The organism is Streptomyces sp. NPDC048338 (genome assembly GCF_043201055.1).
Lineage (GTDB): Bacteria > Actinomycetota > Actinomycetes > Streptomycetales > Streptomycetaceae > Streptomyces.
Map to the genome: position 1 here is coordinate 1 of NZ_JBICYQ010000019.1, position 111,427 is coordinate 111,427.

Consider the following 111,427-nt stretch of genomic DNA (forward strand, 5'->3'; position numbering starts at 1 on the left):
CGACGCGACGAGGAACGAGGAGCGCCCTTGAGGGCACGGACCCGGCTGCCACACTCGGAGAGAGGGCGGCCAACCACCAGAAGCCAACGGGGACCCGCCCGGCCCCAAGCGCCAAGACCCGCACTCGCAAGACCGCCCAGCCCCAAGACCCCCCTCACCCCCAGCTCGCCGTGACCTTCTTCGTGTCGATGTGCATGCCCAGCGGCACCCGCCAGGAGTCGACGCACACCGTGTACGTCTGCGTCCGTGTCGTGCCCGCCGCGATCGGGGCCGGGAGGGGCTGGGTGGAGGTGAGGGTCGCCCAGTCGACGCCGAGCGCGCCGATGACGTGCGTGGCGAACGTGACCGTGCCCGAGGTCGCCGGGGATCCGCCGGTGTTGTGGAAGGCGACCGTGACCCGCTCGCACCACCGCGCGTCCCCGTCCGCCAGCGTGGGCGCGGAGAGCGTCAGGGCGGCCGGCGCCGGCGGAGGTGCCGGGGATGTCGTGCCGGGGGCCGGAGGGGTGGTCGTGGCGGGCGTGGTGGTGCCCGGTCGCCCCGGGGCGGGCCCTGAGGTTCCGGCGCCCGGGCTCGTACCCGTACTCCCGCCTCCGGGGGACGTGGACCCGTCGGGCCTGGATCCGGGGCCCGCGTCCGCCGCCGGGGTCGTGCCCGGAGGGGACGTGCCGGGGCGCGGGGGCGGCGTGCCGGAGGCCGTCCTCGGGTCCGACGGGCCGTCCAGCGGGATCAGCGTGACCGTGCCGGACGGTGCCACCGGGCCGTTCGGCGAGGAGCCCGCGCCCACGGCCGCGTACCCCTCGCCGTCTCCTCCGCCGCACGCGGTCAGCGCTCCGCCGAGGCAGAGCGCGACCACCGTCAGGAGTGACTTCTGTCGCCGCATGGCGCCAGTTTGGCTGACGATCCGTCAGCAAGGAACCCGTGTGCGGAGGTTCAGTCCGCGATCAGGCCCTGTCGGAGCTGTGCCAGTGTCCGCGTCAGCAGGCGGGAGACGTGCATCTGGGAGATGCCGACCTCCTCGCCGATCTGGGACTGGGTCATGTTGGCGAAGAACCGCAGCATGATGATCTGCCGTTCCCTGGGCGGGAGTTTGGCGAGCAGCGGCTTCAGTGACTCGCGGTACTCGACGCCCTCCAGTGCCGTGTCCTCGTACCCGAGACGGTCCGCGAGCGATCCCTCGCCGCCGTCGTCCTCGGGCGAGGGCGAGTCCAGCGAGGAGGCGGTGTAGGCGTTGCCGACGGCGAGGCCGTCGACGACGTCCTCCTCCGACACCCCGAGTACGGCGGCGAGTTCGGGGACGGTCGGCGACCGGTCCAGCTTCTGCGCGAGCTCGTCGCTGGCCTTGGTGAGCGCGAGTCGCAGCTCCTGGAGGCGGCGCGGCACCCGCACCGACCACGAGGTGTCGCGGAAGAAGCGCTTGATCTCGCCGACGACCGTGGGCATCGCGAACGTCGGGAACTCCACGCCGCGTTCGCAGTCGAAGCGGTCGATCGCCTTGATCAGGCCGATGGTGCCGACCTGGACGATGTCCTCCATGGGCTCGTTGCGGGAGCGGAAGCGGGCCGCCGCGTACCGCACGAGAGGCAGGTTGAGCTGGATCAGGGTGTCGCGTACGTAGGTCCGCTCGGGGCTGTCCGCGGCGGCGCCTTCGGTGTCCAGGGCGCGGAGCCGGAGGAACAGGGAGCGGGAGAGGGTGCGGGTGTCGATGGCTTCCGGCGAGACGACAAGCGGCGCGGCGGGCTCGGTGTCCGGTGCGGGCGCGGGGGCCGGCACCTGCTGCTGCGCCGGCACGTGGGCCTGTACCGGCGTGTGCGCGAGCACGGGCGTGAGCGTGAGCACCTTCGAGCTGCCCTGTTCTGCGGACATGCCACCCCCTTGAGGTCGCGGACGGTCGCGGCGGCCACGACCATCGGAGGAACGCAGCCTCCACCTGAATACCGGAGGCGGGGCTGCGGCAAACGCGGTTCCAGCAGAATGTCACATGTCGGCAACACGCTGTAGTGACTTGTCGACAAGGTAAGGGGGGAAATCCGCAGGAAACAAGGGGTGTACGGCATTTGGGGCGCCGCAGAACTGCTCCGAACCGGTCTACCCGTTCCAGCTACGCTTCGATCCTGTTTGCGGATCTCAGACGTGCGAAGCTCCGGGCGAGGAGCCTTGACACGTGCATCTGCGAGACTCCGAGTTCCTGACTGATCTGTGACTGGGTCAGGTTGCTGTAGTAGCGGAGCATCAGGATCCGTTGCTCGCGCTCGGGCAGCTGGACGAGCAGGTGCCGTACGAGGTCGCGGTGTTCGACGCCGGCGAGGGCCGGGTCCTCGTAGCCGAGCCGGTCGAGCAGTCCGGGCAGGCCGTCGCCCTCCTGGGCCGCCTCCAGGGAGGTTGCGTGGTACGACCGGCCGGCCTCGATGCAGGCCAGGACCTCGTCCTCGCCGATGCGCAGCCGCTCGGCGATCTCGGCGGTGGTGGGGGAACGGCCGTGAGCGGTCGTCAGGTCCTCCGTGGCGCCGTTGACCTGGACCCAGAGCTCGTGGAGCCGGCGCGGTACGTGCACGGTCCGTACGTTGTCGCGGAAGTAGCGCTTGATCTCGCCGACGACCGTGGGCATCGCGAAGGTCGGGAACTGGACGCCGCGGTCCGGGTCGAAGCGGTCGATGGCGTTGATGAGGCCGATGGTGCCGACCTGGACGACGTCCTCCATGGGCTCGTTGCGGGAGCGGAAGCGGGCCGCCGCGTACCGCACGAGCGGCAGGTTGGCCTCGATCAGGGCCCCGCGCACCCGGTCGTGCTCCGGGGTGCCCGGTTCGAGGTTCTTGAGCTGTCCGAAGAGCACCTGGGTCAGTGCGCGGGTGTCCGCGCCGCGGCTGCTCTGCGGTCGGGGGCGCGGGGTGTCCGGGCCGCCGGCCTCGTTCTGGGGCGGGACCTGAGGCGCTGCACTGGCCGGCACGTTCACGCCCACCCCTCTGGCTGGTCTAGCTGGTCAACTACGGTCAACTCATCCGTCAAAAGCGGTCATAGCATCACAAGACATGTCCACTGTGTGCAAGCACCGCATAAGCACGTGTTGGGGGCATAAGGGCATGGAAAGGGGAGGTCAGAAACCCGCAGGCCCCCCGCCGAGAACGGCGAGGGGCCCGGAAGAAGAGGCTCGGACGGGTCAGAACTCGTAGTCCGCGATCACCCACGTGGCGAACTCGCGCCACTGGGCGACGCCCGCCTGGTGCGCGGGGTGATCCAGGTAGCGCTGCAGCGCATCGGTGTCCTCGACCGCCGAGTTGATGGCGAAGTCGTACGCGATCGGCCGGTCCGTGATGTTCCAGTCGCACTCCCAGAACGTCAGCTCCGGGATGGTCCCGCCCAGTGCCCGGAAGGCCTCGACCCCGGCGACCACGCGCGGCTCGTCGCGCTGTACGCCCTCGTTGAGCTTGAAGAGGACCAGATGGCGGATCACGGGGGACTCCTAGTTGATGAGCTCGGTCATGAACTCGCCGACACCCTGCGCGGCGCTGGATATGCCCTCGAACCCTACCTGGACGAGATCGGCCGCCCGGCTGGGGGAATTGATGATCGTGTACAGCACAAAGACCACGACCGCATAGAGCGCGATCTTCTTCGCCTGCGCCATGTGTCGCGCCCTCCCCTGTCCGTCTCCCCTGAGCGCGCGTGAGTCTAGCCGAGGCTCCTCACCGGGTCTTTATGGACCAAGGGCCCGGCCACCGAGGTCCTTTGCCGCGCCCGGGGCGGGGTCCGGCGCAGCAGGATGGACGGTGAGCCCGGCGGATCTGGCAGGAGTCCGCGGGGCGAGGAACCGGCCCTCACTGCGGGGTCCGCGCCGCGAGCTTCCCCCTGAACGCGGCGAGGACTTGCAGGACCGGTTCTCATCGGGGGAGCGGCTTGTCCCCCCGATGCCGCTCCCCCGTCCGACGGGAAGGGCCCCGGCCGCGCCACACGTGCGCGGCCGGGGCCCTTTCGGCTGCCCGTACGTCCCCTGTCCCGTCGTCGGTCCCCGGGTGTCCTGAGGGCCCCGTGCACGCCGAAGGGCCCGGTGCGATGTACCGGGCCCTTCGATCGAAGCGGTAGCGGAGGGATGCACCCTCGGCGACTTGCGCCACACTCGCTTTCGAGGTCTGTTCGTGCTGGTCAGGTGGTCATTCAGCGGCGTTCAGCCTCGTTCGTTCCCGCCATCCCGCTCCCCGGGTGAACCGATCCGGATTGCTCCGAACGAGGATGAACGAGACGGAGACTGAGACGAGACCTCGCCCACTCACCTGCGTGTCTGACCTTTCGGAACGTCAGGTGCGGAGGCCCCCGGGTGTTCTGTCCCGGGAGGCTGTGGACGGGTGGGGTGTGACTCGGATGCGCCAGAAACCCGCCAGAACTTGATCTTGGCCTGCTGGGTGCCCGACCTCGTCACCCGCGATCAGCTCTGCGCCTCCTCGCGGCGTCCAGTAGCGGCCGCATCGGGTACGACGAGCAGCTTGCCGGTGGTGCGCCGAGCCTCCAGATCGCTGTGGGCCTGGGCGGCCTCGGACAATGCGTAGCGGCCCGTCACGGTGACCTCAAGCGCCTTGGAGCGCACCCACTCGAACACATCGGCGGCCCGTCGGAGCAGTTCGGACCGATCGGCGATGAAGTCCCCGAGGCTGGGCCGGATCAGGGTCAGCGAACCGCCGTGGGCGAGCCGAATCGGATCAAACGGCGGCACGGCACCACTTGCCGCGCCGAAGAGCACGAGATGGCCGCGGGTTCGCAGGCTGGCGAGGCTCGCATCGAAGGTGTGCGCGCCGACGCCGTCGAAGACAACCGGCAGTCCCTGACCGCCGTTGAGCCGCCTCACCTCGGCTGCGAGATCGTCGACTGCGGAGGAAAGGATCACCTCAGCGGCCCCGGCACGCTTCGCCAGCTCGGCCTTCGCCGTGGTCGACGTCGTGCCGATCACCCTGCCGCCGAGATGGGTGATGAGCTGGGTCAGAAGCAGCCCCATGCCACCGGCAGCCGCATGCACGAGCACCGTGTCGCCCCCCTGAACCGGGTAGGCGTCCTTGACGAGATAGTGCGCGGTCATGCCTTGGAGGAGTACGGCGGCGGCCGTCTCGAAGCCGATGTCGTCGGGCAGCGGCACCAGCCGGGAGGAGTCCACGACGGCCCGCTCGGCATACGTGCCGGGAATCTCCACCCAACCGACCCGGTCCCCGACTGCGACGTCAGCGACGCCGGGTCCGACTTCGACGACCGTGCCGGCGCCCTCAGCGCCCGGGGTGAAGGGCAGCGGGAGGCTGTACCGGCCTTCGCGGTGGTAGACGTCGAGGAAGTTGACCCCGGATGCGGCGACCTCCACGACCGCCTCGCCCGGACCCGGCCGCGGCTGGTCCACCTCGGCCTCCTGCAGCACCTCGGGACCGCCCACTTCGTACACCTGAATCGCTCGCATGGCCCTCCAATAACGGCTCATCCCCCACCAACCCCGTTGATGGCGATCCGATTCCCGGCAAGCAGACCCGCCCCCGCCGAGAGCTGAGACGCCTGCTGTGCACCCGGGTCTGGGACAGGAGGCCGAGGCCGTCAAGGGTCGACGAATGGACCACCCGCCGCTCTCACACGCCGCGCCCAGGGCTGCGATCACGGCGCCAGGGTCGCCGTCGTACAGCAGATGCGGTTCGTCAGCCTGAGGAGGGACGAAGCGGGTGCGGTACCGCTGTAGGTCACTCTCGGCGACTGCGGCCGCCGGAGTGCCCGCGAAGGCCAACTGCGACGGAAACGGAGACGCAACGCCATGAAGGGCCGGTCCCTTTCGGGACCGACCCTTCATCTACCAGCGGTAGCGGAGGGATTTGAACCCTCGGTGACTTGCGCCACACTCGCTTTCGAGGCGAGCTCCTTCGGCCGCTCGGACACGCTACCGAGAGAGAGCTTAGCCCAAAGGTGCCCCTGCGATGAAATCCGTATCGCCGCGCAGGTCGCGGTGGGGTTCAGCGGTCCCGGAAGAAGGCCGTGAGCTGGGCCGAGCAGGCCTCTTCGAGCACGCCCTGGATCACCTCGGGGCGGTGGTTGAGGCGGCGGTCCCGCACGAGGTCCCAGAGGGAACCGGCCGCGCCCGCCTTCTCGTCCGGCGCGCCGAAGACCACCCGTTCGACCCGGGACTGCACGAGTGCCCCGGCGCACATCACGCAGGGCTCCAGGGTCACGACGAGCGTGCAGCCGGTCAGCCGCCACTCCCCGGTCTCCGCGGCGGCCCGGCGCAGCGCCAGGACCTCGGCGTGGGCGGTCGGATCGCCGGTCGCCTCGCGTTCGTTGTGCCCGGTGGCGAGGACGGTGCCGTCCGGGGCCAGCACGACGGCGCCGACCGGTACGTCACCGGCCAGCGCGGCCAGGTCCGCCTCGGCGAGCGCCCGCCGCATGGTGTCCCGCCACGGGTCGCGTACGGGGTCGGGCACGGTGGCCGGCGACATGGCGGCGCCCGCGCCGGCCGTTCCGTCCGGATTCCGCGCCGCACGGTGACCGGCACCCGAACCCGGTGCGGGGTCGGGTGCCGTCTGTCCTGCCTCTGTCACTAGCGAACGGTCTCCAGCACCTCCGCGGCGCCCAGCGCGTCCGCGATCTCGGCCAGCACGTCGGAGTCGAGCGCCAGCAGGTCCGCCTCGGACAGGCCGAGGTCGGCCAGGATCAGCCGGTCGCCGACCGGGGCGGCCGGCACGGCGTCGGCGGCCGCGCCCGTCTCCTCCTCGTCGTCGTCCTCGTGGTGCGCGGGCTCCCCGTCCTCGGTGCCGTCGAGGTCCAGCGCGTCCAGTTCGTCGGCGTCGTCGTCCCCGTCGTCGCCGAGCAGTTCCCGGGTGAGGATCTCCCCGTACGAGGAGCGGGCGGCGGCCGCCCCGTCCGACACGTAGATGCGAGGGTCCTCCTCGCCCTCGATCCGGAGGATGCCGAACCAGGCGTCCTCCTGTTCGATGAAGACGATCACCGTGTCGTCGTCGGCCCCGGCCTCGCGGGCCAGGTCGGTCAGATCCGACAGGGTCTCCACGTCGTCGAGCTCTGTGTCGCTCGCTTCCCACCCGTCTTCGGTGCGCGCGAGCAGTGCGGCGAAGTACACCGTGACTCTCCCACTGATCAGAGGTGTGACGATCCGGCGGTGCGCTCCTGGTGCCCCGCCCAATCGGCATCGTGGCAGAAACAGCGGCCAGAGGAGAGGTCTTCGGCTGTTGCGTCGTGCATCAGTCTGATCGGGACGCGGGCCGGGCGGCGGGCCGGCCGCCCCGTCCGACCGGCGCACGGCCGGGGCGTGAAGGGGGCGCAAACGGTGGGCGGACCGCACGGGCGCGGGCGCCGGGCGGATCGGCCCCGTGCCGCCGTCACCAGCGGAAGGTTCTCATCCGCATGGCCTGGCGCATCCGGGCCGCCCGCGCGCGGCGCGGCTGGACGCGATCGCGCAGGGCCTTCGCCTCGTGGAGCTCGCGGAGGAACTGGGCGCGCCGCCGCCGGCGCTCCGCGTCCGTCTCCGGCCGCTCGCCGCCGCCGTCCGCGGCGGTCTCAGCGGGCTCCTTCGCCCTGGGCATCGGCACCACCACCCCACACCATGGGTCCCTGTAGCCCCCACCTTCCCTCCAGCACGTGGGTTGATGCCAGTGCGGGCTAGTGTGGGGGCATGCGTCTCCACGTCGTCGATCACCCGCTGGTCGCCCACAAGCTCACGACTCTGCGCGACAAGCGCACCGACTCCCCGACCTTCCGCCGGCTCGCCGACGAACTGGTCACCCTGCTCGCCTACGAGGCCACCAGGGACGTGCGGACCGAGCAGGTCGACATCGAGACCCCCGTCACGCCCACGACCGGCGTGAAGCTGTCGTACCCGCGTCCGCTGGTGGTCCCGATCCTGCGTGCCGGCCTGGGCATGCTCGACGGCATGGTGCGGCTGCTCCCGACCGCCGAGGTCGGCTTCCTGGGCATGATCCGCAACGAGGAGACGCTGGAGGCGTCGACCTACGCGACGCGGATGCCGGAGGACCTCTCGGGCCGCCAGGTGTACGTCCTGGACCCGATGCTGGCGACCGGCGGCACGCTCGTCGCGGCCATCCAGGAGCTGATCAAGCGCGGTGCGGACGACGTCACCGCGGTCGTGCTGCTCGCCGCCCCGGAGGGCGTCGAGGTCATGGAGCGCGAGCTGGCGGGCACCCCGGTGACCGTCGTGACCGCCTCGGTCGACGAGCGTCTCAACGAGCACGGCTACATCGTCCCGGGCCTGGGCGACGCGGGCGACCGCATGTACGGCACCGTCGACTAGGTCCTGCCAGGCCCTGTCCGGCGGACGGCCGGACACGAGGACAGTCGGAACAGGCCGCCCGGTCGTCGACCGGGCGGCCTGTTCCGTGCGCGGGAGCGCGTACGGCGCTCCCGCGGCGGGTGGTCGTCAGCAGGACGGCGCGGGCGCGGGCTTCGGGTTGCTCAGGGCGACCAGGGCCGCGTCCGCCGTCGTCTTCGGGTCCAGCGTCTTGAAGGCGGTGCCCAGGATCAGGTCGACGTCCGCCGTGGCCCGGGTGTCGGTCTTGGTCGTGGCGCCCTTCAACTGGGTGCCCAGGACCGAGAACGCGCCCTTGGTGGCCCCGGGGGCGGCCAGCAGGATGCCGGCGCCGGGGACCTTCTTGTCGTAGGCGACGGGGGCGTTGCCGACCTTGCCGATGACGAAGCCGCGTTTCTTGAGCTCGTCGGCCGTCGACTTCGCGAGGCCGCCGCGCGGCGTCGCGTTGTAGACGTTCACCGTGATCTGCGCGGGCTTGGGCAGGGCGGCGGGCGCGGGGGCCGTGGAGGCCCTGACGACGGGCTTGCAGTCGGGGCCCTTGCCCGCCGTGGTCTTCTTGCCGTCGCCGCCGGAGAAGACGTCGACGAGCTGCAGCGTCCCCCAGCCGGCCGCGCCGAGCGCGACCACGGCGGCCGCCGCTGCGAGGACGATCCTGCGCCGACGCCGGGGGCGGCGCATGCGCGGGTACTTGTCACCCGTGATGCGGTACTTTCCGCCCATGCCGGGGGGAGTGAGCATGCTCATGAACGCAGGGTAATGCCGCCGGTCGACGTTGGATACTTGACGATCATGTGATCGCGTCCGGATGGACCGGGAGAGCCCCCGAAAGGGTCAGAACGGCAGGTCGGCGCGCGGTGCCGCGGCCGTCGTCGCGGGCCCGGGGAGACCGCCCGGGAGGGGCTAGTCCATCTCCAGCACGCGGGCGTGCAGGACCTGCCGCTGCTGGAGGGCCGCGCGGACGGCGCGGTGCAGTCCGTCCTCGAGGTAGAGGTCGCCGCGCCACTTCACGACGTGCGCGAAGAGGTCGCCGTAGAAGGTCGAGTCCTCGGCGAGCAGCGTCTCCAGGTCCAGCTGGCCCTTGGTGGTCACCAGCTGATCGAGGCGGACCGGGCGCGGCGCGACGTCCGCCCACTGCCGGGTGCTTTCCCGGCCGTGGTCGGGATACGGCCGGCCGTTTCCGATGCGCTTGAAGATCACACGGAGAGCCTACCGGGCAAGCGGCTCCCGGCGCAGCCAGGCAGGCGCAGTGGGATGCTGGGGCAAATCGTCCCAAAACCGAAATCGGGGTCCCGTCATGAGCGTGAGCGACCAGCCGCCGGCCACCGTGGGCGGCCCCCTGGAGGGGCCCGCCGCCGAGATCGCCGCCGGGTACGCGTTCACCGGTGCGGCACTCGATCTGGGGGCGCTGCTGTGGGACGGGACGTGTCACCCGCAGGCGCAGATCCGCATCCCGCTGGGGATGCTCAACCGCCACGGTCTGGTCGCCGGGGCCACCGGCACCGGGAAGACGAAGACGCTGCAGCTCGTCGCCGAGCAGTTGTCGGCGCACGGCGTTCCGGTCTTCCTCGCCGACATCAAGGGGGACGTCTCGGGTGTGTCGGCGCCGGGTGCCGACGGCGGGAAGGTCCGCGAACGGGCGGGGCAGGTGGGGCAGGAATGGGCCGCCAGGGGCTTCCCGTGCGAGTTCTACGGGCTCGGCGGCGAAGGCCCCGGCATCCCGGTGCGGGCCACGGTCACCAGTTTCGGGCCCGTCCTGCTGTCGAAGGTGCTCCAGCTCAACCAGACGCAGGAGCAGTCGCTCGGCCTGATCTTCCACTACGCCGACGCCAAGGGCCTGGAGCTCGTCGATCTGAAGGACCTGCGGGCGGTGGTGGCCTTCCTGGTGTCGGACACCGGGAAGGCGGAGCTCAAGGGGATCGGCGGGCTGTCGACGGCCACCGCCGGGGTGATCCTGCGGGCGATCACGGCCTTCGAGCAGCAGGGCGCGGGCGGCTTCTTCGGCGAGCCGGAGTTCGACACGTCGGAATTCCTGCGGACGGCCGCGGACGGGCGCGGGACGGTGTCGATCCTGGAACTGGCGGCCGTCCGGGACAAGCCGCAGCTCTTCTCGACCTTCCTGATGTGGATGCTGGCGGACCTCTTCGAGGAGCTGCCGGAGGTCGGCGACCTGGAGAAGCCGAAGCTGGTCTTCTTCTTCGACGAGGCGCACCTGCTCTTCAGCGGGGCGTCGAAGTCGTTCCTGGAGTCGATCACGCAGACGGTGCGGCTGATCCGGTCCAAGGGCGTCGGGGTGTTCTTCGTGACCCAGACGCCCAAGGACGTGCCGGCGGACGTGCTGGGGCAGCTGGGCAACCGGGTGCAGCACGCGCTGCGCGCGTTCACGCCGGACGACGCGAAGGCGCTGAAGGCGACGGTGCGGACGTTCCCGAACTCGGCGTACGACCTGGAGGAGGTCCTGACGGGTCTGGGGACGGGTGAAGCGGTGATCACCGTGCTGAGCGAGACGGGCGCGCCGACGCCGGTCGCGGCGACCCGGCTGCGGGCCCCGGAGTCCCTGATGGGTCCCGTCGACGCTGCCGCGTTGGACGCGGCGGTGAAGGGTTCGTCGTTGTACGGGCGGTACGCGCAGGCGGTGGACCGGGAGTCGGCGTACGAGCGGCTGACGGCCGAGCAGGCGGCGGCGGAGGCCGCGGCGCTGAAGGCGGCCGAGGAGGCGCAGACGGCCAAGGAGGCGGCCAGGGCGGCGAAGTCGGCTCCGCCGAAGCGGGACGAGTCGCTCGCGGAGCAGGTGGCGGGCAGCGGACTGTTCTCGTCGCTGGCGCGGTCGATCGGCACCCAGCTGGGCCGGGAGATCAGCCGGTCGATCTTCGGCACGGCACGCCGGCGGCGGTAGGCCGGCGGCGTGCCGGGCCCCGGTGGAACCGCGGCCCGGCAAGGGTGCGGGCCCCGGGGTCGTCCCCCGGGGCCCGCGGTGCGTCGGGTGGCCCGCCGCCTTACTCGGTGACCTCGTGGTGGTCGTCGTGCAGGCCGCCGCCGCTGCCCGCGTCGCCGTCGGTCGGGGTGGAGACGACCGGCTTGCGCAGGGAGCTGATGTCGTGGGCGTAGGTGCCCACGGCGTTGGCGATGACGTCGATGTTGACGTCGAAGGCCGTCATGTTGATGTTCGACAGGTTGTCGCCGGCGGCGTGGTAGTTCACGTCGTAGGCGATGCCCGCCGTGCCGCCGAACTTCGCGGCCTGGGCCGGGGTCTTGATGCCCTCGGCGCCGGTGAAGGTGCCGCCCGACGGGATGCCGACCTCGATGAACGGGCCGTAGTCCGAGCGGCCCGTGAAGTCGGTCCCCTCGTGCGGACGGCCCTGCTTGTCCATGAAGTCGGTGATGTCGCGCTCGAGTTGGGCGGAGCCCGCCGGGCCCGCGCCGGCGCCGGTCGCGTCCGAGTCGTCGCCGTCGTAGACGAAGAGGCCGTAGTTCGGCGAGGCGATCATGTCGAAGTTGAGGTAGAGCTTGACTTCCTTCTTGTCGAGCTCGCTCATGTTCGCCACGTAGTGCTCGGAGCCGAGCAGACCGTTCTCCTCGGCCGACCACCAGGCGAAGCGGACCTTGTTGCGGACCTTCGCCTTCGACTCGGCGAGCTCCAGCGCGGTCTGGAGCAGACCGGCCGAGCCCGAGCCGTTGTCGTTGATGCCGGGGCCGGCCGTCACGGAGTCGAGGTGCGAGCCGAGCATCACGGTGTTGGCCGCGTTGCCGCCCTTGGTCTCGGCGATGACGTTGTTGGTGGAACGCTTCTCCTGGAGCTGACGGATCTCGAAGGAGACGTTCACCGGGCCCTTGGCCAGGTCGGCGGCGAGCTTCTCGCCCTCGGCCTGGGTGAGACCACCGGTCGGGAGCTTCCCGGCCGCGGGGTCGCCGAGCGTGCCGGAGAGCACGCCGTCGGTGTTGTTGTAGATGATCGCGCCCGCGGCGCCCGCCGCGGCGGCGTTCTCCTGCTTGGCGGCGAAGGTGCAGCCGCCGCGCTTGATCAGCGCGATCTTGCCGGTGAAGGCGCCCGCGGCGAAGTCGCCCGGCTCACAGCCGGTCGTGCCGTCCGCGTCCACCGGCACGGCCGCGAGGTCGGCCTTGATGCCGCCGACCGGAGTCGACTTGGTGTACGTCATCGCCTTGATCTCGACGGCGCGCGGCGTGGGCGAGACGACCGAGAGCTTCTCGGCCTGCGTCTCGGTGTAGATGAAGTCGAACTTCTGGTACTCGACGTTGTAGCCGGCCTTCTTGAGCAGCTGGTACACGTACGCGGCGGAGGCGTCGTGGCCGAGCGATCCGGCCGCGCGGTGGCCGCCGGCCGAGTCGGCTATCGCCTGGAACTTCTGGAGGTGCTTGTAGGCGTCCTTCGCGGACGTCTCGCGGACCAGCTTCTTGGCCAGCTGCGCGGCGTCCTTGGCCGGGGCGGCGGCGGGGTCCGCCTTGGCCGTGGCGGGGGAAGCGGCGGCCAGCATGAGCGGGGTCGCGAGTGCGGCTGCGGCCAGAATGGCCGCGGCTCTGCGATGGGATGCGTTCACAGAGGTCCTTCCCGGGTGGAACGAGGTTGAAGGGAAGTTAGCGATCTCCGGGGTTCCTGTGAACAGATCCGCCACAATTCATGTCACATTTAGCAGGATTGACATGCGGAAGGATCAATTCCCGGAAGATTTGGCGGTTTTTGCGGCACGCTTGGCCTCCTGCTTGAACGCGCGGACCTTCGCGAGGGACTCGGGCCCGGTGATGTCGGCGGCCGACCGGTACGCGCCGGACTCGCCGTAGGCGCCGGCCGCCTCGCGCCAGCCGCGCGGCCGCACGCCGTACTGCTTGCCGAGCAGGGCCAGGAAGATCTGCGCCTTCTGCCTGCCGAAGCCGGGCAGGGCGAGCAGCCGGCCGAGCAGCTCCGCCCCGTCGGCGGCGTCCGCCCAGACGGCCTCGGCCCGGCCGTCGTACTCCTCCACCAGGAACGCGCACAGCTGCTGGATCCGCTTCGCCATCGAGCCGGGGTAGCGGTGCACCGCGGGTTTGTCGGACAGCAGCGCGGCGAAGGCGTCCGGATCGTACGCGGCGATCCGGTGCGCGTCGAGATCGTCCTCTCCGAGCCGCTGCGCGATCGTGTACGGCCCGGAGAACGCCCACTCCATGGGAACCTGCTGGTCGAGCAGCATGCCGACCAGTGCGGCCAGCGGACTGCGTCCCAGGAGCTCGTCGGCCTCGGCCTGCTGCGCGAGATGGATCTCGGTCATCTCTCGATGATCCCGCGCCCGGCCGCCCCGCGCGCGTGCTGCGGGGCCGCCGTCACCCGTCCGCGAAGCGCTCCAGGGCCGCCAGGACGCGGGCCCGGGTGTCTCCGCCGCCCAGATGGCCCGCGTCCTCCACCATCGACAGCTCGGCGTCCGGCCAGGCCCGGGCGAGCTCCCAGGCCGTGTCCGGCGGGCCCGCCATGTCCGTCCGGCCGTGGATCAGGACGCCCGGGATCCCGGCGAGCCGGTGCGCGTCCCGGAGCAGGGCGCCCTCCTCCAGCCAGGCACCGTGCGCGAAGTAGTGCGAACAGATCCGGACGAAGCCGAGGCGCGTGTCGTCGATCCGGTCGGTGTACGGGGTGCCCCGGCCCTCCGCCGACACGACCGCGTCCTCCCAGGCGCACCAGTCGGCCGCCGCCTTCGCCCGTACGGACGCGTCCGGGTCGGTCATCAGGCGGGCGTAGGCGGCCACCAGCTCCGCGGCACCGGCCCGGCCCGACCCGCCCGTGAGGTCCGGGCCCGCGCCCGCGCGGAAGCGCTCGTGCGCCTCGGGGAAGAAGCGGGCGGCGCCCTCGTACAGCCACGCGATCTCGGAGCGGCGCGTGGTCGTCACGCTCGCGAGGACGATCTGGGAGACCCGGGAGGGATGCGCCTGCGCGTACGCGAGGATCAGCGTCGCGCCCCAGGAGCCGCCGTACAGCAGCCACCGGTCCACGCCGAGGTGCTCGCGCAGCCGCTCCATGTCCGCGACCAGGTGCCCGGTGGTGTTCACGGACAGGTCGGCGGCCGGGTCGCTCGCGTGCGGCAGCGACCGGCCGCAGCCGCGCTGGTCGAACTGCACGATCCGGTACTTCTCCGGGTCGAACAGGCGGCGGGCGGACGGCGACGAGCCGGAACCGGGGCCACCGTGGACGACGAGGGCGGGCTTCCCCGCCGGGCTGCCGGCGGCCTGCCAGTGGACGAGGTTGCCGTCGCCCACGTCGAGGTGGCCCTGCTCGTACGGTTCGAGATCCGGGAACATTCCGTCGACCCTAAGGGCTGTCCCGAGGGGCTGTCCCGTCCTCCCCGGCGGGTGCCCGACGTCGGCTACCGGGCGGTCAGCCGCACCGCGGGGTCCTCGCACCACTCCAGGACCGCGGGCCAGGGGCCGTACCCCGCGGGCATGTCCAGGTGGCCGCCGGGCACGACGAGGTCCCGGTCGAGCGCGAGCGGGTCGCCGTAGTGCACCGTCGCGCCCTCGGGGCAGTACGGGTCGCCGGCGCCGTACACGAGCCGGGTCGGGGCCTTCAGCCGTACGGCGTCGAGGTCCAGCCCCTCCGCGAAGCCGGCGATCTCGGGGATGGACGCGGTGACCGCGGGCGACGGCGGCGCGACCAGCAGGACCCGGTCGACGTCGAGCGCGTCGGGGGTGCGGGCGGCGGCGTGCAGCCAGAGCAGCACGGAGAGGCTGTGGGCGAGGACGACGAACTCGCCCCCGCCGGCCGGGCGGTGGAGCCGCTCGGCCAGCGCGGTCAGCCAGTCGTCGAGGACCGGCGCGTCCGGCTCGGGGAGCTGGGGGTAGCGGACCTCGTGGCCGCGCTCGGCGAGCCGGCCGGCGAGCCAGTGCTGCCAATGGCCCTCGGGCCGGTGGTTCTGGAAGCCGTGCAGGATGAGGAAGGTCGTCATGGGGAGATCGTCCGACCGTGCGGGCGTCAGGTCCAGTCGATGTCTCTGCATGGATCCGGTAAGCGGAACCTTCACGATCGATCTGCGCAGGCTGGGCGCGCGGCGCGAGTGGCGGAGCGCCCGGCTCCGTGCGGCCGTGCCCGCCCCGGGTTCCGGTGGGGCGGGCGCGGCGCGGGGGGCTCAGCTCACGTACTCCCGCAGGTGGCGCGCCGTCAGGGTGTCGCCCCGCTCGACCAGCTCCGTCGGCGTGCCCTCGAAGACGATCCGCCCGCCGTCGTGGCCCGCGCCCGGGCCCAGGTCGATCAGCCAGTCGGCGTGGGCCATGACCGCCTGGTGGTGCTCGATCACGACGACCGTGTTGCCGTCGTCCACGAGGCGGTCGAGCAGGGCGAGCAGCTGGTCGACGTCGGCGAGGTGCAGGCCCGTCGTGGGTTCGTCGAGGACGTAGGTCGCGCCCTTCTCCGCCATGTGGATGGCGAGCTTCAGACGCTGGCGCTCGCCGCCCGAGAGGGTGTTGAGCGGCTGCCCGAGCCGGAGGTAGCCGAGCCCGACGTCCTTGAGGCGGCCCAGGATCGTGCGGGCCTGTCCCTTCGCCGTGAAGAAGTCGTACGCCTCCTCGACCGACATCGACAGGACCTCGTGGATGTTCCTGCCGTCCAGGGTGTAGGCGAGGACCTCGGCGGTGAAGCGCCTGCCCTCGCACTTCTCGCACACCGACGCGACACCGGCCATCATCGCCAGGTCGGTGTAGACGAGCCCCAGGCCGTTGCAGTGCGGGCAGGCTCCCTCGGAGTTGGCGCTGAAGAGCGCGGCCTTGACCCCGTTGGCTTTGGCGAAGGCGGTGCGGATCGGGTTCAGCAGTCCCGTGTACGTCGCCGGGTTGGAGCGCCGCGAGCCGCGGATCGGCGACTGGTCGGCGACGACGACGCCCTCCCGGCCCGGCAGGCTCCCGTGGATCAGCGAGGACTTGCCGGAGCCGGCCACGCCGGTGACGACGGTCAGGACGCCGGTCGGGATCTCGACGCTGACGTTGTGGAGGTTGTGCGTGTCCGCGTCCTTGACGGAGAGCGAGCCGGTGGGGGTGCGGACCTCGGGGCGGAGCTTCGCCCGGTGTGCCAGGTGGTCGCCGGTGAGGGTCCCGGAGGCCCGCAGGCCCGGCACGTCGCCGCTGTAGCAGATCTCGCCGCCGGCGGAGCCGGCCCGTGGGCCGAGGTCCACCACGTGGTCGGCGATCTCCACGACCTCCGGCTTGTGCTCGACGACGAGGACGGTGTTGCCCTTGTCGCGGAGTCGCAGCAGCAGGTCGTTCATCCGCTGGATGTCGTGCGGGTGCAGACCGGTGGTCGGCTCGTCGAAGACGTACGTGACGTCGGTGAGCGAGGAGCCGAGGTGGCGGACCATCTTGACCCGCTGGGCCTCCCCGCCCGACAGCGTCCCGGAGGGGCGGTCCAGGCTCAGGTAGCCCAGCCCGATCTCGACGAGCGAGTCGAGCAGTTCGCGCAGGCCGGCGAGGAGCGGGGCCACGGACGGGTCCTCGACCCGGCGCAGGAACGCCGCCAGGTCGCTGATCTGCATCGCCGAGCACTCCGCGATGTTCACCCCGTCGATCCGGCAGGAGAGCGCGGCCCGGGTGAGGCGGGTGCCCTCGCACTCGGGGCAGCTGCGGAAGACGACGGCCCGGTCGACGAAGGCGCGGATGTGCGCCTGCATGGCGTCCCGGTCCTTGGCGAGGATCGTCCGCTGGACCTTCACCACCAGGCCCTCGTAGGTGAGGTTGGTGGTGCCGACCTTCACCTTGCACGACGGCCGGTGGAGGAAGTCCTCCCACTCCTGCTCGGTGAAGTCCGCCAGCTTCTTGGCCGGGTCGTAGAAGCCGGACTGGGCCATGACCTGCCACATCCAGGAGTCGACGGCGTACCCCGGCACGGTGATCGCGCCCTCGTCGAGGGACTTCGTCCGGTCGACGAGCTCGTCGACGTCGATCTCGGAGACCTCGCCGACGCCCTCGCAACGCGGGCACATGCCCTCGGGGAGGTTGAAGCTGAAGGCGCCGGAGGTGCCGATGTGCGGGGTGCCGAGGCGGCTGAAGACGATCCGCAGCATCGTGTACGCGTCGGTCGCGGTGCCCACCGTGGAGCGGGAGTTGGCGCCCATCCGCTCCTGGTCGACGACGATCGCGGCGCTGAGGTTGTGGAGCCCGTCCACGTCCGGCCGGCCCTGCGCCGTCATGAAGGACTGCAGGAAGGCGCTGTACGTCTCGTTGATCAGGCGCTGCGACTCGGCGGCGATGGTGCCGAAGACGAGCGAGGACTTCCCCGATCCCGAGACGCCGGTGAAGACGGTGAGGCGGCGCTTGGGGAGGTCGACGGAGACGTTCTTGAGGTTGTTCTCCCGGGCTCCGCGGACCTGGATGACGTGGTGGCTGTCCGCTGCGGGGGTGTTCATTCGTGCGCCCTCCGATGGTGGTCCCGATTCTCCGTACACGGTACTCTATACAGCGTAGACAGTGCATGGATGTTTTCAGTGGCAGGGCCCTGAACTGCGAGGATGGGTGCCATGGGCCGGGAGAAGAACAGCAGCGGCGCCGGTGATCCGGCGCGTACCCTCGAACTGCTCTGGCGCGAGGGCGGCACGCCCCCGACGGGCCGGCGCGGCCCGCGCCAGGGGCTCACCGTGGACGCCGTCGTCGACGCGGCGATCGCACTCGCCGACGAGGGCGGTCCCGACGCGCTCACCATGCGCGCGGTGGCCCAGCGCCTCGGCGTCACCCCGATGACCCTCTACACCTATGTCCCCGGCAAGGCCGAGCTGCTCGACCTGATGCTGGACACCGTCTTCCTGCGGATGCCGCGCGCCGGCTTCGCGGACGGCGAGCCGTGGCGGGCCCGGGTGACGGCGGTCGCCGACGAGAACCGGGCGCTGTACCTGCGCCACCCCTGGGTGGTGGAACTGCGCGTCCACCGGCCGCCGCTCGGGCCGGGCGTGATGAGCAAGTACGAGCACGAGCTGGCTGCCCTGGAGGGCCTCGGGCTCGACGACGTGACGATCGACTCGGCGCTCACGCACCTGCTCGGGTTCGTCCTGGTCGCCGCCCGGACGGAGCTGGACGCGCGGGCCGTGGACCGGGAGAGCGCCCTGTCCGACGGGGAGTGGTGGGCGGCCCACGAGCCGCTGCTGAACCGGGTGTTCGACGAGAGCCGCTTCCCGCTCGCGGCGCGGGTGGGCGAGGCGTCGGCGGTGGCCTACGGCGGGCTCTACAGCCCCGACCACGCCTACGCCTTCGGCCTCGCGCGGGTCCTGGACGGGCTGGCCGCGCTCCTGCCGCGGGGCTGACCGCGGCGGACGGGGCCGGGCGTCTCGGGGGGCCGGGGCCGCCGCGGAGGTCCGGCGGTCAGTCGCGCAGGCCGAGCAGCTCCCGCATGCCCGCCTTGAGCGCGTCGGCGGACAGGTGCCGCCGCGTCGACAGGTGGTGCATGAGGCTCGGTGAGAACGGGGCGAGCAGCAGGTGCGCGAGGAGCGCGCTGTCGGCCTCCGGGCGGAGCCGGGCGATCAGCAGCGAGACGTGCGTGTGCATCGCGAGGTACGCGCCGCTGGTGTAGCGGGCGCTGGGGGCGGCGGTCTGCGCCGCGAGCAGCAGTTCCCGCTGCTCGATGACCCGGTCGACGAGCGCGTCGACGAAGGCGGGCAGCCGTTCGGCGGCGGGGGCGCCCGGGCCGAGCGGCGGCGGGCCGCTCATGTACGCCTCCTGGAACTGGCGCTCCCGGTCGTCGAGGAGCGCCCACAGGAGCTGGGCCACGTCCCCGAAACGGCGGTAGACCGTGCCCACGCCCATGCCGGCGGCGTGCGCGACCTGGTTCATCGTGACCGCGTCGGGGCCGACCTCGGTGACGATCCTGGCGGCGGCGTCGAGGATCCTGCGCCGGTTGCGGGCGGCGTCGGCGCGCTCGGGGGGCGGAGTGCCCACGGTGGGGAGCAGTTCGACGGCCGGGACGCCGGGACGTGAGGTCGCCGCCGGCGCCGGAGCTCCGGCCGGGGACCCGTCGGGCCGCGGCTCGTGCGCCGCGCCGGTCTCCCCGGGTTTCCTCGCGTTCATCCGCGTCCGCCTGCCCTTCTCTCCCTGGCCCCCTCGGTCCGTCCCGTGACACGAGCATAACGGAGCGCTATCCGGTTCCCCGAGGGATCCCTTGTGAATCGGATGGCTATCCGTTTAATCTGACGTTGAAACGGAAACGAATCCGGTTTGAGGAGTCCGCCATGTCCGTCAAGGTCGCCGTCATCTACTACTCGGCCACGGGGAACGTCCACGAGCTGGCCCAGGCCGTCGCCGAAGGCGCCGAGAAGGCCGGCGCCGAGGTCCGGCTGCGCCGGGTGCCCGAACTCGCCCCCGACACGGCCATCGACGCGAACCCGGCCTGGCGCGCCCACGTGGACGCCACCGGCGAGATCGGGATCGCCACGCTGGAGGACCTGGAGTGGGCGGACGCGTACGCGCTCGGCTCGCCGACCCGGTTCGGCAACGTCGCCGCGCAGCTGAAGCAGTTCATCGACACCACCGGCGGCCTGTGGCAGCAGGGCGTCATGGCGGACAAGCCGGCCACCGCCTTCACCAGCGCCCACAACGTGCACGGCGGCAACGAGTCGACGCTGCTCGCCCTCTACAACTCGTTCCACCACTGGGGCTCGGTCATCGTCTCGCCCGGCTTCACCGACGCGTCCGTCTACGCGGCGGGCGGCAACCCCTACGGCACCGCGCACCCCGGCACGAACGGCGCCCCGCAGGAGAACGTCCTCCAGGCCGCCCGCTACCAGGGCGCGCGCCTCACGAGGATCGCCAAGCGGCTGAAGGGGCTGGCGACGGACTGAGGGGTCCGGGCCCGGACAAGGGCTTCAGCGCGCCAGTCGCGCCGCCCGGGTCAGGAGGTAGTGGCGTTCCGGGAGGCTCAGGGTGTGGCGGGCCGCCGACTCGTAGGAGCGGCGGGCCGCTTCCGTAGCGCCGGTGCGTTCCAGGAGGTGGGCGCGGACCGCTTCGAGGCGGTGGTGGTTCTTCAGGCGGGGTTCCAGCGCGGTGAGTTCGGTCAGACCGGCCTCCGGGCCGTCGACCATGGCGAGCGCGACCACGCGGCCGAGTTCCGCCATCGGGTCCGCGGCCGGGCCGGAGACCAGGAGGTCGTAGAGGGCCAGGATCTGCGGCCAGTCGGTGTCCCCGGCGTCCGCGGCCTCGTCGTGGAGCGCCGCGATCGCCGCCTGGAGCTGGTACGGGCCCACCGGGGCCTGCCCGAGCGCCTCCTCGACCAGGGCCGTGCCCTCGGCGATCGCCGCGGAGTCCCAGAGCGCGCGGTCCTGCGCGTCGAGCGGGACCAGTTCGCCGATCGGTCCGGTACGGGCGGCGCTGCGTGCCTCGGTCAGCAGCATCAGCGCCAGCAGGCCCGTGACGGCGCCCTCGTGGGGGAGCAGCCGGCGCACGGAGCGGGTCAGCCGGATCGCCTCGCGGGCCAGGTCGGCGCGGTGGAGGGCCGGGCCGGACGTGGCGGTGTACCCCTCGTTGAAGATCAGGTAGAGGACCTGGAGCACGGCCGCCAGCCGGGCGTCCCGGTCGCCCGGGCCCGGCGGCCGGAAGGAGTGGTCCTTCAGCTTCTGCTTGGCCCGGCTGATCCGCTGGGCGATCGTCGCCTCCGGCACGAGATGGGCCCGGGCGATCTCCGCGGTGGTCAGACCGCCGACCGCGCAGCGTCAGCGCGATCCGCGCGGCCGGCGCGAGCGCCGGGTCGCAGCAGAGGAACAGCAGGGTGAGCGTGTCGTCGTCGGACGGGGCCGCCCGGGTCTCCCGCGGTTCGAGCCGGACCGCCGTCCGCTCGCGCCGCTCCCGTGCCTCGTCCGCGCGCAGCCGGTCGGTCAGCCGCCGTGAGGCCACCCGGATCAGCCAGCCGCGCGGGTTGGCGGGCGTCCCCGACTCGGGCCACTGCCGGGCGGCGGCGAGCAGCGCCTCCTGCACGGCGTCCTCGGAGGCGTCGAAGTGACCGTAGCGGCGCACGACCGCGCCGAGGACCTGCGGCGCGTGGTGGCGCAGCAGGTCCTCGGTCCCGGGCTCCGGCGGCCCGGCCCCGGTCTCGTCGATGTCCGGTCCCTCGATGTCCGGCTCCCCGGGTCCGCTTCCCGCGGTCACACCTCGCGACCGCCGCCGTCGATCGGCCGGATCACCACCGGGTAGTCCTTGCTGCCGGCCGGCTGCGGGCACTGCGCCACGCGCGCCGCGATCTCGGTGACCCTCTCCAGGCTCTCGCAGTCGAGCACCCAGTACCCGGCGAGCACCTCCTTCGTCTCCCCGTACGGCCCGTCCGTGATCACCGGACGGCCGTCCTTGTCGGCGGTCACGAACCGGGTCCGGGCCGGTTCGAGGAGCCCCTGCGCGTCGACCAGCTCGCCGGACTCGGCGAGGTCGTCGTTGACGGACTGCATGAAGGCGAACATCGCCCGCAGCTCCTGCTCGCTCCAGGCCGGGCTCTGCTCGGAACCCTTGCCGCTCATGGCCTCGTAGTCGGCCTGGGCGCCCTGCACCATCACGAGGTACTTCATGACCCGCTCCTTCGGTCGTACTTCCCGGGGGCTTTCCCTTCACAGGGGACGTCGGAGCCCGGCCGGGATTCTCGACACCTCGCGGAAGGCCTCCGGATTCGCCCGGGAATCCACCCGCAGGAACCACGCGTTCCGGGCCCGCGGCTCACTCCCCGGCCGCCAGCTCCTTCTCCAGCGGCGTGCGGAAGCGGGGCGTCACGCGGACCGCGCCGACCCAGGAGGACAGCCGCGTCGCCTCCGCCGCGACGGCGGCGCCGGCCTCGGTGCCCACGTCGTCGAGCAGTCGCCAGGTGATCTCGCCGTCGGCGCGCTGGGCCCAGCCGCCGACGATGCGGCCGTTCCACCAGACGGTCGGGCCGATGTTCCCGCTGCGGTCGAAGAGGGCGGCCTTGTGGGCGGGATCGAGGTACCAGTCGCGCCGGACCCAGCCCATGGCCGTCGGGTCGAGGCAGGGCAGCAGCGCGGCCCACGGCTCCGGCGCGGCCACGGGGCCGGTGTCGCCCGGCAGGACGTGCCCGGTGCCCTCGGCGAGGTCGACCTGCTCCGCGCCGACGGCCGCCAGCGCCTTGCGGACGTCGGTGACCTTCCAGCCGGTCCACCACTTCAGGTCGGCCTCGGTCGCCGGTCCGCAGGCGGCCAGCCAGCGGCGTACGAGTTCGGCGTGGGCGTCCGCGTCGGCCGGGTCGGGCAGGCCGGGCGCGAGGGTCCAGCGGAAGCGGCTGGAGTTCCAGGAACCCTGGGGACGGCCGCGCGCGATCCGGCCCTCCATGCCGAGGATGCGGAGCAGCCGGCTGGAGAGGGACTGGTAGCCCTCCTGGCGGGTCCCGACGCCGTAGAGGTACTGGGCGCGCAGCCGCGGCACGGCCTCGCCGAGTTCCACGCCGGTCGCCTCGCCGCGGGCCGCCAGTTCGGCGAGCAGCAGCTCCTCGGTCTCCTTCAGCCAGGCGGCGTCGTAGGCGCTGCCGGCGGTCAGGTGCCGTACGAGCGAGGCGCGTTCGCGGGCGGCGACGTCGCGGGTGGTCGAGGCGTGGACGGCGGGGGTGAGCCCGGTCGGGAAGACGAAGAGCGTGTGCCGCATGCCGTGCATCCGGGTGAGCGTCCGGTCCTCGTACAGGGCCCGCTCCAGGCCGGTCACGGGGTCCGCGGCCCCCTCGACCTCGCGCAGCCGCGCCCCCACGCTCAGGAAGACGCTCGCCGGGTCGGTGGCGTGCAGCGCGACCAGCGCGTCGGCCACCTCCTCCGCGCCCGCCGCCCGCGCCGACCCGGCCAGGCGGTGCCGTACGCCCAGCCGGGCCCTGCGCTCGTCCCCCGTGATCACACGTCGCGTGTCAGCCATACGGCCAAGCATCGCGCCTCGCACCGACAGCGGGGCGCCCCACGGGTCAGCCCGCGGCCCGCTCCCCCACCGGTCGCCGCCGCAGGGACGCGTCCGTCACGGCCGCCGGGCGCCACACGCCGTCCGGCCGGTACAGGTCGGTGCCCGGCGGGACGATCTCGTCGATCCGGTCGAGGACGTCGTCGTCGAGGACCAGGGGCGCGCCCTTCAGCAGGCCCTCCAGCTGCTCCATGGTCCGCGGTCCGATGATCACCGAGGTCACGGCCGGGTGCGCCGCCGCGAAGGCGATCGCCAGCTCCGGCAGTGAGCAGCCGATCTCCTCGGCCAGGGCGACGAGTTGCTCGACGGCGTCGAGCTTGGCCGCGGTGACCGGCAGCGAGGGGTCGAAGCGGTGCGGGGTCAGCGCGGCCCGCCCGCTGGTCAGGTCGATCGGCTGCCCCTTGCGGTACCTGCCGGTGAGGAAGCCGGACGCCAGCGGACTCCAGGTCAGCACGCCCATGCCGTAGCGCTGCGCCACCGGGAGGACCGACGCCTCGATCCCGCGCGCGAGGAGCGAGTACGGGGGCTGCTCCGACCGGAAGCGGCGCAGTCCGCGCCGGTCCGCGACGGCGTGCGCCTCGACGATCTCCTCGGCGGGGAAGGTGGAGCAGCCGAACGCGCGGATCTTGCCCTGGGTCATGAGGTCGCCGAGGACGGAGAGCGTCTCCTCGACGTCCGTGCGGTGGTCGGGGCGGTGGACCTGGTAGAGGTCGATCCACTCCGTGCCGAGCCGGCGCAGGCTCTCCTCCACGGCGCGGGTGATCCAGCGGCGGGAGTTGCCGCTGCGGCCGCGTCCCTCGCCCATCTGGAAGTGGACCTTGGTGGCGAGTACGACGTCGTCCCGCCGGGCGCCGCGGAGCGCCTTGCCGACGATCTCCTCCGACTCGCCCGCCGAGTACATGTCGGCCGTGTCCACGAAGTTGACGCCCTGGTCCAGTGCGGCGTGGATGACGCGGACGGAGTCGTCGTGGTCCGGATTGCCGACGGAGCCGAACATCATGGTGCCGAGGCAGTAGGCGCTCACTTCGATGCCGGTCCCGCCGAGTACGCGATAGCGCATGGTGACCTCCCTGGGCGCGCACTCTAGGAGTTGGAGCGGACTCCAACGCAAGCCGGGAGGTCCGTCAGGAGCCGGTGGAGGACCCGGGGGAGCCGGCTGTCGGCGAAGGGCGGTCCGCAGGAACGGGGTTCGGCGTGGGGGCCGCGGCGGGCGTCGGTGTCCCGTCGGTGCCGGGAGGGAGGATCACGCGGGGTCTCCGGTGGGGGTGAGCAGGGCGTCGGCGACGGACGTGCGGGCGTAGAGGACGGACCGGCCGCTGCGGTGGGCCGTGACGAGGCCGGCGTTGCGCAGGGCGATGAGGTGCTGGGAGACGCCGGGGGCGGACAGGCCGCACCGCTCGGCGAGCCGGGTCGTGGAGGCGGGGGTGTCGAGTTCGGCGAGGAGCAGGGCGCGGGAGCGGCCGAGGACGGCGGCGACCGCGTCGGTGGCGGTGGTGGGCCGCGGCTCCCAGAGGCTGCCGATACCGCGGGCCGGGTAGGCGAGTTGGGGTGGCTCGGGCGGCACGGAGCGGGTCATCACCCGGGGCCACGCGAAGACCGAGGGGACGAGCAGCAGCCCCGAGCCGGCCTCGTCGCGGGTCAGGGCGCAGTGCCGGCGGACGAGGTGGAGGGTGCCGTCGTCCCACCGCACGGTCTCGTGGAGTTCGCTCAGGACGCGTGCCGAGCCGTGCTCGGCGACCTGCCGGGCCCGGTGGAAGACGTCGGCTTCGAGGAGCCCTCTGATGCGTGCCCAGTAGGGGGCGAGGGCGAGTTCCCAGTAGCACTCGATCTCGGCGGCGACCTTCTCCAGGGCTGCTTCGGGCGCCTCGGCGAGCAGCCGGAGCCGCGCCGGGCGCGGGGTGGTGCGTTCGGCGCCGAGCATCGCCAGGTCGGTCCGGACGCGGTCGGCCGGGGTGGCGCGGATCGCGTCGAGTTCGGCGGCGAGGGTGGGGAAGGGAGTGGCGGGGGTGGGGTTGAGGAAGTCCGCGAGGTAGCCGCGGTCCGGGACCAGGTCGGCGAGCCAGCCGCGGTCGAGTCCGGCGCCGGCGATCCGCGGCCGGACCTGTGCGGTCCAACGCCGGTGGAGGGTACCGGCGTTGTCGCCGCGCAACAGGCGGAAGCTGGTCACGACCTCCCACATGGGGGAGACCGCGAAGCGGGTCTGCGCCAGGTCGGCGGCGGAGAAGCTGAGTCCGGACTCCATGCGTCGCCGCCCTCGTCGTGTCGTCGATGGATTCGGTCTGAGCTTAATCAATGGAGCTTCGTGGTGGACGGGGAGCACGCTCCTCGCATGCTCTCCACCTTCCGCGGACTCCCGCGCACCGTCTGGACCGTGTTCGCCGGCACCGTCGTCAACCGGCTGGGCTTCATGGTCACGCCCTTCCTGGTGTTCTTCCTGGCCGCGCGAGGGATCACGGGCGCCGAGACCACGTACGTCCTCGGCGCGCTGGGCGCCGGAAACCTGATCGGACCGGCGCTCGGCGGGGTGCTCGCCGACCGTGTCGGCCGCCGTCCCACGATGCTGATCGGCCTGCTCGGCTCGGCCGTGGCCCAGGGCGCGCTGTTCGCCGCGCCGGGGGTGTGGACGATGGCCGCCGCGGCGCTGCTGATCAGCGCGACCGGAATGATGGTCTCGCCCGCCGCGTACGCGCTGATGGCCGACACGGTGGGGGCGGAGCACCGGCAGCGTGCGTACGCCCTGCTCGGCTGGGGCATCAACATCGGCACCGCGGTGGCGGGGGTCCTCGGCGGCTTCCTCGCCGCGCGGGGGTACTGGCTGCTCTTCGCGGTCGACGCGGGCACGATGGTCGCGTACGCCGTCGTGGTCGCGACCCGGCTCGGCGAGCCGCCCCGCGCGAAGGAGACGGATGCGGGCGGCGGCATCGGCTACGGCGTCGTGCTCCGGGACCGGCTCGCGCTCGTGCTGCTGCCGCTCTTCGGTGTCCAGCTCTTCGTCTACTCCCTGACGGAGGTCGCCCTGCCGCTCGCCATCCACGACAGCGGGCTGTCCCCCGCGGTGTACGGCGCGATGGCGGCGGTCAACGCCCTCCTGGTGGTCCTCCTGCAGCCGCTCGCGACGGCCCGGCTGGCCGGACTGCCGCGCCTGCGGGTGCAGTGCGCGGGCAGCGTCCTGATCGCGGTGGGCGTGGCGCTGACCGGGGTCGCGGACGGCGTCGTCGGCTACACGGTCTCCGTGGTCGTCTGGTCGCTGGGCGAGGTCTGCGTGGCGGGCATCGCCGCCGCGGTCGTCGCCGATCTCGCGCCCGCCCACGCCCGTGGCCGCTACCAGGGGGCCTTCAGCTGGACCTGGGGAGTGGCCCGCTTCTGCGCGCTCACTCTCGGCGTGGCGCTCTACACGGCGCTCGGGCCGGTGCCGCTGTGGTGGACGGCGCTGGCCGGCGGGGTGCTGGCCGCGGGCGGGACGCTCGCCCTCGGGGCGCGGGTCGCCCGCCGCGCGGAGCACGCGCTGGCGGCCTGAGGATCCGCGGCCCGCCGGCCGCGGTACGGGGAGGAGGGGGAGCGGGCGGCGTGCCCGCTCCCCTCCGCGTCGTGGAGCGTTCAGTCCCGGCCCTTCTCGGCGAGGGTGTGCGCGACGAGCGCGTTGGCGTGACCGTGGCCCAGGCCGTGCTCGGTCTTCAGCCAGGCGACGAGCTCCATGTGCCTGGTCAGCGGGGAGGCGCGGATGAGGTCCTGCCACTCCGCGACCGGACGGCCGTACTTCTTCTCGATGGAGGGGAAGTAGCTGGCGGGACCCTTGACGACCTCGGACATGCGCGGCACCTCTCGTTCGGCTGGGCTGGGCTGGGCCGGGCCGGGCTCGTGGGCTCGGTCCGGTGGGCGGGCCGTACCCTGCCGGCCCGCTGTGATGGAGACCGGACCCGGCCGCGCAACTCATCGGTCCCGTCGCACATTCTTCCGGTCCGGTGGTCTCGAACACGCCGTCCGACGCTGGCACGCGCGGCCGAGAGTCACACGGGCGAGTGAGGCGGACCTACGCGCCGATCGGCGCACGGAGGCGGCGCCGCCGGGGCGAAGGCCGGGTGGGCATGCGGTACCGGCGTCCGATCGGCGTAGCCCCGAATTGCGATCCACGGAAAATCCCACCTATTTCCATATGCTTGCCATGCGTTTTCCCGTGAGCCTTCCCGCTTCCGTCCGCCGCGTTCACCGGCCGCATCGGAATAGGCGTGAGGCTTTTCCGTTCCCGATTCCTGGAGAATCGCATGCGAGTTGCGGTCACCGGTGGCAGTGGCTTTCTCGGGTCCCATCTGTGCGAAGCCCTGCTGAGACGTGGGGATTCCGTGGTCTGTCTGGACAACTTCTCGACGGGCGACCCCAGAAACATCGAACACCTGCTCACCGACCCGGCATTCGAATTCATTCGCGCGGACGTCACCGTCGCCGTGGAGGTTCCCGGCGCCGTCGACGCCGTCGCCCACCTGGCAAGCCCCGCGTCGCCGCCCGACTACCTGCGACAGCCGCTGGAGACGCTCGCCGTCGGCAGCAGAGGGACCGAGAACGCCCTCCGTCTCGCGCTGCGGAACGGCGCCCGATTCATTCTCGCGTCGACCAGCGAGATCTACGGCGACCCCCTGGTCCACCCGCAGGACGAGGACTACTGGGGCAATGTCAATTCGGTCGGGCCGCGCAGTGTCTATGACGAGGCAAAACGGTTCGCCGAGGCGATCTCCGTCGCCTACCGCCGCACCCACGGCGTCGACGTCGGCATCGCCCGCATCTTCAACACCTACGGCCCGCGCATGCGGCCGCACGACGGACGCGTGGTGTCCAGCTTCATCACCCAGGCCCTCACGGGCGAGCCCCTGACCATTTACGGCGACGGAAAGCAGACCCGCAGTTTCTGCTACGTCGACGACCTGGTCCGGGGCCTCGTCGCCCTCATCGACTCGGCCGAGCCCGGCCCGTTCAATCTGGGCAACCCGGTGGAACGGACGGTCACCGAGCTGGCCGAGCGGGTCCTGGAGCTCACCGGCTCGCCGTCGCAGATCCAGTACCACCCGCTGCCGGTCGACGACCCGTGCCGCCGGCGCCCGGTGATCACCCGCGCACAGGACACGCTCGGCTGGGCGCCCGAGGTGGACATCGACGAGGGCCTGCGCAGGACGGCCGACTGGTTCGCCTCCCGGCCCGCCGAACTCTCCACCGCGGCCGCGGCGATCCGTGGCGGCCAGGAGGAGGGGACCCCGCTGCCGAGCGGGTACCTCGCCGCCGTGCCCGACACCCGGGCCGACGCCCCGGCCACCGGGGACGGGCGTGTCTCCGCCGACGAGGCACGCACCGGCATCCCCGCCGCCGCGCTCCCCGGGACCTGGGCGGCGACCCGGCCGGAGACCCGTGCGGACGCTCCGGAACCCGCCACCGCACCGGCCTGAGACCGCCCCGGGTGCCGTCCCGCTCCGGCCCCCTTCCCCACCCTCCCCTTCTCCCCCGGCGGGGGAGCGGGCGTCCCCGGCGCCCCTTCCCCGCCGGCCCGTCCCCGCAGGGGCGGCCGTGAGGCCCTCGCGACCGCCACACCGAGAACACCCCGGAGCACGCTCACATGACCCCGATCGAGCCAGGGCTCGTAGGCGAGGCCGTCGCGCCCGACCGGCTCATCCCGAGCCCGGCGGGAGCCCAGGTCCCGCTCAAGGACCAGATCCGTGAACTCTCCCGCGGCAGCGTCGCCGAGATCCCCTCCGACGGGCCCGTGTTCGCCCACCCGCGCCGCCTGCTGAAGACCCGCCCCGAGAGCTTCGTCCGCCAGTTCGGCAAGGCCGACCGGATGAAGGTCGCGTTCCTCACGCTCGCGTGGGTGGCCTGCCTGATCTGGTTCTGGACCTGGTGGCTCCAGCCCGAGCACCGGATCGGCTGGGTGGGCCTGGCCGTGAACAGCGCGCTGCTCCTCTACCTCGCGCTGCTCCCCCTCTACTTCTTCCTCGCGGTCGTCCGCCTGCGCCGCTTCAACCCGCGGATCCCGGTACCCGCCCTGCGGACGGCGTTCGTGGTCACCCGCGCCCCCTCGGAACCCTGGGACGTCGCCCGCACCACCCTGGAGGCGATGCTCCGGCAGGACTTCCCGCACACCTACGACGTCTGGCTGTGCGACGAGGATCCGACCGACGTGATCCTCGACTGGTGCGCCGCCCACGGGGTGAGCGTCTCCTGCCGGCGGGACCGGCCCGACTACCACCGCAGGACGTGGCCGCGCCGCACCCGCTGCAAGGAGGGCAACCTCGCCTTCTTCTACGACCACTGGGGCTACGAGCGCTACGACGTCGTCGCGCAGCTGGACTGCGACCACGTGCCCGCCCCGACGTATCTGACCGAGATGGTGCGGCCGTTCGCCGATCCGGCCATCGGCTACGTCGCCGCCCCCAGCGTGTGCGACGCCAACGCCGACGTCTCCTGGTCCGTGCGCGGCCGGCTGCACCGCGAGGCCGTCTTCCACGGGGCGGTGCAGCTGGGCCACACCGCCGGGCTCGCCCCCATGTGCATCGGCTCCCACTACGCGGTACGCACCGAGGCGGTCCGGGACATCGGCGGCATCGGCCCCGAGCTCGCCGAGGACTTCTCGACCACCTTCCTCATGAACTCGGCCGGCTGGCACGGATCGTTCGCGATCGACGCCGAGGCGCACGGAGACGGCCCGATCACCTTCGCCGCCATGGCCACCCAGGAGTTCCAGTGGTCCCGCAGCCTCGCCGTGATGCTGCTCGGCCTGCTCCCACGCCACCTCGGCCGGATGAACGGGGCGCTGCGGCTGCGGTTCGCGTTCGCCCTGTCCTACTACCCCCTGCTCGCCGTGACCACGACCGCCGGACTCGCGCTGCCGCCGATCGCGGCCGTCACCGGCCTGCCCTGGATCAACGTCAACTACGCCTCGTTCCTCGGCCACTACTGGGCACTGTCCCTGTGGATGATCCTGCTCATCGCTCTGGTGCGCCGCCACGGTCTGCTCCGCCCGGCGAAGGCGCCCATCCTGAGCTGGGAGAGCTGGCTGTTCGCCCTGGCGCGCTGGCCCTTCGTCGCCTGGGGGGTGGGCGCGGCGCTGTGGCAGAAGCTGCGGCCCCGTCCGGTGGTCTTCAAGGTGACGCCCAAGTCGACGGACGGGCTGGAGCCGCTTCCGCTGCGACTGGTCGCGCCCTACCTGCTCATCACCACCACGCTGTCCTCCTGCGCGGTGATCGGCGAGCTCACCGGCCCCGCGGCCGGCTACGTCTTCCTCTGCATCCTCGGCGCGTGCTCGTACGCGCTGGTCACCCTGGCCGTCGCCGGGCTGCACGTCGGCGGGATGGCGCGGGCCGCGGGGGTGTCGCGGTTCAGGGCCCTGGTGACCGCGCGCCTGCCGCTCCTCCTCGGAACGCTCGCCCTGCTGCCGCTCTCCCTGGCGGTCGGCCTCTTCCCCGTCTACGCCAAGGGCCTCTTCGGCTGGTGACCCGGCCGGCCCGCCAGACCCTCACCCCCACAGCCACCCACCGAAGGGACTTCCCTCATGCCCCCCACGACGGTCCTGGTCACCGGTGGTGCCGGATTCATCGGCAGCCACACCTGCGTCGAACTCCTGGAGAACGGCTACGAGGTCGTCGTCGTCGACGACCACTCGAACAGCTCCCCGGAGGCCCTGGAGCGGGTCGCGAAGATCGCCGGGCGGCCGCTCACCGCCGTGTACCGCGCGGACCTGCGGGACCGCCGCGCACTGGACGCCGTCTTCGAGGCGCATCCGGTGGACGCGGTGATCCACTTCGCCGCGAAGAAGGCGGTGGGCGAGTCCGTCGAGATCCCGATCGCCTACTACGACATCAACGTCGGCGGGACGACCGCCCTGCTGTCGGCCATGCACGCGCACGGCGTGCACCGGCTGGTGTTCTCCTCGTCGTGCTCGATCTACGGCGACGCGACCAAGGTGCCGCTGACGGAAGGGGATCCGGCCGCCCCGACCAACCCGTACGCCACGACGAAGTGGATCTGCGAGCAGGTGCTGGCCGACACGTGCCGCCGGCTGCCGGAGCTGAGCGTGCTGGCGCTCCGCTACTTCAACCCGGTCGGCGCGCACCCCTCCGGGCTGCTGGGCGAGGACCCGCAGGGCGTCCCGAACAACATCATGCCGTACCTGGCGCAGGTCGCCGTGGGCCGTCGCGAGGGTCTGACGGTCTTCGGCGACGACTACCCGACGCCCGACGGGACCGGCGTCCGCGACTACATCCACGTGGTGGACGTGGCCGAGGGACACCGGCGGGCGCTGGAGCACCTCGGGGACGCGAGCGGGATGCGCGTCCTCAACCTGGGCACGGGCGTGGGCTCCTCGGTCCTCGATCTCGTCCGCGCCTTCGAGCGCGCCTCCGGCCGGCCGATCCCGTACGAGGTGACCGGACGCCGGCCCGGCGACGTCGCCGAACTGGTCGCCGATGCCGGGGCGGTCGCCGCGGCCTGGGGCTGGACGGCGACGCGCGACCTCGCGGCGATGTGCGAGGACGCCTGGCGCTTCCAGGAGCTCAACCCCGCGGGCTACGAGGCCGGCTGACCCCACCCCCGCCGTACCGGCCCGGCGGCTGCCCCGCCGGGCTCGATCCGGCTTCCCGTCCCCCGGGCCCGTCGCCCCCGGACGTTCCCCTTCGACCCCTTCGCAGCTTCGCAGGACAGGAGACCCCCCATGCGCATGACCGTCATCGGGACGGGATACCTCGGAGCCGTGCACGCCGCGTGCATGGCCGACATCGGTCACGAGGTACTGGGCGTCGACGTCGACGCCGAGAAGATCAGGGCTCTCGCCGAAGGGCGACCACCGTTCTTCGAGCCCGGACTCGACGAGGTGCTGACCCGGGCCATGGCCTCGGGGCGGCTCCGCTTCACCACCTCGCTCAGCGAGGCGGCGGCCTTCGGCGAGGTGCACTTCGTGTGCGTGGGCACCCCGCAGCAGGCCGGTTCGGACGCCGCCGACCTGCGGTACGTCGACGCGGTCGTCGACGGTCTCGCCGCCCATCTGACGGGCCCCTGCCTGATCGTCGGCAAGTCCACCGTCCCGGTGGGCACGACCCCGCGCCTGGCCGCCCGCCTGCGCGCGCTCGCCCGTCCGGGCGCCGAGGCCGAGATCGCCTGGAACCCGGAGTTCCTGCGCGAGGGCTTCGCCGTCGAGGACACCCTGCGGCCGGACCGGATCGTCGTGGGAGTGACCTCGCCGCGCGCCGACCGCACCCTGCGCGACGTGTACGCGCCGATGCTGGCGGCCGGGGTCCCGTACCTCAGCACCGACCCGGCCACCGCGGAGCTGGTCAAGGTCTCGGCCAACTCCTTCCTCGCCACCAAGATCTCCTTCATCAACGCGATGGCGGAGGTCTGCGACGCGGCCGGTGCCGACGTGGTCACCCTCGCCGACGCGCTGGGCCACGACACCCGCATCGGGCGCCGCTTCCTGCACGCGGGCCTCGGCTTCGGCGGCGGGTGCCTGCCCAAGGACATCCGGGCGTTCACCGCGCGGGCCCGCGAACTGGGCGTCGAGGAGGCGGTCGGCTTCCTGGGCCGGGTGGACGAGATCAACCTGCGTCAGCGGCGCCGTACCGTCGACATCGCCCGCGATCTCGTCGGCGGGGACTTCACGGGGCGGCGGATCGCGGTGCTCGGCGCCACCTTCAAGCCGAACAGCGACGACGTCCGCGACTCGCCGGCCCTCGCCGTGGCCGCAGCGATCCACCGGGAGGGGGCCGAGGTACGGGTCCACGACCCCGAGGGCCTGCACAACGCCCGCCTGGCCCACCCCGAACTGCGCTACGAGACCGAGCCGGCGACCGCCTGCACCGGTGCGGACGTGGTGCTGCACCTGACCGAGTGGAGCGACTACCGCGAGCTCGACCCGGTGAAGCTGGCCCGTGTGGTCCGCTGCCCGCGGCTCGTCGACGCCCGCAACCATCTCGACGCGGGCCTGTGGCGCGCGTCGGGCTGGACGGTCCGGGCGCTGGGCCGGCCGTCGCCCGCCCTGGTGCCCGGACCCCAGCGAGGCGGTCTGAGTCAGGGTGCCGACCGCGGCGGCGCGGCGGCGCCCACCGAGGGCGCGGTGCTCAGCCGCTCGCCGAAGTAGTCGACCGGACCCGGGTCGACGCCGACGGAGCGCAGCGGGAGGGCACCCGCCATGTCGGCGCAGGTCGAGACGAGATTGGCGGCTCCGGCCCGGTCGGTGACCGGGGCCGCCAGGTCGACGAGGCAGGGGTCGGCGCTGGTGCCGGTGGGGGCGGAGGCGTGCTGCTCCTGCCCGGCCCTGCGCCGCCAGTCGGCCAGGCTGGTGTACGACGCGTCGCCCCAGACGAGCTTCCAGTCGCCGGTGGTGAAGTAGTCGTTCCCCTGGAGCCGGACCTTGGTCTGGGTGAACGGGGTGTCGGAGTCCACCACCGCGGCGCCGTCGGTGACGAAGATGTTGTTGCGGACGCCGATGTTGCTGATGCCGGCCCGCAGGCGCAGCGCCGGAGGCCGCTCGGCGCCCTCGGGGGACCGCTGCACCACGGTGTTGTTGTGGATGTCCAGGTTCCGCAGGCGGGTGCCGTAGGCCACGATGCCGCCGTAGAAGGGCAGCTTGCGGGCGTCGTCCCAGCTGTAGTTGAACCGGACGACGTTGTCCTTGTGCATGTTGGTCGGCTCGCCCGAGTACACCAGGAAGCCCGGGCCGTCGTTCCCGTAGGCCAGGTTGTACTGGAGCACGGAGTCGGACACGTTGTTGTCCAGGCCGAAGCCGCCGCCGTCGACACGGGAGCCGGTGCGGTTGCGGTACGACTTGTTGTTCTGGATGACCACGCGGGTCGAGTCGTACGTCCAGATCCCCTCGGGGCCCTCCTCCGCGCGGGCGGAGGAGTTCGCGCCGTTGTCGTAGGCGGCGGAGCGCTGGATCGTCGCGTTCCTGAGGCTGCCGAGGACGATCCCGCTGCCGGTGTTGCGGTCGTGCGCCTTGGGGTCGCCGGAGTTCGCGTACGCCCGCACGCTCGTGACCGTGAGCTTCTCGTGCGCGTAGGAGGGTTCGTCGGCCTGGAAGCGAGGTCCGACGGTGACCAGTCCGGCGTTCTGGTTGTGGTGCGTCGCGGAGTCGGCGATCGTGATGTCGCGGAATCCGAGGGACTTCGAAGCGGCGCCGATGCTGATCCCGTTGCGGAAGCGCGACACGTCCACGCCGGAGATCCGGACGTGCGCCAGGCGCTTCTCGTCCGGCAGGTCGTTGAAGAACTTGATGCCGTCCTCGGCCCGGCGTGACGCGGTGTCGCCCCTGATCGCCAGGTTCCGGATCTCCACGCCGCCGGTGTTGTGCACCGTGATGCCCGCCGTGCCGCGGGCCGCGATGGTGGCCTTCCCGGTGCCGTACGACTCGATCACGACGGGTTTCCGGACGCTGCCGGCCTCCTCGGGGCCGAGGGTCAGCTCGCCGGTGAACCGCGCGCCGCCCTTGAGGCGCAGCCGGTCGCCGGGCTTGAACGGCACCTCGTCGGCCCGGTCGAGGGTGCGCAGGGCGGTCTTCTCGGTCAGCCCGTCGTTCTCGTCGTCGCCGTCCGGGCTCACGTAGAAGGTGAGGGAGTCCTTCGTGGCCGGCCGGGGCGGGGTGTAGGGCTTGAGCACGTCGCAGCCTGTGAGGAGGGTGATCGCGCCGGCGGTCACCCCGGCGACGAGGGTGACGCCTCTGCGGTGACGAGGGAGACGATCCCATCCGGCGATTCGACGGTCCTGCATCATCCCGGCGTCCCCATTCCGTTCGGATCCTGCACTTCGCGTATCAAGGTGCCAGAAACCGGACGGACGTTACGTCCGTGACATGACGGCGAATACCGTGTTTTTCACATCCTCTTGTGCGACATCACCATGGTCGGACGATGTGTCCGGCCACCGGCCGGATGCTGCGCGGGCCGGTGGCCGGCCTGTCGCACGGGGCTGTTCAGCCGGCCAGGAGCCTGCGCTTCTGCTCCTCGAACTCGGACTCGGTGAGGACGCCCTGGGCCTTGAGTTCGCCGAGCTGCTTGAGCTGGTCGAGCTTGTCGCCCATGTCGTCGGCGGCCGGGGCGGCCGGCGGCGGCGCGGCAGCCTGCTGCGGGGCTTCCTGGTAGCCCGACTGGGCGGCCCAGCGTCCCTGCTGGCGGCGCGACACGCGATTGGACACGGCGGTCGCCGTTCCCGCGACGACGGCGGTGCGGGCCACTCCGCGAAGGAGACCTGGCATGGTGACGTCCTTTCTCGCGCGGCGCGGCTGCGGGAGGCAGCCGAGGCGTTCCGCGAACCGGCGCCGGACGGCCCGGCACACCGGGACGGCCTCATTCTTCCACCGCTCTTTCGGCGCCGCAGTGCGGCGATCGGCCGCCCGCGCACCGCCGCGGATGCGCCGAACTGCCGCCCCGGGCCACCCGTGGCACGCTGGATCCCATGGGGGCAGCCGTCGGCCGATCCGCCGGCGGTCGGTCTCGTCCAGAGGAGTACGCCATGGCGACGCAGACAGGAACGCAGCGTGCCGGCTCCGGCGGAGGAATGGCGGTGTCGGGCTGGACGATGTTCGCCGCGGTCATGATGATCTTCGGCGGCATCATGTCGATCTTCCAGGGGATCGCTGCCATCGCCGAGGACGACGTCTTCGTCACCACCCGGAACTACACCTTCGCCTGGAACCTCACGGGCTGGGGCTGGGTGCATCTGATCATCGGCATCATCGTGGCCGTCGCGGGTCTGGCCCTGTTCAGCGGCAAGCTGTGGGCCCGCATCATCGGCATCGCCGTGGCGGCGATCGCGATGCTCGCCAACTTCACGTGGCTGCCGTACTACCCGTTCTGGGCCATCGTCCTGATCGTGATCGACGGGTTCGTCATCTGGGCCCTGTGCGTCGGCACGTCCAGGGACGCCGCGGCCTGATCCGGGGTCACCGGGAGTCCGGTGCGGGGGATCGCCATCAGGGGGACCGAACGCACGAGAGGTGACGCCGTGACCGAGCGCATCGACGAGATGGGGCCCATCGACTACGTGGTCGTGGAGTTCCCCGGAAACCGCATGACCGGTGAGGGACTGGGGCACCTGATCGACCTCGTGGACCGCGGCCTCATCCGCATCCTCGACCTGATGTTCATCACCAAGGACACGGACGGCACGGTGGCCGCCCTGGAGCTCACCGACCTCGACGGCGACGGCGAGCTCGACCTCACCGTCTTCGAGGGCGCGCAGTCCGGACTGCTCGGCCAGGACGACCTGGAGGAGGCCGCGGCCGCGGTGGAGCCGGGCAACTCCGCCGGCCTGCTCATCTACGAGAACGTCTGGGCGGCCCCCTTCGCCGCCGCCCTGCGGCGCGGCGGCGCCCAGCTGGTCGCCTCCGGCCGGATCCCCGTCCAGGCCCTGCTCGCCTCGCTCGAAGCGGCCGAGGCGGCGGACGCGGCCGACACCCCCTGAGGCCCCGGCCGCGATGAACGCCAAGAGCGCCAAGGACAAGAGCGCCGGGAAACAGCGCCGGCAACGGGCCGGACGGTACGGCACCGAGAAGGAACGGGCGGCGCGCGGCAAGGCCGCCCGGTCCGCCGTGCCCCGCTCCTCGCACGCCGCGTTCACCCCGTCGGCGCAGCGCACGGATCCGGTCGACCTCATCGAGGCCCAGTCGGCGAGGCGGGTCCAGGAACTCGTCCCGATCCGCTACGGAAGGATGAGCGAGTCGCCCTTCCGCTTCTACCGCGGGGCGGCCGCCATCATGGCCGCCGACCTCGCCGGCACCCCGCGCAGCGGGTTCACGGCGCAGCTGTGCGGCGACGCGCACATGCTCAACTTCCGGCTGCTCGCCTCTCCCGAACGCCGCCTGATGTTCGACATCAACGACTTCGACGAGACGCTGCCCGGCCCCTGGGAGTGGGACGTCAAACGGCTCGCCGCCAGCCTGGTCATCGCCGGGCGGGCCAACGGCTTCAGCACCCGGCAGCGGGCCTCCGTGGTGCGGGCCGCGGTGCGGTCCTACCGGGAGCGGATGCGCGCCTTCGCCGGGCTGGGCAATCTCGACGTCTGGTACGCCCGGTTCGAGGCCGACGACCTGCAGCGGCAGTTCGCGCCGGTGCTCGGCTCCGCGAACCGGGACCGCTGGGCGCGCGCCCGGGAACGGGCCCGCGCGCACGACACCCTGCAGGCGTTCGACAAGCTCACCCGGGTCGCCGGCGGCCGGCGCGTGATCGCGTCCGAGCCGCCGCTGCTCGTGCGCCTGGCGGATCTGCTGCCCGACGCCGAGCAGCACGCCCTGGAGAAGCGGATCAGCCGCCTGATCGCGTCCTACGGCCGAAGTCTCTCCACCGACCGGCGCTTCCTGCTGGAGTCCTACCGGGTGGCGGACGTGGCCCGGAAGGTCGTCGGGGTCGGCAGCGTCGGCACCCGCTGCTGGATCGTCCTGCTCCTCGGCAAGGACGACCGGGACCCGCTCTTCCTCCAGGCCAAGGAGGCCGACGAGTCGGTGCTCGCGCCCTACGCCGGCCCCGGGCCGTTCCGGACCCAGGGCGAACGCGTCGTCGCCGGTCAGCGCCTGATGCAGGCCACCAGCGACATCTTCCTGGGCTGGGAACGCGCCCAGGGCATCGACGGCCGGCGCCGCGACTTCTACGTGCGCCAGCTGAGGGACTGGAAGGGCATCGTCGTCGCCGAGAACCTGTCGCCGAAGCGGATGAAGCTGTTCGGGACCCTGTGCGGCGCCACCCTGGCCCGCGCCCACGCCCGGTCGGGAGACCGGATCGCGATCGCCTCCTACCTGGGCGGAGGGGACGTCTTCGACCGCGCGCTGGCGACGTTCGCCGAGCTGTACGCGGACCAGAACGAGATGGACCACCAGGCGCTGCTCGACGCCGTCCGGGCCGGCCGGGTGCGCGCCGAGTCGGCCTGACTCAGCCCTTGCGGGGCCGGCGGGTCCACGCGGGCCGTGCGGGGTACGGCGGGATCTCCGGCCCCTGCGGCAGCAGTTCCACCACGACGAAGGAGATGACCGCGGCCAGCACCACGACCGGGACCGTTTCCACGTTGCCCAGCAGCAGCACGACCAGCACGACGCTGCAGACGGGCACCCGCATGCCGGCCGTGACGGCCGCCGCCATGCCGACCGCCATGGCCGGGACGAGCCCGAAGCCCGGCAGCGGCGCGAGCAGCACGCCGGCCGCCCCGCCCAGGAACAGGGAAGGGAAGACGGGGCCGCCGCGCAGGCTGCCCAGACAGAGCAGGTAGGCGAGCGACTTGAAGCCGATGACGGCGATGAGCGCGCCCACCGACCAGGCGTGCGGGTCGGCCGCCAGTTGCCCCAGGGCTGCCTGCCCCGACAGGGCGGCCTCCTCCGGCGACCGGCCGGTGGTGACGGCGTACAGGGCGATGCAGCCGGCCGCCCCGAGCGCGCACAGCGTGGTGTTCCACACGATCCGCTTCGTCACGAAGCCGGCCGCGTAGCGTCCGCCCACGAAGGCGGCGTGGACGAGCAGGGCGACGGCGGGCGCCATCAGCAGCGTCCACAGGACGTCGCCGGTGTCGAGCAGCGGCGACGGGGGCAGCCCGATGTCGAGGCTCGCGGGCTTCAGGCCGGTCCAGTGGCCGAAGCCGGTGAACACCAGCGCCCCGATGCCGCTGGACAGCAGCGCGGGCAGCATCAGCGCGAAGAGCTGCGGGCCGCCGACGCCGGCCACCTCCATCAGGAGCACCGCGCCCACGAGGGGGTTGCCGAAGAGCGCCGAGACGGCGGAGGCGGAGCCGGCGGCGCCGAGCAGCATCGTGCCGGCCTTCGTCTGGGGCGCCTTCACGAGGCGCCCGAAGAGCAGGGCGAGTCCGGTGCCCAGGGCGAGCAGCGGCGCCTCGGGTCCCAGGACGGCGCCGAGCGGCAGGCTGAAGAAGGCGGCGAGGACCACTCCGGGGAGCGCGCTCGCGGTGATGCCGCCCGCGTGCAGGCCGCCCGCCGGGAGGTGCCCGCCGCGTCCCGGCAGCCGGGCGACGATCAGCCCGACGACCAGGCCCGAGACCAGCAGCAGGGGGAACCCCCACCACCAGGGCGCCTGGTCCCAGCCCAGGTCCCGCGGCCAGTCCGTCCAGATCAGCTGCTCCAGCTCGGTGATCGCGACGAGGAACCAGAACGCGATCAGGGAGACCGGGATGCCGATCAGCCCGCAGAACACCAGGGCCTTGCGGTACTCGGGCCGCCGCAGCATGGCCTGCAGCTCGTCGGCCTCGCGCGGCTGACCCGCCGGTGCGGACGGGGTGGCCGGCGGTTTCGTTGCGGAGATGGGGCCCTCCCGGGATGGGCGACTCGACAGGCGTTCCCCCCATGACTGGCCCGAGGCTATCGGCCCGCCCGCCCATCTCCGGCCGCCACGCCGCCGCCGTCCGCGCCGGGCCGGACAACGAAGAAGGGCCCCGCTGCAAGCAGCGGGGCCCTTCGACATCGTGCCCGGTGAGGCACTGGCGGAGGATACGAGATTCGAACTCGTGAGGGGTTGCCCCCAACACGCTTTCCAACTGTCCGCATGTCCGTACAGGGGCGTACGGAGCCGTTCACCGGACAGGCCTATCAGTGATCGCGTACGGCAGGGAACGGTGGCGGACGCCAGTGAACTGGACAAGGACTAGGACAACGGAAGGCCATCGAGCAGGACGTGGCGGCTAGCCATGATCGGCGGCGAAGGGGTCGGTCATGCAGCCGCCCGCACGGCCACTAGCCAGTAAGTGTCCGCCACTGTGTGTGGACGTTGATGTCAGCCACTGATGTCAGGCCCATCGAGCCGTGCCGCCCGATCCGGCCTGTTCAGGGAGCCTGCGGGTCGGGTTGAGAATCGCTGGACGTGCGCGAGCCCCGCAGAAATATGAGGGCCTTCATTGGCTGTGGCACTACAGGCAAGCCCTTGTCCAGGTCGCCACTCAAAGGGACCGACTGTCGCCCAACGTCGCGCAAGTGGTGTCGGTCGCTAGCCCACACGAGTAATGTTCGTCACTCGTTAGAGGGGGGCGATGCCTATGGCGAACAACAGCAACAAGCGTCGGAGCAAGCTCGTCGACATGGGTGCGACGCCACCCAAGGCGGTGTATCGACCACCGAACGTTCCGCCCGCTGAGCAGGAAGTTTTCGACATTCCATGCTCAGAACAAGATCTTTTGCGAGTTCGGCTGAGATATTACCGCAACAAGATCGTCGACTTTGCCGTCATGCAGCTGACCAGCGATTACGGCGCTTGGGAGGAGCTGGCTCGCATCGACTGCTGTGGCGGCACGGTCCACCGGCATCTCTTCGGCCGGAGCGGATCGGTGTTGCTTGATCACGACCTGATTCGTGACATCCCCGAACGTGACGGCGCCTGGGATGTCGTGCACGATAGCTACGAGGGGGCGCTGGACGAGATGCAAGAAAAGTGGGAAGACAACCTGCGGAGGTGGCGGTGTGGCTGACGAACGCGCGCTGCGACGCAAGGCGGCCTTCGAAGTAGCCAAGAGGCTCGCTGATCCAGAGATTCGACGTCAGTTCGGCGCCCACGGGTACCGATCAGGCGACGCCATCGTCACGGCGCTGGAGAGCGACACCATCGACGACGTGTACGCCAGGATGCGCCGGCAGGCGCCGCCGGCCACGGTCGGCATCTACTGGCCCGAGTCCGGTCGGCTGGAGTTCACGACCTTCGAGCCTGACCAGGCTCCGCCTGCTGGACAAGCGCGGGAGGGCATCGGAGGCGCAGCCACAATCGGCATGCTGTTTGATCATGTCTCCCATCAGCAAGGTAACCAACTGCGTTTGAACCTTGCGTGGGGCGCAGCCGCCAGCATGCATGTCGAGCGCTTCACTGCCTCGCTCACGTAGCCCTCGATCCCCTCGCGCTGGCGGCAGGGGCCTGCGGCCAGTGATGTCGACCCTCAGACTTTTGATGCAGAAGCCTCGCAGGTTCAGCCTGCGAGGCTTCTGTGTTCACGGAAGGGGATTTGCAGCATCACGAGACCTGAGGCGCGCGCCATCGTTCGTGACTCCCTGATCACACCGACCGACATGGGCGGTCAGGCAGGCATCACCATGCGTCCGATCCCACCAGGCCAGTCAGCCCATGCGTCGTACTGGGCATCGCTCGACGCTGCGCGAGCCACCCCGAGACTCGGGGTCCACCGTTGACCGCTCCACCCTCCGTGACCGTGCGCACATGCTCGAACCCATGGCGAAGGTAGTAGTCCTGGAGCGGCTTGTTCGTGGTCCAGGCGTCGAGCCGGAGCCACATGACGCCGGAACGATACGCCTGGTCGCTTGCCCAATCGAGCAACCGTCCACCGAGGTCCTGGCCGGCGTGCGTGCGGGCCACGGTCAGCTTGTTCACGAACAGGGATTCCTGCCGGAGTTCCTGTTCACTCCAGAGTCCGCCTTCCGCTTCCGGGGTCAACGTGATGGTCGCCGCCGTCACCGATCCGTCGCGGACCATGAAGACGACTCCAGCTTCGATCGTGCTCAGCAACCTGTCTGCTGGGTACGGGCGTTGCCACTGATCCGTACCGAGATCGGAGAGCCACGTCGCCGCTTCCTGGCGGAACGCGAGCAGTGCGTCGAGGTCCTCTGCGGTCGCTCGCTCGATGATCACTGCGGTTCGTCCTCCTGCCGAGCGGACAACGTGCCGATCTCGTAGTTCATCCGGTTCAGATCCCCCCGGAAGGTCGTGATGGTGCAGCGGATGACCTGGTCCGCCGAGTAGCCGGTACGGGTCCAGAGCAGGACCGGGACTCCAGCGCCGATGTCCAGCAGTCGCGCTTCGTCCGGGGTGGGCATCCGGGCCGCGATCTCGTCGAAGTAGCCGATCTGCTCGACGTCGATTCCGGCAAGGTAGCGCGTGGTCCCCTCGGCGATGTCGCCGGGCTCCGCCAGTCGCGGGGCCTTCTTCACGAGCCAGTCGGGGTAGTAGGTGGCCTGAGTCGACCACGGCACGTCGTCTACGAAGCGGTGGCAGAACCGGAGAACGGTGGTCGACTCCCGCTCGACCTTGAGTCGCTCCGCCACGTACTCGGTTGCCGGGGTCACCTCGACACGGAACGTCTGGCTGGGGTGACGGCCGGCGTTGGTGACATCGGTGCTGTAGGCGTCACCGTTCTGCGGAAAGGTCAGGTTCTCGAAGCGAGACGCGTTCAGTTTGAACACCTCATGCTTCTTGACCTCGTATCCAAGCCCCTGGCTCGACGAGATCAGCCCCTCGCTGACCAGCAGGGAAAGGCCAGAGCGGACGGTGTTGCGCGAAGCGTCGAACCGAGTACTCAGCTCGCTCTCGGAGGGCAGGCGCGAGCCCGGCTTATAGACGTCGTTGTCGATGTCGCGACGAAGAGCGTCCGCGACCTGCCGGTACTTCGGCTGCTTGTTCATGCGTCCATCATGACGCACTCGCTCAACTTGTTGGTACATGTGGGCCCCGATCGCTTGACGACTCACTGTCCGTGGGTGCAACATCACTGCATCAGCTTGTACCAACAAGTTGAGCAAGCGGTGCAACACCTTTAAGTGTGCCCGCTTGCGGCGATATTCCCCCAGGTGGGAGGACTCGCCGCCTGCTCAGGGTGGGGACGCTGCAATCCCGCTAAAGGCCAGAGGACAGGGCTTCGGCCCGACTGGCGAGGTGGCCCGGTGACCGCGAGCAACGGCCGGAGAGTGGGGACAGAGATCCCCCTTGCAGTGCTTGTTCCGATCCGACGACCTAGGGGGTCTCGATGTACCGACGAAGACTCTGGGCGCGCCGCCCGTGCTGGACCTGCACGGCGGTGGCGCCCGCTGCGTCCCCCTGATCCGCCGCCACTTCGGCGCATCGGACTATCCGGTGATTCGCGGACGTCAGGTCACCTGCGCAGCGGTTGCTGCGGCCGGTTGCCTCCTCCGCCCGTCCGAGCCCCGTTCGCGGGTTCCGTACGGGCGGGGTCGAGGGGAGCCGGAGAAGTGCTCTGGTTCTAACGGCGAGACCCCCCGGTGTTGGAGCACCGGGGGGTCGTTTCGGGCCGTTCCTGTCTGAGAGGAACACACCCAATGAAGTCCATCGCTGCACTTCAGGCCGTTGTTACGGCCACCCCGTTCGGACGCGAGCCGTCCGACGCGGAGCTGGACGCGATCGAGCAGGAGATGCCGCTGATCCTGGCGGAGGTCGACCTGCTCGACGCGCAGATCATGACCATCGACCGTCCGGCCACCGAGCTGGACACCCAGCGGATCCGCCGGGCCCGCAACCGCATCATGGCGGCCCGCCGGGACCTCACCAACCGCGCCGGCGCGACGCTGACGGGTGGTGCCGCATGAGCAGGCCCGCCGACCTCAGCGGCGACGTGACCGGCCTGCTGACCGCGATCGTCGAAGCGCTGGACATGCCGATGCCGTCGATCCATGAGGACGACGAGCGGGAGCACTACAGGCTGCTGGAGCGTCGCTCGTCGGATGTGCGGATCGCCCTGTCGGTCCTGCTGCGCTTCCCCGGCTCCGGTGCCCTGGACGACACCATCCAGGACCTCCGCGACCGGACGAAGCGCAACCCCGTCACCTACACCCCGTTCGCCTCTGAGGAGCACGGGGGCGACGAGTGAACCGCATCGTCTTCTGGGCCCTGATGAGCCTGTGCGTCACGGTCGAGGTCTGGGGCCTTGTCATCGGCAACCGGGACGTCCACTACCTGGGGGCCATCGCCGGGTTCGGCGTGATCGCCGTCAGCCGCCTCCTGCACCGCGCCGACGCGTACGAGGGTGGTGAAGAGTCGTGAGCGCGACCGGAAGGCCGCTGAGCAAGCTTCAGAAAATTGTGCTGACTGCCGCGTTCGTGCCGATGCTCGCCACGGGCGGCGCCGGCGGGTACGGCACCTACACCAACATCAAGGCCGCGTTCGGGTCGGGGACGGCGGTGGGTGCGGTCGCGGCCGGTGAAGGTGCGACCGCCGTGCTGGCGATCGTGCTGCTCGGCCTGACGCTGCTCGGGCAGTCCTCACCGAAGACGATCCGGGCGGGGCTGTGGGCTCTTCCCGCCGCCGCGTCCGCGATGTCCGTAACCGCCGCGAAGACCCCGGGCGAGATGGTCATCTACGCGATCACCCCGATGGGCATGACCGCGTCCGCCGAGGGCGCGGCGTTCCTCGCCCGCCGGATCGTCGTCTACCGTGACGGCCGCGACGCCGAGGCCGAAGCGCACGCGGCGGCGATCGTGCAGGCCCTCGCCTACCACCGGGCCCGCGCCGCGAACCACCCCGACAAGCAGGTCCGGGCAAAGTCGGAACGGACGTCCTGGAAGCTGGCGCGGAAGGTCGGCGCCGGTGACCTCGCGCTGGGCGATCGACTGCTCGACGTCCAGCGGCAGCGGGTCACCGTCGGAGCCGACGCAGCACTCGCCGACATGTTCGGCGCCCCGACCGCCCCCGCCCTGACCACCCGACCGGTCGATGAATCGGTCGCCGGACCGGTCGGCATGGTCGTAGGGCTGGAGATCGACCGGTCTACCCGACCGATCGACTCCGCAGATGCGGAGGAATCGACCCAGACCAGTATGGAACGGTCTACCTCTGACCTGCCCGTACCGGCCCTCGAACCGGGTCCGGTCGCGTACCGCAATCCGCGCGACCTGTTCGAGCAGGAAGAGCCCACCCCGCTCCCTCCGGCCGAGTCGACCGGTCGGGGGGCCAAGCGAGTCGACGCGGCCGAGCAGTCGACCCCACCCAAGCGGGTCACCCGCCGGGTGCCGGACGCGGCGAAGTCGACTAAGCCGCGCCGCACGAAAGATGAACTGCTCGCTGAGGCGCGCCAGTTGACTGAGTCGTGGCCGGTGGATCAGTTGACCGCCGACGGGATCCGGAAGGCGCTGCGGACCTCGCCCGAGAAGGGCCGGTGGCTGCGCGACACCCTCAAGGGCGAACGCGGTGAGACGGCGGCATGAGCGCCCTCCCGGTCTACGGCTGGCGCCTCGCTCCCGAGGGTCTGGCGACGTTCCGGCAGCTCCGGGCACTCGGGCTGCGTCCCGGCGGTCAGCCGGTCGTGGCCCAGCTCGAACGCCCCCGCCGCCGGAAGGAACCGCTGATCGCGTTCCTGTACCGCATCGACCGGGCCAAACCTGTGCGGTCGATGACTCCGGCCCGGTGCGCGGCTCTGGAGCGGGCGAACGCGGCCCGCCGGGTCTGCCCGGAGTGCGGGCGGGATGCCGGGTACCGCATCCCGTCCTCGCTCGGCATGTGCACCCCCTGCGCCTACCCCGACACCACTCTCGCCGCGTGAGCGGCAGCAAGGAGTCCAGGTCATGACGACCACCGCGAACACGACCGTCCCGGCTGCCCTGCCCGCGCCGGTCCCGCACCACTTCATCCTCACGGTCCAGACCGACGACGGCCGCATGGTCACCCAGGACGGCACCGTCCCGGTCGTCCCCGGGATCCACACCCGCATGGCGACCTACACCACGCTCCGCGAGCAGGTCGGCGAGCACTGGGGCCTGAGCCGGTTCACCGTCCTGTTCTTCTCCCTGGAGCCCAACCAGCTCTGAAAGGAGCCCTCGATCATGAGCAACCTGCCTGAGCCGGTCCGGGTCGTGCAGCTCCCGGACGGCACCTACACCTACGCCGACCAACTCCCCGCCGTACCGGCCACCGCCGCCGCACCGCAGGTGGTCCACCAGCACATCCACCAGGCCCCGCCGGACCGCACCGTGCAGCGGATCGCGCTCGGCTCCGGCATCGGCGCCGGCACCGTCGCCGCCGGGGTCTACTTCGGCCCGCTCCTGGTCGGCGCGCTCACCGCGATCGCCGCGAACCTGGCCCTGCTCGCCTTCCTCGCCGCCGTCCTCGCCTGGGGCGTCGTGAGCGTCGTGAAGTCGGTCGGCGGCCCGGACGGCAAGGCCGCCGCCAAGACTCTGAGCAAGGCCCGTCGCTCACGGAAGGGGAAGTGAGATGTTCCGTGCCGGAGACAAGGTCCTGATCATCGCCTGCGAGGACGACCCCCGCGCGGTCGGCAAGACCGGCCGCGTCCTGGACGAGGTCCCGCCGGGCCCGCTGACGGACGGCCGCTGGACCGTCGACCGGATCAGTATCTGGATCGCCCCGGTCCTGGTCCACGCCCACGAGATCCGCAAGGTCGGGTCTTGACCCGCTCCGTCTCGCAGGACTGACGCCTGCCTGCCCACCCCATTGGCCGACCGTCGGGGGTGGGTGGGGAGTCGGGACAGCCCCGGCCCGGAAAGGGACCCGTCGTGGCCAACAAGAAGAACGAGCAGGACCCGAACTACCCCAAGCTCACCGCCGGAGAGCACGCCCGGATCGCATGGAACGTGGCCCGCATGTGCAAGCGGTCGATCGCCAGCGAGAGCGTCTACCAGGGCGACCTGGAGAAGAAGGTCGACCGGATCATCGACCGCGCCCGCGAGCGCGCCGAGAAGAACGCCAAGAAGTAGCTGTGACCCGGGGACGGCCGTCCCGGCCAAGGAAACCGCGCCGTCCCCGGGTTCCTCCCTCGCCCTTTCGAGCAGCAGGAGAACCCCAGCATGACCGAGACGCTCACGGCCGCGCACCTGCGCCCAGTGCCCGACATCGACGACGGCGAGACGCCCACCGCGCCGACGCTGGTGGACAACCCGTCCCTGCCCGACCCGAAGGTGACCATAGAGAAGCGCAAGCCGGTCCTCGCCGGATGGCTCACCAACCGGCGCGACTTCCTCGCCACCGCCCGCCACACCGGCGCGAACATCGGCTACGCGGCGCTCTACCACGGCGTCCGGATCCCGGTGTACGCCGGACGCCTGGCGCTGATGTCGCCGCGGGGAACCTGCCGGTTCATCGCGTCGACCAACCGGTGGGTGTGGGACCGGGAGGCCGCGCCGCTGCGGGACTACGCGGTGCGGACGGAGGACGTGGAGGAGTACATGCGGCTGTCCAAGCTGCGCGCCGGCCGGATCCGGCTGCGCGGTCTGGTCACCCTCGTGTCCCTCGTGTTCGGCGCCGGATTCGCCCTCTGGCTGTACGTCGTCGCCCCCGCTTACCTGTTCGTGTTCGCGACCGGTGGGGTGCTGCTGCTCGGCATGGCCGGACAGCAGCCCGATTCCCCGGTCGTCGGCCCGGCGGTCCTCAAGACCGAGATTCAGAAGCTGACCGGCTCGATCGTGCTGCGCGGTCTGGACTCGATCGGCAACGCGAAGATCTCCGCCGCCATCAAGAAGGGCGGCGACATGAACGGCCTGCGCTTTACCAGCGAGATCGTGCGTGACGGGCCCGGCTACCGTGCCGACCTCGACCTGCCCTACGGCGTGACGCCCGAGGACATCATGGAGGCCCGCAAGCCCCTCGCGTCCGGCCTGCGGCGGAAGGTCGGCTGTGTGTGGCCCTCGCCGGACCCCACCGAGCATGAGGGGCGTCTCGTGCTGTGGGTCGGGGACAAGCCGATGAACGAGACCACCAAACCGGCGTGGCCGCTGCTCAAGACCGGCACGGTGGACCTGTTCAAGCCGGTCGTGTTCGGCAACGACCAGCGGATGCGGGACGTCGCGGTGACGTTGATGTTCGCGGCCGTCGTCGTCGGCTCCGTGCCCCGCATGGGCAAGACGTTCCTGATGCGGCTGCTCCTGCTGATCGCCGCCCTCGACCCCCGGGCGGAGCTCCACGCGTTCGACTTCAAGGGCACCGGCGACTTCGGCGCCCTGGAGCCGGTCTGCCACCGCTACCGCGCCGGTGAGGAGGACGACGACATCGGCTACGTCGTCGAGTCGCTGCGGGAGCTGAAGGAAGAGCTGCGGCGCAGGGCGAAGGTCATCAAGTCCCTGCCGCGCTCGCGCTGCCCCGAGTCGAAGGTCACGCCCGCCCTCGCGGACGACAAGTCGCTCGGGCTGCACCCGATCGTGGTCGGGTTCGACGAGTGCCAGGTGCCCTTCGAGCACGGCGAGCACGGCGCGGAGATCGAAGCGATCTGCACCGACCTCGTCAAGCGCGGCCCCGCGCTCGGCATCGTCACCCTGTTCGGCACCCAGCGGCCGGACGCGAAGTCCCTGCCCACCGGCATCAGCGCGAACGCGATCCTGCGGTTCTGTCTGAAGGTCATGGGGCAGCCCGCGAACGACATGGTGCTGGGGACGTCGATGTACAAGTCGGGGTACCGGGCGACGATGTTCTCCCGCTCGGACCGGGGTATCTGTTGGATGGCCGGCGAGGGCGACGACCCGCGGATCGTCGCGTCCGCGTTCGTCGATGCGGTCGCCGCCGAGCAGGTCGTCGCACGGGCCCGCAAGGCACGTGAGGACTACGGCAACGTCACCGGCCACGCCATCGGCAAGGGCCCCGACAAGACCACCGGATCCGGCATCCTCGCCGACGTCCTCGACGTCATCCTCGACGGCGAGAAGGCGGTGTGGTGCGAGCGGATCGCAACCCGCCTGACGGCGCTGCGGCCGGATACGTACGCGGGGTGGAAGGGCGAGAACGTCACCGCGGCTCTCAAGCCGTACGGCATCAAGCCCGGACAGGTCTGGGGCCAGACGGACGACGGCAAGGGCGCCAACCGGCGCGGCATCGACCGCACCGACATCACCGCCGCCGTCACCCGCCGTAACGCTGATCGGGCCGCCGCCTGACCCGAGCAGCACCGCTAGACCTAGCAGCCCCGGCTGCTAGGTCTAGCAGCCGCGCTAGCACATCAAAGGGCCGCTGACCTGCGCACTAGCGTCTAGCGGCCCACCTGCGGAAACCCCTGGAAACCCGCCCTGGAGGGGGAGAGACCGCCCATGCTCACCGCTAGTGCCCTGCTCCTGCTCGCCACCCTCGCCGGTTACACGCTGTTGTGTGCCGCGTCGCCGTTCGGGACCTGCCGCAAATGCCGGGGCTTCGGCCACAAGGTCGTCCTCGACCGCAAGGGCCGCCCCAAGCGCGACAAGCCATGCCGCCGCTGCAAGGGCCACGGCACACGCCTGCGCGTCGGCCGGCGCATGACCAACCACAGCCGCGCCATCCACCGCGCCGGCACCCGCTGACCCCGGACACGAAGCAGCCGACGGCACCCGTCGTGAGACGTCCCCGCTCCGAGCAGGAGCTAGGCGGACGCGTCGTCGGCCATGTCCCCGGGCTTGTCAGCACCCGAGGTACCCGCACCCTACCCAGCCCTCCCGCACCCCGTCGAAGGAGATCCCGCCATGGTCGTGACCGTGTCCCTGGTCGCGCTCTTCGGACTCGTCCTGTTCTTCCTCCTGCGCTCCCGCACCCTTGGCCCCGGCGCCGCGTTCATCGCCGCCGGCTTCGGGTTCTTCCTCGCCTCCACCGGAGCCGCCACCCCCATCAACCAGCTCACCACCTCGCTCATCCAGGCCATCCAGAACCTGTAGTACGCCTACGGAGCTAGGCATCGGTTCGGTGGATGCGCCAGTGTGCGGCGAGCCAGACCAGGTGCTCGGGCCGCAGCTCCACGGCGGTCCGTCGGCCGTGGAGCTGCGCGTACACCGGGTATGCGTGAAGCTCCTCGGTGACGTCGATGAGCCCGGTGTCCGGGCAGACGGCGAGCCGGCCGCGGTCGAAGAGGATGTGTACGTCGCGCCGGAAGGGGAGTCCTCCCCATTCGTGGTGCTCACCGCTGCTGGCGTAGCTGTACAGGTGTGCTGCTTCCAGTGCGGCGGCCGGGGTGGGTCCGGTGAACGCGCAGGTCTCACCGTGTTCCTTCAGCAGGTTCTTGCGGAATGCGTCCTGGCCCACTCGCACGCGCACCGTGGTGACCTTGTGGCCGCCCGGGATGTCGCTCCACGATCCGGTCTCCATCTCGTTTGTGGCGTCGCCTTGTTCGGTGGCCAGGAGTGCGTCGCGCAGCTTCTCCCAGCGTGCCGGGCGCATGCTCAGTTGCGACTTCGGCGAATCGCACAGAGCGCGTAGTTCCGGCGCCGAGAGCAGGCCGCGTCCGTCCATCCACGCCTTTGCGTGTCGTGACGTGTACGTGGTCACCGTTCGGATCTCCGTGGCCGGGTCGTCGAACAGGTGCAGGCACTTGCCGCATCGGTAGGACGGCTTGTCCCGTAGACGTCGCTTGATATCGGCCTTGTCGCAGCGCGGGCACGAGTAGAGAGTCTTCTGCGCCGTGCCGGTGTCGATGGCCTGGATCACCGAGACACCGATCAGCCCGGCTTTGTCCCACAGAGCGATCACGTCGCCGACGGCGAGGCGGGCGTGGTTCTGCACCGTGCTGTCCCAGCTGTAGTGCTCCGCCGGGTTGTCGTCGTAGCCGTCGTTCCCGGCGTGCTCCCGCGCCTCACCGAGCGCCAGCACCATCCACGCCGTCGTCATTCCGCCCCCTCGAACCATCCATACAGACAGGGGCGGCCCCGTCTCGCCAAAGTCCGGGACCGCCCTCACATCCAGACCGCTACCAACGAACTGGAGACATCCAGCATGACCCATGCCATCCCGATCCGGCGAGAGTGCGCCGCCCGGCCGCTGCTGCTGGACCTGTTCTGCTGCGCTGGCGGCGCGGCGACCGGCTACCACCGGGCCGGGTTCGACGTCGTCGGCGTCGACATCCGCCCCCGCCCCAACTACCCCTTCACCTTCCACCAGGGTGACGCCCTCGACTTCCTCGCGGACCTCATCGCGTCCGGGGAGATCGAGCGGTTCGCGTTCGTCCACTCCTCGCCGCCCTGCCAGGCAGGGTGCGCCCTGACCGTGGGCACCAACCGGTCCCAGGGCTGGGGTGGCGACCACGTCGACCTGGTCGCCCCGACCCGGATCCTGCTGGACGCCTCCAAGCTGCCGTACGTCATCGAGCAGCCCAACGGACGTGCGGAGATCCGCAAGGACCTGACCCTGTGCGGCGAGCAGTTCGGACTCGGTGTCCTGCGGCACCGGAACTTCGAGCTGGGCCACTGGAGCGTCGCCCGGCCCGCGCACGTCCCCCACCGGGGCCGGGTCCGGGGCTGGCGGCACGGCGAGTTCTTCGACGGGCCCTACGTCGCCGCGTACGGCAACGGCGGCGGCAAGCCGTCCGTCCCCGAGCTGCAGGCGGCGATGGGCATCGACTGGACCGACGTCCGTGAGGAACTCACCGAGGCCATCCCGCCCGCGTACAGCCAGTGGATCGGTGCCGCCTACCTGGTCCGGACCCGCGCGGGGGTGGCGGCATGAACGGTCGCGTACTGCCACTGCGCCGGCCGAACGGGCTGCGGGTCCTGGACCTGTGCTGCGGCGCTGGTGGCCTGTCCATGGGCTACCACCTCGCCGGGTTCGAGGTGACCGGCGTCGACAACCGGCCGCAGCCGACCTACCCCTTCACCTTCCACCAGGCCGACGCCCTCACCTTCCCCCTCGACGGCTTCGACCTCATCCACGCCTCCTGGCCCTGCGAGCGCTACGCCCGCGTCACCGCCTGGCGCGGCAACCCGAACGACCACCCCGACCTCATCGGCGTCGGCCGCGACCGCCTGGCGGCGTCCGGGATCCCGTGGGTGATCGAGAACGTCCCCGAGACCGCCAAAGCGGGGATCCTGCGCCCGGACTACCTGCTGTGCGGCTCGCAGTTCGGCCTGAACGTGCGCCGCCACCGGGTCTTCGAGACGTCCTGGGGCAGCCAGGGAGACCTGCTGCCCCCGTGCTGGCATCACTCCGGCCTCCTGGCCTTCGAGCACAAGGGCGAGCGTGCCTACGCCGACGCCATGGGCTGCACCTGGATGAGCAGCGCCGAAGCCCGCAAAGCCGTGCCGCCCGCCTACACCCAGTGGATCGCCACCCAGTACCTCACCCACGAAAGGCAGGCTGCCGCGTGAACAGCATCCCCACCACCGCCCTGGCCCTCGCCGAGAGCGGCCTGCCGGTGCTGCCCCTGCGGGCCGACAAGCGCCCGTTCGGGAACTGCCGCGTGTGCGAGGACCTGGCCTGCGGCGGACGGCCGAACATGAAGACCCCCGGCCCTTGCGCCTGCCCGTGGCCGTGCCACGGATGGGCCGCCGCCACCACCGACCCCGACGTCGTCGCCTCCCCGCAGTGGACGGCCGCGTGGCGCCGGGCGCGGGCCATCGGCTACCACCCCGGCGGCGCCGGCGTGACCGTCGTCGACCTCGACAACCCGGCCGCCATCGGCTGGGCCCGGACGAACCTGCCGCCCACCGCGACGGTGACCACCACACGCGGCGAGCACTGGATCTACCGGGGCGCCATGCGGTCGGTAAACGGCGTCCGCGAGGGTGTCGACCTCAAGTCGACAATGTCCTACGCCCGGTGGCTCGGCCCCGGCACCGGCACCCTGGCGGAGCTGCCGGAGGTCGTGCACTTGCTCGCCGAGAAGGAGCCCACCACGGCCCGGCCCGCGCCTCGCGCCGTCACGGTGCCCCCGCCGGCCGGGGGTGGGGAGTGCCGCCACCGCTCGCCGGCCTACCTGGAGCGCGGAATCGCCATGGCCGAGCAGCGCATCGCCGATGCGGCGAGCGCGGTGCACGCCACGGTGTACCGGACGTTCCTGGCGGTGCTGTCCGCTCATGGTCGGTGCGGCTGCCTGACCGAGACCCACATCGCCCGCCTGTTCACCGCTGCTCAGGCCAAGGGGGAGTCCCCACGGCACTGCACGGACGCCTGGTCCAACGCCCTCACGGCTCTGGGGATTTAGCGATGCCCGAGGACGAGAAGAATCCGGCCCGCGAAGTCATCTCCAACTACGCACAGGCCCACTTCAGGTACTTCCGCACCGCCGACGGAACCGTGTACGCCCAGCGCAACGGTCACCCCGTGGCCCGCCCGATCCGCTCCCAGGGAACGACGGGCAGCCACCGACAGGAACTCATGGTCGGCCTGTTCAAGGACGGCTACGGCGTCTTCAACGGAACCGCACTCAAGGAGGCACTCGACTTGATCGAGGCACTGGCCATCACCGAGCAGGTACAGCCCGTCCACATCCGCGTCGCCCCCGGATTCGACGGCGCAACGTGGCTCGACCTGGGCCGCAACGACGGCAAGTCCGTCCGCATCCACCCCACCGGCTGGGACATCCTCACCCCCGACCCCGAGGAGGTGTGCTGGCGCCGCACCCAACTCACCGGCGAACTGCCCCTGCCGGCCAAGGACACCGACGGCAAGGGCATCGACCTCCTCATGCGGCTGTGCAACTTCGCCAACGCTCAGACCGAGAGCCTGGCCATCGCCTGGCTCATCGGCTGCCTGGGGCCGTCCGTGCCCGTCCCCGCCCCGTTCCTCACCGGCCCCCAGGGAGCGGGTAAGTCCACCGGCGCCCGGATGCTCCTGCGGATCATCGAGGGCATGAGCGGCGACCTGCGCCGCGCCCCGAAGGACGAGGAGAACCTGATCGCGGCCGTCGCTGCCGGATGGGTCACCGCCCTGGACAACCTTTCCCACCTCGGCCCGGACCTGTCCGACCTGATGTGCTGCATCGTCACCGGCGCCGAGACCATCAAGCGGGCCCTGTTCACCGACGGCGACGTCGTGCGCTCCCGCTACCGCAAGCCCCTGCTGCTGACCGGCATCGACGTCGGCGTCATCCGCCCCGACCTCGCCGAACGCCTCCTGCCGCTGCGTCTGGAGCGTCCACGGGTGCGGCGGACCGAGGCGGAGCTGTGGGCGGAGTTCGAGGAGATCCTCCCGGTCATCCTCGGTTCCCTGCTCGACCTCGCCGTCAAGGTCCGCGCGGCCCAGGCCCAGATCCCGACCGACCTGCGCATGGCCGACTTCGCTCACCTCTGCGCGCAGCTCGACGCCGCCACCGGCTTCGGAGCCCTGGACGCCTATCGGACCAGCCTGGACGACCTCAACGACGACGTCATCGAAGGCGACGTACTCGCACAGACCGTCCTCGACCACGCCGCCGGCATCGAGCCGGGCACGGACGTCCGGATGACGTCGTCCGAGTGGCTGCACAGCCTCACCCAGCTCTACACCCGCGAAGGCCTCCGCATCGTGCCCAAGGGGTGGCCCACCACCGGCAAGGTCCTCTCCGACCGCCTCAAGCGCCTTCAGCCCGTCCTCGCCGCACGCGGCGTCGTCGTCGACTGGGGCCGCACCAAGACCGCCCGCTACATCGAGATGACCCGCCCGCCGCAGCCGTCGCGCGACGAGCAGGCCGGGATGTTCTAGACCGCGCCGCACCGCTGCACAAGCAAGAGGAGCACGGCTCCGCCTCGCCGGGGGGTGCTCCTCTTGTTCGTCGGCGGCGTGCCGCCGCTGCAAGGAACGCGCCGCGCAGCGGCTCCTTCTTCACGCCCTGAGGCACGCACAACAACAGACACCACACCCTCTCTTTTTCCTAAGAGAGAAACGCTGCGTCACCTGTGTCACGGACGGCCGGAAACGGCACCTGACCTGCCACTACAGCGGTGACGCAGCCGCCAAAGTGTGCGTCATCCTGCGTCACCCGCGTCACCGAGGTGACGGGCGCCTGCGTCACCAGTGACGCAGACCGGAGACCCCTGCGTCACTGAAACCAGCAGGTCAGACGGCCGAGTGACGCTAATGACGCGATGACGCAGAAATCCCGACCTCGGACAGGTGCGGGCCGACGAGAAGCCACAGCCATCCGCTCTCGCCCATGAGGAGTGCACCAGATGGATCCCCGAGCCCCCGACTCGCCCGATGACCCCACGCTCGTCCTGCTGAAGGTCGAGGAGGCCGCCCGCCGCCTCCAGATCGGCCGAACCCTCTGCTACCGCCTCATCCGCACCGGAGAGCTGGAAGCCGTGCCCGTCGGTCGGCTCCGCCGGGTCCCCGCAGACGCCGTCACCGAGTTCGCCGCCAAGCTCCGCCGCGCCCACCGGCCGGCCGCCTAAGAGGAACACCGTGGAAGAACAGAAGAAGCGAACGCGCCGAGCCAACGGCGAATCCGCCATCTACTTCGGCAAGGACGAGCGCTGGCACGCCCGAGTGCCCATGGGCTTCAAGGACGACGGGTCTCCGTACCGCCGCCACCTGACCCGCCCCACCCGTAAGGAACTGGTGGACGAGGTCCGCCGCCTGGAGAAGCAGCGAGATGAGGGCTCGGCGCGTCAGCCGGGCAAGCCGTGGACCGTCGAGAAGTGGCTCACCCACTGGATCGAGAACATCGCCAAGCCGGTCGTGAGCGAGAACACCTACGACGGCTACGAGGTCGCGGTACGCGTGCACCTGATCCCCGGTATCGGGAAGCACCGGATCGACCGCCTGGAGCCGGAGCACCTGGAGAGCCTGTACCGCCGGATGCAGAACGCCGGCAGCAAGGCGGGAACCGCCCACCAGGCGCACCGGACGGCCCGCACCGCCTTGGGGGAGGCCGTGCGGCGCGGCCACACAGCGAAGAACGCCGCAGCCCTCGCCAAGCCGCCCCGGATGGAGGAGGACGAGTCCGAGGTCGAGCCCTACTCCGTGGAGGAGGTCCAGCGCCTGCTGCTGGAGGTCAACAAGCGCCGCAACAGCGCCCGGTGGATGCTCGCCCTCGCACTCGGGCTGCGCCAGGGCGAGACGCTAGGGCTGCGCTGGGAGGACGTCGACCTGGAAAACGAGTACCTGAGGCTGCGCCGCAACCGGCTCCGCCCGAAGTACGCCCATGGGTGCCCCGCGTCGGCTCCCTGCGACAGGAAGGCGGGTTACTGCCCGGACCGGGTGCAGACCCGACGCGAGACGAAGAACACGAAGTCCAGGGCGGGCCGCCGGGCCGTTCCCCTCCCCGGGCCGCTCGTCACGATGCTCCGTGCTCACCGGGAGGCGCAGGCCCACGAGCGCAAGCGTGCCGGGGACCTATGGACGGAGTCGGAGTACGTGTTCACCAAAGCCCTGGGCGGCCCGCTGAGCCCGAACACCGACTACCACGACTGGAAGCGGCTCCTGGAGGACGCGGCGGTCCGGAACGGGCGTCTGCACGACGCCCGGCACACGGCCGGCACGGTGTTGATGCTCCTGAGCGTCCCGGACCGAGTGATCGACCAGATCATGGGCTGGGAGCCCGGAGGAGCCGCGAGGATGCGGGCGCGGTACCTCCACGTGCCCGACCACCTCCTGAAGGAAGTAGCCCGGAAGATCGGGGCAGCGATCTGGGGACCCCCGGAAACAACCGCTGTGGACAAAGACCAGGACAACGGGAGCTGAGGAACGAAGAAGGGCCCCGCAGCAAGCTGCGGGGCCCTTCGACATCGTGCCCGGTGAGGCACTGGCGGAGGATACGAGATTCGAACTCGTGAGGGGTTGCCCCCAACACGCTTTCCAAGCGTGCGCCCTAGGCCACTAGGCGAATCCTCCGCGGCAAACAATACAAGACGCCGAGGGGTGCTCGCGAACGTGATCCCGACCGGCTTCCCGAGGTGGGGATCGGGGGATCGAACCGCCCCCGGGATCGGGTACCCTGGGCGCAGCCCCTCACGTGGCGCTATCTGACTGAACTCCCCCAGGGCCGGAAGGCAGCAAGGGTAGGTCGGCTCTGGCGGGTGCGTGGGGGGCGCTTGCGTTCCCGGGTTGTCGGTGGGCGCCTATAACCTCGTAGGCGTGTCGTCTCTCGCGCTGTACCGCCGCTATCGCCCCGAGTCGTTCGCCGAGGTCATCGGGCAGGAGCATGTCACCGACCCGCTGCAGCAGGCCCTGCGGAACAACCGGGTCAATCACGCGTACCTGTTCAGCGGGCCGCGCGGATGCGGAAAGACGACCAGCGCGCGCATCCTCGCCCGCTGTCTGAACTGCGAGCAGGGGCCCACGCCCACGCCCTGCGGGGAGTGCCAGTCCTGCCGGGACCTCGCGCGCAACGGGCCGGGGTCGATCGACGTCATCGAGATCGACGCCGCCTCCCACGGTGGTGTGGACGATGCCCGTGACCTGCGGGAGAAGGCTTTCTTCGGGCCGGCGTCCAGCCGCTACAAGATCTACATCATCGACGAGGCGCACATGGTCACCTCGGCGGGCTTCAACGCCCTGCTGAAGGTGGTCGAGGAGCCGCCGGAGCACCTCAAGTTCATCTTCGCGACCACGGAGCCCGAGAAGGTCATCGGCACGATCCGGTCGCGGACGCACCACTACCCCTTCCGGCTCGTGCCGCCCGGCACCCTGCGGGACTACCTGGGCGAGGTCTGCGGCCACGAGGGCATCCCGGTCGAGGACGGGGTGCTGCCCCTCGTCGTGCGCGCCGGCGCCGGTTCCGTGCGCGACTCGATGTCCGTCATGGACCAGCTGCTGGCCGGCGCCGCCGAGGACGGTGTGACATACGCCATGGCGACGTCCCTCCTCGGCTACACGGACGGGTCGCTGCTCGACTCCGTCGTGGACGCGTTCGCCTCCGGCGACGGCGCCGCGGCCTTCGAGGTCGTGGACCGGGTGATCGAGGGCGGCAACGACCCCCGGCGCTTCGTCGCCGACCTGCTGGAGCGGCTGCGCGACCTGGTCATCCTCGCCGCCGTTCCCGACGCCGCGCAGAAGGGGCTCATCGACGCCCCCGTGGACGTCATCGAACGCATGCAGGCCCAGGCCTCCGTCTTCGGGGCCGCCGAGCTCAGCAGGGCGGCCGACCTGGTCAACAGCGGACTGACCGAGATGCGCGGCGCCACCTCGCCGCGACTCCAGCTGGAACTGATCTGCGCGCGCGTGCTGCTGCCCGCCGCCTTCGACGACGAGCGCTCGCTGCTGGCCCGGATCGACCGCCTGGAGCGCGGCGCCGCCGCCGCGCCCGCACCCGTCTTCGAGTCAGGCGCGCCCGCGCCCTCCCTGGGGTACGTCCCCGGTCCCGAGGCGCACACCCCGATGGCCCCGCCGCCGGTCCCGCAGGCCGCCCCCACGCCGCCGCCCGCCCCGGAGACACCCGCGCCCGCGCGCCGGACGCCGCCCCCCACCGACGCCCCGCGGCCCGGTGCCTGGCCGGGCGCGGCCGCCCCGGGCGCCTGGCCCGGCGCCGCCACGCCCGCCCAGCCCGCCGCTCCCGCACCGGCACCCGCCGCCGCGCAGCCGGCGGCCCCGGCCGCCGCCCCCGCGGGCACGGCCGGTCAGGGCGCCGCCCAGATCCGGAACATGTGGCCGTCGATCCTCGAGGCGGTGAAGAACCGCCGCCGGTTCACCTGGATCCTGCTCAGCCAGAACGCCCAGGTCGCCGGTTTCGACGGCACCACCCTCCAGCTCGGCTTCCTGAACGCCGGTGCCCGCGACAACTTCGCGAGCAGCGGCAGCGAGGACGTGCTGCGGCAGGCTCTGGCGGAGCAGTTCAACGTCCAGTGGAAGATCGAGGCGATCATCGATCCCTCGGGCGGCTCCGCGCCGCCCCCCGCCGCGGCCAACTTCGGCGGCGGCCGGCCCCCGGCTCCGCCGGCCCCCGCGCCGTCCTTCCAGCAGGCTCCGCCCCCGGCCGCACCGCCCGCGCACCAGGCTCCCGCCCCGCCCGCCGGGCCCCCGGCCCATCAGCAGCCCCAGCAGTCCCCGTCGGGCCCGCCCGCGCGCCAGGCGCCGACGCCCGTCGCGCCCGAGGACGACGTGCCGGAGGAGGACGATCCCGACCTCGTCGACTCCGCGCTGTCCGGTCACGAGCTGATCGTGCGCGAGCTCGGCGCCACGGTTGTGGAGGAATACACGAACGAGTAGGGGCGTCTCGCTCGGTGGCCCGCACAAGGGGCATCCCGCCCCGCGGGCTACCCTGGCTGGCGTGAAGGTCCTCGTCATCGGCGGCGGCGCCCGCGAACACGCCCTGTGCCGCTCTCTGTCCCTCGATCCCGACGTCACCGCTCTGCACTGCGCGCCCGGCAACGCCGGAATCGCGGAGGTCGCCGAGCTGCACCCCGTCGACCCACTGGACGGCGGCGCGGTCGCGCGCCTCGCCACCGACCTCCAGGCGGACCTGGTCGTCGTCGGCCCGGAGGCACCGCTCGTCGCGGGTGTCGCCGACGCCGTCCGCGCGGCCGGCATCCCCTGCTTCGGTCCGTCCGCGGAAGCCGCGCAGCTGGAGGGCTCCAAGGCGTTCGCCAAGGACGTCATGGCGGGCGCCAACGTGCCCACGGCCCGTTCCTACGTGTGCACCACCGCCGCCGAGATCGACGAGGCGCTCGACGCCTTCGGCGCCCCGTACGTCGTCAAGGACGACGGCCTCGCCGCCGGCAAGGGCGTCGTGGTGACCTCCGACCTGGCCGAGGCCCGCGCCCACGCGCTGGCCTGCGACCGCGTGGTCATCGAGGAGTACCTGGACGGCCCAGAGGTCTCCCTCTTCGCGATCACCGACGGCGTCACCGTCCTCCCGCTGAGCCCCGCGCAGGACTTCAAGCGCGCGCTGGACGGCGACGAGGGACCGAACACCGGCGGCATGGGCGCCTACTCGCCGCTGCCCTGGGCCGACCCCAAGCTGGTCGACGAGGTGATGGGCAGCGTCCTGCAGCCGACGGTCGACGAGCTGCGCCGCCGCGGCACGCCGTTCCAGGGCCTGCTGTACGCGGGGCTGGCGATCACCGGTCGTGGCGTGCGGGTCATCGAGTTCAACGCCCGGTTCGGCGACCCCGAGACGCAGGTCGTGCTGGCCCGCCTGAAGACCCCGCTGGCCGGCGTCCTGCTGAACGCCGCGAACGGCACCCTCGACAACGAGGCGCCGCTCAACTGGCGTGACGAGGCGGCCGTGACCGTGGTCGTGGCCTCGCACAACTATCCCGGCACCCCGCGGACCGGCGACCCGATCGAGGGCCTCGACGAGGTCGCGGCGCAGGACGCGCCGCACGCGTACGTCCTGCACGCCGGCACCCGCCTGGACGGTGACGCGGTCGTCAGCGCCGGCGGACGCGTCCTGTCGGTCACGGCGACCGGCGAGGACCTGACGCAGGCCCGCGAGCGCGCGTACGCGGCGGTCGGCCGGATCCGTCTGGACGGCTCGCAGCACCGTACGGACATCGCGCGCAAGGCCGCGGGAGAGTGAACCCCTTCCCGGCCTGACCGTCATCACCTTTGCCCAAAGCCATTCCATCGAGTGACGGCTGAGCCATCCGGATGACGCCCGCCGAAGCCCCAACTAGGGTGCGGCGCAGGCGTTCCGGCACTTGGCCCACCGGCATTGCGATGTCCGTGGCGGGTGCCACAGTGGGGGAGTGAGCAAGACCGCCACAGGCAGTCCCGACCAGGGCAGGAGGGGGTGATGTACGGCGTGTCCGGTACCGGTTCGGTTCCCGGCGATGAGATGGGTGCGCGCGCCGCGCGCACCCGGGCCCTCGCCGTGCTCCGCGTCCGCGGCAGGGCGCTGGGTGCCGCGCTCCTCCCCGCCGCCGCGGCCGTGATCCTGTACGCGGGGGGTGTCACCGGCCGGTTCACGGGGGCCGGCTGGGACGCCGCCCGCTGGCTGACGACGGTGCTCGCGCTGGTCGTCCTGCTCGCCGCGGCGGCCGTCGCGCTGGTCGTCGCCCGTGCGCGGCCCGCCGTCACGCCGACGGTGGAACTCGCCGAGACCTCGGCCCCCGACCTCTACCGGATGGTCCGGGACCTGGCCGACCGGCTCGGGGTCCCCGCCCCCTCCGCGATAGCCCTGACCCCGGACTGCGACAGCTGGCTGGAGGACCGGACCCATCCGGCGCACCGGGTCGGCCCGCAGGACGCACACCGGTCCGCCGAGGCTCCCGTCCTGGTCATCGGCTCGCCCTTCCTGTGGTGGATGCGGGTCGGCGAGCTGCGGGCGGTCCTCGCCCCCGTCGTCGCCGGGACGGGCCCCGCCGCCCAGCCCGACATAGCCGCGGCCCGCCGCTTCGTGCGGGGCCTGGACGCCGCCGTCGCCGCACCCCGCCGCGCCGGGCTCGACCCGGTGAGCCGGCTCGGCGCGCACGGCATCGGCCGGGTCGCCCGGGTGCTGCTGCGCAGCTGTCGCGGCCACGCCCTGGAGATGGAGCGCGGGGTCGCCGCGGCCGGTTCCGAGCGCGCACAGGCTGTGGACTACGGCATCCGGATCGTCGCGCAGGAGCAGGTCGGCCTCGCCTACGCGGGCTGGGACCGGCTGCTCACCCGGGTCGCGCTGCCCGCCTGGCGGATGGGCCGCTGGCCCTCCCGCCTCGACGTCGGAGTGGTCAGCGCCCTCACCGAACTCTCGCGACGCGACCGCCTCGCCGACAACTTCGCCACCCGCCTCGGCGAACGGCCGGCCTGCGACCTCCTGGAGGAGCCCGGGGCCGTGGACGAGGCCACCTCGCTGCTGGCCGCCCGGCTCTTCCACGGCGGTCCGGCGGAGAACGGCCCGGACTGGTCGCCGGTGGACTGGGACCAGTACCCGGAAGAGGTCGTCGACCGCACCTGGCGCGCCGACGCCACCCGCCTCCACCGGGTCCTCGACCAGCTGGGCGTGCGCGCCGCGGGTCCCGGCGACCCCGCCTCCTCCGACGGGCCGACCCTGACGCGCGTGATGGCCCACCTGGCCCTCCCCTCGGGAGCGGCCGCCTCGGAGGCCGCCGCCGGGGCCGCCACCGATCTCACGTACGCCACCGAACTCACGGCCGCCGCCGAGCTCACGTCCGCCGCCGAGCCGGACGAGCCCGCCGGACCCGAAGCGCCTGCCGGTACCGGTGAGCAGGACGATCTCCACGGACTCGACGGCCTCCAGGAGCCCGACGGACTCGACGAGCCGGACGAGCCCGCGGCCGCGCACCCCGCCTCCGACGCCCTCGCAGCCGCGCTGACCGCCCAGGTCGCCCGCGAGGACGCCGCCAAGCCCCCGGCGGAGGCGCCGGGCGCACACGGCGCCGCGTGGGGCGACGACGGGACCGACCCGCTCCCGCTCTTCCCGCTGCAGCCGCCCCGTACCGGGCGCGACCTGCTGGCCGACCACGTGGTGGCGATGGTCTGCTGCGCCGCCGTCGACACCGCGGGCGCCGTTCCCGGGCTGGACTGGCTCGACGGCCCGGCGCTCCTCGTCGGCGGTCGGCGGAACACGGACCTGACCGCCCGGGTCCTCGCACTCGTGGAGGACGGCGACCCGGAGCCGCTGCGCGCCTGGCTCACCGAGACCGGCGTCCGCCCCGAGAAGCCCGTCCGCCTCGTCTGAACCACCCGACCCGGCGGAAGACCGCGTTCCGTTCACGTCAATTCGCGACGAACGGTGACGGAGTGCGTGCGTTATGTGATGTGCTGGGGACCGGCACTGACAAGGGGCCGAAAGAGCCATACATACGACGGCCGAAAACGGTCGCCGACGACCGGGGGAGTCGAGGGAGGGGCGCGGCATGGGGGCGGAGCACATCAGGCGGTGGGAATCGGGCGCGCTCGCCCACGCCGTCTCGGACCCCTTCGGCCAGGGCCCGCTGCCCTGGCTGCGCGGGTCGGAGAACTACTTCGACGACACGGGCCAGGTCGTCCCCTGGTACGCCGACGCCGCCCTGGCACGCGGGGCCGGGGGCGGGCCCCGTACCGCCGACGACGTCCGCAGCCAGATCAAGGGCTTCGCCTCCGTCGGGGCGGCGGCCCCCGGCGAGGCGATCGACTTCCACATCACGGTGGACCCGCCGCAGCAGTTCTCGGTCGACGTCTACCGGATCGGCCACTACGCGGGCGACGGCGCCGCCAAGATCACCACCAGTCCACGGCTGTCCGGGATCGTCCAGCCGGCCCCCCTCGCCGCGGACCGGACCGTCTCCTGCCACCACTGGTGGCAGTCCTGGCGCCTCCAGATCCCGTCCTACTGGTCGATCGGCGCCTACGTCGCCGTCCTCACCACCGCCGACGGCTACCGCTCCCACATCCCGTTCACGGTCCGCGACGACCACCCGGCCGATCTCCTCCTGGTGCTGCCGGACGTGACCTGGCAGGCGTACAACCTGTACCCGGAGGACGGCCGCACCGGTGCCAGCCTCTACCACGCGTGGGACGAGCAGGGCCGGCTCCTCGGCGAGGAGGACGCGGCCACGACGGTCTCCTTCGACCGCCCCTACGCGGGCGCGGGACTGCCCCTGCACGTCGGCCACGCCTACGACTTCATCCGCTGGGCCGAGCGCTACGGATACGACCTCGCCTACGCCGAGACCCGTGACCTGCACGCCGGCCGGGTCGACCCCACCCGCTACCGCGGCCTGGTCTTCCCCGGCCACGACGAGTACTGGTCCGTCCCCATGCGCCGGACGGTCGAGCTGGCCCGCGAGCAGGGCACGTCCCTCGTGTTCCTCTCCGCCAACACCATGTACTGGCAGGTGGAGCTCGGCCCCTCGCCGTCCGGGGTCCCGGACCGGCTGCTGACCTGCCGCAAGCGCCGCGGCCCCGGCCGCCCGGCGCTGTGGCGCGAGATCGACCGCCCCGAGCAGCAGCTGCTCGGCATCCAGTACGCGGGCAGGGTGCCCGAACCGCACCCGCTCGTGGTGCGGAACGCCGAGCACTGGCTCTGGGAGGCCACCGGCGCCGGGGACGGCGACGAGATCCCGGGCCTGGTCGCCGGCGAGGCCGACCGCTACTTCCCGCGGACCGCGCTCCCCGAGCACGAGGGCCGCATCCTGCTCGCCCACTCGCCGTACACGGACGGCGAGGGAGCGCTGCGGCACCAGGAGACCTCCCTCTACCGGTCCCCGTCGGGTGCCTGGGTCTTCGCCTCCGGCACCTTCGCCTGGTCGCCCGCCCTGGACCGCCCGGGCCACGTCGACGCGCGGATCCAGCGCGCCACGGCGAACCTGCTCGACCGCATCTGCAAGAGGGACTGAGCGGGCCCGCGCACCGACCCCGCGTCCGGGTGCGAGAGAATCGAAGCGCTCCTGGATCAACCTACGCGGAGGAACCGTGTCCGGATTCGTAGAAAAGCCCGAGCCTGTTCAGGTCCCGGGCCTGACCCACCTCCACACGGGCAAGGTGCGTGACCTCTACCGGAACGAGGCCGGCGACCTCGTCATGGTGGCAAGCGACCGCATGTCCGCATACGACTGGGTGCTGCCGACCGAGATCCCCGACAAGGGCCGGGTCCTGACCCGGCTCTCGCTGTGGTGGTTCGACCTGCTGAAGGACCTGGTCCCGAACCACGTCCTGTCCACCGAGCTGCCGGCCGGCGCCCCGGCCGACTGGGCGGGCCGCACCCTGGTCTGCAAGTCGCTGGAGATGGTCCCGGTCGAGTGCGTCGCCCGCGGCTACCTGACCGGCTCCGGCCTCGTCGAGTACCGCGCGTCCCGCACGGTCTGCGGCCTCGCCCTGCCCGAGGGCCTGACCGACGGTTCCGAACTGCCCGCGCCGATCTTCACGCCGGCCACGAAGGCGGCCGTCGGCGACCACGACGAGAACGTGTCGTACGAGGAGGTCGCCCACCAGGTCGGTGCGGAGACCGCCGCGCTGCTGCGTCAGACGACCCTCGCCGTCTACGGCCGGGCCCGGGACGTGGCCCGCGAGCGCGGGATCATCCTCGCCGACACCAAGTTCGAGTTCGGCTTCGAGGCCACCCCGGAGGGCCGGACGCTGGTCCTCGCCGACGAGGTCCTCACCCCGGACTCCTCCCGCTTCTGGCCCGCCGCGAGCTGGGAGCCGGGGCACGCCCAGCCGTCGTACGACAAGCAGTTCGTCCGCGACTGGCTGACCTCGCCGGCCTCCGGCTGGGACCGCGCGAGCGAGCAGCCGCCGCCGGCGCTCCCGCAGGAGATCGTCGACGCGACCCGCGCCAAGTACATCGAGGCGTACGAACTCCTGACCGGCACCGCCTGGTCCTAGGACCTGGTCCTGGGGACGTCTCGCCGATCCTGCCGCGCCCGGCACGATCGGCGAGGCGCGCCCGGGCACGAAGAAGCCCCCCGGTCCGAGGACCGGGGGGCTTCTTCCGTGGAGCGGACGACGAGATTCGAACTCGCGACCCTCACCTTGGCAAGGTGATGCTCTACCAACTGAGCCACGTCCGCATGCGCCGTAGCGCGGGGCCAACTATACCCAACCTTTCTCCCGTGCGAGACGCACCGCCGTGTGACGGTTCTCGGCGCCGAGCTTCGCGGCCGCCGACGAGAGGTAGTTGCGGACCGTCCCGGGGGACAGCGCGGCCCGCGCGGCGATCTCCGCGACGGGCGCCCCGTCGGCCGCGAACTCCAGCACCTCGGCCTCCCGCGCGGTCAGCGGGGAGTCCCCGGCGGAGATCGCGTCGGCCGCCAACTCCGGGTCCACGTAGCGGTTCCCGGCGTGCACGGTGCGGATGATCTCGGCCAGCCGCTGGGCGCTGACGGTCTTGGGCACGAAGCCCCGCACCCCGGCCGCGAGGGCCCGCTTCAGATGGCCGGGACGGCCGTGACCGGTCACGATCATGGTCCGGCAGTCGGGAAGTTCCTCGCGCAGGGATGTGGCGACCCTCACACCGTCCGCCCCCGGCATCTGCAGGTCCAGCACCGCGACATCGGGCCGGTGGGCCCGTGCCATGGCGAGCGCCTCGGGGCCGGTGGCGGCCTCGGCGACGACCACGAGGTCGTCCTCCAGCCCGAGCAACGCGGCGAGCGCGCCCCGGATCAGGTGCTCGTCGTCGGCGAGCAGCACGCGTACGGTCATGCCGCCGACCCCTTCCGCGGTACGGGCACGGTGGCCGTCACCCGGAACGTACCGCCGGCCTCGGGGCCCGCCCGCAGGGTCCCGTCCACCGCCGCCAGCCGCTCCCGCAGCCCCGCGAGACCCGAACCGTGCCCCATCACGAAGCCCTCTCCCACGCCGTCGTTCTCCACGGTCAGCAGCACCGAACCGTCCTTTCCCGCAAGGGAGATCGTGCAGCGCGAGGCGTCCCCGTGCCGCAGTACGTTCGTCGTGGTCTCCCGGACCACCCAGCCCAGCGCCGCCTGGACGCGCTCGGGCAGCCCGTCGGTGACCGGGCCGATCGCGCACGCGATCCCGGCGGCGTCCAACACGCCCCGCGCGCCCTCCAGTTCCACCCGCAGGTCGGCCTCCCGGTAGCCGCGCACCACGTCCCGGACCTCGCGCTGCGACTGCCGGGCGATCCGCTGCACCTCGGTCATCTGGTCCACCGCCTCGGGGCGTCCGCGCCGGGCGAGCTGCACGGCGAGTTCGCTCTTGAGGGCGATGACCGAGAGGTTGCGGCCCATGACGTCGTGCAGGTCGCGGCCGAAGCGCAGCCGCTCCTCGGCGACGGCGAGCCGCGCCTGCAGGTCCCGGGAGCGCTCCAGTTCGCCGACGATCCCGAGCAGCCAGGAGGAGAAGCCGCTCGCCGTACCGAACCCGCCCCCGCCGAGCAGTACGCCGACACCGCAGCCGATGGCCGTGGGCGCGCCGTGGTCGAAGGCGGCGACGGCGGCGCCGGTGGCGCAGGCGGCGACGAGGACGGCGTACAGCATGTGCCGGACCCGGCGCAGGCCCAGCAGCAGCGTGCCGGCCCCGAAGGCGGACAGGGCGGTCACCAGGCCCACGCCGACCGACGGATCGGTGGTGGCGCCGACCGTGTGCAGGGTGAGGACGGTGAGGTCCGCGACCGCCGTGCCCGTGGCCAGGGCGACGGCGAGCCGGACCGGACGGTCACGCTTCCCGACGGTCCAGTCCAGGGCGCGGGACGCGAACACCGCGCACAGCACGGCGTGCGCGCAGCAGATCAGGAGCATCGCGACGGCGATGCCGGGGCGCAGCGCGGCCGAGGAGGCGGCGGAGAGCGGGATCCCGGCGAGGGCGACGATCTCGAGGGGAGCGAAGAGGTGGAAGGTCCACCGGGTGTACAGCTCCACCTTGGCCGCGCTGCTGCGGCCCACCCACCACCCGGTCAACCTGGACACCTGTCCGCCCTCCCCTAGGTCATGTCGTCGAAGTCCCGCCCGGCGGGCCGCATCGGGGCCCGGTCGGAGAGATCTAGCGACGCGGTTCCCAGCGGAACCACCGTCGGACAGCAAACACGGTGATCACGCCCCAGGCCAGCGTGGTGAGCGCGGCGGTGATCAGCGCGCCGGTGTCGCCGGCTCCGAACCAGCCGGCCCGGACGAACTCCATGACCCCGCTCATCGGCAGCAGCGCGCAGACCGACGCGAGGGTGTCCGGCAGGGTCTCGCGGGGCACGAACATCCCCGAGCCCATGGAGGAGACCAGGAAGAGCGGCAGGGTGGTCAGTCCCGCGCTCTCGACGTTGCGGGTGATGACGGTGGTCAGCGCGGCCAGGCCGCCGAGCAGTGCCACCGCGGCCACCAGGCCGAGCAGCAGCAGGTCGGGCCGTCGGGGGGCGTGGACGTCCAGGGCGAGCACCCCGCCGACGGCCAGCACGACGCACTGGGCGAGGGCGATGGCGGCGGACGGCAGCGCAGCGCCGCCGAGGATCTCCAGGTCGCTCGCCTCGCCCGTGCGCAGCCGCTTGAGCACCAGCTCCTCGCGGCGGGCCACGTACGCCGAGACCAGGCCCATGTAGACGACGAGAATGAGCACCATGCCCGTGCCGCCGACGAGGGTGGCACCGGCGACGCCTCCGGACACGCCTTCGGCTGTCTGCGTGACCGTGGACCGCAGCACGACGATCATCAGCAAGGGCATCAGCAGGGCGATGAAGAGGTTGTTCCTGTTCCGCCCGAGCAGGGTGAGTTCGGCGCGCCCGAGGGCGGTGAGCCGGGTGAGGGTGGCGTTCATCGGGCACCTTCGAGGTCGGTGGGGGTGGGGGTGTCGACGGTGGAGGCGATCTCCAGGAAGGCCTCCTCGAGGGAGGCCGAGCGGGCGTCGAGCCGGTCGAGCCGTACGCCGGCGTCGCCCGCCCAGGCCAGGAGCGCGGCGAGGTCGTCCTGGAGGGCGTGGGTCCGGATCTCCACGCGACGGCCGTCGGCCGCGGCCTTCAGGCCGAGGGGCAGATGCCCGGGCTCGATCCCGTCGGGCAGGCCGAAGCGGATCCTGGCGGGGCGGGCCGCGGTGACCTCGGACGGTGTGCCGGAGAGGACGATCCGACCGCTGTGCATGATCGCGAGCCGGTCGGCCAGGGACTCGGCCTCCTCCAGGTAGTGCGTGGTCAGCAGGACGGTCGTGCCGCCGTCCCGCAGGGAACGCACCAGGTCCCAGGTGTCGCGCCGGCCCTCGGCGTCGAGGCCGGTGGTGGGCTCGTCGAGGAAGAGGACCTCGGGCCTGCCCAGGAGCGCGAGCGCCAGGTCGAGGCGCCGCCGCTCGCCGCCGGAGAGCTGCTTGATCCGTACCTTGCCGCGGGCGCCGAGGCCGACCGCCTCCAGTGCCTCCGCGGTGGGACGGGGGGCGGTGGTGCAGCCCGCCCACATGCGGACGGTCTCGGTCACGGTCAGGTCGGAGGGGAAGCCGCCCTCCTGGAGCATGATCCCGATCCGGGGGCGGACGGCGGCCCGTTCGCGGTACGGGTCGTGGCCGAGGACGCGGACGGCGCCGCCGCTGGGGGCGGCGAGCCCCTCCAGGAGCTCGACCGTGGAAGTCTTGCCCGCCCCGTTCGTCCCCAGCAGCGCGAAGATCTCGCCGCGGGGGACGGCGAAGGAGATCCCGTCGACGGCGGAGAAGCCGCCGGCGTAGGTGCGGCGCAGTGCGTCGGCCTCGATCACGTTGGTCATGCCCTCAGCCTTCCGGCGGAGGGGGCGGCTCGGCAGTGCACGCTGTCATCACCGTGCATGACAAATGTCAGGAGGTCGGACGGCGTGGGCGGACATGACGAAGGCCCCGGTTCCTGAGAACCGGGGCCTTCATTCCTGAGCGGACGACGAGATTCGAACTCGCGACCCTCACCTTGGCAAGGTGATGCTCTACCAACTGAGCCACGTCCGCATGCCTCCGACCGGCTTCACCGGGCGGTGCGAGCACCACTGTACCTGATCCACCGGAGTGGTCGGTAATGCGATGCAGAGCGGGTGACAGGAATTGCACACTGCGCCTTCCCCCTGGAAGGGGGATGTTCTACTACTGAACTACACCCGCACGCTGCGTGAGGTTCGGCCCTGCGGCCTCGCCCCTCGGCGTGATCCAGACTCTAGCCGATCGGCGGGGGTGCAATGCAAATCCGTTCCCGGCGACCGGTCGGCGCCGCGAGCGGGGGCGGGGTCGCCACCCGCCCTCCGGGCCCGCCTGCCGGGCCGCCCGGCCCCGCTCAGCCGGCCTGGCGGAACGCCTCGTAGACCCGCTTCGGGATCCGGCCGCGGGCCGGTACCTCCATCTTGTGGGACTGGGCCCAGGCGCGGACCGCCGCCGGGTCCGGGGCGAGCGCGGTGTGCTTGTACGAGTCGACGGGAGTGCCGGCGCTGCCGGCCCGCCCGGCCGCCGCCCGGCCCGTCTGCTTCCGGCCGGCCGCGAGGTAGGGGGCCAGCGCGGTGCGCAGTTTCTTTGCATTGGCGGGATTCAGGTCGATCTCGTACGTCTTCCCGTCGAGGCCGAACGCAACCGTTTCCGCCGCTTCTCCGCCGTCGATGTCGTCGAAGAGAGTGACCACCACACGCTGAGCCACGGATATCGGTCCTTTCCTGCGGTCCGCCGTGTCGTGACGGCGGATCGAACGCCTCTGACGTGCGGCGGAACCGGCTTTACGGCTGCCCGGGGGCAATGCTGCTTTCCCCTGTATTCCTTTGTACAGCGGAAGGCCTCGCATTGTGAAGCCCAGCCAATTGCATCAGCGTGTCCCGCCGCAATGGGCCGCGCAATATTTCACTTGAATTTTTCGTGTGGGTCTTTCGTGTCTTTTGTAGGGTCCTCCAGACTTCTACCCGCGTAGAATTTGGAGGCAGGTACGCTGAGGGAACCGCCCACGCAACACACCACCGGGAGTGCCAGTGGCACGCGTCGTAGTCGACGTCATGCTCAAGCCGGAGATCCTCGACCCGCAGGGACAGGCGGTGCAGCGTGCACTGCCCCGCCTCGGGTTCGCCGGAATCGCCGACGTCCGCCAGGGGAAGCGCTTCGAACTGGAGGTGGAGGGGCCGGTCGACGAGGCCGCCCTCGCCCGCATCCACGAGATGGCCGAAACCTTCCTTGCCAACACCGTGATCGAAGACTTCGTCGTGAAGGTGGAGTCGTGACCGCACGCATCGGCGTCGTCACGTTCCCCGGAACGCTCGACGACCAGGACGCGCTGCGTGCCGCCCGCCTGGCGGGTGCCGAGCCCGTTTCCCTCTGGCACCGCGACAAGGACCTGAAGCAGGTCGACGCCGTGGTCCTGGCCGGTGGCTTCTCCTACGGGGACTACCTGCGGGCCGGAGCCATCTCCCGCTTCTCGCCGGTGATGGAGACGATCATCGAGCAGGCGAAGGCGGGCATGCCCGTCCTCGGCATCTGCAACGGCTTCCAGATCCTCACCGAGGCCCACCTGCTGCCGGGCGCGATGCTGCGCAACAACCACCTCCACTTCATCTGCCGCGACCAGAAGCTGCGCGTGGAGAACGCGGAGACGGCCTGGACCGTGGACTACGAGCAGGGCCAGGAGATCGCGGTCCCGCTCAAGAACATGGACGGCCGCTACGTCGCCGACGAGCACACGCTCGACGAGCTGGAGGCCGAGGGGCGGGTGGCCTTCCGCTACCTGGACTTCAACCCGAACGGCTCCCTCCGCGACATCGCGGGCATCACGAACGCCGCGGGCAATGTGGTCGGCCTCATGCCGCACCCCGAGCACGCCGTCGAGCCGCTGATCGGTACGGGCCGTACCGACGGCCTCGGATTCTTCACCTCGATCCTGAAGAAGCTGGTCAACGCATGACTCTCGACACCGTCAAGCACGCGGGCGAGACGCCCGACAGCGAGCAGCCGTGGAAGGAGCTCGGCCTCAAGGAGGACGAGTACGCCCGCATCCGGGAGATCCTCGGCCGCCGTCCCACCGGCGCCGAGCTCGCCATGTACTCCGTCATGTGGTCCGAGCACTGCTCCTACAAGAGCAGCAAGGTCCACCTGAAGCAGTTCGGCGAGAAGACCCCCGAGAACGACGCCATGCTCGTCGGCATCGGTGAGAACGCGGGCGTCGTCGACGTCGGCCAGGGGTACGCGGTCACCTTCAAGGTCGAGTCGCACAACCACCCCTCGTACATCGAGCCCTACCAGGGCGCGGCCACCGGCGTCGGCGGCATCGTCCGCGACATCCTCGCCATGGGCGCCCGCCCGGTCGCGGTCGTCGACCCGCTGCGCTTCGGCGCGGCCGACCACCCCGACACCAAGCGCGTGCTGCCGGGTGTCGTCGCCGGCATCGGCGGCTACGGCAACTGCCTGGGTCTGCCCAACATCGGCGGCGAGGTCGTCTTCGACTCCTGCTACCAGGGCAACCCGCTCGTCAACGCCGGCTGCATCGGCGTCATGAAGCACGAGGACATCCACCTCGCCAAGGCCTCCGGCCCCGGCAACAAGGTGATCCTCTACGGTGCCCGCACCGGTGGCGACGGCATCGGCGGTGTCTCCGTCCTCGCGTCGGAGACCTTCGACGACACCAAGCCCACCAAGCGCCCTGCGGTGCAGGTCGGCGACCCGTTCCAGGAGAAGCTCCTCATCGAGTGCACCCTGGAGATCTTCCAGGAGAAGCTGGTCGCGGGCATCCAGGACCTCGGCGGCGCCGGGCTCTCCTGCGCCACCTCCGAGCTGGCCTCGGCCGGCTCCGGCGGCATGCGCGTCGAGCTCGACCGCGTCCACCTGCGCGACGCCACGCTCTCGCCCGAGGAGATCCTCATGAGCGAGTCGCAGGAGCGCATGTGCGCGATCGTCGAGCCGCAGTACGTCGACCGCTTCCTGGAGATCTGCGAGAAGTGGGACGTCATCGCCACCGTCATCGGTGAGGTGACCGAGGGCGAGCGCCTGGAGATCTTCTGGCACGGCGAGCAGATCGTCGACGTGCCGCCGCGTTCGGTCGCCCACGAGGGCCCGACCTACCACCGGCCGTTCGCCCGCCCGCAGTGGCAGGACGCGCTCCAGGCCGACGACGCGGGCAAGCTGCCCCGGCCGCAGAACGGCGAGGAGCTGAAGGACCAGGTCCTGAAGCTGGTCTCCTCCCCGAACCAGGCGTCGAAGTCCTGGATCACCGACCAGTACGACCGCTTCGTCCAGGGCAACACCGTCCTGGCGCAGCCCGAGGACGCGGGCATGGTCCGGATCGACGAGGAGACCAACCTCGGCGTGGCCATGGCGACCGACGGCAACGGCCGGTACGCCAAGCTCGACCCGTACACGGGCGCGCAGCTCGCGCTGGCGGAGGCGTACCGCAACGTCGCCGCCTCCGGTGCCAAGCCGCTGGCCATCTCGGACTGCCTGAACTTCGGTTCGCCCGAGGACCCGGACGTGATGTGGCAGTTCGCCGAGGCCACCCGCGGTCTCGCGGACGGCTGCCTGCAGCTGGGCACCCCGGTCACCGGCGGCAACGTCTCGCTGTACAACCAGACCGGCGAGGTCGCCATCCACCCGACGCCGGTCGTGGCCGTGCTCGGTGTGATCGACGACGTCAACCGCCGCACGCCGATCGCCTTCGCGGAAGAGGGCCAGCTCCTCTACCTGCTGGGCGACACGCGTGAGGAGTTCGGCGGCTCGGCCTGGTCCGAGGTGATCCACCAGCACCTCGGCGGTCTGCCGCCGGCCGTGGACCTCGACCGGGAGAAGCTGCTCGGCGAGATCCTGATCTCCGCCTCCCGCGACGGCATGATCGACGCGGCGCACGACCTGTCCGACGGCGGTCTGGTCCAGGCGGTCGTCGAGTCCTGCCTCCGCGGCGGCACCGGCGCGCGCCTGGTCGTCCCGGACGGTCTGGACGCCTTCACCTTCCTCTTCAGCGAGTCGGCCGGCCGTGCGGTCGTGTCCGTCCCGCGCAGCGAGGAGCTCCGCTTCACCGACATGTGCGGCGCCCGGGGTCTGCCGGCCGCGCGCATCGGTGTGGTGGACGGCGACGAGGTCGACGTGCAGGGCGAGTTCAGCATCTCCCTGGAGGAGCTGCGCACCGTCCACGAGGCGACGATCCCGGGTCTGCTGGCCTGACCCGACGCGCTGCGCGAAGCCCCCGTCCGGACCCGTGGGTCCGGACGGGGGCTCTCGTGTGCCCCTGCCCGGACGGGTCTACGCCGGCTGCCCCCAGAAGGCGTCGGACTGCTCGATGTCCTCGACGCACTCGTCGATGTCGGTGATCTTCCCGCCCATGATGGTGAAGATGAGCGCGCCCTTCATCTCGATGCCGCGGTCACCGCGCTCGGCGAAGAACTTGTTCGCCGCCACGGCGTGGCCGCGGCCGTCGACGGAGACGCTGTCCAGTTCGACCCGCATCTTCCCGCCGGTGAGTTCGAACATCTTGGCGTACATGGCGAGGATGTTGTCCCGGCCTTTGAAGTGGCCGGACAGCTGGCTCTCGCCCGGCACGTGGTGGGTGCAGTCCGCCGTCATCAGGGAGCCGACGGTCTCCATGTCTCCTCGGGTCCACGCCTCGAAACCACGGCGTACCAGGGCCACGTCAGGGTGCTCGGCCATGACCGATCGACCCCTCTCCTACGGGTAGGTGTGCTGCGAGCCCCTCCCTCTCCAGTCTCCGACTACCCTCGCCCCCATGCCACCGGCCAAGAAGCGCTCCCGCAGCTACGACTCCGCCAAGACCCGGGCCGCCGTGCTCGCCCAGTTCCGGAACGTGAGCGACGCGGTGTCCACGCTCACTCCGGAGCAGCTCGACGGTCCGACGCGGCTGGGCGAGTGGACCGTACGGGAGCTGGTCGCGCACCTGGCCCTGGTGGTCGGCGCCGTCCCCCGCTTCCTCGACGAGCCCGAGCCGGCAGCGCAGGAACTGGGTCTGCTCGACTGGCCGTCGGCGACGGCGTCGGCCGCGGAGCGGATCGACGAGGACGTCCGGGCCGTCGACGCCGGCGATCTGCCGGGGCTGTACGAGCGGACGAGGGCACGGTACGAGGAGCGGATCGCCGGCACGTCCGACGAGCGGCTCGTGCCGACCCGGTTCGGCGCGATGCGGCTGGCGGACTTCCTGGTCACCCGGACCGTCGAACTGGTCGTCCACACCGACGACCTGAACGCGGCGACCGGCCTCGGGATCCCGGTCGACCGGCAGGCCCTGGCCGCCTGCACCCGGGTGCTCGCCGACGCGCTCGCGGTGAAGGCTCCCGGTGGCGCGGTGGAGTTCCGGGTCCCGCCGTTCGCCGTGGTGCAGTGCGTGGAGGGGCCCCGGCATACCCGCGGCACCCCGCCCAACGTCGTCGAGACGGACCCGCTCACCTGGATCCGGCTCGCCACCGGCCGTACCCGTTGGGCGGAGGCGCTGGACGCGGCCGAGGTCGCGGCGAGCGGTGAACGCGCCGACCTCGCCGGACTGCTGCCGCTGATGGGCTGATCCGGAGGCGCCGGCCCCGGCCCTGCCGGAGTCCCCGGCGGAGGTGGGCGGAACCGTCCGTACCGCTCGCCCGTCCCATCCCCATGCTGAAGACACGTACCACCGCAGCCACCGCAGTCCTGGCCTCGCTCGTCGTGCTCTCGGCGTGCGGCACCGAGCGGTCCGGTTCCGACCCGGGCGCCGGATCCGTCGCCCCGGACGTCCCGGTCGCCGGAGCCCACTGGGCCTTCGACACCGTGACGGTCGCCGGCAAGGAGACCCGGGCGCCCGACGGCGCCCACGTCGAGATCGGGAAGGACGGCCGGGCCTCGGGCAACAGCGGGTGCAACGGTTTCGGCGCCGAGGTGTCGGTCGAGGGCGACACGGTCACCGTGAAGCAGCAGCAGGGCACCGAGATGGCCTGTCCCGGTGAGCGGGGGGCCTTCGAGACGGTGCTCCGGAAGGCGTTCACCGGTGCGCTGAAGGCCCGGGTCGACGGCGACCGGCTCACCCTGACCTCGTCCGACGGCGAGAACGTCGTCGCGCTGACGTCCGAGCCGCCGGCCCCGCTGAACGGCACCGAATGGACCGTCGAGTCCCTGCTCGCCGGCCAGACCGCCTCGTCGGTCCCCAAGGGCTCCGAGGGCAAGGCCCACTTCGTGATCGACAAGGACGGCAAGGTCCGGGGCAGCCTGGGCTGCAACCGCTTCTCCACGACGGCGAAGATCTCGGGCAGGACGGTCACGTTCGGGGAGATCACCACCACCCGCATGCGGTGCACGGGTCCCGAGATGAACCTGGAGACGAAGCTGTACGACGTCTTCGGCGACTCGGCGACGTACGAGCTCAGCCATCGCGGGCTGACCCTCACCGCCCCGGACGGCTCGGGCTTCGCGGCGGTCGCGAAGCCCGCGCCGAAGACGGCCTCCTGACGGACGCCGGCCGGGCCGGGCTCAGCCCCCGTAGGGCAGGAGCCCGGCGTCCGTCCGCTCCCAGGACGCCCGCAGCGCGGCGAGCCGCTCCTGCTCGTAGGGGGCGCGGTCGGCCTGTTCGCGGGCGTCCTCGGTGAGGTGGAAGAGCTGGTCGCGGCCGGTCTTGCCGCGGTAGTACTTCCACTCGCCGCGGCGCAGCGCGCGCTCGCCCCGCACCCGCCAGAAGAGGTCGCGTTCGGCCGGCTCCTCGCCGCGCAGCAGGAAGCCGGCGAGGCTGGTGCCGTCGAGCGGGTAGGCGGGATCGGGGCGGGCGCCGCCCAGGTCGAGGAGGGTCGCCGTCCAGTCGGGTGTGTACACCGGCAGGTCGCTGACCTGGCCTCCGTCGATCCGGGCGGGCCAGCGCAGGATGGACGGCACCCGGATGCCGCCCTCCTGGAGCGATCCCTTGTTGCCGGCCAGCGGCCAGTTGTACGAGAAGCGCTCGCCGCCGTTGTCGCTGGCGAAGAAGACGAGGGTGTCGTGCTCCCGGCCGGAGCGCTTCAGCGCCCCCAGCACCTCGCCGACCGACCGGTCGAGGTCCTCGACCATCTCCTTGTACTTCTCGATCGAGCCGCCGTCCTGGTGCCAGAGGGCCGAGCGGTCGCCCGCCTCGATGCGCCGGACGATCTCGGCGCTCGCCTCCTCGTCACCGTCGGCGATCCAGGGCCAGTGGGGGGTCGTGAAGTTGAGGTTGAGCAGCCAGGGCCGGTCGTGCTCGCGGGACACGTACTCGCTCGCCCGCTCGGTCAGGACGCGGGTGTAGTAGCGCAGGTCCTTGTACGGCGCGTCGCCCTCGTAGAGGTCGTACTCGCCGGCGAGACCGAGCTTGGAGTAGTACTCGAGCGCGCCGCCGAAGTTCCCGAAGAACTCGTCCCAGCCGGACCGGGTGGGGGAGTAGTCGGGGAGGTAGCCGCAGTGCCACTTGCCGATGAGGGCGGTGGCGTAGCCGGCGTCCCGGAGCCGTGAGGCGAGCGTGGGGTGGGTGGGCTCCAGGCCGACCGACGTGTCGGCGATGGGCTCGGCGAGCCCGCCCTTGGTGCGGCCGGGGAAGCGGCCGGTGTAGAGGCTGAACCGGGTCGGGGAGCAGGTGGCGGAGCCGGAGTAGGCGTCGGTGAACCGGACGCCCTGGCGGGCGAGCCGGTCGAGGTTCGGGGTCCGGATGTGGGGCGATCCGTACGAGGAGAGGTCGGCCCAGCCGAGGTCGTCGCCGAGGATGAAGAGGATGTTGGGCCGCCGCGAGTGCCGGCGTCCGGTCGCGGCCCGGAAGGGGCGCTCCCCTTCCTCCCGCGCGGCCGCGACGGGTGCGCCCGCGCCGAGCGCGGTCACGGCGGCCGCTCCGACGGCGGCCCCGCCGAGGGCGCGTCGGGACAGGGGGATCTTGGGCGTGGGCACGGGGCTCTCCTCGGGCTGGGCGGACTGAAGGGGAGGGACCGCGCGGAGACGGCGCGCGGGCGGGGCGTCGCGGCATCGGCAGGGGTGCGCCGGTGCCGATGCCGCCGGAAGGCGGCGGACCCGGTCCGGACCTGGGGACCGGTCGGACAGGGCGTCCGAAACGGCGGGGGCGGCCGCGTCAGGGCGGACGGGGAAGCGGGCGGGGCCGCGGACACGGGGAGGGAGCACGGCCGTGTCCCGGCCGGCCCGCGTTCAGGTGTGCGCGGACCGCCGGACGGAGTCGTGCGGTGGGTCGGGGGGACCGGGCGGGACGAGGCCCGAGGGTGCTTCCCCGCCGTGTCTCAGGCGCAGCGACAGATCGCGCTGGCGACACGGACCAGGTCCACGTGTCGGCGCGCGACGAGAGTGACCGAGCGGTCACGTACGGGCTGCATGGCGCAGGAGCCTCGCGCAGAGCGCGTGCACCTGTCAACGACCGTCCCGCTCCCCGGGACGCCCGCGGCGCCGGCGCATTGCGAACTGCGTCACATCCAGCGGGTCCCGTACTTTTCGTTACTCGCGAGTAGAGCGTCCGCGAGGCCCGTGCGCCAAGGGCTCCGAGCCCTTCTGCCCCTTGGTTCCCGACCCCTTCGAGGCCCTTTCGGCGCAGGCCGGTGGATCAGTTCGTGCGATCACACCAGAAAGGCACCCCGCCGATATCCCCAATTCGGACCAGTGGTCGACCTCGCCTACACTCGGAGGCGTGCCACGTGGTGACGGTCGACTCAATCACGATCTGCTTCCCGGCGAGAAGGGCCCTCAGGACGCTTGCGGCGTCTTCGGGGTCTGGGCTCCGGGTGAAGAGGTCGCAAAGCTCACGTACTTCGGGCTCTACGCCCTCCAGCATCGGGGTCAGGAATCCGCGGGAATCGCGGTAAGCAATGGCTCCCAGATCCTCGTCTTCAAGGACATGGGCCTCGTGTCCCAGGTCTTCGACGAGACCTCTCTCGGTTCCCTCCAGGGTCATATCGCGGTCGGTCACGCCCGCTATTCGACCACCGGGGCCTCCGTGTGGGAGAACGCGCAGCCGACGTTCCGGGCGACAGCCCACGGCTCCATCGCGCTCGGCCACAACGGCAACCTGGTGAACACGGCGCAGCTGGCCGAGATGGTCGCCGACCTTCCCAAGAAGGAAGGCCGCACCACTCGCGTCGCCGCCACCAACGACACCGATCTCGTCACCGCGCTCCTCGCGGGTCAGGTCGACGAGGACGGCAAGCCGCTCACCATCGAGCAGGCCGCCGCGAAGGTCCTCCCCGACGTCCGGGGCGCCTTCTCCCTCGTCTTCATGGACGAGCACACGCTCTACGCCGCCCGCGACCCGCAGGGCATCCGCCCGCTGGTCCTCGGCCGGCTCGAGCGTGGCTGGGTCGTCGCCTCCGAGTCCGCCGCCCTCGACATCTGCGGCGCCAGCTTCGTCCGCGAGGTCGAGCCGGGCGAGATGATCGCGATCGACGAGAACGGCATCAGGACCTCTCGATTCGCGGAAGCGAAGCCCAAGGGCTGTGTCTTCGAGTACGTCTACCTGGCCCGCCCGGACACCGACATCGCCGGCCGGAACGTCTACCTCTCCCGCGTGGAGATGGGCCGGCGCCTGGCCAAGGAAGCCCCGGTCGAGGCCGACCTGGTGATAGCGACGCCCGAGTCCGGCACCCCCGCCGCGATCGGCTACGCCGAGGCCAGCGGCATTCCCTTCGGCGCCGGACTGGTGAAGAACGCCTATGTGGGCCGCACCTTCATCCAGCCCTCCCAGACCATCCGCCAGCTCGGCATCCGGCTGAAGCTGAACCCGCTCCGGGACGTCATCAAGGGCAAGCGCCTGGTGGTCGTGGACGACTCGATCGTCCGCGGCAACACCCAGCGCGCCCTGGTCAAGATGCTCCGCGAGGCCGGCGCGGCCGAGATCCACATCCGGATCTCCTCGCCGCCGGTGAAGTGGCCGTGCTTCTTCGGCATCGACTTCGCCACCCGCGCGGAGCTGATCGCCAACGGCATGTCGATCGACGAGATCGGCAAGTCGCTCGGCGCGGACTCGCTCTCGTACATCTCCCTCGACGGGATGATCGAGGCGACCACGATCCAGAAGCCCAACCTCTGCCGTGCCTGCTTCGACGGCGAGTACCCGATGGAGCTCCCGGACCCCGAGCTGCTCGGCAAGCAGCTGCTGGAGACCGAGCTGGCCGCCGGCCCCGCCGCCACCGCGGCCGCCGACGCGCTCCGTCGCCCGTAAGACCCCCGCAGTACCGCAGTAACGACACGAAAGCTCTCACCTATGTCTGAGACCACCGGTGCCTCCTACGCGTCCGCGGGCGTCGACATCGAAGCGGGTGACCGCGCCGTCGAGCTCATGAAGGAATGGGTGAAGAAGACGCAGCGCCCCGAGGTCCTCGGCGGCCTCGGCGGGTTCGCCGGCCTCTTCGACGCCTCCGCCCTGAAGCGCTACGAGCGTCCCCTGCTCGCCTCCGCCACCGACGGCGTCGGCACGAAGGTCGACATCGCGCGCCAGATGGGCGTGTACGACACGATCGGCCACGACCTGGTCGCGATGGTCATGGACGACATCGTCGTGTGCGGCGCCGAGCCGCTCTTCATGACCGACTACATCTGCGTCGGCAAGGTCCACCCCGAGCGGGTCGCCGCCATCGTCAAGGGCATCGCGGAAGGCTGCGTCCTGGCCGGCTGCGCGCTGGTCGGCGGCGAGACCGCCGAGCACCCCGGCCTGCTCGGCCCCGACGACTTCGACGTCGCCGGCGCCGGCACGGGCGTGGTCGAGTACGACCGGCTGCTCGGCGCGGATCGCATCCGTACGGGTGACGCCGTCATCGCCATGGCGTCCTCCGGCCTTCACTCCAACGGGTACTCGCTCGTCCGTCACGTGGTCTTCGACCGCGCCGGCATGGCCCTCGACCAGCAGGTCGATGAGCTCGGCCGGACCCTGGGCGAGGAGCTGCTGGAACCGACGAAGATCTACTCGCTGGACTGCCTGGCGCTCACCCGGACCACCGAGGTGCACGCCTTCAGCCACATCACGGGCGGCGGTCTGGCCGCCAACCTGGCGCGGGTGATCCCGGACGGCCTGCACGCCACGGTGGACCGTTCGACCTGGGCGCCGGGCGCGATCTTCGACCTCGTCGGCAAGGCCGGCCAGGTGGAGCGGCTGGAGCTGGAGAAGACGCTGAACATGGGCGTCGGCATGATGGCCGTCGTCCCCGCCGGATCCGTGGACGCGGCCCTGACCACGCTGGCCGACCGCGGCGTCGACTCCTGGGTCGCCGGCGAGATCACCGAGCGCGGCGACCACGCCACGGGCGCGGAGCTGGTGGGCGACTACGCCCGGTAGGACACCGCTGCGGGCGTTCCGGAGTCTCTCCGGGGCGCCCGCAGACGCATTCCCGGAGACGGGCAGCACAGAAACCCGGTCCGGGTAGCCCCCGGACCGGGTTTCCGTGTGAAGCAGCGCTCTTTAAGAGGTCAAGCGTGACGGTGGGACGACGCGCCGGGACCGGACTCGTCGTCCTCGTCCTCGTCGTCCGTGTTGTAGAGATCCGCGTACTGCGCGTACGGGTCGTCTTCCTCGTCGTCGTCCTCGAACGGCTCGCCATTCGGCGGCTGGTTCGAAGTCGAAGCGCCCAGCTCATTGGCCAGACGCGACAGGTCAGTCCCGCCGCTGCTGTACTTCAGCTGGCGGGCGACCTTCGTCTGCTTGGCCTTTGCCCGGCCGCGCCCCATGGCTCGACCCCCTCGGTGACGGGGCTCGACGGCCCCAGAGTCTTGACACGCGTTCATGATTCGGAACGGGCTCTCGACAGAGAGACCGGTCCGTAGGGGTTCAACGGTACCTGTTTCCGTGGCCATACGGTACGCCGTCCGCATCACATGCCTCGGTACAGAACCATCGAGGCGCCCCGTCCTCGCTGGTCAATCGCGATTTTAACCTCTTCTGGCGGGCCGACCCGCCGACCGGGGTGAGTCTTGTCTCGGTCTGGGTGAACATCCAAACGGCTGCTCGCCGGGCCGGCCCTGTCAAGATCAGCCGCGACGTGCCTCGGCCATGCGCTGCTCGGCGATCCGGTCGGCGGCGGCGGCCGGCGGGATACCGTCCGCCTTCGCACGTGCGAATATGGCCAGCGTGGTGTCGAAGATCTTCGTGGCCTTCTTCTTGCACCGGTCGAAGTCGAAGCCGTGCAGCTCGTCGGCGACCTGGATCACGCCGCCGGCGTTGACCACGTAGTCCGGCGCGTAGAGGATCCCGCGGTCCGAGAGGTCCTTCTCGATCCCGGGGTGGGCGAGCTGGTTGTTGGCCGCTCCGCAGACGATCTTCGCGGTGAGCACGGGCACGGTGTCGTCGTTCAGGGCGCCGCCGAGCGCGCACGGCGCGTAGACGTCCAGCCCCTCCACGCGGATCAGCGCGTCGGTGTCGGCGACCACGGAGACCTGCGGGAACCTGTCGGTGATCCGGCGCACCGACTCCTCGCGCACGTCGGTCACGACGACCTCGGCACCGTCCTCCAGGAGGTGCTCGACCAGGTAGTGCCCGACCTTGCCGACACCCGCGACGCCGACCTTGCGGCCGCGCAGGGTCGGGTCGCCCCACAGGGTCTGCGCGGAGGCGCGCATGCCCTGGAAGACGCCGAAGGCGGTGAGCACCGAGGAGTCGCCGGCGCCGCCGTTCTCGGGGGAGCGGCCGGTGGTCCACTGGTTGGTGCGGGCCACGACGTCCATGTCGGCGACGTAGGTGCCGACGTCGCAGGCCGTCACGTAGCGGCCGCCCAGGGAGGCGACACAGCGGCCGTAGGCGAGGAGGAGCTCCTCGGTCTTGATCGTGTCCGGGTCGCCGATGATCACGGCCTTGCCGCCGCCGTGGTCGAGACCGGCCATGGCGTTCTTGTACGACATCCCGCGCGAGAGGTTCAGCGCGTCGGCGACGGCCTCCGCCTCGGACGCGTACGGGTAGAACCGGGTGCCGCCGAGGGCAGGGCCCAGGGCGGTGGAGTGGAGGGCGATGACGGCCTTGAGGCCGGAGGCGCGGTCCTGGCACAGCACGACTTGCTCGTGGCCTCCCTGCTCCGAGTGGAACAGGGTGTGCAGGACGCCGTCGGTCACATCGGTCACGGTGGTGACTCCCAAGTACGAAGCGGCGGTTGTACGCCCCTCCCTGCGGGTGGGGAAGGGGCCCTGCGGCCCGTTTCGGGGCCGCTTCGGCAAGAGAGTAAGTCCTACGCGGGCGTAGATCCGGCGCAGTGCTCAGGATCACCTCTCCCGGAGTACCCCCATGGAAGGATTCGTGACATGTCGCCGGCGTCGACCCTCCTCGTCCCGTACACCTCCTATCTGCGCGTGTACGAGCCGCTGGCGGCCTTTCCCGAGCCCGAGCGGGGCCACTGGACGCAGTACGCGCGCCGGGCGGACACCCCGACCGCGCAGGACGAGCTGCGGCGCTCCCTCGCGGATCTGCTGCCGACCCCGCCGGTCCCGGTGCCGGTCCACGAGAGCGGGGACGCGTTCGTCGCGTCGCTCGACGGGGTGGTCGTGATCTGCCCCTGGCGCACCCGCCTGCGCGGCTGGCTGGCCCTGGCCGAGCTGGACGGGTCCCTGCCCCCCTCGGTGCTCGACGCGATGCTCCCGCCGGTGGTGCGGGAGCAGGTGTGCGCCGACCACGAGCGCTGGCGGGTGCGCAACCCCGACGCGCAGCCCTGGATCAGGACGGCCCTGTGGCAGGTTCCGGTGCGTTGGTTCACCCTCTTCGCGGACGAGGAGCGGGAGTACGTCCCGGGGACCGGCGGACCGGGCGGCCGTGCTCCGGTGATGCGCTACCGGACGCCGATGGTGCAGGCGCGTCGCCGGCTGGCGCGGGCGCTGCGGACGCTGCGCGAGTCGCTCGACGAGGGGCCTCTGACCGAGGGTCTGGTCGAGGTGGGGCGCTGGCTGGAGGAGTTCCATCCGCGCGCGCTGGTGGAGCTGGACTACGGCGGCCTGGTGCACGCCGTGCCGGCGGAGCGTCTCGCGGCGGACCGGTCGGTGGCGGACGTGGCCGAGGGGATCGCGGCGCTGCGGGACGGCGACGGCGAGGGGGCGAGCGAGGCGTACGGCCGGCTCGCGGAGCGCTGGCGGGCGATCCGGAACCTGCAATTCGCGAATTGATCATCGACAAGACGCGTCCGTCTGATGTAAATGATCTTTAGGCGTCGCGGAGGCACTCTGTGTCCTCGCGGGGACGTGGGTGCGGGGGTGGCAGGACGTAGGTCCCGATCCGGGCCTTTGGCTCAAGCGTGACGGATCGCACTTACGGCGCCCTTGCGTCCATCGCCCACCCTCGTGCCAAAATAGGACAAGGAGTCCGGGGAGGGTTCCTTCCGTCCAAGTATGGGCGGAACGCTCAGCATTGCACTCTATGGGGGGTCTGACGACTCCTGATCGCTCTGTGACTGATCGTCACAGTGGCGTGACTGTCCGTTATGGCATGGTCCATCGACTTCCGCCGCTGATGAACACCTGCGAGGGCAATTCCATCGGTTTGGCCGACGTGGCTGGACGGATGGTGTAGTTGTAGTGCCGAGGACAAGCCGTTCGTCCTATAACCGACTCGGCCCGCTTCTGCCATTTCGGGCAACGCGGGTCAAGGTGCAGAATTTAGAGGAAAGAACCGAGAAGGTTCGGTTCTCCCGAGGAGGCCGCTCATGACCGCTCGCACCCCTGATGCCGAGCCGCTACTGACCCCCGCCGAGGTCGCCACGATGTTCCGCGTGGACCCGAAGACGGTGACTCGCTGGGCGAAGGCCGGCAAGCTCACGTCCATCCGCACGCTGGGTGGACACCGCCGGTACCGCGAGGCTGAGGTCCGCGCCCTGCTGGCGGGTATCCCGCAGCAGCGCAGCGAGGCCTGACGTAGTCGAAGTACCCGCAACACCCCGTTTTGCCGGGCATTTCCAGGTCCCCCAACCTGGACCGCCCAACCCCTTGTTCTACCGGCCTACGCCTGCCCCAACAGGCCCCTGGTCATCGATCGCGCTGGACTCCGCCGGGTCCAGCGCGATCTTTTTTGTGCCCGCTCGTGCCGTCCTGCGTGTCCGCCGGTCCCGTGGGAATGGTGGTGCAATTGCACATATTAAATCGGGTGGGTGTAGGGAGGGTGTAAGTGAAGCGGTTTCTGAATCTCTTTCAGTGACACCCGTCACATGAGTGAAGTCTTGCCAAGGAACAGCTTGCCACTTCCGGGAGGGCGCCCAACCCGCCGTTGGTCATGGGGTGGTGGGACTTTCGTCCTCGGCCGTGTCGGCGTCGTCGGGGTCGGGAAGCTCCATCGCGAGCCGCAGGAGGCGATGGCAGACCGAGCACTGCTGTGTGATGTGGCCGTAGCGGGACGCGGCCGCCAGATGGGCGCGCAGCAGCGCGTGCGTCTCGTGCCTGGACTGCCGTGCTTCGGACGCCGCGGCCATGCGCGACCACCTCCGGTGTGGGCCCCCGATTCCCTGAGTTCTGGGGTACCCGTCCGCGCACGACGCCGTCAATACACGGGAACACAACGAAAGGCCCGCACCGAGCGGTGCGGGCCTTTCGTGACGGCGATCCTGACGGGACTTGAACCCGCGACCTCCACCTTGACAGGGTGGCGAGCTAACCAACTGCTCCACAGGACCTTGGTGCTGCTGCTTCGCTGGGAAGCGGCTGCGAGGAAGACTGTACAGCAGGTCAGACGCCGGGTCGAACTCACCGTCGGCGAGGTCCTCGACCCGGCTGTCCGGGGGCCCTCCGGCGGGTTCCCGGCCGCGCCCTCCGAGCCGGAGGCCGCGGCCGGACCCGGGCCGGAAGACGCGCCGGACAGCCCTAGGGCGCCGCCGCGTCGATGGCCTTGACGATCCGCTTGTCCGAGACCGGGTACGCCGTGCCCAGCGCGTGGGCGAAGTAGCTCACCCGGAGCTCCTCGATCATCCAGCGGATGTCGGTGACCTCCTTCGGCACCGGGCGGCCCTGCGGGAGCTGTTCGAGGAGCCAGGCGTACTCGTCCTGCATCTCGTGGACCTTCTCCATGCGCGTGGTGTCCCGCTGGACCCCGGTCGGCATCTGCTGCAGCCGCCGGTCCACCGCCACCAGATAGCGCATCAGGTCGGCCAGCCGCCGCAGGCCCGTCAGGGTGACGAAGCCGGCCGGCATGAGCCGGGCCAGCTGCTCGCGCACGTCGTTGAGGTTCGCGATGAGCGCCAGGCTGTTCGTGCCCTTCAGGCGCCGCTCGCAGGCCTGCCAGGCGGCCAGGATCTGCTGGACCTGCCCCACCGTCCGGACCGTCGTGTCGACGAGGTCCGCGCGGACCTTGTCGTACAGCTTGCGGAAGGACTCCTCGTCCCAGACCGGCCCGCCGTGGTCCGCGATCAGCTTGTCGGCCGCGGCGGTCGCGCAGTCGTCGAAGAGCGCCTGGATCGAACCGTGCGGGTTGCGGGAGAGCGCCAGCTTCTGCTGGTTGGTGAGCTTGTCCGAGGCGAACTTCGCCGGGTTCACCGGGATGTTCAGCAGGATCAGCTTCCGGGTGCCCCGCCACATCGCCGCCGCCTGCTCGGCCTCCGTGTCGAAGAGGCGTACGGAGACGGTGTCGCCGGCGTCCACCAGCGCCGGGTAGGCCTTGACCGGCTGGCCGGCCCGCCGGGTCTCGAAGACCTTGGTGAGCGTGCCGATCGTCCAGTCGGTGAGCCCGGTGCGCTCCAGGGACTGCCCGGAGCCGCCGGGACCCGCCGTGGCGGCCGCGGCGGCCTGGGAGAGGGCCTGCCGGGCCTTGGGGCGCAGCTGGAGCTTGAGCGCCTCCAGGTCCTTGCCCTCGGCGAGCCTGCGGCGCCGCTCGTCGACGATCCGGAAGGTGATCTTGAGGTGGTCGGGGACCCGCGCGAGGTCGAAGTCCTCCGCCGTCACCGGGACGCCCACCATCCGCTGGAGCTCACGCGCCAGCGTGAGGGGCAGCGGCTCCTGGCGCGGCACGGTGGAGTCCAGGAAACGGGACGCGTAGTTCGGCGCCGGGACGTAGTGCCGGCGGATCGGCTTCGGCAGGGAGCGGATCAGCTCGGTGACCACGTCCTCCCGCAGACCGGGGATCTGCCAGTCGAAGCCCTCGTCGGTGACCTGGTTGAGCACATGGACCGGGACGTGGACGGTCACGCCGTCCGCGTCCGTGCCCGGCTCGAACTGGTACGTCACCCGGAACTTCAGCGGCCCCTGCCGCCAGGAGTCCGGATAGTCGTCCTTGGTGACCGCGCCGGCCTTCTCGTTGATGAGCATCTCGCGCTCGAAGTCGAGGAACTCCGGTTCCTCACGGCGCTTGTGCTTCCACCAGGAGTCGAAGTGGGCTCCCGACACGACGTGTTCGGGGACCCGCTTGTCGTAGAAGTCGAAGAGCGTCTCGTCGTCGACCAGGATGTCCCGGCGCCGGGCACGGTGCTCCAGCTCCTCGACCTCGGTGAGGAGCTTGCGGTTGTCCGCGAAGAACTTGTGGTGCGTGCGCCAGTCGCCCTCGACCAGGGCGTTGCGGATGAACAGGTCGCGGGAGACCTCGGGATCGATCCGGCCGTAGTTGACCTTGCGGTCGGTCACGATCGGCACGCCGTACAGCGTGACCTTCTCGATCGCCATGACGGCCGCCTGGTCCTTCTCCCAGTGCGGCTCGCTGTACGTCTTCTTGACCAGGTGCTGGGCCAGCGGCTCGATCCACTCCGGCTCGATCCTGGCGTTGACCCGGGCCCACAGGCGCGAGGTCTCCACCAGTTCGGCCGACATGATGAACCGCGGCGGCTTGCGGAACAGCGCCGATCCCGGGAAGACCGCGAACTTGGCGTTGCGGGCGCCGAGGTACTCGCTCTTCGCCGGGTACCTGCCGCCTTCGCCGGAGGGCTTGCCGCTGTCGCTCCCGGACGTCTTCACGTCCTTCATGCCGATGTGCGAGAGCAGGCCGGCGAGCAGCGAGACGTGCACGGACTGCTCCGGGGCGGAGAAGTCCGCCGAGGCGTCCTCCAGGTGCAGGCCCATCTGCTTGGCGACCGTCCGCAGCTGCGCGTAGATGTCCTGCCACTCGCGGATCCGCAGGAAGTTGAGGTACTCCTGCTTGCACATCCGGCGGAACGACGAGGAGCCGCGCTCCTTCTGCTGCTCGCGGATGTAGCGCCAGAGGTTGAGGAGGGCGAGGAAGTCGCTCGTCTCGTCCTTGAAGCGGGCGTGCTGCTGGTCGGCCTGCGCCTGCTTGTCGGAGGGCCGCTCGCGCGGGTCCTGGATGGACAGGGCGGCGGCGATCACCATGACCTCGCGGACGCAGCCGTTGCGGTCGGCCTCCAGGACCATCCGGGCGAGGCGCGGGTCGACGGGCAGCTGGGACAGCTTGCGGCCCTGCTGGGTCAGCCGCTTCCGCGGGTCCTTCTCGGTCGGGTCGAGCGCGCCGAGCTCCTGCAGGAGCTGTACGCCGTCCCGGATGTTGCGGTGGTCCGGCGGATCGATGAAGGGGAACTTCTCGATCTCGCCGAGCCCGGCCGCGGTCATCTGGAGGATGACGGAGGCGAGGTTCGTCCGCAGGATCTCGGCGTCCGTGAACTCCGGACGGGTGAGGAAGTCGTCCTCGGAGTAGAGCCGGATGCAGATGCCGTCCGACGTCCGGCCGCAGCGGCCCTTGCGCTGGTTGGCGCTCGCCTGGGAGATCGGCTCGATCGGCAGCCGCTGCACCTTGGTGCGGTGGGAGTACCGGGAGATGCGGGCCATGCCGGGATCGATCACGTACTTGATGCCCGGCACGGTCAGCGAGGTCTCGGCCACGTTGGTGGCGAGGACGATCCGGCGGCCGGTGTGGGCCTGGAAGACCCGGTGCTGCTCGGCGTGGCTCAGCCGGGCGTAGAGGGGGAGCACCTCGGTGTTGCGGAGCTGCTTCTTCAGCAGGGCGTCCGCGGTGTCGCGGATCTCGCGCTCGCCGGAGAGGAAGACCAGGACGTCGCCGGGGCCCTCGGACTGGAGCTCGTCCACGGCGTCGCAGATCGCGGTGATCTGGTCGCGGTCCGCCTCGTCGCCCTCCTCCTCCAGGAGGGGGCGGTAGCGCACCTCGACCGGGTAGGTACGGCCGGAGACCTCCACGATCGGCGCCTCGCCGAAGTGGCGGGAGAAGCGCTCGGGGTCGATCGTCGCGGAGGTGATGACGACCTTGAGGTCGGGGCGCTTGGGCAGCAGTTGGGCGAGGTAGCCGAGCAGGAAGTCGATGTTGAGGGACCGCTCGTGGGCCTCGTCGATGATGATCGTGTCGTAGGCGCGCAGCTCGCGGTCCGTCTGGATCTCGGCGAGCAGGATGCCGTCCGTCATCAGCTTCACGAAGGTCGCGTCGGGGTTCACCTGGTCGGTGAAGCGGACCTTCCAGCCGACCGCCTCGCCCAGTGGCGTCCTCAGTTCCTCCGCGACGCGCTCGGCGACGGTGCGGGCGGCGATCCGGCGCGGCTGGGTGTGGCCGATCATGCCCCGCACGCCGCGGCCCAGTTCCAGACAGATCTTGGGGATCTGCGTCGTCTTGCCGGAGCCCGTCTCACCGGCGACGATCACGACCTGGTGGTCGCGTATCGCCTCCAGGATCGTGTCCTTCTTCTGGGAGACGGGCAGCTGCTCGGGGTACGTGACCGCGGGCACGCGGGCGGCACGCCCGTCGGCGCGCTCCTTGGCCAGGCCGGCCTCGGTGGCGATCTCGTCCAGAACGGCCGCGCGGGCCTCGGGCTTGCGGATGCGGCGGGCGCCCTCGAGGCGGCGGCCGAGCCGGTGCGCGTCCCGCAGCGAGACCTCGGCCAGGACGGACTGGAGGGCGGCGAAGGAAGTAGACATACGGAATCCAGGATCGCACCCCGTGCCGAGAACCGGCGAACCGATTTACCCGGGGCGCGCTGCGGGCGGCCCGTAATATCTCGGGCACGTCCACCCGAGAGGTTCTCCCCATGTCCCGCACCGCCCGCGCGCTCGCGGCGCTCGCCGCGCTCGTGGGCCTGGTGCTGGGGGCCCTGGCGTGCGGCGCCGGCCCGGCGGCGGCGGTCACCGGCCCGACGGGCGCCGCGCCCGCGGAGGTCGCGAGGCCGGACGCGTCGACACCAGCGACCCCTTCCGCCGCGGTGACGGACGCTCCGGTCGCGACAGCCGGGGGCGGCGCGTCCCCCGGCTGCGGCGAGCGGCACGCCGTCGACGGCGCCGCCCGGCCGGCCGCACCCCCGCGTCCGGCCGGCCTCGGAGAGCTGCTGTCCCTGCTCGCCGGGGCGCGCGCGGCCGGCGGCTGGGACGCGGACCAGGTCGTGCGCGACCTGCTGCCCGGCCCGGAGCCGCCGGAACTCGCCCCGCCGTCCCCCGTGGAGCTGTCGATCCTGCGCGTGTAGAGGCGGGCCGCCCACCGTCGCCCGTCCCCTTCCTCCACGTCCAGGAGTGTTTCCGCATGTCCCCGTCCCCTTCCTCCCCGGCCACGCCCGCCTCGAAGTCCAGGCCGATCGCGATCGTCGCGGGGGTGGCGGTCGCCGCCGCCCTGCTCGGTGTCGTCTCCTACACCGCGACCAAGCCCTCCGGGGACCGGTCCGCCGACTCCGCGTCGTCCGCCGCCGAGGTCTCGGCCGACCCGACGAACGGTGTCTATCCGGAGCTGGAGGCGTACGCCCGCCGCGACGCCGCCGACGGGCTCGCACTCGGCCGGCCGGACGCTCCCGTCGTCCTGATCGAGTACGCCGACTTCAAGTGCGGCTACTGCGCGCAGTTCGCCCGGGAGACCGAGCCCGCCCTGGTGCGGAAGTACGTGGAGAAGGGCACCCTGCGCATCGAGTGGCGCAACTTCCCGATCTTCGGCGAGGAGTCCGAGGCGGCCGCCCGGGCCGCGTGGGCGGCCGGGCAGCAGGGCCGGTTCTGGGAGTTCCACCGGGCGGCCTACGCCCAGGGCGCCAAGGAGAAGGGCTTCGGCAAGGACCGGCTGGCCGCCCTGGCGCGCGAGGCCGGGATCGCCGACCCGGCGCGCTTCGCCCGGGACTCGGACGGTGCCGCGGCCCGCGAGGCGGTGAGCAAGGACCAGGAGCAGGGCTACTCGCTGGGGGCGACCTCGACGCCGTCGTTCCTGGTCAACGGTCGGCCCATCGCGGGCGCGCAGCCCGCGGAGGCCTTCACGGAGGCCATCGACGCGGCGGCGAAGGCGGCCGCGGCGAAGCCCTCGGCGACGGCGACGCCCGGCCGATGAACTCCGACATCGGCTATCTGGCCGCTCTCCTCGGCGGCCTCCTCGCCCTGCTCAGCCCGTGCAGCGCGCTGCTGCTCCCGGCCTTCTTCGCGTACTCGATCGACTCGACGAGCCGGCTCCTGGCCCGCACCGGCATCTTCTACGCGGGCCTGGCCACCACCCTCGTGCCCCTCGGCGCGGCCGGTTCGTTCGCCGGGCGGCTGTTCTACGGCCACCGGGATCTGCTCGTGGCCCTCGGCGGCTGGCTGATCATCCTGCTCGGGGTGCTCCAGGTCCTCGGCCTGGGCTTCGCCTCCCGCCGGATCGCCGAGGCCGGCGGCCGGATCCGTCCCACGACCGCGGTCTCCGTCTACGCGCTCGGGCTGGTCTACGGCCTCGCCGGATTCTGCGCGGGACCGATCCTCGGAAGTGTCCTGACGGTGGCCGCGCTGAGCGGCAGCCCCGCGTACGGAGGGCTGCTCCTGGCGGTCTACGCGCTCGGGATGGCCGTCCCGCTCTTCCTGCTGGCGCTGTTCTGGGAGCGCTACGAGCTGGGCCGGCGGCGCTGGCTGCGGGGCCGCCCCCTCCGGGTGGGCCGCTTCGAGCTGCACAGCACCTCGCTGCTCTCGGGCGTCTTCTTCGTCCTCCTGGGGACGGTCTTCCTGGTCTTCGACGGCACGACGGCGCTGCCGGGCCTGCTGACGGTGGACGAGTCGTTCGCCGTGGAGACCCGGGTGGCGTCGGTGAGCGGCCTGGTGCCGGACTGGGCGCTGCTCATCGGGGCGGTCGCGCTGGTGGCGGTCGTCCTGGCGGTGCGGGGCTGGCGCGGTACCGGGAGCCGGGAGCGCCGCGAGGAGATCTGACGGGACGGCGGTGGGGCGTCCGGGTGAGGCGCCCCACCGCGTGCGCCCGCACGGCGCCGGACACGCGGACACGAAGAAGGCCCCCGTCCATCGGACGGGGGCCTTCTGCATTGTGGCTGGGGCCGGGGTCGAACCGGCGACCTATCGCTTTTCAGGCGATCGCTCGTACCAACTGAGCTACCCAGCCACGAGACTCCGAAGAGCCTCAGCGATCCTGACGGGACTTGAACCCGCGACCTCCACCTTGACAGGGTGGCGAGCTAACCAACTGCTCCACAGGACCATGCAATGTGCGAGCACTAGTCTCGCACACGTTGTTGCGTGCCCCCAACGGGATTCGAACCCGTGCTACCGCCTTGAAAGGGCGGCGTCCTGGGCCACTAGACGATGAGGGCTAAGGGCCCACCTGGGCGCTTAGCAGCGCCTCGGGGACGTGAGAAGCATATGGGATCCCGCCCGCTATCGCCAAAACGGTTTGCTCCGGGGGGACAATGGGCGGGTGCTGGAGATGACGCGCGAGGAGTTCGAGGAGCTTGTCGCCGAGGCGCTGGACCGGATTCCGCCGGAGCTGACGCGGTTGATGGACAACGTCGCGGTGTTCGTGGAGGACGAGCCCTCCGCGGACGACCCCGAGTTGCTCGGGCTGTACGAGGGGACTCCGCTGACGGATCGCGGCGAGTGGTACGCGGGGGTGCTGCCGGACCGGATCACGATCTACCGGGGGCCGACGCTGCGCATGTGCGAGTCGCGGGACGACGTGGTCGCGGAGACCGAGATCACGGTGGTCCACGAGATCGCCCACCACTTCGGCATCGACGACGCGCGCCTGCACGCGCTGGGTTACGGCTGACGGATCCGGGGCTCGGCCGGCGGATCCGGGAGGTGCCGGAGCCGCCGTCGGGGACGTCCCGGAGCGGTGCCGGCGCGGTAACGGCGGCGTACCGGCCGAGCGGTGGGCGTGTCCCTCGCGGTACTGAGGGAGTTGGGCAGCGAAACACGCCTTGCGTCCTGCCCTTTGTGTCCTGGAGGTGCCCCCGTGCGCCCTTTGCCCCACCCTGCTGTGAGATGGGCCACCGCCGCGCTGGCGGTCGCCGCCTGCGCCGGTCTGAGCGGTTGTATGAGTGTCGGGGACGAGGGTGCCAAGCCGGCGCCCGGCGCGTCCGCGGGCAAGCAGGAGGTGGCGGCCGAGTCCGACGGCGGCATCGGGGTGTCGGGCCGGAGCGGCGGGAACGGACGCGACACGTCCGGTCGCGGCGGGCCGGACGCGGACGGCGAGGGCGGCCGCTCGCCGGTGGCGAGCGCGTCTCCCTCGGCCTCGGGCAAGCCGCCGGCCGCGGCGACGGCCGGCGCCGGTGGCGGGGCCAAGCCCCTGCCCGAACCCGGTGTGCCGGGTGGGGCGGGTGCGGCTGGTGGTGCCGGTGGGCCGAGTGCGCCGGGCGGGGGGCCGGAGACGCCCACGGGATCGCCGGAGCCGACGCCCGAACCGACGGTCGAGCCGACACCGAGTCCGGAGCCCACCGTCGAGCCGACCGTTCCGCCGTCCGTGACCCCCGGCGCCGACACCCACATGGGTGCCATGAAGGCCGCCGACGGGCCCGGTGTCGCGGTGGAGCCGGAGGCATCACCGCAGGTCGGACCCGTGTGACCCGGTCGGATTTGCATTGAGGCGGGGAGGGTGCGTATGGTTATAGATCGTTTGATCCCATTGCCCGGCGCCGAAACAGAAGAGCGCCGTGTGGCGCGTACTCTCCCTAGCCGTGGCTGGACCGCATTGAGGCGGTCGATTTGCGTAATTCACGGAGTTGACGGGCGCGTGCCGAGACTCCGGAAGGTTTCGCATTTCGCATGTCCATTTTCAGTTCTGACCACGCCGTCATGCCCGAGAACGACGAGATCGTCGAGGCCGTCGAGGCTTCCGAGACCGTCGACACCGAGCTTGCCGACCAGGCCGCCGAGTCCGACGAGACCTCGGAGCCCACGATCACCTTCGCCGACCTCGGCCTGCCCGAGGGCGTCGTGCGCAAGCTCGCGCAGAACGGCGTCACCACCCCCTTCCCGATCCAGGCGGCGACCATCCCGGACGCCCTGGCCGGCAAGGACATCCTCGGCCGCGGCCGCACCGGCTCCGGCAAGACCCTCTCCTTCGGTCTGCCGACGCTGGCCCGCCTGGCCGGCGGCCACACCGAGAAGAAGAAGCCCCGCGCGGTCATCCTCACCCCGACCCGCGAGCTCGCGATGCAGGTCGCGGACGCCCTCCAGCCGTACGGCGACGTGCTCGGCCTGAAGATCAAGGTCGTCTGCGGCGGTACGTCCATGGGCAACCAGATCTACGCCCTGGAGCGCGGCGTCGACATCCTCGTCGCCACCCCGGGCCGCCTCCGCGACATCATCAACCGCGGCGCCTGCTCCCTGGAGAACGTCGAGGCCGCCGTCCTCGACGAGGCCGACCAGATGTCCGACCTGGGCTTCCTGCCCGAGGTCACCGAGCTGCTCGACCAGGTCCCGGCCGGCGGCCAGCGCATGCTGTTCTCGGCCACGATGGAGAACGAGATCTCCACGCTGGTCAAGCGCTACCTGGTCGACCCGGTCAGCCACGAGGTCGACAGCGCCCAGGGCAACGTCTCGACCATGAGCCACCACGTCCTCGTCGTGAAGCCGAAGGACAAGGCGCCGGTCACCGCCGCCATCGCCGCCCGCAAGGGCCGCACCATCATCTTCGTCCGCACCCAGCTGGGTGCCGACCGCATCGCCGAGCAGCTCGTCGAGGCCGGCGTGAAGGCGGACGCGCTGCACGGCGGCATGACGCAGGGCGCCCGTACCCGCGTGCTGGCCGACTTCAAGGACGGCTACGTCAACGCGCTGGTCGCCACCGACGTCGCCGCCCGCGGCATCCACGTCGACGGCATCGACCTGGTCCTCAACGTGGACCCGGCCGGTGACCACAAGGACTACCTGCACCGCTCGGGCCGTACCGCCCGCGCCGGCAAGTCCGGTGTCGTGGTCTCCCTGGCGCTGCCGCACCAGCGTCGCCAGATCTTCCGCCTGATGGAGGACGCGGGCGTCGACGCCTCGCGCCACATCGTCCAGGGCGCCGGCGCGTTCGAGCCGGAGGTCGCCGAGATCACCGGTGCGCGTTCGCTGACCGAGGTTCAGGCCGACTCCGCCAACAACGCCGCCAAGCAGGCCGAGCGTGAGGTCGCCGACCTCACCAAGCAGCTGGAGCGTCTGCAGCGCCGCGCCGTCGAGCTCCGCGAGGAGGCCGACCGTCTGGTCGCCCGTTCCGCGCGCGAGCGGGGCGAGGACCCGGAGGCCGCCGTCGCCGAGGTGACCGAGGCCGCCGAGGCCGAGATCGCCGAGGCCGCGCAGGCCGCCGCCCAGGCGGAGCGCCGCGAGGAGCAGCAGCGCCGCGAGGAGCGTCCGTCGTTCCGCGACGAGCGCGGCAACTTCGAGCGCCGCAACGACCGTCGTGACGACCGCGGTGGCCGTTCCTTCGAGCGTCGTGACGACCGTCCCTCCGGTGGTTTCCGTCGGGACAACGACCGTCCGTCCGGCGGTTTCCGTCGTGACGACCGTCCCTCCGGTGGTTTCCGTCGGGACAACGACCGTCCCTCCGGTGGCTTCCGCCGCGACGACCGTCCCTCGGGCGGTTTCAACCGTGACGACCGCGGCGACCGTGGCGGCTTCCGCCGCGACGACCGTCGTGACGACCGCGGTGGCCGTTCCTTCGAGCGTCGTGACGACCGTCCCTCGGGCGGCTTCCGCCGTGACGACCGTCCCTCCGGTGGTTTCCGTCGGGACAACGACCGTCCCTCCGGCGGTTTCAACCGCGACGACCGTCCCTCGGGCGGTTTCAACCGTGACGACCGCGGCGAGCGCGGCGGCTTCCGCCGCGACGACCGTCCGGCCGCCGGCCACCGCGGCAGCGACCGTCCGTTCAACCGCGACCGTCGTGACGACCGCCCCTCCGGCGGCTTCCGCTCGGGCGGCGACCGCCCGTACGGCCGTCGTGACGACCACCGTGGCGGCGACCACCGCGGCACCGGCTCGAACACCGGCGGCTCCTTCGGGCGCCGCGACGAGAAGCCCCGCTGGAAGCGCAACGGCTGACTGAGCCGCGGCCGTTCGGCCGCGAGCCTCTGAACGACCACGAAGGCCCGTCCTCCACCCGACCGGTGGAGGACGGGCCTTCGGGCGTTCCCGGGGGTGTCGTCGAAGTCCCGCCCGGGGCGCGGGCGCTGCGTGTCCCCGCCCCGCCTGCCCGCCGACGGCGAGGTGACGTTCTCGCGCCGCGCCCGGTCCACTCGCCGACCCGCCCGTCCCGGCCGCCCGACCGCACCCCGCCAGGGCCCCACGCCCCCCGAGAGGCGGGCGGGACCCGCCCGGGACCCGCCCGGGACGGATACCCGATCGGCTGCGGGGCATGATCCGGCTATGCTGCGGGGGTGCCCTTGCGCCGAGGGCCGTTAGCTCAATTGGCAGAGCAGCGGACTTTTAATCCGTTGGTTGTGGGTTCGAGTCCCACACGGCCTACCTGAAGGGGAGCGAGGTCACGGCCTCGCCTCCCCCACGAAGCGCCCCGCCCGGTTCCGACCGGGCGGGGCGCTTCGTCGTCCGCGCCACCACCCCCGCGATGAGCCGTCCCGCCGTCAGAGGGCACGGCCGCGCGGCCGGTTGGGGCGGAGTCAGGCGGAGGGCGCTCCCGCCGCCGGGGTGCCGGGGGCCGGACACCCGAGGGACAGGGCCGCCAGCCGGGCCGGATCCGCCAGGACGTGGATCTCGACGATCCGGTCGCCGTCGACCGTGAAGGCCATGAGCGCCGCCGGTCGGCCGTCCGCGAGCGAGACGACACCGGGGGCGCCGTTGACCAGGACCGGGCGGGAGTCGTGGCGGAACCGGGCGAAGGTGAGGGCCTGACGGACGACCGCCTCGGCGCCGACGACCCGCTGGGAGGCACCCGCGCGCAGCGTCCCGCCGTCCGCCCGCAGCACCACGTCCGGGTCGAGGACCGCGAGCAGCCCGTCGAAGTCGCCGCCCCGGGAGGCGGCCAGGAAGGCGTCCACGACCCGGCGCTGCCGGCCGGCGTCCGGCGGCGAGGCGGGACTCGCGCCCTGGACCCGGCGCCGGGCCCGGCTGGCGAGCTGACGGGTGGCGGCCGGGGTGCGCGCCACGATCGGCGCGATCTCCTCGAAAGGCACCGCGAACATGTCGTGCAGCACGAACGCCAGCCGCTCGGCCGGCGCCAGTGTCTCCAGGACGACCAGCAGCGCCAGACCCACCGAGTCGGCCCGCAGCGCCTGGTGCTCCGGGTCCGGGGCGCCCTCGGTCGCGGAGACGACCGGATCGGGGACGTGGTGCTCCAGCGGTTCCTCACGGCGCGAGGCGCGCGAGCGCAGCATGTCCAGGCAGACCCGGCCGACGACCGTGGTCAGCCAGCCGCTGAGGTTCGCCACCCCGCTCACGTCGGACCGGCCGAGCTTGAGCCACGTCTCCTGGACGGCGTCGTCGGCCTCGCTCAGCGAGCCCAGCATCCGGTAGGCGACCGCGCGGAGATGGCCGCGGTCGGCCTGGAAGCGCTCGGCCAGGAGATCCTTCTCGTCCATCGGTGCCCTCCCTCGTCGTGTCCCGTCACCGTTCATGACGGATGAGGTCCGTCGGGTGTGACAGCCGGCCGGTCACCGGCCGTCCGCTCCGTGAGATCCCCGCCCCCGTGCGCCGAACGCCCGGAAATCCCCGGCCGATCGCCACCGGCTCCGGGATTCACCACTTCAGCGGGGTGATCTTGAGTCGTAGATTTTCACGCATGACGACAACAGCGCAGGTCAACGCCGTACTTCGTACCCCGCCGGCCGCTCCCGCCGAGGCGGCCGCCTACTTCTCCGCCAGCCTCGCCTTCCACGCCGACGTCTCGGACGTCGCCTCCGTCCTCGCGGCCGGCGGCGACCCCGGCTTCGTGGTGCTCGACTCGCGCTCCACCGCCTCCTGGGACCAGGGGCACGTCCCCGGCGCGATCCACCTGCCGACCGCGCTCATCGCCGAGCAGGCCGAGCAGCTCCTCGACAAGGCGGTGCCGGTCGTCACCTACTGCTGGGGCCCGGGCTGCAACGGCGCCACCCGCGCCGCACTGGCCCTCGCCGAGCTCGGCTACCAGGTGAAGGAGATGCTCGGCGGATTCGAGTACTGGGTGCGCGAGGGCTTTGCGTACGAGACGTGGGAAGGCCCCGCCACGAAGGACGCGGACCCGCTGACCGCACCGGTCGACGCCGAGGACTGCGGCTGCTGAGGAAACGGATTTCCGTATCCGCCGCCCATGCCGTAAGGTCATGTTCACCGACGCGGGGTGGAGCAGCTCGGTAGCTCGCTGGGCTCATAACCCAGAGGTCGCAGGTTCAAATCCTGTCCCCGCTACTCAGTAGCAAACGAAGGCCCGGATCCTCACGGATCCGGGCCTTCGTCGTGTTCCCCTTCCCCCGCGCCCCTTCCGGTCCCGCCCGGATCCCCCTTCCGCGCGCTTGACCTTTACGCAACGTCAAGATTTAGCGTTTCGGGCATGGAGTGGTCGATCCAAGAGATCGCCAGGAAGGCCGGGACCACCAGCCGCACTCTCCGGCACTACGGAGAACGCGGGCTGCTGGAACCCAGCCGGATCGGCGCCAACGGTTACCGGTACTACGACCAGGCGGCGCTCGTGCGGTTGCAGCGCATCCTGCTGCTGCGCGAGCTGGGGCTGTCCCTGCCCGCCATCGCCGAGGTCCTGCGGGGGCAGCGGGATCCGTCCGCCGCCCTGCGCACCCATCTCGTCCTGCTCGAACAGGAGCGGGAGCGCATCGGACGGCAGATCGAAGCCGTCCGGACCACTCTCCACAAGACCGAGAACGGAGAAGAGCTCATGGCGGAAGAAGTGTTCGACGGATTCGACCACACCCGGTACGAGGCGGAGGTCACCGAGCGCTGGGGACGCGAGGCGTACGAGAAGGGCGACCGCTGGTGGCGCTCGCTCAGCGCCGAGCAGAAGCAGGCGTTCACGGACGAGCAGGCCGGCATCGCGCGCGACTTCGGGCAGGCGGCGCGGGACGGACTCGCGGCCGACAGCGACGAGGTGCAGGCGATCGCCCACCGGCAGGTCCGCTGGCTGTCGGCCACCACGACGCCGTCGAAGGACTACGTGATCGGCCTCGGCCGGATGTACGTCGACGACCCGCGCTTCACCGCCAACTACGACAAGCACGGCGAGGGCACGGCGCTGCTGGTCCGGGACGCGATGGAGATCTACGCGGAGCGGAACCTCTGAGGGTCTTTCCGATGCTGCCGGGTTCCCGGCGGCCCGGGAGGGCCGAGGCTCCTCCGATCGGAGCATCGGGGGTCGCCGCACCGGGCGGCGGCCTCCAGGCTGGGGAGGGCGCGGTACGGTCCGTCGCCGTGCAAGGACCGGGCAGGAGAGCACAGGTGGGGCAGCGATCGGCGGGTGACGGCACAGGGAGCCCCGCACGCCCGCGCGGTGAGCGGACCCGCCGCTTCGTCCGGGCCCTTCCCCCGCTCGTCATCCTCGGCGGCATCGTCTTCGACCTGGCGACCCCGTCGGCGTACACCGCGGCGCCGATGTTCTCGGCCGCGCCGCTCATCGCGGCCCCCTTCTTCTCGAAACTGACGACCCTGCTGACCGGCATCGCGGCCGTGCTGGCGTGCGTCGGGCTGCACATCTACAACGGCACCACCACGGAGCCGCCCTCGGCCACCGAGACCCTCACGGTCATCACCGTCTCCGCGCTGGCCATGGTGATCAACCGCGTGGTCCAGCGCAGCGGCCGGCAGCTGGCCTCCGCCCGGGTGATCGCCGAGACCGCCCAGAAGGCGGTGCTGCCCACGCCGGTCGAGCGGATCGGCGGGCTGCAGATCGCGGCCCGCTACGAGGCCGCGCAGGCGGACGCGTTCATCGGCGGCGACCTGTACGCGGTCCAGGACACCCCGTACGGCGTGCGGCTCGTCGTCGGCGACGTGCGGGGCAAGGGGCTGGAGGCGGTCGAGGCCGTCGCCGTCGTGATCGGCGCGTTCCGGGAGGCGGCCGAGCAGGAGGCGACCCTGGAGGGGGTGGCGCAGAGACTCGAGCGGGCGCTGACCCGGGAGGGGACCCGCCGGGACGACCTGGACGCCTTCGAGGGCTTCACCACCGCCGTCCTGGCCGAGATCCCCCGCGGCGACGGTCTCGTTCGAGTCGTGAACCGTGGCCACCCCGAGCCGCTGCTGCTGCTCCAGGACGGGGCGCTGGAACATCTGGAGCCGAGCCAGGCCGCGCTGCCGCTCGGCATGGGCGCGCTGGCCGCCTGGCCGGACCGGGCCGACGAGACCCCCTACCCGCCGGGCTCGACACTGCTCTTCTACACCGACGGGCTGTCCGAGGCGCGCGACGCGGCGGGCGCCTTCTACGAGCCCGGCGGCCGCCTGGCCGGGCGGATCTTCCCCGGTCCGGAGGAACTGCTGGACGCGCTGGTCGACGACGTCCGCCGCTACACGGGCGGCGGATCGACGGACGACATGGCGCTGCTGGCCGTGGGCCGCCCGGTGCAGGGCCAGCCGGAGCGCCGCCGGACGATGCCGGTGGTGCCCTGAGGCGGCCACCCCGGTCCCGGAGACCCGGCGGGGTGACCATGCGTAGTCGCGAGGTACCGCTGCGATAACAATTGATGCAACGTCAGATAAGGAGTCTCGAACGGATGACTCCTGAGCGGCGGTCAAATCGCCCTGTAGTGCATCAATCTCTTGAACGATCAAGAGGAACAGCTTGGAATCGGACCCCCGTGTCTATTAACGTTCGATAACGCAGCGCGGTCGTCCCAGTCGTCGCAAGAGACGGCACCGTGCGCACGCGCCGAATTCCGAAAGGGAACCGGGGAACCACCACTTGGGGTGAATCGGACACTCTCGCACCTGTGCGAGGGCGCCCGTAGGAGACCTTCCTGCTCCGAACCCGTCAGCTAACCCGGTAGGCGGCAAGGAAGGAAAGGAGTACGCCTCCGTGGCGTCCAACACCCCTGCCCCCGAAGCCCCCTTCCATGCGTTCGGTGCCTCGGGTGCCGCCGGGACCGACCCCGACGGCGCGGCGGGCGAGTGGAACCCCACCGAGGAGACCCTCCGCCAGCAGAGCCGGGCCGGTGGCCGCCACCGGGTCGTCAAGCAGCGCTCGGGCTTCGCCCGTTCCTCCACCGTCCTCGGCGTCGGTGTCATCGCGGCCGTCGGCGCGGGCGGCCTGGCCACCGCGCAGGAGAAGCCGCCGGTCTCCATAGCCCTGCCCGACCTCGACCTGCCGGACGCCGAGGACCTGCCCGGCGTCGGCGCGCTGATCTCCGGCGACGAGGACCGGAACACGACCGCCGGCTCCGGCAACGACCTGCACGCGCTCACGGCCTCCGTCGGCGCGCCCGTCGACGGCGCCGACCGCAAGACGGAGGGCGGCGACGCCGGCGAGGCGCTGCGCGCCCGCATCCTCCAGCAGGCCGAGCAGCAGCAGGCGTCCGCCGACGCCGCCGAGAAGGCCGCGACGGAGAAGGCGGCGACCGAGAAGGCCGCCGCGGAGGCCGCGGCCCAGGCGGACGCGGCCGAGAAGGCGGCGGCCGAGGCGAAGAAGAAGGCCGAGGCGGAGGCCGCGGCGAAGGCCGAGGCCGAGCGCCTGGCCAAGCTCGCCGCCAGCTACGCGCTGCCCACGTCCTCGTACACGCTCACCTCGACCTACGGCGAGTCCGGCTCGATGTGGTCCTCCGGCTACCACACCGGCCTGGACTTCGCGGCCCCCACGGGCACGCCGGTCAAGGCGGTGCACGGCGCCACGGTCAAGTCGGCCGGCTGGTCGGGCTCGTACGGCTACCGCATCGTCCTGGAGCTGTCGGACGGCACCGAGGTCTGGTACTGCCACCTGTCCTCGATGACCGTCGGCGTGGGCCAGTCGGTCGGCACCGGCGACACCATCGGCCGCGTGGGCGCCACCGGCAACGTCACCGGCCCGCACCTGCACCTGGAGGTCCACACCCCGGGCGGCGACGGCGTCGACCCGGCGGCCTGGCTGGCGAGCAAGGGCCTGTCGGTCTGATCCTCCCGGGGACCTCCCCGGCCACGGCGGCCCTGGCGACGAACCCCGCGCCAGGACCGCCGGAATAGCGGCCCCGCCGCCGGTCGTTCACCGACCCATGACCTCTCTTCGCCCGCTGGGCTCCTCCGACCTGCACGTCTTCCCGCTCGCGCTCGGCGGCAACGTCTTCGGATGGACCGCCGACGAGGCGCAGTCCTTCGCCGTCCTCGACGCCTACGCCGCCGCCGGCGGCAACTTCGTCGACACCGCCGACTCCTACTCCGCCTGGGCCGAGGGCAACCAGGGCGGCGAGTCCGAGACGATCGTCGGCAGGTGGCTGGCGTCCCGCGGCAACCGCGACGAGATCGTCGTCGCCACCAAGGTCGGCGCCCACCCCTCGTACAAGGGACTCGCTCCCGTCACGATCAAGGCGGCGGCCGAGGAGTCACTGCGCCGGCTCGGCACCGACCACATCGACCTGTACTACACGCACTTCGACGACGAGTCCGTGCCCGTCGAGGAGATCGTCACCGCGCTCGACCAGCTGGTGAAGGACGGCAAGGTCCGTGCCGTCGCCGCGTCGAACATCTCCCCGGCGCGGCTGCGGGCCTCCCTCGACTTCGCCGAGGCCGAGGGACTCACCCGCTACGTCGCGCTCCAGCCGCACTACAACCTGGTCTCCCGCGACACCTACGAGGGCGAGCTCCTGGACACCGCCGAGCGGGCCGGACTCGCGGCCGTGCCGTACTTCGCGCTGGCGTCGGGCTTCCTGACCGGCAAGTACCGGCAGGGGACCGCGGTCGACAGCGCCCGGGCCGCGGGGGCGGGCCGGCATCTGGAGACCGAGCGGGGCCGCACGGTGCTCGACACGCTCGACGCCGTGGCCCGCGCGCACGGGGCCGAGCCCGCCACGGTGGCGCTGGCCTGGCTCGCGGCCCGGCCGACCGTCGCGGCGCCGATCGCCTCGGCGCGTACGGTCGAGCAGCTGCCGGCCCTGGTGGCGGTCGCGGACCTGGTGCTCGACGAGGCGGAGCTGGCGGCACTGGACGCGGCCTCCGCCTGAGCGTTCGCCCCGCGGGGCGGGGCACAGGGGGCGCCGGCAGGGTCGGCCCCGGGGGCCGTCCGGTCGTTCCCGGGAGACCGGGATGATCCGACGGGACGGTTCCTCAGCTGCGGTACGGGTTGTAGCCGCCGTAGTCCAGGTACTGAGGCGGCGACCAGACCCGGCCGGTCGCCCGCGCCGCATAGGTCAGCGCGGGCGAGGCGACGGCCCTGCGCTGCCAGAGGTGGTGGAGCAGTTCCTGCTCGCGCGCCGTGAAGTCGGGGTCCGCGTCACCGCGCTGGGCGCGGTGGCGCAGGAACGCGAGCGTCGTCGCGAAGGCCTCGTACTCCCCGACCGCCTGCGCGGCCGGCCGGCCGTACGTCCGGGCGGCGAAGGAGCGGGCCATCGAGCGGGCCCGCATCGAGGAGAGGGCGAGCGGCTCGGACGGGGAGAGCCAGCCGGCCGCCGCGTACGCCGGGAGCTGGCCGGATATCGTGCGCAGCTCCCGCTGCCGGCTCCATATCGCCAGCCAGGTCAGCAGCCCGAAGGCGGGCACCATGAACATGCCGTAGACCACGAGGAACCCCCAGGCCGCGTAGACGGCCGAGCCGTTCCACAGCGCGTGCATCCCCATGGCGAGGACGAGGCCGGCCACCGGCAGCAGGATCCGCCGGACGCGCTTGCGCCGTGCGACGAGCGCGGCGAACCCGAAGCCCAGGCCGGTGAGCACGGTGAACAGCGGATGCGCGAACGGCGACATCACGACCCGCACGAAGAAGGTCCCGGCGGTCATCGAGCCGAGGCCGGACGTGCCGATCTCCTGGTCCTCGCCGAAGGCGCGGCCGAGATAGAGGATGTTCTCGGTGAAGGCGAATCCGGTGGCGGTGAACCCGGCGACGACCACCCCGTCGACCAGGCCGGTGAAGTGCCGGCGGCGCAGCAGGAAGATCAGCAGGATCGCGGCGGCCTTCGCGCTCTCCTCGACGACCGGGGCGACGACGGTGGCGCCGAGGGCGTCCGCGGAGGCCCGGTCGGCGGTGGAGGTCGCGATCCAGCGGACCGCGAACGTGTTGGCCGTCAGTGCGACGAGCGCCGCGGCGAACGCGCCCCAGGCGAAGGCGAAGATCAGGTTCTTCCACGGGCCGGGTTCGACGCGGTCGAGCCAGCAGAACGCGGCCAGCAGCAGCGGGACGGGCAGGACGGCGAGACCCAGCCCCACCAGGAACCCCTCGGTTCCCGTCTCCTCCCGCACCATCGCGAGGATCACCAGGGCGCAGAGCGCGAGCAGGGTGATCACCGTGACGGCCCGGACCACCTTGCTGCGCCAGAAGGCCCGGCGGGGCCGGTAGCGCCAGTGGGCGCGGTCCGGGACGGCGGGGAACGCGGGCTCCTCGGTGTCCCGGGCGGGCACGGGTACGGCTACGGGGTTCGACACCGTACGACCCTAACCAGCGGGAGTGACAGCCCGCGAGGGAGTTCCAGGGGGTGTCTTGTCGATCAGGCCGGAGACGGAGCCGCAGGACACCGCGAGCCCGGCAAGATCGGCAAGACGCCCCCTAGATCCTCTGGAAGAGGAGGTCGTGCACGACGTGTCCCTTGTCGAGACCCTGGCCCTCGAAGCGGGTGAGCGGCCGGAACGCGGGGCGGGGGGAGTAGCCGCCGTCGCCGGCGGTGTTCGCGAAGTCCGGGTGCGCCGAGAGGACCTCCAGCATCTGCTCGGCGTACGGCTCCCAGTCCGTGGCGCAGTGCAGCACGGCGCCGGGCTTCATCCGGGTCGCGAGCAGCGTGAGGAACTCGGGCTGGATCAGCCGGCGCTTGTGGTGGCGCTTCTTGGGCCAGGGGTCCGGGAAGTAGACGCGGCAGCCGTCGAGGGCGTCGGCGGTCAGCATCTCGCGGAGCAGGATGATCGCGTCGCCGTTGGCGACCCGGACGTTCTCCAGCCCGCCCCGGTCGGCGAGGCCGAGGAGGTTGCCCTGCCCCGGGGTGTGGACGTCCACGGCGAGGATGCCGGTGCCGGGGTCGGCGGCGGCCATCCGCGCGGTGGCCTCGCCCATGCCGAAACCGATCTCCAGGACCACGGGCAGCCCGCCGAACATCTCGCGCAGGTCGAGGATCCGCCGGCCGTCGATGTCGAGGCCCCAGTCGGGCCAGCGCTTGAGCATCGCCTCCGCCTGGCCCGCGGTGACCCGGCTGCGGCGTGGCTGGAAGCTGCGGATGCGCCGCTCGTGGTGCGATCCGGCGGGGTCGGGCAGGGGGCCTTCCCCGGCGGCGAACATCCGGCTGCCCCGCCGGGCGACGACGGGCTCGACAGGCGAGGCGGCTTCGACGGTGGGGTGCGCGGTGGCTTCACGAGACTCAGACACAATGCCTCGATTCTACGGCGTGTCCGACAGGTGGCCCGGGGCTCGTCCGGGGAACGGGGAGCGTGCCCGACGCGAGACCGGGCGCCGGGCGGCGGCCGTGACCGAGGGGTCCCGGACTCGTGCGGTAGCCGTGACCGAGGGGTCCCGGGCTCGTGCGGTGGACGTGACCGAGGCGCGTGCGACGGCCCCGAGGGTCCGGCCGCACCGGATCCCGGTCAGTCCAGCTGGGCCAGCGCCCGGCGGGCCACCTCGCGTCCGATCGGCAGGCTCGCCGTCGCGGCCGGCGACGGCGCGTTCAGCACGTGCACCGTGCGGGGCGCCTCGCGGATCAGGAAGTCGTCGACCAGGGTGCCGTCCCGCAGCACCGCCTGGGCACGGACGCCCGCCGCCGTGCGGCGCAGCCCGGACTCCTCCACGACCGGCAGCAGCCGCCGCACCGCCTCCGTGAAGGCCCGCTTCGACAGCGACCGGCGCAGCTCGCCCGCCCCGTACCGCCAGTGCTCCCGGGCGATCTGCCAGGACCCGGGCCAGGCCAGCGTCTCCGCCAGCTCGCCGGGCCGGACGACCGACCAGTCGTATCCCTCCCGCGCGAGTGCCGGCACCGCGTTCGGGCCCACGTGCACGCCGCCGTCGATGCCCCGCGTCAGATGCACCCCGAGGAAGGGGAACGCCGGGTCCGGGACGGGGTACACCAGCCCGCGGACCAGCGAGGCGTCCGTCAGCTCGAAGTACTCCCCGCGGAACGGGACGATCCGCATCTCCGGGTCGTCGCCCGCCAGCCGTGCCACCCGGTCGCAGTGCAGGCCGGCGCAGTTCACCATGACCCGTCCGCGCACCACCCGGCCCGCCGCCGTGCGGACCGCGACCCCCCACGGCCGCCGGTCGACCGCCGTGACCTCGGAGCCGTACAGGATCCGCGCCCCGGAGGACTCGGCGAGCTGCGCCGCCACCGCGCCGTAGTCGCAGATCCCGGTGGAGCCGACATGGATCGCGGCCAGGCCGCGCACCCGCGGCTCGTACTCGCTGATCTGCGAGGGCCCCAGCTCCCGCACCGGAATGCCGTTCTCCCGGCCGCGCTGCACGAGCGCGTGCAGCCGGGGCAGCTCGTCCCGCCCCGTGGCCACGATGAGCTTGCCCGTCACCTCGTGGGGCAGGCCGTACTCCGCGCAGAACTTGACCATCTCGGCCGCGCCCGTCACCGCGAACCGCGCCTTCAGCGAGCCGGGACGGTAGTAGATCCCGCTGTGGATCACTCCGCTGTTCCGGCCGGTCTGATGGCGTGCGGGACCGTGCTCCTTCTCCAGGACCGTGACGCGCGTGCCGGGGGCGGCGCGGGTCAGGGCGTACGCCGTCGACAGCCCGACGATCCCACCGCCGATCACGAGCACATCGCAGTCGACATCACGAACGGACACCTGCACCACCTCCCACCCCGATAGTGCACTGACCCACTGACAATCCGGTTAAACCCGTTGGGACACGCGTCACGTCATGCTTTCGGCTCACGCCGGTGCCATCAGCAGCGGACGCGCCCGCTCCCGCAGCTCCATGACCCGCGGCTCGTCCCCGTACGGCTCCAGCCGGTGCAGCAGGTCCCGGACGTACTCGGTGGTCCGCGCCGACGAGATCCGGCCCGCCACCTCCACCGCGCGCGTGCCCGCCGCACAGGCCGCGTCCAGGTTGCCCGACTCCAGCTCGGCGACCGCCGACACCACCAGCCGCAGCCCGTGCGAGCGGACGTACTCCTCCGTCGGCCGGGACAGCGCCTGCTCCGTGAAGCGCCGCACCTGGCGGGGAAGCTTCAGGTCCCGGTAGCACTCGGCGGCGTCGGCGCAGAACCGGTCGTACGAGTAGAAGCCCAGCCAGGACGGGTCGGCGTCGCCGTCCCGCGCGCGCTCCAGCCAGCCCTCGGCCGCCTTCAGGGCGGCCCCCGCGGCGGCCGCGTCGCCCGCCTTCGCGTGCGCCCGCGCCTCGACGAGCCGGAAGAAGGACATGGTGCGCGCGGTGGCGAGACCGCGGTTGCGCTCCAGGGCCGCCTGCGCGAGGTCCACGCCCTCGTCGGCGAAGCCCCGGTAGGTGGCCTGCAGAGACATCGACGCGAGCACGTACCCGCCCAGCGGCACGTCGGCGGCGGCGCGGGCCAGCCGCAGCGCCTGGATGTAGTAGCGCTGGGCGGCCTCCTGCTGACCGGTGTCGAAGGCCATCCAGCCGGCCAGCCGGGTCAGCTCCGAGGTCGCCCCGAACAGCGCCCTGCCGACCTCGTCCGAGTACGAGCCGAGCAGCAGTGGTGCGGCGTCGACGCGTAAGCACTCCGGGACCATGGAGGAACGCCAGTCGCCGCCGCCGTACTTGGAGTCCCAGCGCCGCGCGTCCTCGGCGGCCTCGCGGAGCTTGGCGACGTCGCTGTGGCCGACGCGCGCGTGGAGCGCGGCCTCCGGCCCGTCGAGGGGCTCCTCGCCCGGCCCGGTCACCAGGCGCTCCACCGAGGAGTCGGCGGGTGTGATCAGCCAGCGGGAGGCGGGGGTGGCGTACGCGCTGACCGCGAAGGAACCCGCCAGCGACTGCCAGATCCCGCCACCACCGGCGCGCCGGCCGGCGAGATCCAGCCGGTACAGCTCGGTGGCCGAACGAACCGCCTCGCCCACGTCACGCGGGAAGGCGAGCCCGACCTCGGGCGCCGGGTCGGCGTCCGCCAGCCCGATCTCGTGCAGCGGGACCGGCCGGCCGAGCTTCTGACCGATGGCGGCCGCGATCAGGTGCGGGGCGGCGCCCTGCGGCACCATGCCCTTCGACACCCACCGCGCCACCGACGTCTTGTCGTAACGGAGCGTCAGGCCCCGTTGCGCTCCGAGGTCGTTGACGCGCCGGGCGAGGCCGGCGTTGCTGATTCCCGCGAGGGCGAGAACCGTGCCGAGCTTTTCGTTCGGCCCGCGTTGCTCCCTGGACATGACGCCACCCCTCGACCACCCAGACGGCCGCCGCGACGCCGGGCATAGGCGTGCGGCATTCGTAAACACAGCGTAGTTCGCCGCATCCCTACCGTTAAGGGGCGGAGTTCCGTATGGCGAGATTGTTGTGGGAACAGACGCATGACGGGCGGATGGCGTAGAGGCGTCGGCGGCGAAAGAGCCCCGGGGGCGGCTCCGGGCGCGTGCTCCGGGCGTGTGGCCGTGCGCCCGGCCGTGCGCTCTCGCCGGGGCGGAGGGGGAGCGCTTCCATGAGTGCTGCGTGGGTCGGCCCGCCTGGCAGTGGACCAGGGGGCTGGGGGACACCGCCGCCCCATTCCCCGCGGGCGGCGGACGGCTCCGGGAGGCGATGAGCGCCTCCCGGACAGCCGGCGGTCCGCGGCCCCGCCGAGAATGGCCGAATGCCGACGGTGAGCAACTGGCCAATGCCAGGGGCGCATTCGCCTTTCGCACACGCGACCCCGGAGCCCCTCCCCTGCCCTCTTGTCGTGGCAGCATGTTCCTCCACCGACCGATGTGGAGGCGCCGATGCGATGGCTGGTGGGCTGGAGCAGTGTCGCCGCGAGCTTCGCCACGCCAGGCACGGCCGGCGCCGTGGGCGGGGCGGCGGCCGAGGGGCGCACGGTGCACCCGGTGGGCGCACAGCTTCTGTGGGGTGACCCCGACCCGCTGTGGGCGGTCGGCGACTGGCGCCCCGACGAGGTGCGCGTGGTCACCGCCGACGCCCACACCCGCCTTGCCGTCCTGGGGTGTTGCGCGGCGAGCGACGAGGAACTGCGCGTCGGCCTGTTCGCCGCGCGCGGCGGCGCGCTGCGCCATCTCACCGCCTGGGCCGGCAGCTACACCGCCGTCGTCCAGGTGGGCCGCCGGATCACCGTCACGGGCGATCTCGCCGGCGCGCGGCCCGTGTTCCACACCCCGTGGGCCAACGGCACCGCGTACGCCACCGCCGCCCTGCCGCTCGCCGACCTCATCGAGGCCCAGCTCGACATCGGCCATCTCGCCGCCCTGCTCGCCTGCCCCGAGACCCCCGAGGCGCTCCGCGACTCCACGCCCTACGAGGGCGTGAAGCGGGTCCCGCCGGGCCACGCGCTGATCCTGCGCGAGGGCTCCCGCGAGATCACCGGGTACGACCCGGTCGCCTCGCTCGCGGTCGCCGCGCCCCAGGTCGACCCACGGCAGGCCGTGGAGGGCGTGCGGGACGCGCTCGTCGACGCCGTACGGGCCCGGCTCACCGCACCCCGGCACGCGCCGGAGACCCCGCTGCCGGACCCGGGACCCGTCCCCGGCATGGGGCCCGCCGAGCGGCGGGCGGCACGCGGCGGCGGACCCGCCCCGGGGATCGGCGCCGACCTGTCCGGAGGCAGCGCCTCCGGCACGCTCGCCCTGCTGGCCGCCGGGCTGCCGGGCGTGCCCGGCACCATCCTGGGACACGGCACGGGCGCGGGGGAGCGGCTGCTCGCCGTCACCTTCAACGACCTGACGGGCGGCGGCGCGGCCCGCGAGGAGGAGCTGGAACGGGCCCGGGCGATCGCGTCCAACCCGCGACTGCACCACGTCGTCGTCGCGGCGGGCGAGGAGGCCCTGCCGTACGCGGAGCTGGACGGGCCGCTGACCGACGAGCCCGGCCCCTCGCTCGTGGTCGCCGACCGGCACCGCAGGCGGCTCGCGGGCGGCAGCGCGGACCACTTCACCGGCCTGGGCGCCCGCCAGGTCCTGGACGCGCATCCGGCCCGGCTCGCCGACCTGCTGATGGACCGCCGGCGCAGATCACTGGTGCGGCCGGTGACGGCGCTGGCCAAGGCCACCGGTACGTCGGCGGGCGCGCTGCTCGTGCCGCTCACGGTCTACCGTGCGGCCCGCCGCCTCGCCCGTACCCCCTACCGGACCGGTCTGGAGGCGGCGGCGACCCGGGTCCTGGAGGCGAACCGCACGACGCCCGGCGCCTTCGGCCCCCTGGAGGCGTCCCTCTCCGCCCTGGCCTGGACACGGCCCGGTCCGGCGGCGCGCTGGCTGACGGGGGAGGCACTGGCTGAAGTATCGGTTCGCCTCAACCGGGCGGCGACGCTGCCGACTTCGGTGCAGCGCCCGGGGGAGGCCCGCGCCCGGGCCGCGCTCGCCCGGGCGGCGCACGACCACCGGATCCTGGAGCAGGCGGCGGAGATCCGCAGCCAGCGCCTGCACGCGCCGTTCCTCGACAACCAGGTCGTACGGGCCTGCCGCGCCCTGCCCGAGTCGCTGCGGGTCCAGCCCGGCGCCCGGGCGACCGTCCTGCGCACGGTCCTGGCCGGTGCGGGCATCCACGACCTCCCCCCGGGCTGGGGCACTCCCAACCCGGCGGCCGGCGCCGCCGCCCGCGCGGGCCTGCGCGCGGCCCTCCCGGACCTGCTCGCCCTCTTCGAGGCCCCGCTGCTGGCCGACGCAGGCCTGATCGAGGCCCGGGTGGTCCGCAAGGCGCTGCGGGCGGCCTCCGAAGGCGAGCCGGTCCCGCTGGACGGTCTCGCCGACCTGGTCTCCACCGAACTCTGGCTCCACCGCCTGCTGGCCCGCCGCGGCACCTGCTGGACGGGCACGGCGGCACCGAAGCAGCGCGCCGTGCCCGGCCCGCTGATCCCCTCGGCACGACGCTCACTCCTGGCCTGAGCGGGAGGCCGCGGGGCGGGGGCCGAGAGGGCCCGCGCACGGCGCCTGAGCGCGGGACCCGGGTGCGGGCCCGCGCGCCCGGGTCCCGTCGCCGGCCGACCGGACCGTACGGAGGCGCGCCCGCCCCCGCCGACCATGTGTTCCGGCCGGCGACGCTCCGGGTAAACCCCGAGGCGCCGCGCACCTCCCCCGGGGACAATGACCGGCGTGCGGTATCTCATCCTCGGCACCACCCAGGCCCTCGACCCCCACGGCACCCCCTTGCCGCTCGGCGGCGCCCGACTGCGCGCGCTGCTCGCCGCGCTCGCCGTGCGGCCCGGCCGGGCGGTCACCGTCGACGAGCTCGTCGACGAGGTGTACGGCGACGAGCCTCCGCACGACGGCCCCGCCGCCCTCCAGGCCCTCGTCGGACGGCTCCGCCGCGTTCTCGGCAGGGACGCCGTCGAGTCCACGCCCGGTCCCGGCTACCGCCTCCTCGCCCGGCCCGAGGACGTCGACCTGTACGTCTTCGAGCGCCACGCCGCCCGGGCCGCCGGCCTGCTCGACGCCGGCGACCCCGAGGCGGCCGCCGGCCTGCTGCGCACCGCGCTCGCCCTCTTCCGCGGCCCGGCGCTCGCCGACCTCCCCGAGCACGCGCGCGTCCGCCCGGAGGCCCAGCGGCTCGCGGCCGTACGCCGGCGCGTCGAGGCCGACCTGAGCCGCGGCGCGGTGGACGGACTCGTACCGGAGCTGTCCGAGCTCACCTCCGCGTATCCGTACGACGAGGGCTTCCGCGCCCAGCTCGTCCGCGCCCTGCGTGCCGAGGGCCGCCAGGCCGACGCCCTCGCCGCCTGGGAGGACGCCCGACGCGCCCTCGCCGACGGCCTCGGCACCGACCCGGGGGCCGAGCTCGCCGCCCTGCACCGCGAACTGCTCGCCCCGCCACCGCCCCCTCCGGCCCCACCCGAGGAGTCCGGGAACATCCGCCCCCGGCTCACCTCCTTCGTGGGCCGCGAACCCGAACTCGCCGCGCTGCGCTCCGACCTCGTCGGCTCCCGGCTCGTCACCCTCACCGGCCCCGGCGGCTCCGGGAAGACCCGCCTCGCCGAGGAGGCCGCCGGGGCCGTCCCCGGACCCGCCTGGCTCGTCGAACTCGCCCCGCTCGACGACCCCGACGCCGCTCCCGGCGCCGTCCTCTCCGCCCTCCGCCTGCGGGAGACCAACCTGATCACCCGCGAGGGCCAGCCCCTCCAGGACGACCCCACCGCCGTCCTCGTCGACCACCTCGCCGACCGCTCCCTGCTCCTGGTCCTCGACAACTGCGAACACGTCATCGAGGAGGCGGCCGCGCTCGCCGAGACCCTCCTGACCCACTGCCCCCGGCTGCGCGTCCTCGCCACCAGCCGCGAGCCGCTCGGCGTTCCCGGCGAGACCGTCCGCCCCGTCGAGCCGCTGCCGCCCCACCCGGCCCACCGCCTCTTCGCCGAGCGCGCCCGCGCCGTCCGGCCCGGCTTCGACGCCGCCGAGGACCCCGACGCCGTCGACGAGATCTGCCGCCGGCTCGACGGCCTCCCCCTCGCCATCGAACTCGCCGCCGCCCGGCTGCGCCTGCTCAGCCCGCGCCAGATCGCCGACCGGCTCGACGACCGCTTCCTTCTCCTCACCTCCGGCAGCAGGACCGTCCTTCCCCGGCAGCAGACCCTCCGCGCGGTGGTCGACTGGTCCTGGGACCTCCTCGAACCCGAGGAGCGCACCC

Annotated in this window: 104 protein-coding genes, 11 tRNA genes, 1 other RNA gene, 1 pseudogene and 1 riboswitch (1 of these 118 cut by a window edge); of the genes and pseudogenes, 62 read left to right on the forward strand and 55 right to left on the reverse strand. The window is 72.0% G+C overall.

The features are described from left to right. Positions 1–154 precede the first annotated feature (154 nt). From ACGFZF_RS34560 to ACGFZF_RS34605, 10 genes are all read right to left on the reverse strand, one after another. A complete protein-coding gene (locus tag ACGFZF_RS34560; protein WP_393560831.1) occupies positions 155–880 on the reverse strand; it encodes a hypothetical protein in 726 nt (241 codons plus the stop codon). A gap of 50 nt (positions 881–930) precedes the next feature. Then, complete coding sequence (locus ACGFZF_RS34565) at positions 931–1,863, reverse strand: RNA polymerase sigma factor SigF (RefSeq protein ID WP_356601226.1); 933 nt, start codon at positions 1,861–1,863, stop codon at positions 931–933. A 235-nt stretch (positions 1,864–2,098) separates the two neighbouring features. Beyond that, on the reverse strand, positions 2,099–2,944 hold the full coding sequence (locus ACGFZF_RS34570) for an RNA polymerase sigma factor SigF (protein WP_356601225.1): 846 nt from the start codon (positions 2,942–2,944) through the stop codon (positions 2,099–2,101). 210 nt (positions 2,945–3,154) lie between these two features. Beyond that, on the reverse strand, positions 3,155–3,448 hold the full coding sequence (locus ACGFZF_RS34575) for a Dabb family protein (protein WP_393560833.1): 294 nt from the start codon (positions 3,446–3,448) through the stop codon (positions 3,155–3,157). Positions 3,449–3,457: 9 nt separating this feature from the next. Next, entirely contained in the window at positions 3,458–3,622 is a 165-nt protein-coding gene (locus tag ACGFZF_RS34580) for a hypothetical protein (RefSeq protein ID WP_187282703.1), read from the reverse strand. A gap of 795 nt (positions 3,623–4,417) precedes the next feature. Continuing rightward, entirely contained in the window at positions 4,418–5,428 is a 1,011-nt protein-coding gene (locus ACGFZF_RS34585; protein WP_393560836.1) for a quinone oxidoreductase family protein, read from the reverse strand. A gap of 385 nt (positions 5,429–5,813) precedes the next feature. Further along, positions 5,814–5,898: transfer RNA gene (locus ACGFZF_RS34590), tRNA-Ser, on the reverse strand. A 68-nt stretch (positions 5,899–5,966) separates the two neighbouring features. Further along, positions 5,967–6,446 carry a tRNA adenosine(34) deaminase TadA gene (gene tadA, locus ACGFZF_RS34595; protein WP_393561010.1) on the reverse strand — a complete coding sequence of 160 codons (480 nt, stop codon included), beginning with the start codon at positions 6,444–6,446 and terminating at the stop codon, positions 5,967–5,969. A 101-nt stretch (positions 6,447–6,547) separates the two neighbouring features. Beyond that, positions 6,548–7,084 carry a hypothetical protein gene (locus tag ACGFZF_RS34600; protein ID WP_393560838.1) on the reverse strand — a complete coding sequence of 179 codons (537 nt, stop codon included), beginning with the start codon at positions 7,082–7,084 and terminating at the stop codon, positions 6,548–6,550. Positions 7,085–7,343: 259 nt separating this feature from the next. After that, on the reverse strand, positions 7,344–7,547 hold the full coding sequence (locus tag ACGFZF_RS34605) for a hypothetical protein (protein ID WP_356601222.1): 204 nt from the start codon (positions 7,545–7,547) through the stop codon (positions 7,344–7,346). 89 nt (positions 7,548–7,636) lie between these two features. Between ACGFZF_RS34605 and upp the strand changes: the two genes are divergently transcribed. After that, on the forward strand, positions 7,637–8,272 hold the full coding sequence (gene upp, locus ACGFZF_RS34610) for a uracil phosphoribosyltransferase (protein WP_393560840.1): 636 nt from the start codon (positions 7,637–7,639) through the stop codon (positions 8,270–8,272). Positions 8,273–8,398: 126 nt separating this feature from the next. On the opposite strand, the gene ACGFZF_RS34615 is transcribed toward upp, so the two are convergent. Both ACGFZF_RS34615 and ACGFZF_RS34620 read right to left on the reverse strand, forming a co-directional pair. Next, positions 8,399–9,031: a LytR C-terminal domain-containing protein gene (locus ACGFZF_RS34615; RefSeq protein WP_393560842.1), complete on the reverse strand. Its 633-nt coding sequence runs from the start codon at positions 9,029–9,031 to the stop codon at positions 8,399–8,401. Between the two features lie 156 nt (positions 9,032–9,187). Next, positions 9,188–9,484, reverse strand: coding sequence for a type II toxin-antitoxin system VapB family antitoxin (locus ACGFZF_RS34620; protein WP_009067182.1), 297 nt, complete (start codon positions 9,482–9,484; stop codon positions 9,188–9,190). A 97-nt stretch (positions 9,485–9,581) separates the two neighbouring features. On the opposite strand from ACGFZF_RS34620, the gene ACGFZF_RS34625 reads away from it, so the two are divergent. Continuing rightward, entirely contained in the window at positions 9,582–11,180 is a 1,599-nt protein-coding gene (locus tag ACGFZF_RS34625) for a helicase HerA-like domain-containing protein (RefSeq protein ID WP_393560845.1), read from the forward strand. Positions 11,181–11,280: 100 nt separating this feature from the next. Here ACGFZF_RS34625 and ACGFZF_RS34630 read toward each other — a convergent pair whose 3' ends face one another. From ACGFZF_RS34630 to ACGFZF_RS34650, 5 genes are all read right to left on the reverse strand, one after another. Beyond that, positions 11,281–12,840 (reverse strand): M28 family metallopeptidase, encoded by a 1,560-nt coding sequence (locus ACGFZF_RS34630; RefSeq protein ID WP_393560847.1) that lies wholly within the window; start codon positions 12,838–12,840, stop codon positions 11,281–11,283. 114 nt (positions 12,841–12,954) lie between these two features. Further along, positions 12,955–13,545 (reverse strand): HhH-GPD-type base excision DNA repair protein, encoded by a 591-nt coding sequence (locus tag ACGFZF_RS34635; protein WP_393560849.1) that lies wholly within the window; start codon positions 13,543–13,545, stop codon positions 12,955–12,957. A gap of 52 nt (positions 13,546–13,597) precedes the next feature. Beyond that, on the reverse strand, positions 13,598–14,563 hold the full coding sequence (gene pip, locus ACGFZF_RS34640; RefSeq protein WP_393560851.1) for a prolyl aminopeptidase: 966 nt from the start codon (positions 14,561–14,563) through the stop codon (positions 13,598–13,600). A gap of 65 nt (positions 14,564–14,628) precedes the next feature. Then, positions 14,629–15,207 (reverse strand): RBBP9/YdeN family alpha/beta hydrolase, encoded by a 579-nt coding sequence (locus ACGFZF_RS34645; RefSeq protein ID WP_393560853.1) that lies wholly within the window; start codon positions 15,205–15,207, stop codon positions 14,629–14,631. Between the two features lie 180 nt (positions 15,208–15,387). Beyond that, on the reverse strand, positions 15,388–17,652 hold the full coding sequence (locus ACGFZF_RS34650; RefSeq protein WP_393560855.1) for an ATP-binding cassette domain-containing protein: 2,265 nt from the start codon (positions 17,650–17,652) through the stop codon (positions 15,388–15,390). A 111-nt stretch (positions 17,653–17,763) separates the two neighbouring features. On the opposite strand from ACGFZF_RS34650, the gene ACGFZF_RS34655 reads away from it, so the two are divergent. Then, entirely contained in the window at positions 17,764–18,540 is a 777-nt protein-coding gene (locus ACGFZF_RS34655; RefSeq protein ID WP_393560857.1) for a TetR/AcrR family transcriptional regulator, read from the forward strand. Positions 18,541–18,598: 58 nt separating this feature from the next. Here the strand turns inward: ACGFZF_RS34655 and ACGFZF_RS34660 are convergent, their stop codons facing one another. After that, positions 18,599–19,300 carry a TetR/AcrR family transcriptional regulator gene (locus ACGFZF_RS34660; RefSeq protein WP_393560859.1) on the reverse strand — a complete coding sequence of 234 codons (702 nt, stop codon included), beginning with the start codon at positions 19,298–19,300 and terminating at the stop codon, positions 18,599–18,601. Positions 19,301–19,461: 161 nt separating this feature from the next. Between ACGFZF_RS34660 and wrbA the strand changes: the two genes are divergently transcribed. Next, positions 19,462–20,070, forward strand: a complete 609-nt coding sequence (wrbA, locus tag ACGFZF_RS34665) for an NAD(P)H:quinone oxidoreductase (RefSeq protein WP_393560861.1) — start codon at positions 19,462–19,464, stop codon at positions 20,068–20,070. 24 nt (positions 20,071–20,094) lie between these two features. Here wrbA and ACGFZF_RS34670 read toward each other — a convergent pair. From ACGFZF_RS34670 to ACGFZF_RS34690, 5 genes and pseudogenes are all read right to left on the reverse strand, one after another. Next, positions 20,095–21,322, reverse strand: a pseudogene (locus tag ACGFZF_RS34670) (RNA polymerase sigma factor). A 44-nt stretch (positions 21,323–21,366) separates the two neighbouring features. Then, positions 21,367–21,780, reverse strand: coding sequence for a YciI family protein (locus ACGFZF_RS34675; RefSeq protein ID WP_393560863.1), 414 nt, complete (start codon positions 21,778–21,780; stop codon positions 21,367–21,369). Positions 21,781–21,925: 145 nt separating this feature from the next. Continuing rightward, positions 21,926–23,116 (reverse strand): winged helix DNA-binding domain-containing protein, encoded by a 1,191-nt coding sequence (locus tag ACGFZF_RS34680; protein ID WP_393560865.1) that lies wholly within the window; start codon positions 23,114–23,116, stop codon positions 21,926–21,928. A gap of 46 nt (positions 23,117–23,162) precedes the next feature. Beyond that, positions 23,163–24,215, reverse strand: coding sequence for an aldo/keto reductase (locus ACGFZF_RS34685; RefSeq protein ID WP_393560867.1), 1,053 nt, complete (start codon positions 24,213–24,215; stop codon positions 23,163–23,165). A gap of 183 nt (positions 24,216–24,398) precedes the next feature. Beyond that, complete coding sequence (locus ACGFZF_RS34690; protein ID WP_393560869.1) at positions 24,399–25,397, reverse strand: DUF5937 family protein; 999 nt, start codon at positions 25,395–25,397, stop codon at positions 24,399–24,401. An 87-nt stretch (positions 25,398–25,484) separates the two neighbouring features. Here ACGFZF_RS34690 and ACGFZF_RS34695 point away from each other — a divergent pair, with 87 nt between their 5' ends. Further along, complete coding sequence (locus ACGFZF_RS34695; protein WP_393560871.1) at positions 25,485–26,672, forward strand: MFS transporter; 1,188 nt, start codon at positions 25,485–25,487, stop codon at positions 26,670–26,672. An 80-nt stretch (positions 26,673–26,752) separates the two neighbouring features. Here ACGFZF_RS34695 and ACGFZF_RS34700 read toward each other — a convergent pair whose 3' ends face one another. Next, positions 26,753–26,965 carry a DUF4287 domain-containing protein gene (locus ACGFZF_RS34700; protein WP_393560873.1) on the reverse strand — a complete coding sequence of 71 codons (213 nt, stop codon included), beginning with the start codon at positions 26,963–26,965 and terminating at the stop codon, positions 26,753–26,755. A gap of 452 nt (positions 26,966–27,417) precedes the next feature. Here ACGFZF_RS34700 and ACGFZF_RS34705 point away from each other — a divergent pair, with 452 nt between their 5' ends. The 4 genes from ACGFZF_RS34705 (at position 27,418) to ACGFZF_RS34720 (ending at position 33,266) form a co-directional block, all read left to right on the forward strand. Then, entirely contained in the window at positions 27,418–28,587 is a 1,170-nt protein-coding gene (locus ACGFZF_RS34705) for a UDP-glucuronic acid decarboxylase family protein (protein WP_393560875.1), read from the forward strand. 167 nt (positions 28,588–28,754) lie between these two features. After that, positions 28,755–30,629, forward strand: coding sequence for a glycosyltransferase family 2 protein (locus tag ACGFZF_RS34710; protein WP_393560877.1), 1,875 nt, complete (start codon positions 28,755–28,757; stop codon positions 30,627–30,629). A 57-nt stretch (positions 30,630–30,686) separates the two neighbouring features. Continuing rightward, positions 30,687–31,715, forward strand: coding sequence for a UDP-glucose 4-epimerase GalE (gene galE, locus ACGFZF_RS34715; protein ID WP_393560879.1), 1,029 nt, complete (start codon positions 30,687–30,689; stop codon positions 31,713–31,715). A 129-nt stretch (positions 31,716–31,844) separates the two neighbouring features. Beyond that, positions 31,845–33,266, forward strand: a complete 1,422-nt coding sequence (locus ACGFZF_RS34720; RefSeq protein ID WP_393560881.1) for a UDP-glucose dehydrogenase family protein — start codon at positions 31,845–31,847, stop codon at positions 33,264–33,266. Here ACGFZF_RS34720 and ACGFZF_RS34725 read toward each other — a convergent pair. Next, positions 33,197–34,822, reverse strand: coding sequence for a right-handed parallel beta-helix repeat-containing protein (locus tag ACGFZF_RS34725; protein ID WP_393560883.1), 1,626 nt, complete (start codon positions 34,820–34,822; stop codon positions 33,197–33,199). The two genes, ACGFZF_RS34720 and ACGFZF_RS34725, sit on opposite strands and share 70 nt — an antisense overlap. A 274-nt stretch (positions 34,823–35,096) precedes the next feature. Further along, positions 35,097–35,378, reverse strand: a complete 282-nt coding sequence (locus ACGFZF_RS34730; protein WP_393560885.1) for an SHOCT domain-containing protein — start codon at positions 35,376–35,378, stop codon at positions 35,097–35,099. Positions 35,379–35,635: 257 nt separating this feature from the next. On the opposite strand from ACGFZF_RS34730, the gene ACGFZF_RS34735 reads away from it, so the two are divergent. The 3 genes from ACGFZF_RS34735 to ACGFZF_RS34745 all read left to right on the forward strand — a co-directional run bounded on the left by ACGFZF_RS34735 (position 35,636) and on the right by ACGFZF_RS34745 (position 38,045). Beyond that, complete coding sequence (locus tag ACGFZF_RS34735) at positions 35,636–36,058, forward strand: hypothetical protein (protein WP_393560887.1); 423 nt, start codon at positions 35,636–35,638, stop codon at positions 36,056–36,058. Positions 36,059–36,148: 90 nt separating this feature from the next. Further along, a complete protein-coding gene (locus ACGFZF_RS34740; protein WP_356601407.1) occupies positions 36,149–36,586 on the forward strand; it encodes a DUF6325 family protein in 438 nt (145 codons plus the stop codon). 13 nt (positions 36,587–36,599) lie between these two features. Next, a complete protein-coding gene (locus tag ACGFZF_RS34745) occupies positions 36,600–38,045 on the forward strand; it encodes a DUF2252 domain-containing protein (RefSeq protein WP_393560889.1) in 1,446 nt (481 codons plus the stop codon). Between the two features lies 1 nt (position 38,046). On the opposite strand, the gene ACGFZF_RS34750 is transcribed toward ACGFZF_RS34745, so the two are convergent. Next, positions 38,047–39,345, reverse strand: coding sequence for a chloride channel protein (locus ACGFZF_RS34750; protein WP_393560891.1), 1,299 nt, complete (start codon positions 39,343–39,345; stop codon positions 38,047–38,049). 802 nt (positions 39,346–40,147) lie between these two features. Here ACGFZF_RS34750 and ACGFZF_RS34755 point away from each other — a divergent pair. Together ACGFZF_RS34755 and ACGFZF_RS34760 are read left to right on the forward strand one after the other, a co-directional pair. Next, positions 40,148–40,576: a hypothetical protein gene (locus ACGFZF_RS34755; RefSeq protein ID WP_393560893.1), complete on the forward strand. Its 429-nt coding sequence runs from the start codon at positions 40,148–40,150 to the stop codon at positions 40,574–40,576. Next, complete coding sequence (locus ACGFZF_RS34760) at positions 40,569–40,982, forward strand: hypothetical protein (protein ID WP_393560895.1); 414 nt, start codon at positions 40,569–40,571, stop codon at positions 40,980–40,982. Before ACGFZF_RS34755 ends, ACGFZF_RS34760 begins: the two co-directional genes overlap by 8 nt. Before the next feature lie 202 nt (positions 40,983–41,184). On the opposite strand, the gene ACGFZF_RS34765 is transcribed toward ACGFZF_RS34760, so the two are convergent. Both ACGFZF_RS34765 and ACGFZF_RS34770 read right to left on the reverse strand, forming a co-directional pair. After that, a complete protein-coding gene (locus tag ACGFZF_RS34765) occupies positions 41,185–41,742 on the reverse strand; it encodes a GNAT family N-acetyltransferase (protein WP_393560897.1) in 558 nt (185 codons plus the stop codon). Next, a complete protein-coding gene (locus ACGFZF_RS34770) occupies positions 41,739–42,512 on the reverse strand; it encodes a GntR family transcriptional regulator (protein ID WP_393560899.1) in 774 nt (257 codons plus the stop codon). The genes ACGFZF_RS34765 and ACGFZF_RS34770 overlap by 4 nt, the downstream gene beginning before the upstream one ends. Before the next feature lie 651 nt (positions 42,513–43,163). On the opposite strand from ACGFZF_RS34770, the gene ACGFZF_RS34775 reads away from it, so the two are divergent. The 12 genes from ACGFZF_RS34775 to ACGFZF_RS34830 all read left to right on the forward strand — a co-directional run bounded on the left by ACGFZF_RS34775 (position 43,164) and on the right by ACGFZF_RS34830 (position 49,457). After that, positions 43,164–43,430, forward strand: a complete 267-nt coding sequence (locus ACGFZF_RS34775; RefSeq protein WP_393560901.1) for a DUF6284 family protein — start codon at positions 43,164–43,166, stop codon at positions 43,428–43,430. Further along, positions 43,427–43,711, forward strand: a complete 285-nt coding sequence (locus ACGFZF_RS34780) for a hypothetical protein (RefSeq protein ID WP_393560903.1) — start codon at positions 43,427–43,429, stop codon at positions 43,709–43,711. The genes ACGFZF_RS34775 and ACGFZF_RS34780 overlap by 4 nt, the downstream gene beginning before the upstream one ends. Beyond that, entirely contained in the window at positions 43,708–43,884 is a 177-nt protein-coding gene (locus ACGFZF_RS34785; RefSeq protein ID WP_393560905.1) for a hypothetical protein, read from the forward strand. Before ACGFZF_RS34780 ends, ACGFZF_RS34785 begins: the two co-directional genes overlap by 4 nt. Continuing rightward, complete coding sequence (locus tag ACGFZF_RS34790) at positions 43,881–45,044, forward strand: conjugal transfer protein (RefSeq protein WP_393560907.1); 1,164 nt, start codon at positions 43,881–43,883, stop codon at positions 45,042–45,044. The genes ACGFZF_RS34785 and ACGFZF_RS34790 overlap by 4 nt, the downstream gene beginning before the upstream one ends. Next, on the forward strand, positions 45,041–45,379 hold the full coding sequence (locus ACGFZF_RS34795; protein ID WP_393560908.1) for an RRQRL motif-containing zinc-binding protein: 339 nt from the start codon (positions 45,041–45,043) through the stop codon (positions 45,377–45,379). The genes ACGFZF_RS34790 and ACGFZF_RS34795 overlap by 4 nt, the downstream gene beginning before the upstream one ends. A gap of 22 nt (positions 45,380–45,401) precedes the next feature. Next, positions 45,402–45,644, forward strand: a complete 243-nt coding sequence (locus tag ACGFZF_RS34800; RefSeq protein ID WP_393560910.1) for a hypothetical protein — start codon at positions 45,402–45,404, stop codon at positions 45,642–45,644. 15 nt (positions 45,645–45,659) lie between these two features. Next, positions 45,660–46,046 (forward strand): DUF6251 family protein, encoded by a 387-nt coding sequence (locus tag ACGFZF_RS34805; RefSeq protein WP_393560912.1) that lies wholly within the window; start codon positions 45,660–45,662, stop codon positions 46,044–46,046. A 1-nt stretch (position 46,047) separates the two neighbouring features. Further along, entirely contained in the window at positions 46,048–46,242 is a 195-nt protein-coding gene (locus ACGFZF_RS34810) for a hypothetical protein (RefSeq protein ID WP_393560914.1), read from the forward strand. A 104-nt stretch (positions 46,243–46,346) separates the two neighbouring features. Next, positions 46,347–46,547 (forward strand): DUF6257 family protein, encoded by a 201-nt coding sequence (locus ACGFZF_RS34815; protein ID WP_393560916.1) that lies wholly within the window; start codon positions 46,347–46,349, stop codon positions 46,545–46,547. A gap of 90 nt (positions 46,548–46,637) precedes the next feature. After that, positions 46,638–48,713, forward strand: a complete 2,076-nt coding sequence (locus ACGFZF_RS34820) for a cell division protein FtsK (RefSeq protein WP_393560918.1) — start codon at positions 46,638–46,640, stop codon at positions 48,711–48,713. A 150-nt stretch (positions 48,714–48,863) separates the two neighbouring features. Then, positions 48,864–49,109 carry a hypothetical protein gene (locus tag ACGFZF_RS34825; RefSeq protein ID WP_393560920.1) on the forward strand — a complete coding sequence of 82 codons (246 nt, stop codon included), beginning with the start codon at positions 48,864–48,866 and terminating at the stop codon, positions 49,107–49,109. A gap of 159 nt (positions 49,110–49,268) precedes the next feature. After that, positions 49,269–49,457 carry a hypothetical protein gene (locus ACGFZF_RS34830; RefSeq protein ID WP_393560922.1) on the forward strand — a complete coding sequence of 63 codons (189 nt, stop codon included), beginning with the start codon at positions 49,269–49,271 and terminating at the stop codon, positions 49,455–49,457. Positions 49,458–49,470: 13 nt separating this feature from the next. Here the strand turns inward: ACGFZF_RS34830 and ACGFZF_RS34835 are convergent, their stop codons facing one another. After that, complete coding sequence (locus ACGFZF_RS34835) at positions 49,471–50,403, reverse strand: HNH endonuclease (protein WP_393560924.1); 933 nt, start codon at positions 50,401–50,403, stop codon at positions 49,471–49,473. Positions 50,404–50,508: 105 nt separating this feature from the next. Here ACGFZF_RS34835 and ACGFZF_RS34840 point away from each other — a divergent pair, with 105 nt between their 5' ends. From ACGFZF_RS34840 to ACGFZF_RS34865, 6 genes are all read left to right on the forward strand, one after another. Continuing rightward, a complete protein-coding gene (locus tag ACGFZF_RS34840) occupies positions 50,509–51,237 on the forward strand; it encodes a DNA methylase (RefSeq protein ID WP_393560926.1) in 729 nt (242 codons plus the stop codon). Next, complete coding sequence (locus ACGFZF_RS34845) at positions 51,234–51,875, forward strand: class I SAM-dependent methyltransferase (protein ID WP_393560928.1); 642 nt, start codon at positions 51,234–51,236, stop codon at positions 51,873–51,875. The genes ACGFZF_RS34840 and ACGFZF_RS34845 overlap by 4 nt, the downstream gene beginning before the upstream one ends. Further along, the gene (locus ACGFZF_RS34850; protein ID WP_393560930.1) at positions 51,872–52,711 is read left to right on the forward strand and encodes a bifunctional DNA primase/polymerase; all 840 of its coding nucleotides are present in this window, start codon (positions 51,872–51,874) and stop codon (positions 52,709–52,711) included. The genes ACGFZF_RS34845 and ACGFZF_RS34850 overlap by 4 nt, the downstream gene beginning before the upstream one ends. Positions 52,712–52,713: 2 nt before the next feature. Continuing rightward, positions 52,714–54,189, forward strand: coding sequence for an ATP-binding protein (locus ACGFZF_RS34855; RefSeq protein WP_393560932.1), 1,476 nt, complete (start codon positions 52,714–52,716; stop codon positions 54,187–54,189). A 467-nt stretch (positions 54,190–54,656) separates the two neighbouring features. Next, positions 54,657–54,878 carry an excisionase family DNA-binding protein gene (locus tag ACGFZF_RS34860; RefSeq protein ID WP_393560934.1) on the forward strand — a complete coding sequence of 74 codons (222 nt, stop codon included), beginning with the start codon at positions 54,657–54,659 and terminating at the stop codon, positions 54,876–54,878. Positions 54,879–54,888: 10 nt separating this feature from the next. Beyond that, on the forward strand, positions 54,889–56,169 hold the full coding sequence (locus ACGFZF_RS34865) for a tyrosine-type recombinase/integrase (RefSeq protein ID WP_393560936.1): 1,281 nt from the start codon (positions 54,889–54,891) through the stop codon (positions 56,167–56,169). A 62-nt stretch (positions 56,170–56,231) separates the two neighbouring features. Here ACGFZF_RS34865 and ACGFZF_RS34870 read toward each other — a convergent pair. Beyond that, positions 56,232–56,319 (reverse strand) — tRNA-Ser (locus tag ACGFZF_RS34870). Between the two features lie 108 nt (positions 56,320–56,427). Between ACGFZF_RS34870 and ffs the strand changes: the two genes are divergently transcribed. The 6 genes from ffs (at position 56,428) to ACGFZF_RS34900 (ending at position 64,674) form a co-directional block, all read left to right on the forward strand. Next, positions 56,428–56,526, forward strand: an RNA gene (gene ffs / locus ACGFZF_RS34875) — signal recognition particle sRNA small type. 36 nt (positions 56,527–56,562) lie between these two features. Next, entirely contained in the window at positions 56,563–58,632 is a 2,070-nt protein-coding gene (locus ACGFZF_RS34880; RefSeq protein WP_393560938.1) for a DNA polymerase III subunit gamma and tau, read from the forward strand. Between the two features lie 61 nt (positions 58,633–58,693). After that, positions 58,694–59,944, forward strand: coding sequence for a phosphoribosylamine--glycine ligase (gene purD, locus ACGFZF_RS34885; RefSeq protein ID WP_393560940.1), 1,251 nt, complete (start codon positions 58,694–58,696; stop codon positions 59,942–59,944). A gap of 216 nt (positions 59,945–60,160) precedes the next feature. After that, positions 60,161–62,047, forward strand: coding sequence for a hypothetical protein (locus ACGFZF_RS34890; protein ID WP_393560942.1), 1,887 nt, complete (start codon positions 60,161–60,163; stop codon positions 62,045–62,047). Between the two features lie 178 nt (positions 62,048–62,225). Further along, complete coding sequence (locus ACGFZF_RS34895; RefSeq protein WP_356601175.1) at positions 62,226–63,686, forward strand: N,N-dimethylformamidase beta subunit family domain-containing protein; 1,461 nt, start codon at positions 62,226–62,228, stop codon at positions 63,684–63,686. A 76-nt stretch (positions 63,687–63,762) separates the two neighbouring features. Continuing rightward, on the forward strand, positions 63,763–64,674 hold the full coding sequence (locus ACGFZF_RS34900; protein WP_393560944.1) for a phosphoribosylaminoimidazolesuccinocarboxamide synthase: 912 nt from the start codon (positions 63,763–63,765) through the stop codon (positions 64,672–64,674). Positions 64,675–64,783: 109 nt separating this feature from the next. On the opposite strand, the gene ACGFZF_RS34905 is transcribed toward ACGFZF_RS34900, so the two are convergent. The 8 genes from ACGFZF_RS34905 to ACGFZF_RS34940 form a co-directional block, all read right to left on the reverse strand. Continuing rightward, positions 64,784–64,859, reverse strand: a tRNA-Gly gene (locus tag ACGFZF_RS34905). Between the two features lie 22 nt (positions 64,860–64,881). Further along, positions 64,882–65,490, reverse strand: a complete 609-nt coding sequence (locus ACGFZF_RS34910; protein WP_147978668.1) for a response regulator transcription factor — start codon at positions 65,488–65,490, stop codon at positions 64,882–64,884. Further along, positions 65,487–66,713, reverse strand: coding sequence for a sensor histidine kinase (locus ACGFZF_RS34915; RefSeq protein WP_393560947.1), 1,227 nt, complete (start codon positions 66,711–66,713; stop codon positions 65,487–65,489). The genes ACGFZF_RS34910 and ACGFZF_RS34915 overlap by 4 nt, the downstream gene beginning before the upstream one ends. Before the next feature lie 73 nt (positions 66,714–66,786). Then, positions 66,787–67,548 (reverse strand): ABC transporter permease, encoded by a 762-nt coding sequence (locus ACGFZF_RS34920; RefSeq protein WP_393560949.1) that lies wholly within the window; start codon positions 67,546–67,548, stop codon positions 66,787–66,789. Beyond that, positions 67,545–68,477: an ABC transporter ATP-binding protein gene (locus tag ACGFZF_RS34925; protein ID WP_393560951.1), complete on the reverse strand. Its 933-nt coding sequence runs from the start codon at positions 68,475–68,477 to the stop codon at positions 67,545–67,547. The genes ACGFZF_RS34920 and ACGFZF_RS34925 overlap by 4 nt, the downstream gene beginning before the upstream one ends. Before the next feature lie 138 nt (positions 68,478–68,615). Beyond that, positions 68,616–68,688, reverse strand: a tRNA-Gly gene (locus ACGFZF_RS34930). A 78-nt stretch (positions 68,689–68,766) separates the two neighbouring features. Further along, positions 68,767–68,838: transfer RNA gene (locus ACGFZF_RS34935), tRNA-Gly, on the reverse strand. 169 nt (positions 68,839–69,007) lie between these two features. After that, positions 69,008–69,361, reverse strand: coding sequence for an Lsr2 family protein (locus ACGFZF_RS34940; protein ID WP_393560953.1), 354 nt, complete (start codon positions 69,359–69,361; stop codon positions 69,008–69,010). 322 nt (positions 69,362–69,683) lie between these two features. Between ACGFZF_RS34940 and purS the strand changes: the two genes are divergently transcribed. From purS to purL, 3 genes are read left to right on the forward strand one after another with little or no spacing between them, the layout of a single operon-like run. Then, positions 69,684–69,929 (forward strand): phosphoribosylformylglycinamidine synthase subunit PurS, encoded by a 246-nt coding sequence (gene purS, locus ACGFZF_RS34945; protein ID WP_147978663.1) that lies wholly within the window; start codon positions 69,684–69,686, stop codon positions 69,927–69,929. Then, positions 69,926–70,606, forward strand: a complete 681-nt coding sequence (gene purQ / locus ACGFZF_RS34950) for a phosphoribosylformylglycinamidine synthase subunit PurQ (protein WP_147978662.1) — start codon at positions 69,926–69,928, stop codon at positions 70,604–70,606. The genes purS and purQ overlap by 4 nt, the downstream gene beginning before the upstream one ends. Next, a complete protein-coding gene (gene purL, locus ACGFZF_RS34955) occupies positions 70,603–72,852 on the forward strand; it encodes a phosphoribosylformylglycinamidine synthase subunit PurL (RefSeq protein WP_393560955.1) in 2,250 nt (749 codons plus the stop codon). The genes purQ and purL overlap by 4 nt, the downstream gene beginning before the upstream one ends. A 78-nt stretch (positions 72,853–72,930) precedes the next feature. Here the strand turns inward: purL and ACGFZF_RS34960 are convergent, their stop codons facing one another. Next, positions 72,931–73,335: a nuclear transport factor 2 family protein gene (locus ACGFZF_RS34960; protein WP_356601167.1), complete on the reverse strand. Its 405-nt coding sequence runs from the start codon at positions 73,333–73,335 to the stop codon at positions 72,931–72,933. 76 nt (positions 73,336–73,411) lie between these two features. Here ACGFZF_RS34960 and ACGFZF_RS34965 point away from each other — a divergent pair, with 76 nt between their 5' ends. Next, the gene (locus ACGFZF_RS34965) at positions 73,412–74,200 is read left to right on the forward strand and encodes a sterol carrier family protein (protein ID WP_393560957.1); all 789 of its coding nucleotides are present in this window, start codon (positions 73,412–73,414) and stop codon (positions 74,198–74,200) included. Between the two features lie 83 nt (positions 74,201–74,283). Then, the gene (locus ACGFZF_RS34970) at positions 74,284–75,111 is read left to right on the forward strand and encodes an META domain-containing protein (protein ID WP_393560959.1); all 828 of its coding nucleotides are present in this window, start codon (positions 74,284–74,286) and stop codon (positions 75,109–75,111) included. Positions 75,112–75,132: 21 nt separating this feature from the next. Here ACGFZF_RS34970 and ACGFZF_RS34975 read toward each other — a convergent pair whose 3' ends face one another. Then, entirely contained in the window at positions 75,133–76,542 is a 1,410-nt protein-coding gene (locus tag ACGFZF_RS34975) for a sulfatase (protein WP_393560961.1), read from the reverse strand. A 341-nt stretch (positions 76,543–76,883) separates the two neighbouring features. Continuing rightward, positions 76,884–76,976, reverse strand: coding sequence for a putative leader peptide (locus ACGFZF_RS34980; RefSeq protein WP_361314034.1), 93 nt, complete (start codon positions 76,974–76,976; stop codon positions 76,884–76,886). 308 nt (positions 76,977–77,284) lie between these two features. Here ACGFZF_RS34980 and purF point away from each other — a divergent pair, with 308 nt between their 5' ends. Both purF and purM read left to right on the forward strand, forming a co-directional pair. Next, on the forward strand, positions 77,285–78,811 hold the full coding sequence (purF, locus tag ACGFZF_RS34985) for an amidophosphoribosyltransferase (protein WP_356601162.1): 1,527 nt from the start codon (positions 77,285–77,287) through the stop codon (positions 78,809–78,811). A gap of 42 nt (positions 78,812–78,853) precedes the next feature. Continuing rightward, positions 78,854–79,921, forward strand: a complete 1,068-nt coding sequence (purM, locus tag ACGFZF_RS34990) for a phosphoribosylformylglycinamidine cyclo-ligase (RefSeq protein WP_393560963.1) — start codon at positions 78,854–78,856, stop codon at positions 79,919–79,921. A gap of 131 nt (positions 79,922–80,052) precedes the next feature. On the opposite strand, the gene ACGFZF_RS34995 is transcribed toward purM, so the two are convergent. Continuing rightward, on the reverse strand, positions 80,053–80,310 hold the full coding sequence (locus tag ACGFZF_RS34995; RefSeq protein ID WP_393560965.1) for a DUF3073 domain-containing protein: 258 nt from the start codon (positions 80,308–80,310) through the stop codon (positions 80,053–80,055). A gap of 300 nt (positions 80,311–80,610) precedes the next feature. Continuing rightward, positions 80,611–81,693, reverse strand: coding sequence for a Leu/Phe/Val dehydrogenase (locus ACGFZF_RS35000; protein WP_393560966.1), 1,083 nt, complete (start codon positions 81,691–81,693; stop codon positions 80,611–80,613). A 177-nt stretch (positions 81,694–81,870) separates the two neighbouring features. On the opposite strand from ACGFZF_RS35000, the gene ACGFZF_RS35005 reads away from it, so the two are divergent. Together ACGFZF_RS35005 and bldC are read left to right on the forward strand one after the other, a co-directional pair. Next, entirely contained in the window at positions 81,871–82,722 is an 852-nt protein-coding gene (locus ACGFZF_RS35005) for a hypothetical protein (protein ID WP_393560968.1), read from the forward strand. Positions 82,723–83,258: 536 nt separating this feature from the next. Beyond that, on the forward strand, positions 83,259–83,465 hold the full coding sequence (gene bldC, locus ACGFZF_RS35010; RefSeq protein WP_003949541.1) for a developmental transcriptional regulator BldC: 207 nt from the start codon (positions 83,259–83,261) through the stop codon (positions 83,463–83,465). A gap of 354 nt (positions 83,466–83,819) precedes the next feature. Here the strand turns inward: bldC and ACGFZF_RS35015 are convergent, their stop codons facing one another. The 3 genes from ACGFZF_RS35015 to hrpA form a co-directional block, all read right to left on the reverse strand. Then, complete coding sequence (locus tag ACGFZF_RS35015; protein WP_356601159.1) at positions 83,820–84,017, reverse strand: DUF6274 family protein; 198 nt, start codon at positions 84,015–84,017, stop codon at positions 83,820–83,822. 127 nt (positions 84,018–84,144) lie between these two features. Beyond that, positions 84,145–84,218 (reverse strand) — tRNA-Asp (locus ACGFZF_RS35020). A gap of 187 nt (positions 84,219–84,405) precedes the next feature. Beyond that, positions 84,406–88,401 carry an ATP-dependent RNA helicase HrpA gene (hrpA, locus tag ACGFZF_RS35025; RefSeq protein ID WP_393560970.1) on the reverse strand — a complete coding sequence of 1,332 codons (3,996 nt, stop codon included), beginning with the start codon at positions 88,399–88,401 and terminating at the stop codon, positions 84,406–84,408. A 110-nt stretch (positions 88,402–88,511) separates the two neighbouring features. On the opposite strand from hrpA, the gene ACGFZF_RS35030 reads away from it, so the two are divergent. From ACGFZF_RS35030 to ACGFZF_RS35040, 3 genes are read left to right on the forward strand one after another with little or no spacing between them, the layout of a single operon-like run. After that, on the forward strand, positions 88,512–88,940 hold the full coding sequence (locus ACGFZF_RS35030; protein ID WP_393560972.1) for a hypothetical protein: 429 nt from the start codon (positions 88,512–88,514) through the stop codon (positions 88,938–88,940). A gap of 56 nt (positions 88,941–88,996) precedes the next feature. Further along, positions 88,997–89,779, forward strand: a complete 783-nt coding sequence (locus tag ACGFZF_RS35035; RefSeq protein ID WP_393560974.1) for a DsbA family protein — start codon at positions 88,997–88,999, stop codon at positions 89,777–89,779. After that, positions 89,776–90,621: a cytochrome c biogenesis CcdA family protein gene (locus tag ACGFZF_RS35040; RefSeq protein ID WP_393560976.1), complete on the forward strand. Its 846-nt coding sequence runs from the start codon at positions 89,776–89,778 to the stop codon at positions 90,619–90,621. Before ACGFZF_RS35035 ends, ACGFZF_RS35040 begins: the two co-directional genes overlap by 4 nt. 113 nt (positions 90,622–90,734) lie before the next feature. On the opposite strand, the gene ACGFZF_RS35045 is transcribed toward ACGFZF_RS35040, so the two are convergent. The 3 genes from ACGFZF_RS35045 to ACGFZF_RS35055 form a co-directional block, all read right to left on the reverse strand. Continuing rightward, positions 90,735–90,808: transfer RNA gene (locus tag ACGFZF_RS35045), tRNA-Phe, on the reverse strand. A 22-nt stretch (positions 90,809–90,830) separates the two neighbouring features. Beyond that, a tRNA-Asp gene (locus tag ACGFZF_RS35050) sits at positions 90,831–90,904 on the reverse strand. A gap of 39 nt (positions 90,905–90,943) precedes the next feature. Beyond that, positions 90,944–91,016: transfer RNA gene (locus tag ACGFZF_RS35055), tRNA-Glu, on the reverse strand. Positions 91,017–91,120: 104 nt separating this feature from the next. Here ACGFZF_RS35055 and ACGFZF_RS35060 point away from each other — a divergent pair. From ACGFZF_RS35060 to ACGFZF_RS35075, 4 genes are all read left to right on the forward strand, one after another. Then, complete coding sequence (locus ACGFZF_RS35060; RefSeq protein WP_393560978.1) at positions 91,121–91,471, forward strand: metallopeptidase family protein; 351 nt, start codon at positions 91,121–91,123, stop codon at positions 91,469–91,471. Positions 91,472–91,681: 210 nt separating this feature from the next. Beyond that, complete coding sequence (locus ACGFZF_RS35065) at positions 91,682–92,266, forward strand: hypothetical protein (protein ID WP_393560979.1); 585 nt, start codon at positions 91,682–91,684, stop codon at positions 92,264–92,266. A 200-nt stretch (positions 92,267–92,466) separates the two neighbouring features. Then, positions 92,467–94,728, forward strand: a complete 2,262-nt coding sequence (locus ACGFZF_RS35070; RefSeq protein WP_393560980.1) for a DEAD/DEAH box helicase — start codon at positions 92,467–92,469, stop codon at positions 94,726–94,728. A gap of 350 nt (positions 94,729–95,078) precedes the next feature. After that, positions 95,079–95,151, forward strand: a tRNA-Lys gene (locus ACGFZF_RS35075). Positions 95,152–95,303: 152 nt separating this feature from the next. Here ACGFZF_RS35075 and sigJ read toward each other — a convergent pair. Further along, positions 95,304–96,221 carry an RNA polymerase sigma factor SigJ gene (gene sigJ / locus ACGFZF_RS35080; RefSeq protein ID WP_393560982.1) on the reverse strand — a complete coding sequence of 306 codons (918 nt, stop codon included), beginning with the start codon at positions 96,219–96,221 and terminating at the stop codon, positions 95,304–95,306. 200 nt (positions 96,222–96,421) lie between these two features. Here sigJ and ACGFZF_RS35085 point away from each other — a divergent pair, with 200 nt between their 5' ends. The 6 genes from ACGFZF_RS35085 to ACGFZF_RS35110 all read left to right on the forward strand — a co-directional run bounded on the left by ACGFZF_RS35085 (position 96,422) and on the right by ACGFZF_RS35110 (position 101,741). Beyond that, positions 96,422–96,901, forward strand: a complete 480-nt coding sequence (locus ACGFZF_RS35085; protein WP_393560984.1) for a rhodanese-like domain-containing protein — start codon at positions 96,422–96,424, stop codon at positions 96,899–96,901. A 51-nt stretch (positions 96,902–96,952) separates the two neighbouring features. Next, positions 96,953–97,026 (forward strand) — tRNA-Met (locus ACGFZF_RS35090). A gap of 142 nt (positions 97,027–97,168) precedes the next feature. Beyond that, positions 97,169–97,909, forward strand: coding sequence for a MerR family transcriptional regulator (locus ACGFZF_RS35095; protein ID WP_393560985.1), 741 nt, complete (start codon positions 97,169–97,171; stop codon positions 97,907–97,909). Between the two features lie 11 nt (positions 97,910–97,920). After that, the gene (locus ACGFZF_RS35100) at positions 97,921–99,225 is read left to right on the forward strand and encodes a PP2C family protein-serine/threonine phosphatase (RefSeq protein WP_393560987.1); all 1,305 of its coding nucleotides are present in this window, start codon (positions 97,921–97,923) and stop codon (positions 99,223–99,225) included. A 247-nt stretch (positions 99,226–99,472) separates the two neighbouring features. Then, positions 99,473–99,620: riboswitch (cyclic di-AMP (ydaO/yuaA leader) on the forward strand. 11 nt (positions 99,621–99,631) lie between these two features. Next, positions 99,632–100,699 (forward strand): M23 family metallopeptidase, encoded by a 1,068-nt coding sequence (locus ACGFZF_RS35105; RefSeq protein WP_393560989.1) that lies wholly within the window; start codon positions 99,632–99,634, stop codon positions 100,697–100,699. 97 nt (positions 100,700–100,796) lie between these two features. Then, complete coding sequence (locus tag ACGFZF_RS35110) at positions 100,797–101,741, forward strand: aldo/keto reductase (protein WP_393560991.1); 945 nt, start codon at positions 100,797–100,799, stop codon at positions 101,739–101,741. 103 nt (positions 101,742–101,844) lie between these two features. Here ACGFZF_RS35110 and ACGFZF_RS35115 read toward each other — a convergent pair whose 3' ends face one another. The 4 genes from ACGFZF_RS35115 to ACGFZF_RS35130 form a co-directional block, all read right to left on the reverse strand. Continuing rightward, positions 101,845–103,155 (reverse strand): PrsW family intramembrane metalloprotease, encoded by a 1,311-nt coding sequence (locus ACGFZF_RS35115; RefSeq protein WP_393560993.1) that lies wholly within the window; start codon positions 103,153–103,155, stop codon positions 101,845–101,847. Between the two features lie 121 nt (positions 103,156–103,276). Next, a complete protein-coding gene (gene trmB, locus ACGFZF_RS35120; RefSeq protein ID WP_356601405.1) occupies positions 103,277–103,996 on the reverse strand; it encodes a tRNA (guanosine(46)-N7)-methyltransferase TrmB in 720 nt (239 codons plus the stop codon). A gap of 302 nt (positions 103,997–104,298) precedes the next feature. Further along, entirely contained in the window at positions 104,299–105,498 is a 1,200-nt protein-coding gene (gene lhgO / locus ACGFZF_RS35125) for an L-2-hydroxyglutarate oxidase (RefSeq protein ID WP_393560994.1), read from the reverse strand. 87 nt (positions 105,499–105,585) lie between these two features. Beyond that, positions 105,586–107,031: an MFS transporter gene (locus tag ACGFZF_RS35130; RefSeq protein WP_393560996.1), complete on the reverse strand. Its 1,446-nt coding sequence runs from the start codon at positions 107,029–107,031 to the stop codon at positions 105,586–105,588. 546 nt (positions 107,032–107,577) lie between these two features. Here ACGFZF_RS35130 and ACGFZF_RS35135 point away from each other — a divergent pair. Both ACGFZF_RS35135 and ACGFZF_RS35140 read left to right on the forward strand, forming a co-directional pair. After that, entirely contained in the window at positions 107,578–109,692 is a 2,115-nt protein-coding gene (locus tag ACGFZF_RS35135; protein ID WP_393560998.1) for an asparagine synthase-related protein, read from the forward strand. A gap of 207 nt (positions 109,693–109,899) precedes the next feature. Then, positions 109,900–111,427, forward strand: partial view of a BTAD domain-containing putative transcriptional regulator gene (locus ACGFZF_RS35140; RefSeq protein WP_393561000.1) — the beginning only. Its footprint extends 1,628 nt past the window's final position; only the first 1,528 of its 3,156 coding nucleotides appear in the window; the start codon lies at positions 109,900–109,902; its stop codon lies beyond the right edge, outside the window.

Coding starts and splice junctions, on each gene's coding strand:
- hrpA (WP_393560970.1), bottom strand. CDS start 88,401: ATGTCTACTTCCTTCGCCGCCCTCCAGTCCGTCCTGGCCGAGGTCTCG.
- ACGFZF_RS34710 (WP_393560877.1), top strand. CDS start 28,755: ATGACCCCGATCGAGCCAGGGCTCGTAGGCGAGGCCGTCGCGCCCGAC.
- ACGFZF_RS34660 (WP_393560859.1), bottom strand. CDS start 19,300: ATGAACGCGAGGAAACCCGGGGAGACCGGCGCGGCGCACGAGCCGCGG.
- ACGFZF_RS34650 (WP_393560855.1), bottom strand. CDS start 17,652: ATGAACACCCCCGCAGCGGACAGCCACCACGTCATCCAGGTCCGCGGA.
- ACGFZF_RS34560 (WP_393560831.1), bottom strand. CDS start 880: ATGCGGCGACAGAAGTCACTCCTGACGGTGGTCGCGCTCTGCCTCGGC.
- ACGFZF_RS34805 (WP_393560912.1), top strand. CDS start 45,660: ATGAGCAACCTGCCTGAGCCGGTCCGGGTCGTGCAGCTCCCGGACGGC.
- ACGFZF_RS34705 (WP_393560875.1), top strand. CDS start 27,418: ATGCGAGTTGCGGTCACCGGTGGCAGTGGCTTTCTCGGGTCCCATCTG.
- ACGFZF_RS34855 (WP_393560932.1), top strand. CDS start 52,714: ATGCCCGAGGACGAGAAGAATCCGGCCCGCGAAGTCATCTCCAACTAC.
- ACGFZF_RS35135 (WP_393560998.1), top strand. CDS start 107,578: ATGCGATGGCTGGTGGGCTGGAGCAGTGTCGCCGCGAGCTTCGCCACG.
- ACGFZF_RS34925 (WP_393560951.1), bottom strand. CDS start 68,477: ATGACCAACGTGATCGAGGCCGACGCACTGCGCCGCACCTACGCCGGC.
- ACGFZF_RS34960 (WP_356601167.1), bottom strand. CDS start 73,335: ATGGCCGAGCACCCTGACGTGGCCCTGGTACGCCGTGGTTTCGAGGCG.
- ACGFZF_RS35100 (WP_393560987.1), top strand. CDS start 97,921: ATGCTGCCGGGTTCCCGGCGGCCCGGGAGGGCCGAGGCTCCTCCGATC.
- ACGFZF_RS34695 (WP_393560871.1), top strand. CDS start 25,485: ATGCTCTCCACCTTCCGCGGACTCCCGCGCACCGTCTGGACCGTGTTC.
- ACGFZF_RS34645 (WP_393560853.1), bottom strand. CDS start 15,207: ATGACGACCTTCCTCATCCTGCACGGCTTCCAGAACCACCGGCCCGAG.
- ACGFZF_RS34635 (WP_393560849.1), bottom strand. CDS start 13,545: ATGACCGAGATCCATCTCGCGCAGCAGGCCGAGGCCGACGAGCTCCTG.
- ACGFZF_RS34860 (WP_393560934.1), top strand. CDS start 54,657: ATGGATCCCCGAGCCCCCGACTCGCCCGATGACCCCACGCTCGTCCTG.
- ACGFZF_RS34890 (WP_393560942.1), top strand. CDS start 60,161: ATGTACGGCGTGTCCGGTACCGGTTCGGTTCCCGGCGATGAGATGGGT.
- ACGFZF_RS34895 (WP_356601175.1), top strand. CDS start 62,226: ATGGGGGCGGAGCACATCAGGCGGTGGGAATCGGGCGCGCTCGCCCAC.
- ACGFZF_RS34800 (WP_393560910.1), top strand. CDS start 45,402: ATGACGACCACCGCGAACACGACCGTCCCGGCTGCCCTGCCCGCGCCG.
- ACGFZF_RS34970 (WP_393560959.1), top strand. CDS start 74,284: ATGCTGAAGACACGTACCACCGCAGCCACCGCAGTCCTGGCCTCGCTC.
- ACGFZF_RS35110 (WP_393560991.1), top strand. CDS start 100,797: ATGACCTCTCTTCGCCCGCTGGGCTCCTCCGACCTGCACGTCTTCCCG.
- ACGFZF_RS34655 (WP_393560857.1), top strand. CDS start 17,764: ATGGGCCGGGAGAAGAACAGCAGCGGCGCCGGTGATCCGGCGCGTACC.
- ACGFZF_RS35130 (WP_393560996.1), bottom strand. CDS start 107,031: ATGTCCAGGGAGCAACGCGGGCCGAACGAAAAGCTCGGCACGGTTCTC.
- ACGFZF_RS34755 (WP_393560893.1), top strand. CDS start 40,148: ATGGCGAACAACAGCAACAAGCGTCGGAGCAAGCTCGTCGACATGGGT.
- ACGFZF_RS35030 (WP_393560972.1), top strand. CDS start 88,512: ATGTCCCGCACCGCCCGCGCGCTCGCGGCGCTCGCCGCGCTCGTGGGC.
- purL (WP_393560955.1), top strand. CDS start 70,603: ATGACTCTCGACACCGTCAAGCACGCGGGCGAGACGCCCGACAGCGAG.
- ACGFZF_RS34565 (WP_356601226.1), bottom strand. CDS start 1,863: ATGTCCGCAGAACAGGGCAGCTCGAAGGTGCTCACGCTCACGCCCGTG.
- ACGFZF_RS34980 (WP_361314034.1), bottom strand. CDS start 76,976: ATGCAGCCCGTACGTGACCGCTCGGTCACTCTCGTCGCGCGCCGACAC.
- ACGFZF_RS34680 (WP_393560865.1), bottom strand. CDS start 23,116: ATGGCTGACACGCGACGTGTGATCACGGGGGACGAGCGCAGGGCCCGG.
- ACGFZF_RS35035 (WP_393560974.1), top strand. CDS start 88,997: ATGTCCCCGTCCCCTTCCTCCCCGGCCACGCCCGCCTCGAAGTCCAGG.
- ACGFZF_RS34685 (WP_393560867.1), bottom strand. CDS start 24,215: ATGCGCTATCGCGTACTCGGCGGGACCGGCATCGAAGTGAGCGCCTAC.
- ACGFZF_RS34965 (WP_393560957.1), top strand. CDS start 73,412: ATGCCACCGGCCAAGAAGCGCTCCCGCAGCTACGACTCCGCCAAGACC.
- ACGFZF_RS35015 (WP_356601159.1), bottom strand. CDS start 84,017: ATGGCCGCGGCGTCCGAAGCACGGCAGTCCAGGCACGAGACGCACGCG.
- upp (WP_393560840.1), top strand. CDS start 7,637: ATGCGTCTCCACGTCGTCGATCACCCGCTGGTCGCCCACAAGCTCACG.
- ACGFZF_RS34825 (WP_393560920.1), top strand. CDS start 48,864: ATGCTCACCGCTAGTGCCCTGCTCCTGCTCGCCACCCTCGCCGGTTAC.
- ACGFZF_RS34740 (WP_356601407.1), top strand. CDS start 36,149: ATGGGGCCCATCGACTACGTGGTCGTGGAGTTCCCCGGAAACCGCATG.
- tadA (WP_393561010.1), bottom strand. CDS start 6,446: ATGTCGCCGGCCACCGTGCCCGACCCCGTACGCGACCCGTGGCGGGAC.
- ACGFZF_RS34720 (WP_393560881.1), top strand. CDS start 31,845: ATGCGCATGACCGTCATCGGGACGGGATACCTCGGAGCCGTGCACGCC.
- ACGFZF_RS34775 (WP_393560901.1), top strand. CDS start 43,164: ATGAAGTCCATCGCTGCACTTCAGGCCGTTGTTACGGCCACCCCGTTC.
- ACGFZF_RS34840 (WP_393560926.1), top strand. CDS start 50,509: ATGACCCATGCCATCCCGATCCGGCGAGAGTGCGCCGCCCGGCCGCTG.
- ACGFZF_RS34605 (WP_356601222.1), bottom strand. CDS start 7,547: ATGCCCAGGGCGAAGGAGCCCGCTGAGACCGCCGCGGACGGCGGCGGC.
- ACGFZF_RS34920 (WP_393560949.1), bottom strand. CDS start 67,548: ATGAACGCCACCCTCACCCGGCTCACCGCCCTCGGGCGCGCCGAACTC.
- ACGFZF_RS34585 (WP_393560836.1), bottom strand. CDS start 5,428: ATGCGAGCGATTCAGGTGTACGAAGTGGGCGGTCCCGAGGTGCTGCAG.
- ACGFZF_RS34830 (WP_393560922.1), top strand. CDS start 49,269: ATGGTCGTGACCGTGTCCCTGGTCGCGCTCTTCGGACTCGTCCTGTTC.
- ACGFZF_RS34845 (WP_393560928.1), top strand. CDS start 51,234: ATGAACGGTCGCGTACTGCCACTGCGCCGGCCGAACGGGCTGCGGGTC.
- ACGFZF_RS34820 (WP_393560918.1), top strand. CDS start 46,638: ATGACCGAGACGCTCACGGCCGCGCACCTGCGCCCAGTGCCCGACATC.
- ACGFZF_RS34615 (WP_393560842.1), bottom strand. CDS start 9,031: ATGAGCATGCTCACTCCCCCCGGCATGGGCGGAAAGTACCGCATCACG.
- ACGFZF_RS34750 (WP_393560891.1), bottom strand. CDS start 39,345: ATGCTGCGGCGGCCCGAGTACCGCAAGGCCCTGGTGTTCTGCGGGCTG.
- bldC (WP_003949541.1), top strand. CDS start 83,259: ATGACCGCTCGCACCCCTGATGCCGAGCCGCTACTGACCCCCGCCGAG.
- ACGFZF_RS34735 (WP_393560887.1), top strand. CDS start 35,636: ATGGCGACGCAGACAGGAACGCAGCGTGCCGGCTCCGGCGGAGGAATG.
- trmB (WP_356601405.1), bottom strand. CDS start 103,996: ATGTTCGCCGCCGGGGAAGGCCCCCTGCCCGACCCCGCCGGATCGCAC.
- ACGFZF_RS34995 (WP_393560965.1), bottom strand. CDS start 80,310: ATGGGGCGCGGCCGGGCAAAGGCCAAGCAGACGAAGGTCGCCCGCCAG.
- purM (WP_393560963.1), top strand. CDS start 78,854: ATGTCTGAGACCACCGGTGCCTCCTACGCGTCCGCGGGCGTCGACATC.
- ACGFZF_RS35040 (WP_393560976.1), top strand. CDS start 89,776: ATGAACTCCGACATCGGCTATCTGGCCGCTCTCCTCGGCGGCCTCCTC.
- ACGFZF_RS34730 (WP_393560885.1), bottom strand. CDS start 35,378: ATGCCAGGTCTCCTTCGCGGAGTGGCCCGCACCGCCGTCGTCGCGGGA.
- pip (WP_393560851.1), bottom strand. CDS start 14,563: ATGTTCCCGGATCTCGAACCGTACGAGCAGGGCCACCTCGACGTGGGC.
- ACGFZF_RS34910 (WP_147978668.1), bottom strand. CDS start 65,490: ATGACCGTACGCGTGCTGCTCGCCGACGACGAGCACCTGATCCGGGGC.
- ACGFZF_RS34835 (WP_393560924.1), bottom strand. CDS start 50,403: ATGACGACGGCGTGGATGGTGCTGGCGCTCGGTGAGGCGCGGGAGCAC.
- ACGFZF_RS34690 (WP_393560869.1), bottom strand. CDS start 25,397: ATGGAGTCCGGACTCAGCTTCTCCGCCGCCGACCTGGCGCAGACCCGC.
- ACGFZF_RS34700 (WP_393560873.1), bottom strand. CDS start 26,965: ATGTCCGAGGTCGTCAAGGGTCCCGCCAGCTACTTCCCCTCCATCGAG.
- wrbA (WP_393560861.1), top strand. CDS start 19,462: ATGTCCGTCAAGGTCGCCGTCATCTACTACTCGGCCACGGGGAACGTC.
- ACGFZF_RS34795 (WP_393560908.1), top strand. CDS start 45,041: ATGAGCGCCCTCCCGGTCTACGGCTGGCGCCTCGCTCCCGAGGGTCTG.
- ACGFZF_RS34770 (WP_393560899.1), bottom strand. CDS start 42,512: ATGAACAAGCAGCCGAAGTACCGGCAGGTCGCGGACGCTCTTCGTCGC.
- ACGFZF_RS34675 (WP_393560863.1), bottom strand. CDS start 21,780: ATGAAGTACCTCGTGATGGTGCAGGGCGCCCAGGCCGACTACGAGGCC.
- ACGFZF_RS34625 (WP_393560845.1), top strand. CDS start 9,582: ATGAGCGTGAGCGACCAGCCGCCGGCCACCGTGGGCGGCCCCCTGGAG.
- ACGFZF_RS34580 (WP_187282703.1), bottom strand. CDS start 3,622: ATGGCGCAGGCGAAGAAGATCGCGCTCTATGCGGTCGTGGTCTTTGTG.
- ACGFZF_RS35070 (WP_393560980.1), top strand. CDS start 92,467: ATGTCCATTTTCAGTTCTGACCACGCCGTCATGCCCGAGAACGACGAG.
- ACGFZF_RS35095 (WP_393560985.1), top strand. CDS start 97,169: ATGGAGTGGTCGATCCAAGAGATCGCCAGGAAGGCCGGGACCACCAGC.
- ACGFZF_RS35005 (WP_393560968.1), top strand. CDS start 81,871: ATGTCGCCGGCGTCGACCCTCCTCGTCCCGTACACCTCCTATCTGCGC.
- ACGFZF_RS34745 (WP_393560889.1), top strand. CDS start 36,600: ATGAACGCCAAGAGCGCCAAGGACAAGAGCGCCGGGAAACAGCGCCGG.
- galE (WP_393560879.1), top strand. CDS start 30,687: ATGCCCCCCACGACGGTCCTGGTCACCGGTGGTGCCGGATTCATCGGC.
- ACGFZF_RS34810 (WP_393560914.1), top strand. CDS start 46,048: ATGTTCCGTGCCGGAGACAAGGTCCTGATCATCGCCTGCGAGGACGAC.
- ACGFZF_RS34780 (WP_393560903.1), top strand. CDS start 43,427: ATGAGCAGGCCCGCCGACCTCAGCGGCGACGTGACCGGCCTGCTGACC.
- sigJ (WP_393560982.1), bottom strand. CDS start 96,221: ATGGACGAGAAGGATCTCCTGGCCGAGCGCTTCCAGGCCGACCGCGGC.
- ACGFZF_RS35085 (WP_393560984.1), top strand. CDS start 96,422: ATGACGACAACAGCGCAGGTCAACGCCGTACTTCGTACCCCGCCGGCC.